Consider the following 115,343-nt stretch of genomic DNA (forward strand, 5'->3'; position numbering starts at 1 on the left):
ACATCATCGGGTTCATCGTCATCGTCCCCACAAGAGGTAAGGGCGAAGCTGAAAGCTGCAAACACCACTGCCATCAGCGAGTAAAGAAACTTTTTCATAAGTTTAGATTATTTCAATAGATAATAGATTTTGAATAACGCAAATTACAGCAAATAATCCTCCTGCGCCCAATGAAGCAAGTAAAGCCATAAAGAATGGGAAGCCAAGAATCATGAGAAAGAGGAAGCCAAGAAAGAATCCACACGCGGCTGTTATTATTGCGGTCGGAAAAACAGCAGGCTTATCCTTCTTAACATAGAAGGCATAGATGAATCCGAAAATCGGGAAGATAGCACACAACAATCCCATTATAAAAGAAAGATGGTCAGAAGTTACATTGCCATCCTCGTCTGTCACCTCAAATCCGAGTCCACCTGTTAATCTGCTATATGCAAGACTACAAGTATAATCTTGATGAGGCTCAAATGTGAAGGTGTGTTTCGCAGTACGGAAGCCACATTTTACAGTTACTTCTGTTTCTTTTGAGGGGATTGGAATATCAACGGAAAAGCCTTCTTTGAATGAGTATTTACCAACTGATTGACCATTTATGAGAAGGTCAACGGTTGTATCCATTGCCATCCATTTGCCCTCCCATTCTATATGGAGAGTGCCAAATTCGTCGGATACAGTGACGGTGATTGGCGCACCACATTGCGGACATACAGAAGCCTTATCGCTTACTTTTGCACCGCATTCGTTACATATCACTAATGCCATTATATCAATATAATGCGCTTAGTAGCTCAATGGCGCGTTTGTTTGGTTTCCGTTATAAACATAAAAGAAAGCGGAGCTACAATCTCACTTGCTCAATCGCTGTGGGCTTCGACTCCCATAATACACGGCAAGTGATAGCAACTCCACTTTGACCGTATATCATGTTATGTGATATTACAAGCCAAAGAGAGCGTACTTTCACCACCATTCCGTGTATTGTTGAAGTTGTCGAAGTTTCAGCGATTGGAACGATGCGAAAACGCTTACTTAATATGTCCGCGACTCCATTCGGAATCACGGTGCAAAGATAGCAATTTTCTGTGAAAGTACGCTCATTTAGAGCGAAGTATTTAACTGACAACCTTAAAAGTCAAGTAAATCATAGGTTTCAAGTAACTCTTTTTCCCTCAATCCAAGATAAATTTTTGTAATCGCTACGGATGAATGATTGAAAAGTTCTGATAATTTCACAAGAGCCAACTGCGCGTTTTCACCACTCTGCTCAAACACCCTGCGTCCGAAAGCCTTCCTCAACGAGTGGCAAGAGAAGTTATCAACTTTGATATGATACCTGTCTTTTATCTCTTTCAATCGAATGTTAATACGTTGAGTAGAGTACACCATTTTTTTACGCGATAGGAAACAGAGTGCATCCAAGTCCTCAACTCCAAGAGCCATCTTGCATTTTTCAATATGGGTGCGAAAATCAGCATTAACCTTAACCGTGCGAAGTTTAGTTGTTTTCTGCTCCGTGATTGTAAAACGGTCGGTATCCAAGAGCATTCGCCATGTAAGCCGTCTTAAATCTGATACTCGCAATCCGAAGAAACAGCCACAGCCAATAAACAATGACATGGTGTAATCACCATCTTTATAAAGTCTACGGATGAGGCTCAACATCGTATTCCATTCTATGTAATCTGCGGTTGTTTTAGTGCCCTTTACACTCATTTTTATCTTTTTGATGAGGTTAGTGAATATTCAAAATATCCCACAAAATTAAGTTGTTGACTTTCAACCCATATTCACTTTGTGATAGAAAGTGAATGTTCGGGGATGGTGGCAAAACCGCCCCCCCCTGTCATATCAGAAAACTTGTACAAGATTCTCCCATCTGAATGACCTCCACTCTCCGCACTCCACATCGAAATAAGCGGTTGTTTTGAAATACTCACGGCTTACACCTCGTCCGTTGGTTTTGGCGTTGGCGATATTGCGCTGTGTCGTTCCCCATGCCTCACGAAGTGAGCCGTCTTTCTTTTTGAAAACGAAATGAGCGATACCGTTTGAGAGTTTAACTTTGAGTGTGTCGATTAACATTGCCTTCATTACGCCCATCTCGGCTGAGTTAGTGCGTGTGGCGATTACAGTGGCGCGGTTAGCGGTTGAGTCGTTGATTACGATAGCGTTTACCATATCTTTGGGGTGTTAAGAGTTATTGTTTCTATTTGACGATACAAAGATATGACATATATTTAATATCTGCAACTTTGGATTGCTAAAGTATGTTAATTATATGGCATATCTTTAATAAATGCGATATTTGTGGTATCTTTGCCAATAATAAACACCCAAAACTATGGATAGAACTGTAATTCACGTTGAGCTTGATGGCAAACACCACTACTTCGGAAGTCTCGCCTCAATCTTTGACATATTTACACCTCAACAATTAGGAATAACATACGGCTCACTACGCAATTATGGATTATGTGAGGAAAAACCGTATCATAATTCGCATTGTACAATAAGAAAAGGAATCCTCATCACCAAGAGTGGAAATCGAGGTCGAAGGCCTGAAGGCGCATAGCGTTTTATCGTCTTTTACAGTCAAATATATGTCCCCAAAAACAGCATATTAAGGACTAAATGATTGTTATTCAATATTACATATTTTTAAAACCGAAGAGGAGTATTGACATAAAATCCTCTCGATTTTAAGACATAAATAACTAATATCCAAGCGATTGATAAGTAGCAAAATAAACTTGTCAATCGCTTTTTGTATCCTTTTACCGCACGCATGATTATTGCTAATCAGAAGGTTACATACGGGATTTAGAATAAACTTGGCTAAAATACATTCTATCTTCCGATGTTTATCTCGGTCACGCCTCGATGAGCTAAAGGTTGTGAGTATCTTGGATTCTGAGATGTGTAATATATCTATTCCTCGGCTATCTCGATGGCGCAACCCAATTCGCCCAGTCATGCGGAGGCGGTAGCAACGACACCTCACTATCTTGGGGACGCAATGAAGATAAAGATGACCGCCAATTTGCCTACCGCTGCATGATGCGAGCGCACAAGATGCTGAAACCATCTCAGCTAAAACGAGGGTTGGGAATAAGACTATGCAATCAACGACCTTTTACTTCACTGAGTTCGCAAATCTTCATAGGCTTTGCGGTGAGCCATCACTGTTTTCATGTTTGTCTGTGCCCATTCTGTAAGCTGCTGTATGAGCGGGAGAAGTGATTTTCCCAACGTGGTAAGACTGTATTCAACCTTAGGAGGTACAACGGCATAAACCTTCCTGTCTATAAAGCCGTCGGCCTCCAGTGTGCGCAAGGTTGATGAAAGCACTCTCGATGACACATCTGGAATCAAGCGGCTGAGTTCATTGAACCGGATAACGCCTTGTTCGCCTATGATAAGCACAGTAAGAAGCGCCCACTTGTTGCCGAAACGGGCTATGACATTTCTGACAGGGCACATCTCTATAATTGAACCTGTTTCCTCTTTCTTTCTCATATACAAGGATGTTTACTTTTATTTGCAAAGTTAGTAATTAGTTTTAATATACCTTCATAAAATCAACTGTCCCTATACATGGTCGATAAAAAGTAGTTGATTGTGAATTTTTTTCTCTCTGATAATCAGTAAAACCGATAAAAAGGTTACTATGGGCTGAAAATGTAACTTCTTGACAGATAGATGCTATAGTTGTAACTTTGCAGAAAATATGAAGATAAAGCAAAACGATATGGATAGCTTAAAACTCAATCTTGAAGTGATGGACAATTTCATCCGCTTCATAAACACCGGTGACATTGACCTCGGTCAATCGATAATATCGCCGGATGTGGTGTTTTACGCATCTACCCTGTTCTCGATGCTCATACAACTCGGTGTTATTCCTGAGCTGCAACATTGATATAAAAATCTTAACACTCAAATTAAACTCTACAATGAAACAGATTCAAACAATCGAAAAAGGCGCGAATTTCAGCGCGGCAAATTTTGGTAACCTCGCAGCCATTAAGGATTACGTTCTTGAACTCGGTCCGGAGGTCAAGATACCCGGAAAAGTGTTCGGCGGTCAGGCTGTCGGTGCAAACGGCGGAGAATTTTCATTTCAGGTATTTGCTCCCGGTCAGGAAACCGGATTCCTGCACACCCACAAGAATCATGAAGAACTATACTTTTTCATGAGAGGCAGGGGGGAGTTTCAGGTTGACGGGGAGGTCTTTCCTGTCGAGGAAGGCTCGGTGGTCCGCGTATCTCCCGATGGGCGCCGCTGTGTCCGCAATAACGGCACCGAACCTCTTGTGATGCTCTGCGTGCAGTATCGTGGCAACACGTTTACAGCCGATGATGCCGCTGACGGAAACATTCTCAATGAACCTATTGAATGGTAAGCTTACTAAAGAGGGTGTGTCTATTTTGACACACCCTCCTGGAATATCTGGTAATCTTAGTCTTCAATAATGCCTGAATAATAAATTCATAGAATTAATAGCATTCCATCGCCTTTTATGACAAAATAGATTTGTTTATTATATGCATCGATAATGCAACTGATTGATGGATAAATCCTTAAACTTAATTGAACAAAGAGGAGTATTGATATAAAATCGTTACGATTTTAAAACGTAGGAGGTAGTGTCAAAATAAACTGCCTTTATTTTTTTTGTGATTATATTGCAATAAATTCATTTGCAGGGCTTATATTTGCATATTATGATGAACGATAAATTACCTTCGATGCCTTCGGATGAAGATGTGAATTCCGATGGATATGTTTTTAAGGATGTATTTGAAGTGTTCAACTATATAAAGTCCAAGGGCTGGGACATTGGATGGTATGCGGCACCTCATTTTGAAGTAATGACATTGTATGATAACCATGTCGTGGCATCGCCCACTCCATTTTCACCGTTATATAGAGGGCAAAGCTCTTATTATGAGCGTTGTCTGCCATCGCTTTATCGCAGAAAATGGAGCGATTTGCAGAAGTTGGAACGGCTTGTACAGATAGAAGATTTCAAGACTATCCTTAATGACAATCCTGAAATAAAGGATGAGATTGAGGGCGGTTTGGCCGTCAATTATATCGGACTTGCCCAACATTACGGCATAGAAACCAATGTGATTGACATGACCAACAGTTTTGGCGTAGCTGCATTTTTTGCCACATCTGATTATGATAGCCTTACACATACCTATCGACCGGTTATGGAAATTGTGAGAAAAGGCGTGATATATTTTATGCCGACGGGTATTTTTAATTTCGGGCCAACTCTGGATAACCAGGTGTGGCCCATCGGCATGGAAGCTGATATGTCGGACTCCCGGTATGAATATGACACCATTTGATACGATGACAGATTTGCTATCTCAGGACTTTTTAAGATCCTACCGACAAAAAAGATTTTCTTTTCGCTGCAGAAATCATCGACTGCAGGGAAAGAAAATCTTTAGTAGTTGTTAAGCTCCACTCGACTGTCGGTCGATTGCGCGATTATATCTCTTTGAAATGCGAGCGGTCGAATCCGCATATCGGACATACGAAATCGTCAGGAAGATTAGTTTCCGATTCTACCTCATAGCCGCATATGTCACATTTGAATCTGCGCACATCTTTCTTGGTCACTGTAGTCGACTCCTGTTCGCTACGGTAGGTGGGGGCGTTTTTGGGCGCGCTTCCTTTTATCACTTTGTGGTAATACTCGTATGTCATGGGTGCGCCGCTTCCATCTTGCGTATCCTTCAGTTTGCTTATGACAATGACATGCGTTCCGCAGTCTATGAAATCAGTGACATCCAGAACAAGACGGCCGCAGAAGTTGCCTTTGACAGCCGGAGCACCGTCAAGGTCAACATATCCGAAGTCGGCATATTTGTCGGCATCACGCGATGACCTGAATCCGAAGGAGCTGATTATCATAGGATCAGTATCTTCTGATATGATTGATATGCAGAATTTTGGATTCTTCTTTATACAGTCAAGGGTGTAATTCTTTTTGTTTAGACAAATTGCCAGCGTAGGATTTTCACTTGTAACTTGAAAACAGGTGTTGACAATGCAACCGGCGGGCTTGTCGTCGGAATAGCATCCGACAACATATAGTCCGTAGGTTATGTTATATAGAGCATTGCTGTCCATCGCTTCCGGCATTAATAGTTTTTTGCCTCTATTTCAAAGAAGCTGCGCTTGTGATGGCATACGGGGCAGAGTTCAGGGGCTTTCTTGCCGATGTGTATGTGTCCGCAATTACGGCAAATCCATACAGTGTCGCCCTCGCGTGAAAACACGATGCCTTCTTCAATGTTCTGCAACAAACGACGGTAGCGTTCCTCGTGGTGCTTTTCTATCGCGGCGACAGCGCGGAAGCGATAAGCTATTTCCGGGAATCCTTCGGCTTCAGCCTCCTCAGCCATTTTTGAATACATCTCGGTCCATTCATAGTTTTCTCCTTGCGCTGCAGCTTGCAGATTGTCCATCGTGTCCGAGATTTCGCCTCCGTTCAGCAGTTTGAACCATAGTTTAGCATGCTCTTTTTCGTTGTTTGCAGTTTCCTCGAAGATTGCTGCAATCTGCTCGTAACCGTCCTTGCGTGCTTTTGATGCAAAATACGAATACTTGTTGCGTGCCATTGATTCACCGGCAAATGCTTCCTGAAGGTTACGCTCGGTCTTTGTTCCTTTTAAATCTTTCATTTTCTTGATTATTATTTGGTTATTAAACTGTTTATATTTGTTTTTTGCTGCATTCCGGGCATACGCCTTTAAAATATACATTTATGTTATCACACAAAAAATCGGCAGGGACTGTCAATATCGACATATCAAGTGGAATGTCAAAAATTTTTTTGCAGGTGCGACATATAAAATGTGCATGCGGCGTATTTAGTGTTGAATCGTACCTGGTGGATCCGGATGATATGTTGATATCGTTTATAAGGCCATTCTCAGCGAGCAATTTTACGCTATTGAATACCGTTGTGCGTGATAGTGTTGGATTATTCTGATGCATGAAGGAATATATTTCATCGGCAGTAGGATGACTATCGCATGAGGATATAAATTCTAAAATCTCAAGCCTCTGCATAGACGGTCTTATGCCCGCGTCAGTGAGCTTTTTGAGAAGAGTGGTTTTGTCGTCACAACTTTTCATCTGGAATCAAAACAATTCTATATATAGTACAAAGTTGCATCTAATTTAATACGGCACCAAGCTATTTAACACTTATTAATTAAAATATTATTTTAATAGGTTTTAAAACAGCAATTTTGACAAAAATCTAACACAACACTATTAACGGCCGATATTCGTTTATATAGCTGATCTTTTATGACTTTTGGGCAATTCGTTTTGCAATAAATAGTCACATAACTATCGCATATACTGCTCTCCCACGCTTGCTCATCCAATAACCTACTTATTGATTTGCCTCGTTTCATAGGATATATTCAAATGAAAAAGGGAAGCGAAAGAGTTTCAACCCTCTTTCGCTTCCTTTTTTTGTTATATAATTCACTCCATTATGACGACTATGTGATTTGTAACATGTGCTGCTAAATGGATTGTATCATGCGAGTTTTATCAGCTCGGGGATATAGCCTCTCACTTTTCGCGGATTCTCTTCCCCCGGCAGCGTCACATCGGCATCGCGGTCTGAAAATATCATTGCCACGCGATTGCCTGTTTCGTCGTCCGTTTTAATGACTACAAGAATCTCGGCATCATCTTTTCGGTATCGGTCAAATTCGTTTCGACCTCTCCACATGGCCGGATTGTCACGCCTGAATGTCATCGCGTCACACACGTAGTTAAGCAGTCGGCGTTCGCGGTCGTCATCGGCCTTAAGATGCCCCGATGTGCGTGAGGCGTTGTCCGATTGACTTCCCTCGCAGTCACGCGAAAGGTCGGCAAATTCGTCACCGTAATATAGCGTTATCGGCCCGTTGTATCCTGCAAGGATGGCAAATCGGGTCATTAGATTTATCTCATTATTGTCGTCATAGAAGCTGTCGGCCACTCTCACTCCGTCATGGTTGGTCAGAAACAGGTTGGGCAACACATCGTCGGGAGCATAACCTCGATCGGCAGGCGATGAGTACACTCTCATTATGTCGTCCCATCCGTTGTCAAGGCCGCCGTAGTCGTCACCGTTCATCGAACCGCTGATAAGCTGTTTGCCGTCGAAGTCAAATGCGCTTTTTAAGCCTCCGTCGCGGAATATTCTTGAGCTGATGCTTCCTGCATCGCTCCAGTCCTCGCCTACCATGTATCCGAGAATGCCCCATTCTTTACCTTCGTTACGGCGTTTGTCGCAAATTTCCCTCACGACTTGGGATATTTCGCACCAGTAGTTATGGCCGTTCTGGCACAGCTGATAGGCCTGGTCAAATCGCCAGCCGTCGATGTCAAACTTGTCGATCCAATAGGTGGCAACCTCCTTGAAATAATCGAGTGATTCGGGATACTTTACATTTCCCGTGCCTCCGTCTTCGCCTCTGTCGCTGAGTGAGGGCGTAGAGTCAATCTGAAAACCCGATGGCGAGGGTTCATTCACGCCTCCATGATGACCGAATACTCCGTCGAGAAACACGTATATGCCGCGTTCATGGGCTTTCTCAACAAGCTCCCTTAAGTCATCCTCGGTGCCGAAGTGCGGGTCAATCTTGAAATAATTGTTGGCAAAGTAGCCTGTGGCTTGAAGCTTTTCACCACCGTCGGCCTCCGAACTGTCGAATATCGGCGTTAACCATATAGCATTGGCGCCTATGCGCACGATATGGTCAAGTGCCTGAATTACTCCCTGCAGATTACCGTCTTTACGTTCCCCAGCCGGCCCCCAAAGGCTGTCATAGCCTTCAGCACCCCCTTCTCCATGGAGGAAAGAGCCGACCATAATCTGATAGATTGTTAGCGACCTCCAGTCGCTGCTCGGTTTGTTGTGTTTCGTTTCCATAAGAATTTGTAAGTGAAATAGGTGTGTGAAAATCATTATCAACAAATAACTTCCATCACGTTGCGATTGTTCATCGCAATACCTGATGACGCAACATATTTCAATTTTACGATTGCTTTCCCCTTTAAGCTAACAAGTTGTTAATCAACTACTATTTGCTAAAGGTTGTCATATTCAGTTATCGGCCCAGGCTCAAGCCAAATGTTGTCAATATTCTTATTCGGTCAGTCCTATTTGCGGGCGCTGCATAAATTAAGTAAGGGAATGCCGTCACGGCATCCCCTTACCTGATAATAAACCAATCATTATCACATTTCTTGCAATGGAAAAAGTAATTTTGCTATGTACTATTATAACATAGCATTAAAAATTTGGTTCAGGACAAGAATTATTTTTTACAGTGACAATCCTATTTTCAGCGGCTCGTTGCGCGTAAGCGTCACCGTAAGAGTGAAGTATTTGTCGGCTGATTCAGTTATCGTGCGAACTCGTCCGTTTTCGGTAACTGATTTTATATTTGAACTCTTGATTCCCGGCAGAACCAGCGTGATTGTCTTTTCGGCTGGCATTCCCGGATAATCGCCCGACATATCGATGTCGACGGTTATCGATGACTTCGATGCCGCCCCGCGGAATGTAATCAGGGCATACTCTCCGTTGTCAAGTGACGATGTTGACTTGCGGTCGTCCTCAAACATCACGTAGTCGCTCGTCACATTGCCTCGCGGATAGTAAAGCACTGTGTATAGCGATGCGTCGTAGTCGCCCGTGTTGTCCATCTCGTAATCGGCCTGAGGGATGAAAGCTCCTGCGCGAATGAGCATCGGCAATACGTTGAGGGGCGCGTCGTAACTTATTTTCGATGGCCCGTGATAGGTGACATCGGGGTTGTTGTAGTCGATCCATGTGCCGTCGGGCACTACGATGTCGCGCTTGCGGGCGCCTTGTTGCAGCACGGGTGCCACAAGCACCTCGGAACCCCACATGTATTCATCGGTTATCGAATCGTAGGGTGTGGCTCCGTGTGCGTCGAAGTTGAGAGGACGCACCATCGGATATCCCTGCGAAGCGTTTTCGTAGGCAAGCGTATAGTTGTAAGGCAACCAACGGTAACGAGTTTTTACCAAGTCGAGCAGCTCATCGGCATATTCGGGATAGTGGTAAGGCTCGGCAAATTCCTGGGCGTGGGTGCGGAGAATGGGGGAGAATGTTCCGAGCTGGAGCCAGCGCACATATAGTTCGGGATCAATGGGATTCTCCTTGTCGATTGCGAATCCACCCACATCATGTGACATGTATGCCAATCCGCTAAGGCCCGAATTGAGCATTATCTTTATTTGAGGCTGCAGGCCTGCCCATGAGCGTGACACATCGGTCGACCATGGGAATACGCTGTAACGCTGCAGGCCGGTAGTTCCGCCTCGCATGAGCGTCATCAGTCGGGTGTCGGGATATTCGTCCTTATATAGGTCATATATGATTGAGCTCCACACATTGCCGTAGACATTGTGGTATTGACGCGCCTTCTCTCCGTTGGCGTGTACTATGGTTTCGGGATGCACTTCGGGCTCGCCGAGGTCGCCCCACCATCCGCCTACACCTTCATCGGTGAGTGTGCGGTAACGCTCGCGCAGCCAGCGGCGTGTGTCGGGATTGGCTACATCAAACATTCCTGCTTCGCCCACCCAGGTGGTGACATCGTTTATTTTGCCTTGTGCGTCATGAGTGAGCATGCCTTTTTCGGCAAGCTGATTGTAGTTGTCAATTGCACCTATCTTGTTGATGTAGGGTTGCGATATTAGTACGGTGTTGACTCCTTGAGCCTTAAGATCGGCGAGCATCTTGCGATGATCGGGCCACTGCTCCTTGTTCCATTCGAGCCGTCCCATGTCGGTTTCCTTTCCGTACCAGTATAGGTCGAGCACCACCCCGTCAACCGAATATCCGGCATTCTTGAGCGTGTCGATCACTCCGCGGGTTTCCGATTCGTTGTGGTATCCGTATTTCGATGTTATGTATCCGAGCGACCAGAAAGGAGGCAGCTCCTGTCGGCCTGTAAGTCGGGTGTATTCACGGGTAACCGACGCAAGATTGTCGGCTCCGTATATGAAATAGTATGATATCGGGGCGTCGGATTCGGTGGTATATGTGATGGGATCGCTCATTACCAGTTCCGCTGCGGCGTAGTCGTCAAGGAGCACGCCGTAGCCTTGGTTGCTTACAAACAGCGGGATGCATATATTCATCTGGTTTATGCGTGGATCGCCCTCGCCGTAACCGTAGTTCTGACGGTTATACATCACCAGTGTGTCGCCCTCTATGTTGAAGCTGTGGCCGCGTTCTCCGGCTCCGTAGAATGAGCCGCCTTTGGCCGGCACGAGTGACATTGATTTGCGTCCGTCCGATGCTGTTGTCCTCACTCCCGAGTCATAGAGCAGTCGCTCTTTTCCTCCGGTGAACGATGTTGCGCCGCTCGCAGTGTTGAGCGACACTTCAAGACCCGAAGGTAGTGTCATCACGATTTGTGAGCCGTTTTTTACGATTTTACCGTTGAATTTTTCAGCCTTCATGGAGGCAGCCTGAGTGTGGCTTGGCTTCACGCCGCGGGGAGCATTGGTTACTCTTATGATATTGTCGCTTAAGGCACGCACTACCACGCAGTTGCCGTCGGGAGTGACTGTGGTCATGGTACCTGTAGGTGCGGCATTGAGCCATACGGCGACGGTGCCGAAAATACCCATCACCGCCGTTCTGATTAGATTCAGTCGTTTTAGCATGTTGATTGTAAACTAATTCTTAAAAATAGAGACGATGCAAATATACTGCTTTTTAACAAAAACAGCAAATCAACAACAATGGATTACAGTATATTACGATAACAGCCCCGCCCCGCTTAAAATGTGTTAACGACTTTAGAACAGGGTGAGTTGCTGGGGGTCGAGGAGGCGGAAGGTCATGCGGTGGTAGGGCGTGGGGCCGTATTCGGCTATTGCTGCGCGGTGGGCGCGGGTGGGGTAGCCCTTGTTCACATTCCATCCGTATTGCGGATATTGCTCATGCAGGTTTCTCATGTACTCGTCACGGTGTGTCTTGGCAAGAATTGACGCTGCCGCTATGTTGCCAAAGCGTCCGTCGCCCTTGACAAAAGTTTGAAAAGGGATGTCGCCATAGGCCGAAAATCGATTCCCGTCGACTATTATTGCACCGGGTTTTACGCCCAATGCGTCGATTGCGCGATGCATTGCCAGTATCGACGCCCTGAGTATGTTTATGTGGTCGATCTCTTCGGGTGTTACGATGCCCACTGCCCAGGCAACAGCCTCGGCTTCGATTATGGGGCGCAGTTTCTCGCGCCTTGCTTCGGTAAGTTGCTTTGAGTCGTTAAGCATAGGATGGCGGAAATCGTCGGGAAGTATCACAGCGGCGGCATACACCGAGCCGGCAAGGCATCCTCGTCCCGCTTCGTCGCAGCCGGCTTCGTTGCGCCCGGCTATATAGCATGTGGGAAGCATTTCACTCAACATATCCGTAACCGAATCCCGGGCGGTCGACCAGCTGTTCGGCGTAGCTGCCGAGCTTCTTGCGCAGTCGGGCTATGTTTATGTCTATAGTGCGTCGGCTCACCGGCATTTCACCCGGCCATATCGTGTCTATGATCTCGTTGTGGCTGAAAAGGCGGTTGCGGTTGTTGACAAAGAGAGTCAGCAGATAGAATTCGTTGTTGGTGAGGTCAATCAGCTTGTCGCCGATGTACACGGTCATTTCATCGATGTTGATTCTCATGTCACGGCAGGTAAGCACTTTTGCCGGCGGAGTGGGTGTGCTCATGCGGTGGCGGCGCAGCACTGCGTTTACACGGGCTATCATCTCCTTCATCGAGAAGGGTTTCAGAATATAATCGTCGGCACCCGAGTTGAGGCCGTTGATAATGTCGTTTTCGCCATCGCAGGCCGTACAGAATATCAGTGGAATCGATGTGGTGCTCTTTGTCTGCTTTAGGAGATGAGCGAAGTTCATGCCCATCATGTCGTTCATCATCACATCGATTATAAACAGATTATAGTTGGGGAGATCGGCCTGATAAGCTTCATCGACATTGCGGAACACATCAACCTCAAATCCCTCTTTCTCCAGATTGAATTGCATAAGTTCACACACCAGCGGCTCATCGTCGGCAATGAGTATGCGGCACGGTTGCTCGGATGTTGATTCTATATGCTTCATAATAGGATGCATTTTTATGAATGTTGAGTTGATTTCGCATGACTGATATGACAAAGATAACGGTAAAAGCAATGTGCTACAATGTTAGTAACCGCATTGTAGCACATTTTTAACCCTTATATCACATTACAATGGCAATTCGTAACATCAGTCACGGTATTGCCACATAGATGTAATTACTTAAGCAACATGCTTGCGAAAATGGTCGCGAATCGTATCTACTACATTTATTATATAGTCGCCCATCTTTTCGAGGTCGTTGATAATGTCCATGTAGTATATGCCCGACTGATACTCGTACACCTTGTTGTTGATGTTCTCGACATTGTTGGTGCGCAGCTGATTGCGCAGGTTGTTGATTTCACGTTCTTTGTTGTAGGAGCGTATGATGGCCACTTCCCTTGCTTTTTCTACATCGCTGAGCAGCTCTATCATGTCGGTCATAGCCTCTTTCAGGTAGCCAAACATCGTGTCGATGTTCTTGTATATCAATTCGGTGAAGTCGACACCGCTTTCCTGCTTGCGTATGAGTATCTTGGCGCATCCGAAGCAGCAGTCGGCTATGCTCTCGATTTCGCTGACGATGTTGAGCATCGCGGCGATGTGGAGTTTACCTTCATTGGAGAGTCGCCCCTCAGCGCATCGGTTGAGGTAGTTGGCGATTTCGATCTCCATGCGGTCGGAAATCTCCTCATATTTCTCAAGCCGCGAGAATAGTTGCGAGAACTCCTCGCTCTTCTCCTTGGAGTGTACGAGGTTTTCCGCCATGTCGATCATGCGTTGTACGCGTTGGGCATACACGGTCATCTCCTTCTCGGCCTGGGCTATGTTGAGTTCTGAAGCACTGAGCAAGCCGGCCGATATGAATTTGAGCTGGAACTCTTCGTCCTCCTTGTGCTTTGCGGGGATTAGCTTCTCGACAATCTTCACATACATTCCCGTGAGCCATATCATTATCGAAAGGTTGATGAGATTGAACACGGTGTGGAACATTGAGAGGCCAAATGACACGCTGAACTGCATCATGGCGATCTTGGCCAGCACTTCATGTCCTGCCGGAAGGCTGCCGGCAAAGAGTTGGTTGTATATGTCGGGCTGTGTATCTTCGAGAGTATTCACGTAGGTAAACAGAGTTTCCGGATTGCCTTGTCCGAAGGCTTCGGTTATCCACACGTTGAGGTTGACAAACGGATAGAACACACACAAAGTCCATATTATGCCGAGGGTGTTGAACAGCAGGTGTCCCATTGCCGTTCGTTTTGCCGCAACGTTTCCGCTCATTGACGCGAGCAGCGGCGTTATGGTGGTTCCTATGTTGCTGCCGAGCACTACGGCACAGGCAAGGTCAAATGATATCCATCCCTTGGTACACATTATAAGTACTATGGCGAATGTCGCCGCCGACGACTGGATGACTGCCGTGACGATTATACCCACAAGCAGGAACAGCAGCACTGAAGTGAAGCCCATCGATGCGTAACGCTCGAGGAAGGCAAACATTTCGGGATTGCTCTGAAGGTCGGGGACATAGTCGCTTATCATGTCCAGGCCCATGAACAGGAACGAGAAGCCTATCAGGAACTCGCCTATGGACTTGGTGCGGCTTTTCTTGGAGAAGAGCAACGGGACTGAACATGCTATGAGCGGGAGAATGAAGAGCGATGTGTCGACTTTGAATCCGAACAAGGCTATGATCCATGCGGTGAAGGTCGTACCCACATTTGCTCCGAAGATGACAGCCATTGATTGGGCCAGCGTCATCAAGCCTGCATTTACGAAGCTGACTACCATTACGGTGGAGGCCGACGAGCTCTGAATCAGGGCAGTGATGGCAAAACCGGTCAATGTACCTGTGAATCTGTTGCGGGTCATTGCCGAAAGGATGTTACGCAAGCGGTCGCCCGCAGCCTTCTGGAGGCCTTCGCTCATCACTTTCATTCCGTAAAGGAATAGACCGACGGAACCGAGGAGAGCTAAAAAGTCTAATAATGTATAATTCATACTTGAGGCATCGAAGTCGTTGGTGAAAGTCTTCTTTGTTTCCAACGACAAAGATATAATAAAAGTTCCTTATTACATAAATTTGTTAAATTTTTGTGATATAAAATTTTCTATATGGCTGTTGCGACACCCGAACTTAATAATTCTCTCAAGCGTTTTTAATCGTAAGTATTAAAATGTCTTGACGATGAAATTCCGATTCTTTATTTGTATTGCGGCTATGATGGCGTCGTTGACCGCATCTCGCGCCGATGCCTGTTCCCGCATCCTTTATGTAGGCGAGGATTCTCTTCGCATAGTGGGGCGTTCGCTTGATTGGAAAACTCCCATACCTACCAACCTATATGTCTATCCGCGTGGAATGGCCAAGGTTGGCAATGTCGGAGATAACGTAGTGAAATGGACTTCACGTTACGGTTCGGTATATGCTGTGGGCTACGACGGCGGAGTTACCGAAGGTATGAATGAAATGGGGCTTGTTATAAACGGCCTGTTTTGCAAGGGTACGGTTTATAACAATGATTCTACTGCCGGCAGGCCGGGAATGTCGCTTGCCGTGTTTGTGGCATGGCTTCTCGACATGAACGCAACGACACCCGAAGTGGTGAAGGTGCTGAAGGAGCACAATTTCGACATATCGGGAGCCACTTTCGACGGCGGAACGGTGTCGGCTCTGCACTGGGGTATAACCGATGCTCAGGGACAAAGTGCCATATTTGAGTTTGACCACGGAACAATTAAGGTTTATGAAGGTGAGGACATGAAGGCTATGACCAACGACCCGTCCTATCCCGAAATGCAGGCTATTAATGACTATTGGATAAAGGTTGGCGGCGAGAATATGCTCCCCGGAACCGTAAAGAGTCCCGACCGGTTTGTGCGCGGATACTTCTTTGACGGCCATGTTGAGAAAACTGCCGACTCCGACCTCGGACTCGCCATAATACGAAGCATATTGGTAAACGTTTCGGTGCCTTATACCTATCGTCTTGAAGGCGAGCCTAATGTTTCATCCACTCAGTGGCGTTCGTTTGCCAACCTCCGCGACCGACTTTACTATTTCGATATAGTGACCAACCCCGGCATATATTATATCGACTTGAAGAAGTGCGATTTGCGCCCGGGTGCTCCGGTAATGAAGCTTGACACTTCCAAGTCGAGCGTGATGATAGGCGATGTTACCGACAGCCTTAAGCCCGCCGATCCGTTTAAGCCGATGTATTGATTACCGGCCGAATGAAACCCTATTCCGCCCGGACTCGGAAAATCCGGACGGAATATTTTTATAGCTCATGTATAGCTTCGCTGTCGATTAATAGTGCTATTTTTGCATTACATTAAATGATTTAGTTGATGAAGTCACTCTTGTCCAGGCTTAGATTTGCTATTGCCGCATTGGCGTTGCTGTGCTCGGTCAGTGCCGTTGCGCATGACTACGCAATGGCCGATTCAGCTGTGGTCGACACTATTTCGGCACCTCACGCAAGGTGGTATCGCCAACTTATCGACAACGGGTTCCACATAAACGACCCCGACATCAATTACCCGCGATTCTGGCGATGGTGTGTGGATGTCTACAATTGGGGCGACCGCACCTTCAACAGCTATGACCCCGATTACGTTGTGGGTGCCGGGAAAAACTGGAAGGCGGGATTAAAGAGCTACAACTGGACCGAAAACTATACGCTGCTGTTCCCTCACAAGCTCCGGGTCAACATGGTGTCGGACATTTTCAGCGATGTCGGTGCCTATCTGTCGTTCATGGCCGTAAGCGTAGGCTACACTCTTAATGCCAACGATGTATTCGGCCATCCTGTGGCCAATCATCATAATTTCGATTTCAATTTCTGCTGCGCCCTGTTCTCGGCCAACCTGAATCTGGCTTCGACTTCCGGAGGCACTCGCATAACGCGCTTCGGCGACTACAACAAGGGCGAGCATCTTTCGCAACGGTTTGACGATGTGTCGCTGTCATCGGTGGGAGGCGACATATACTACTTCTTCAACCATTCCCGCTATTCGCAGGCGGCTGCCTACAGCTACTCCAAGTATCAGCTGCGAAGCGCTGGCTCGTGGATTGCCGGCGCGGCGGTGACCCATCAGAACATCAACATCGATTTCTCGGGACTTCCACCCGAAATGCTCGAAAAGCTCCCGGGCGACTATGAAAAGTATCGCTTTCACTACACCGACTATGGTCTTATAGGCGGTTATGCCTATAACTGGGTGCTTCATCCCAAGCGGTGGCTGATAAATGCCACAATTCTCCCGTCGATAGGTTACCGTCACTCCTACGAAGGAGCTACCGAAGGGCGCAAGGACATGTTTTCAACCAATGTGCGAGCAATGATGTCGGTTGTCTACAATCATCGAAGCCTTTACGCATCGCTTGTCGGACGATATGACGGACACATATATTATAAAAGCGCCTACACATTCGTTAACTCCAATAATTCAGTCACATTAAACATTGGCACGCGTTTTTAAGCGATTATTGCCGACCTGTCTAATTTTTAACATCTTCAACGGTGATTTTGGTGTAGTGTTATTAATAGATATTCAATATAATTTAATATCTTTGTAAATAATTATTTAAGCACCCAAGCCTGCTGAATCGTTTGCAGTTCAATAACATAGAAGTTTGTCAGCGTAGTAGCCGGTTACAATTTGTAACTTTGTGTGTTAAAATAGTTACAGTTTAATTAACAATCAAACCAAGTCATTATTATTATGAAGAGACTCCTTCTCTTGGCCAGTGCTATCTGGCTCATGTGTGCAGCGGCGATAGCCGCGCCGGATGATATCAAATGTAGTGGCGTAGTAGTCGATGAGCAGGGCGAGCCTATCATCGGTGCTACAGTGACCCTTCCGGGAACATCCACGGCCACTGCTACCGATGTCGACGGCCGTTTTACCTTGATCGTGCCTCAAGGCAAGAAACTCAATATCACTTACATCGGATACAAGCCCGTTGAGGTTGTCGCAAAACCCGACATGGGTACAATACCTATGGAGGTTGAGGCCCAGATGCTTAAGGATGTCGTGATAACTCAGTCGGCTGCCCGTACGCGACTTACTCCTGTGGCTGTGTCGACTCTCGGAGCGCAGACTATCGATGTCAAGCTCGGTAATCAGGAACTCCCCGAAGTGCTGAAGACTACACCCGGTGTGTGGACAACGCGTGACGGTGGCGGTTTCGGTGACGCTAAGACCAATATGCGTGGTTTCAAGAGCCCCAATGTCGCTGTGATGGTCAACGGTATTCCCATCAACGACATGGAGTGGGGTGGTGTTTATTGGTCCAATTGGGCCGGACTCGGTGATGTCGCTGCCAATATTCAGACTCAGCGCGGTCTTGGTGCCACTATCGTGTCGACTCCCTCGGTGGGCGGTACAATCAACATCACCACCCGCACTATCGATGTCGAGAAGGGCGGTAGCGTTTGGTACGGAATGGGTAACGACGGAATGAACAACTTCGGTGTGAAGGTGTCGACCGGTCTTATGAAGAACGGATGGGCTATAACCGTGCTTGCTTCGCGCAAGTGGGGCGACGGATACATCCAGGGTACTCCCTTCAACAGCTACAACTACTTCGTGAACGTGTCGAAGCGCATAAATGAAAACCATCAGTTGGCATTGACCGCTTTCGGTGCTCCTCAGACTCACTACAAGCGTGACTCCAACTATGGCGGTCTTACAATTGACGGCTATCAGACCTATGCAAAGCGCTATATGGGTAGCGAAAGCATGTACCGTTACAACCCCACATTCGGTTACGACAATAACGGACAGATGCGCAACTCGAGCTATAACTACTATCACAAGCCTCAGATTTCATTGAACCACATCTGGAAAATCGATGAAACTTCTTCACTCTCATCGGCTGTTTACGTTTCTCTTGCCAACGGAGGCGGTTACAGCGGTCAGGGTTCGGGCCTCGACGGATACTCCTACTCCGATTGGCGCGGTGCCCAGTACGGTGAGCTCAACATGAAGTTCCGTCGCCCCGACGGTACATTTGACTACGGTGCTATTCAGGATCTTAACGCAGCAAGTACCAACGGTTCAAAGCTTGTAATGTCGGAGTCAATCAACTCGCACAAGTGGTTTGGACTCGTATCGAGCTACAAGAAAGAGCTTGAACTCGGTCGCAACAAATTGAATTTGACCGGCGGTATCGACCTCCGTTACTATGTCGGCGATCATAAGAACAAGATTAACGACCTATATGGCGGTGAATACTTCATCGACTACAGCACACGTAAGGATGTTGACCCGCTTTTGAACTCGGCTGCCGCCAATCCCAACTGGAAATACGAGAAACTCGGCATAGGTGACATCGTTTACCGCAACTATCTCGGTTACACTGTACAGGAGGGTATCTACGGTCAGGGTGAGTACACGATCCTTGACGGTAAATTCAATTTCGTATTGTCGGGAGCTCTTAACAACACCAGCTACTGGCGTCGCGACAAGTTCTACTACGACAAGGCTAACGAAAAGTCGGAAACTGTCAACTTCATCGGTGGAACCATAAAGGGTGGTGCCAACTATAACATTGACGATTTCAACAACGTATTCTTCAATCTCGGTTACATAAGCCGTGCCCCCTTCTTCTCGGGAGGTGCATTCCTTAACTCGACCAACTCCAACGCCATCAACAAGGATGCCGTAAACGAAAAGGTAATGTCCTATGAAATCGGTTACGGTTACAACTCACGCACATTTGCTATCAGCGTAAATGCTTATTGGACCAAGTGGATGGACCGCAGCGGATTGTCGCGTCGTGGTGAGTTCTCTCGCGCCGATGGTACATTCTATATGAACATGACCGGTGTCGACGCTCGTCACATGGGTATAGAGATGAACTTCAACTGGATTCCTGTAAGATGGTTGAATGTCGAAGGTATGATTTCATGGGGTGACTGGATTTGGGACAGCAATGCCAACGGTTACTTCTACAATCAGCTTGGACAGCCTATCCAGAATCTTACCGATGGTGCTCTTGCCGACGGTATCGGTGCCGAAAACCACTTGAAGTCGACCCTCAACCAGAAGGGTGTAAAGGTGGGGGGGTCGGCTCAGACCACCGGTTCGCTTTCGTTGACTTTCCTCCCTTTCAAGGGATTCCGTATCGGCGGCGACTGGGTGATGAATGCCCGCAACTACAGCGACTTCTACATCTCGCCCTCTTCGCTCGGAACCAAGGCCATCAATGTCAACGACCTTTGGCAAATTCCCTGGGGACAGCAGCTTGACCTCAATGCAAGTTATCGTTTCAAGATTGGAAATGTAAATGCCACTCTTTATGGCAATGTTTACAACTTGTTCAACTATAACTATATTATGGATGCCCAGACTCCTACCACCTCAAACGGAACATGGCAGGAGGCCTACAGCGTATTCTATTCATTCGGCCGCACCTATACCGTTCGTATGAGAATTAATTTCTAATATATAATTGCGAAACAACAATGAAATATAACAATATATTCAAGAGCATGATTATCGGCGGAGCCGTAGTCGCACTTGCTGGTTGTTCGGAAAATTCCTGGAATGAGGATTATCTCGACGGCTTTGAAGTGCCTCCCGTAAGCTCTAACGTGGAAACTTTGGACTATACGCTCACTGCCGACGATTATAAGAATGTAGCAGCTAATCCTGCTAATGTGGCGTTGGCTAAGTCTAAGGGCTTGAGCAAGCAGCTGTCGGCAGTAGGCAGCAACGGTTACTTTACCGATGAAATCCCCGCAAAGGATTACCTTCCCGCCTACATGGATTCAATCCTATTCCCTTACTTCGCTCTTAACGACGGTTCGGCTATAAATCTCACCTACAAGCAATCTCAGGCTGTGCCCGAGCTTATCACTCAGGTCGATGCCGCCGAGATGGCTACTGTGTCCGACGACGAGTACAAGGAAGTGTGGGGAAGTACCTCTGCCTATGCCAAGGCTTTCACCCCCGAGCGTCCCGCTTCAAGCTATCTGCCTCGACTGCTGTCGCAGCGTTTCCCTGAGGCTGTTTCAGGCGACTACGTATTGATTTCCTATAATGAGGCTGAGGTTGAGCCCGACTTTGAGAACGGTGTAATCACTCCCATCAAGGATGTCAAGATAGGTGAAACCTACAATGTTCAGGGCTTTGTTACCGCTATATGTGCCCAGGGATACATATTGAGCGACGACTCCGGAAGCCTGCTCGTGTATGTTGGACGCGACTTCGTGGCCGACAATTATAAGATAGGTCAGATGATTGCATTGAACGGCACCGGCTCGAAGTACAACGGCGGCCTGCAGATGTCGATAATTAGCGAAAATGTCGTGGGTAGCGAAATCTATGGCTATCCCGCTCCCATCGAGCTTGACGGAGCTGCAATGAACACCTATCGCGATGAGTTTGTAGCTGCCAACAAGGAAGGAAAAGGAAAGATGGGCATATATGTCAAGTTCACTGCCAATGTCATTTCTACCGGCAACTACACCAACTTTGTAGTAGAAGGCGCCGAAACAAAGTGCAGCGCTTATCAGCCCACCGAAGCTACCAAGGCTCTGTTCACCAAGGGCGAGGATGCTGTGATAACCGGCTACATGATGTCGGTGAATCTCGACCGAAATACCGGCGAGCCCACCTATCTTAATTTCATCATCACTTCGGTTAACGGTACTGCTACCGCTCCCATGGCCGAGGACAACCCCTATGTTCCCGCTCCGACTCCTGTTGAGTCAGTTCCCGCCAACTCATTGTACACTTACAATGGCTCGGCTTGGAGCTTGGCTTCAAATGTAGTTACGCTCACCAACGACGACTATATTGCAATGGGCCAGAAGTATGGCAACCTCTCGGGAACACTCCCTGAAACATTGCTCCCCGTATTCCTGAAAAACAAGTTCCCCTATGCGTTGGCCGACGATGTGAAGTATGTCGCCTACAAGTACTACGGCTCCGACAAGAGCGCTACAGTGCGTTGCAAGGAGCTTACCTACAACGGCAGCGAGTGGGTGATGAACACCAATGTGGATGTTGTTACCGAGCAGTATGTAAAGACCAAGGGCTCTTGGATGTTCAATCCCAATGTCACCATATCGATTCCCAATGTCCGTCAGTCGGAACCCGGACTCACCTTCTATCAGACTACTGTAGACTGGGTTAAGGCTAACGAGGGCGAAGGCTATATCGACCGTGGCAATTCGGAATTCTTCTCGGGATGTTCGGCTTACTACTGCAATGTCAACCATGACATATCGCAGGTTGAGAAGTATGCTTCAAGCATGTGGCCCGACATGACCCAGAGCGTGGTTATTCCCAAGATGCGCGAAAACTTCCTCTATGTCACCATGCCGGCTACCTTGAAGGCTCTCTATCCCGAGGCCAACTTGATCGACGGCTACACCCAGCCTATTGTTTACGAGATTGATTACGTGACCTACTACGGTTCATCGGCTTATGATGGACAGAGCGGCAATGTCAACGACACTGTACGCTATGAGGTGACCGGAAAGGCCGACTTCAAGCTCATTTACTCTACTTGGCTCGGAGGTGAAGTGAAGGGTGAATAAAATCAGCTCTTGAAAAGGTAAAAATTGGAATTCTAATATCGGAGCGACGGCATCATCGATGTCGTCGCTCTTTTTTTGGCGACAATGGCTACTGATTTGTAATAATTTACGACATAATCGCTTTTTTGCAATTATTAAGTGTGTGGAATGGAGTTTAATAGGTAAATTTGCAAATTGTAAATCAATTTGTATTATGGACCGGGACATTCCGACAATCTATCTTATTCCCGTTACGCTTGGCGATTCGCCCGTTGACCGTGTGCTTCCCTCCTACAATCTGGAGGTGATTCACCGCGTAAGCTACTTTATTGTCGAGAATGTGCGCTCGGCGCGAAGATTCCTGAAGGCATGCGACCGTTCCATTGACATTGATTCGCTCCATTTCAGCGAGCTGAATCAGCACACGGCTCCCGAGCAGATTCCAGCTTTGCTTGGTCCTGCCGAGGAGGGGCACGACATTGGCGTGATTTCCGAAGCCGGATGTCCGGCCGTTGCCGACCCGGGTGCCGATGTGGTGGCTATTGCCCAGCGTCGAGGTTATCGTGTGGTTCCGCTTGTAGGCCCTTCAAGTATTCTGCTGTCGTTGATGGGTTCCGGTTTTAACGGTCAGAGCTTTACGTTCAACGGTTATCTGCCCATCGACCAGTCGGCGCGTACCGCCAAAATGCATGAAATGGAGCGTCGTATCATGAGGGAGAATCAGACTCAGATTTTCATCGAAACTCCCTACCGCAACAACAAGCTGATTGCCGAGCTGTCACGCACGCTGCCGCAATCGCTGTTGCTTTGTGTCGCATCCGACATCACTTGCTCCCGGCAGAGCATAATCACTCAGCCGCTGTCCAAGTGGGCCCGGGCCACATATAACTATGATAAGATTCCAACCATTTTCTTGCTCTACAAATAACTATGGCGAAACGCATCAATTTTTCATCACATGATATGCCAGGCCTTTTTGACGACTTTGAGTCGTCGATGCCGGTGCATCCCGATATAGAACGACATGCCAGGCTTGCAGGACTGACCGGTGGCCAGGCTGAAGTAAAGGTCGACGGCGACCCGCTCGGCCCGGTAGTGGTCAAGCCTGTACCCAACAAGATTGTGTTCATGTCATTCGGCAGCGGAAGCAGCGGCAACTGCGCCTACATAGGCGATGCGCGTTCTGGATTCCTGATCGATGCAGGGGTCGATTGCAAGCGCATCGAGCGCGGACTTAATGAGTATGGCCTCGACATGAACCACGTGAAGGGTATATGCATAACCCACGACCACAGCGACCACATGCGTTACGCTTACTCGATCGTGCGCAAATATCGTCACATAAGGCTCTACTGCACGCCGCGCACCCTTTCGGGCATATTGCGCCGTCACAGCGTGTCGCGACGCATAATGGACTATCAGGTCAATATCTACAAGGAGATTCCGTTTGCTGTCGATAACTTCACATTCACAGCCTTTGAAGTGATGCACGACGGCAGCGACAATGCCGGATTCTATGTCGAGCACGACAACAGGGCGTTTGCATTTGCCACCGATCTCGGATGCATATCGGAACGCGCCGACTACTATATGTGCCGGGCCGACTACCTGATGATTGAAAGCAACTACGACCTCAATATGCTTAGGTTCGGCCCCTATCCCGAGTATCTGAAGGCGCGCATAATGAACGTCAACGGACATCTTGACAACCGCATGACGGCCGAGTATCTCGCGTCGATTTATACCGATAGATTGTCCTATGTGTTCCTGTGTCACCTTAGTCACGACAACAACACTCCCGAGATTGCGCTCAACGAGTCGCGCACGGCGTTGGAGAATATCGGCCTGAAGGTGGGCGGCGGAATGGATTCGCCCGACGACATAGGCGCCGACATACAGCTCGTAGCGCTTCCGCGCTTCGATTGCTCGCGACTCTACACTCTCAGGATATAGAGTGATACGGGGCTATATGAAATAAAGGAGGCCTGCGCATCTTTTGACTTGCGCAGGCCTCCTCGTTATGAAGCATCTTATGTAATTATTTTATTTGTCGGTGGATTCGTCAACGTATTTGTTGAGTTTATGCCAGTCCTTGATGGGAGGAATAATGCCCATTTCGATTATCTCGTCACGGAGCTTGCACAAGTGCTGGTAGCTCTTTTCCATCTCATCCTGCTCTTCGCGTGTTCCTGTAATCTCCTTGCACTTGACGCCGTCCTTGCTGATGGTTGTTTCCATGGCCATCATTATATGATGATACTTGGCGTCGTTTACATAGGTTCCTGCTGGCCAGCGGAAAGGCTTTCCGCCCATCGCGGCGGCAATCATCTCTATCGACAGGTAGGCCGGGCTTTGGAACGACGACCTTCCTCTAAGATCGATGATGTTCTTTCCTCCCTGTATCACACGCACCTTCATCTCCTCCCACTCCTTTTCGGGCAGGGCTTCGGTGCCTATGATTTCAGTTAGAGGCTTGCCGTTGACGGTTGTCGTGGAGGCAAACACTGCCATCTGTTCGCCGTGACCGCCGTAGGTGCGGGCGTTTACTATGTCGTCGGCGGGAATCTTGAAGTACTTCGACAATTCACTGCGTAGTCGGGTGCTGTCGAGTGCTGCGAGAGTGGTTACTTGCGAGGGTTTGAGTCCCGAGTATAACAGAGTGATAAGTCCGGTTATGTCGGCGGGGTTGAATATGACTACGATGTGTTTTACATCGGGACAATAAGCGCGCACATCCTTTCCAAACTGTGCTGCGATTTCGGCATTGCCCTTCAGAAGGTCCTCGCGGGTCATTCCGGCTTTACGGGCGGCGCCGCCCGACGATACGATGTAGGATGCTCCGGTGAGTGCCTCTTTGATGTCTGATGTGTAGGTTATGTTCATTCCTTCAAAACCACAGTGGTAAAGCTCCTCGGCTACACCTTTAAGAGCCGGTTCAAAGGGATCGTATAGGCATATGTTGGGAGTGAGTCGCATCATTGCCGCTGTTTGTGCCATGTTGGAACCGATCATTCCGGCAGCTCCGACAATGGTCAGTTTTTCATTTGTTAAAAAGCTCATAGAACAAAATGTTTTTATGTTGATATTAATATGGTTATTGCTGATTGTTCTATATTCATAACATAGTCGTGTCGATTTTGTTTGCTTATGACTGTTATGTAATGTTGTTTTTCTGATAATTTTACTTTTGCTCTCAACTTATTCGTATCGATGGCTTCGCCCAAGATGCTCATGTTAGGCAATGCTCAAATAAATTTGGCATTGCTCTCAACTTATTCGTATCTTTGCAATTATGAAACGAGTATTGATTATTGGTGCCGGAGGTTTCATCGGCGGTTTTATTGCCGCCGAGAGCTTGAGGCGCGGTTACGAAACATGGGTGGCTGTGCGTGAATCAACTTCACGCAGGTTTCTCGACGATCCGAGGTTGCAGTTTGTTGTTCTTGACTATGACGATTCGGTTCAGATGCAACAGGCTCTCTCCGAAGCACTTCCTGCCGGTGAAAAGTGGGATTGGATTGTATATAATCTCGGAGCGACCAAGGTGACCAACTACTTCGACTTCAACCGTATCAACTATATGTATCTTAAAAGCGTGGTTGAAACTCTCAAGGCCATTGACAAGGTGCCTGAACGGTTCCTTTATATGAGCAGCCTCAGTGCTCTCGGCCCCGGTGATGAAAAGGGATATGCGCCTTATACTTCACGTGACATTCCCAATCCCAATACACGTTACGGGCTGTCGAAGGTGAAGAGTGAAACGTTCTTGGCCATGACTCCCGACTTTCCGTGGATTATATTCAGGCCCACAGGCGTTTACGGCCCTCACGAGCGCGACTATCTGATGATGATAAAGAGCATCGACCGTCATTGGGATTTCGGTGTGGGCTATCGCAAGCAGATGCTTACATTTATTTATGTAAGCGACCTGGCTGCGGCGGTGTTTGACGCGCTGCAGCGTGGCAAGACCGGGAAATCCTACCTCATAAGCGAGCCTAAAGCCTATACGCAGAGTCAGTTCCGCCGCATCGTTGCGCGTGAGCTTGACAAGAAGTGGGTGATTCCCGTGAGATTGCCGCTGTGGGCCGTCAAGATTGCCTCGATAGTCGCCGAGAAGTATGGCGTTGCCAAGATGAAGCCGTCGACGCTCAACTCCGACAAGTATAGGATTATGAAGCAGCGCAACTGGAATGTCGATGTGTCGGATGCAGTGGCCGATTTCGGTTTCAATCCGCAATTTGATCTTGAGCGGGGCATAAAGGCCACAGTTGAGGCTTACCGTAAGGAGCAGGCCGAGGAAAAGGAAGCTAATAAAAAATTGAAGAAATGAGTACCGACAATTACAATCGTCCGCCGCTGTGGTTCATAATCGTCATAATCGTGATGATGTTGCCGCTTTTTTCATGGCCGTTTGTCATGACATCGCTTGATCCGGCCGACGAGGATAGCACAAAATGGCTTATGACCGTGATATTCCCGATTTATGCGATATTGTCGGGATATTATGCCTATAAATGCTATGCTCAACGTAAGGAGCTGAGCATCATTCTTTTATGTATATTGCTGCTCTCTTATGCGGCAATAGGATTCTACTTATATTGTTAAAAATTGTGAAACATAGCGATTTTTATTCCGAAAACTATGTTTTATAACATAAAAAGCATTACCTTTGCAATGTGTTTTTCATGGTATTAGATTTAAGGTTAAGGAGATTATTTGTCGTGAGACAAATAATTTTTTTATACCCCTACCGTAACGCTCTTTTATAGGTCGGATTTTGTCTTCGTGCCACAACACAAGCCATGTCGTGAAGCTCACGCCATGTAAGCAAGGAATTGCACTTCGCGACATTATGGGGTGAAATCGGGGGTTTCGGCGCACTATATTTGCAGGAAAAAAGTAACTATGGAAAATACATCGAAAGTACATGTCCGCCGAGGCCGGGGATTAAAGTTTGATCAGGAGTGGAAGGATGCAGTCGACCGCCTTCCCAAGCATTACCGCGATGAGATATGCGCCGCAATCGAGGCCTATCAGCGCGACTTGACGGTAATTGAAGTTTCGGAGGGCGTTCCCCGCGCCATATTCATGCTCATCATGCCCACGATACGCCGCCGCTATCGTGCCCGTGAGCTTCGCCGCCTCGCCCGCGATCGCAAGGCCGCATCACAATCCCGCCGCCAAGAGGTCGAGCAAAGACCCTCGATAGTCCGCAACATTTCGGCGCAGCCCAGCCCCGCAATGCAACCTAAGCCCGCAGTGCAGTCTGACCCTGTGAAGGTGGTTAAGCAACCGGAATCGGCATCTCCTGCCCCGGCAACGGTGCCAAGCGGCCAACCGGGCAAAAGCACGCTTGAAAAACTCATCGCCCACAGGTCGCGCCGCCGCAACCGCCATAAGCACCGTCGCTAATCCAACACCCGCAAATCCCCGCGTTAGCGCAAAGCTGCAGAGCCGCTTAATAATGTTAGGCCCGCGCAAGGACGCTGTTAGGCGTCCGCAGCACGGGTATAGGGTATGGGGTATCGCGCAATAAAAAGGAGGGCTGCGTTCGCTGCCCAATAACCTCGCATTATTAGATGTAGCAGCCGATTACGGTGATGATTGTGCCGGCGATTATCATGCCGAAGCCGATTGCCCTCTTCTTCAGCCACTCAGCTTTAAGCTCCTCCTTCACCATGGGCATTCTTTCGGCTGACTTGAATGCATTGCGGTACTTCATCGACCATATCATCAGCAATATGGCTCCTATTATATCGATGGCCAGGCCGGCATATATCACAATATCCATAACAATTACGTTTTTAAATGAAAACAAGCGATTTTACAAGTTTGTTTTGAGCCTTGTAAATCGCTTGTGTATCTCGGATATTGCCGATGGATTGCTATCCTTGCATTTTGGGAAGCACACCGATGCCGGGACGGTCACGGGGTATTGTGACTTTACCGTCGACGATTTTCATTCCGTCGAAGCAGTCGTTGGTTATGAGCAGGTTGCCGTCAAGGTCGGCCCAGTCGACCATCGGTGCCAGCTGTGAGGCCGCCGATACTCCACACGAAGTTTCGGTCATGCACCCGAGCATCACCTTCATTCCCATTGCGCGAGCCAGAACGACCATTTTGTAGGCTTCGTGCATTCCCGTGCTCTTCATCAGCTTTATATTTATGCCGTCGAAGGCACCTGCCGCGCGAGCCACATCGGGTAGGCGCTGCAGAAACTCGTCGGCAATGATTGGCAGCGGGCTTCGCTCGCGCAGCCATGCGGTTTCATCGATCATCTCCTTAGGCATGGGCTGCTCTACGAAAAGACAGTTGCGCTCGGCGAGCCAGTTGCACATTTCAAGTGCCCGGTACTTGTCGTCCCACCCCTGATTTGCGTCGACGCATATCGGACGGTCGGTCTTTGAACGAATCACATCAACAAGTTCGCGGTCGTTGTCAAGTCCCATTTTTACCTTAAGCACATTGTAGGGCGAGGCTTCATCCACCTTTTGGCGTACAACCTCGGCGGTGTCGATGCCGATAGTGAATGAGGTGTCGGGAGCCTTGTCGGGGTTGAGTCCCCATATCTTATACCACGGCTGCTGCATTATTTTGCCCGTAAGGTCGTGCAGAGCTATATCGACCGAAGCCTTTGCCGCGCGATTGTCGGGAGCCACGGAGTCCATGTATTCATGTATCTCCTCGATTCGGAACGGGTCGGAAAATTGCGACAGGTCGAGCAGCCCGAGGAACTTGGTTACGCTCTCGATGCTTTCGCCGAGGTAGGGAGGCATCGACGCTTCACCGTAGCCTATAAGCCCGTCATACTCTATCTGCACCTGCACATCGGGGGTTGTGGTGCGGCTCGATTTGGCCAGATTGAAAGAGTGACGCAGCTGTAGCTCGTAAGGCTTGAATGAAAGGTTGAGCTTTCCGCTGCGCGCAGTGTGGCGTGTCGGAGAGCCAAATGCCGACAATGATATAGGGGATGAAGCGGCAACAAGTCCGAGCCCGGCCGCTTTCAGGAAATTCCGTCGATTCATAGCTGTAGGATTAGTTTGGCTCAAAGTTACGATATTTTTGCATCTTTGCTGTGATATTGAATTAAAAATCGGGAAAACAGGCTCGAAACTATTGTCGGTAACGCTTTACTGATGATGTCATAGAACGATTTAGGCGGGTTGTGTGTTACATAATCGAAAGGCTCGTAAAACAATTGTAACGAGCTGTAAAGAGGGATCGATTATGACACGTTCAGCTACAATATTAAGCAAACTGCTGTTTTTCGGTATGCCGGCAATAGCCATCATACCAAATCTTATATTGTGGTATACCGAGGGGCTTGATCTTATTCAGGGATTGGCAAGTGTGCTGTTGCCTTTCGGATTATATTGGCTCATCATGTCGTCGGCCATCCGGATCGGGCGATGTGCCGTGTGGTTTGCCATAGTGCTGCTGCTTGCCGCATTTGAGATAGTGCTTCTCTATCTTTACGGTAATTCGGTGATTTCGGTCGACATGTGGATGAATCTGTTTACGACCAACTCATCGGAGGCCGGTGAGCTGCTTAACGGGCTCTGGCCGATTATAGGCTTAATGTGTGTGTTGAGCCTGCCGTTGGTTGCTATAGGTGTCATTGCGCTTGTGAAGAAGTGGCGTGTGTCGGGAACATTTCTTTGTGTCAACCGACGCATAGGATTGATGATTGCTTCAACCGGTGCGGTTTTGTGTGGGGTGGGATATTTTGCGGGATCGCCTGTCGTACCCCACAATCAGGTGTTTCCGATCAATGCGCTTTACAATTCATGGATTGCCACGCAGCGTGCCGTGGCCACGATGAACTACGACAAGAGTTCGGGCAACTTCGAGTACAGCGCCGAAAGCTGGCACTGCGACATAGCCCCTGAGGTGTATGTGCTCGTTGTGGGGGAAACATCACGAGCCGACAACTGGCAGCTGTTCGGATATGAGCGGAAAACCACTCCGGGGATCATGGATGCCAATGGCCTTGTAGGTTTCAGAAAAGCGATGAGCGAGTCCAATGTCACGCATAAGAGCGTGCCGTTGCTCCTTTCGCCCGTATCGTCGGAGTCGTTCGGCGACTCGATCTATTTCGTAAAAAGCGTGATAACCGCATTCAAGGAAGCCGGATTTCACACCGCGTTCATATCCAATCACAGGCGCAACCACTCCTTCATCGACTTCTTTGGAAGTGAGGCCGATACCTGTATATTCGTAAAGGAAATAACAAATGACGACTCTACCCCCGACATGGAGATGCTCTCCTATGTCACCGAAGAGATGCAACGGGGCCGACGACGACTGATGATAGTGCTGCACACCTACGGCTCGCACTTCAAATACAATGAAAGGTATCCGCGTTACTATGCGCGTTTCAAGCCCGACCGCATCAAGGAGGTAGGCCCCGAAGGGCGTCAGAGGCTGTTGAACTCCTACGACAACACCATAGCCTATACGGCCGACTTGCTCACAATGCTGATGAATGAAATTGAGGGCTCGGGCTATCGCGGGGCGTTGCTCTATACGGCCGACCACGGCGAGGACCTGTTTGACGACGGCAGCAACAAATTCCTCCATGCGTCGCCGCGTCCATCCTATTATCAGCTTCACGTGCCGTTTATCGTGTGGCTGTCGAGTCGTTACATCGAAGCCTATCCCCATGTATTGGCGAGAGCTCTTGAAAACCGCGACAAAAACGTGTCGTCGAGCGCGTCGTTTTTCCACACCGCGCTTGAACTTGCCGACATACGCACTCCGTGGTTCAATCCCGCGCTGTCGGTGGTTAACACGCGCTACACTCTGCCTCAGCGGGTGTTCCTGAACGACCGCAATCATGGTGTGCTGCTGCGTGATGCGGGATTGAATACCGGCGACTACACCCGTCTTGACTCGGCCGGCATCAAATATTGACACTTTGCAGGCGCTTGTCGTTTGGCTGTTAGGCATAAAAGAATTATCTTTGCATATAGCCCGCAAGGGAGGATTATGTAAAACGATAATTGAATTATGCTTAAAAGAGTAATAGCAACAGCGGCGGTTGCAGCGGCCGCCATCGGCTCGGCACTTGCATGTACAAGTCTTATCGCCTCCAAAGGCGCGACAGCCGACAACAGTGTCATGATAACTTACGCTGCCGATTCCCACACATTATACGGTGAATTGTATTCACAGCCGGCCAAGGATCATCCCAAGGGTGCCATGCGCAAGGTCTACGAGTGGGACACCGGCCGTTATCTTGGCGAAATACCCGAGGTGGCTCACACCTATGCAACCATAGGCAACATGAACGAGCACGGCCTTGCCATAAGCGAAAGCACATGGGGCGGCCGCGAGGAGCTTGTCGACACTACCGGAATCGTCGACTACGGTTCGCTCATATACATAACGCTTCAGCGTGCCAAGACCGCACGCGAGGCCATAAAGGTGATGACCGACCTTGTGCGTGACTACGGTTACTACAGCAGCGGCGAGTCATTCTCGATAGCCGACGGCAAGGAGGCCTGGATAATGGAGATGATAGGCAAGGGCGGCAAGAGCAAAGGTGCAGTGTGGGTTGCACGCCGCATCCCCGACGGAATGATTTCGGGACACGCCAATCATGCACGCATACACACCTTCCCACTGAAGGACAAGGAAACTCTATATTCGCCCGATGTCATCGACTTTGCCCGCAGTCAGGGTTACTTCGACGGCAAGGACGAGGACTTCGACTTCTCCAAGGCCTACGCCATAACCGACTTCGGCGCATTGCGCGGATGTGACGCTCGAGTGTGGTCGTTCTTCGACAAGCACGCCAAGGGCATGGACAAGTACCTCCCCTGGATAATGAACGGCGAGGGCGAGCCGATGCCCCTGTGGGTGAAGCCCGACTCGGTGGTCGATGTGCGCAACATGCAGTGGGCTATGCGCGACCATTTTGAGGACACTCCCTTTGACATGACTAAGGATGTGGGCGCGGGTCCCTACAAGGTGCCTTACCGCTGGCGTCCGATGACATTCAAGGTCGACGATGTTGAATACACCAATGAGCGCGCTATAGCTACGCAGCAGACCGGATTCTCATTCGTGGCTCAACTGCGTGACAATGTTCCCGATGCAATGAAGGGTGTGCTGTGGTTTGGCGTGGACGATGCCAACACTTGCGTATATGTGCCCATATATTGCTGCGTCACCAAAGTGCCTTACTGCTATGCCCATGGCAACGGCGACATGCTCACCCTGTCGTGGGATGCCGCATTCTGGGTGCATAACTACGTGGCAAATCAGGCCTATAACCGTTACTCGCAGATGATACCCGACATACGCCGCGTGCAGAACGGTCTTGAGGATTCGATTGCTTCGGCTGTCAAGGTCGTTGAGGCCGAGGTGATGACATTGCCCAATGTGCGTCAGCGCGAGGAGCTGTCCAATTTTTCCGATTTTTGGGCCAATCACTCAACCAAGGAGTTCAAGAAGCTCGGCGATTATCTGCTTGTGAAATATATCGACGGAAACATCAAGCGCGAAACCGAGCCGGGTGTGTTCAAGCGCACTCCCGAGGGAATGTGTGCATCGCCTGAATATGGCGGATATTCCGAGGACTACTACCGAGCAGTGGCCAAGGATGCCGGTGAACGATTGAAAGTCATTGATATAAAGGCAGGCAAATAATATGTCACGCACTGATAATGAGATGCCGGGAGTTACACTTCTCGGCAATCAGGCTACGAAATATCCTTCGGAGTATGCTCCCGAAGTTCTTGAAACGTTCATCAACAAGCATCCCGACAATGAGTATCTTGTGACATTCACCTGCCCCGAGTTTACTTCATTGTGCCCCAAGACCGGTCAGCCCGACTTTGCGCGCATAATCATCAACTACATTCCGCGCGAAAAGATGGTCGAGAGCAAGAGCCTGAAGCTCTATCTGTTCAGTTTCCGCAACCACGGCGACTTTCATGAGGATTGCATCAATATAATAATGAAGGATCTCGTGGCGCTGATGAATCCGCGTTACCTGGAGGTGATAGGGCTCTTCACTCCCCGTGGCGGAATATCGATATATCCCTTTGCCAACTATGGCGACGAGGAGCATCAAGATATGGTGAAGGCACGTATGCTTGCATCGTTTCGTAACGATTTTTAGATTGAAACAAGTATGAAAAAAGATGCTGTAATGGTGTTGTCTGGAGGCATGGACTCGGTGACGATGCTGCATGACTATGCCGACGACATAGCTCTTGCCGTAACATTCGGTTACGGCTCCAACCACAACGCGCGCGAAGCCGAGTGTGCCCGGTTGCATTGTGAGCTGACGGGTATAGAACTGATTGAGATCGACCTCGCTTTCATGGGGCGTTACTTTGAAAGCTCGCTGTTAAGTGGAGCCGATGCCATTCCCGAAGGGCACTATACGGCCGACAACATGAAGTCGACGGTGGTGCCGTTTCGCAACGGCATAATGCTTGCCGTGGCCGCCGGACTTGCCGAGAGCCGAGGCCTGAAAGCGGTGATGATTGCCAATCACGCCGGCGACCATGCCATATATCCCGACTGCCGAGCCGGTTTTATCGACGCCATGGGCAAGGCAATTGCCGAAGGCACATTTGACCGACTTGAGCTTAGAGCTCCCTATACGTTACTCACAAAGAGCGACATTGCGCGTCGCGGTAAGGAGCTTGGCATTGACTATTCGACCACCTACTCCTGCTATAAGGGACGGGAACACCATTGCGGAAAGTGCGGCACATGCGTCGAGCGTCGTGAGGCACTTGCCGATGCCGGAATTGTCGACACCACCGTCTACGACAGCGATCTGTTATAACACTCACAAGGAATTATGCGGTTTCCCGATTGCCGACATATAATATTGCAAAATATCCGTCATGTTATGGTTGTCACGGCGGCGTTGTCGGCCGTTATCGGGACATTGTCGGCCGGAGCGACCAATATCGTCACCTACACCCTTCTTGACAGTGTGACGACAACCGCCGATGAGCTGATAATGACATTCAGGAGGATATGCAACGAGAACGACCGCACCAACATCCTGTTTGACCTAACATCGTCAAACTCCTCATTCACGATCTATAAAGTGGAGTGGACCAACGGTGGTGTTCTCAACGAGCCATTGGAACCGTTTTCGCTGATAGCTCAAGGCGATGAGATTGAGGGTAAAAGTTCACGCTGGCACATTTCGCTTGACTTTCCCTTTAGTAACGCTTTTCACGAAGAAGATGTGCTGTTGCTGACCACCGATCGCGGTGTCATATATTGTCCCACATCCAGGGCCGGTCAGTTGCAGCGAACTATAGACCTGTTGCGTTATGACTACGAGAAGGAGCTTGACAGCACAAAGCGCAGTTCACGTAACGCATGGGCAATACTCGGCATTGTCGTGTGCATGGCCGTTGTTGCAGGCGTGATTGTCGGTATAGTAGTGCGCCGACGGTTTGTCAGGAAGCGAAAGGAGATTGAGGAGCTGTCGTTGCTTGTCGTTGAGCGCTCCGACCGCAATCGCGAGCTGCAGGCAAAAATAGATGCGCTCTACGGTAGCCGCCTCGATACACTCAATATGCTTTGTAACGAATACTTTGAAAAAAACGAATCGGATAGAGTAAAACTGTCGCTTTACAATGAAGTCGAGAAACACATTCTTGCGTTACGTGACTCCAAAAGCGTGACCCAACTGGAAGATATTGTCAACACATATCTTGACGGAATAGTATTGAAGGTCAGGGAACAGATACCTTCGCTCAGTGCGGGTGACATAAAATTCCTCACCTATCTCTATGCCGGATTTTCGCCTCGTGCGGTGTGCATATTCACTGACATAAAGATAAAGAACTTTTATAACAGGCGTAGCCGGTTGAAGGAGCGTATCCTTGACTCCGGAGCACCCGACAGGTTGCTTTTCGTGTCTAAAATGTAGACCATAACCCGTTGATTTATAAAATGAGGAATCGAGCTTTTGTCCTCTTGTTGATTATCAAGTGTTTATGTCGTGAATTGAGGACAATTTCCGGTCTCCGATTATTGCTGAGAACTGTTGATGACGCTTAACTTTGTGGCATCAAATACAAAACAGTTTGCAATATGAAAAAATTAATCATGCTTTCATTGCTCGTAATGAGCACACTCGCAGCTTCGGCTGAAATTAAGTTCCAGGGTATCGACAACAATGGTGCGACAAATGTTATGCTCACCGATACCGATGCTCCCGATGACGCAAAAATAACCGATGCCGTCTTATACTGTAACGGCAAGGAGTACCGTGCCAAGAACATAAGATGCAATGTTGTGGCCGGTGTGGCGGTGTATAGGCTGCAGTTCAAGCGGCTCACGGTTTTCAGCGGTTGCAAGGTTACGGTAACCGTCAACGGCAAGAAGACGACGGTTGACATTCAGAAGCACCTTATACACTGATAGGCTGTCGGGCTGCGGACGCATAACAGTGTCCTTGCGCTTACCCGAATCGATACGCTGCTTTTGCGCTGACGCTGAGCTGTCGATGGAGGAGAGCTGATAGTATAAAGAAATGGGGCTGTGCCAAAGTTGACACAGTCCCATTCTATAAAGTGGAGGTGGGGTTCGTTTATTTCTTGAAGAGCAGGGGAGCCATTTCCTTGAGGCTGCGACGCCATGTAAGGAATTCGTGAGCTGTTCCGTCAGAAACGTAAGATACGGCGTTGAAACCGGCAGCCTTCAGATCCTCAACTGACTTCTTGACGCCTTCGGGATTCTCCTTTGAGCCGCAAGAGGTGAATATCAGTCGGGGCTTTACATCCTTGAGGTCGGAGGGTGAGTATGTGCCGCCGCTGAAAAGTCCGTAGTAGTCAAATACTTCGGGACGGGCGAGGGTGATGTTCTTGGTTTCCATACCACCCATCGAGAGGCCGGCCATAGCGCGGTTTTTCTTGTTGGGGATAGTGCGGAAGTTGCTGTCAATGTAGGGAATCAACTCGTCAACCAATACTGTTTCAAAGTCCTTGGGATTGAACGAACCGATTGTTCCGTGACGGGCTTCGTTGGTCATACCGTAGGTCATAACGATGATAAACGGCTCGCACTTGCCTTCGGCAATGAGGTTATCCATGATGAGGTTGGCGTGACCCTGGTTGGACCATGCTGTTTCGTCCTCACCCCAGCCATGCTGCAGATAGAGCACGGGATATTTCTTCTTGGTGTTCTTGTTGTATTCGGCGGGAGTGTAAACGAAAGCTCTCTTCTGCAATCCTGTGCTGGGAGAGTTGAAAAGCACCTGCTGAACGTTGCCGTGAGGTACATTCTTGGCAGCATAGAAGTCGCGGTCGTGTGCGGGAATCTCGATACCGCTCTCCCAACGGGTTGAGCCGTAGTAGTTGTTGGCACCGGGATCGTTAACTGTAGCACCGTCGATAGTGAAGTGGTAGTAGTGGAATCCTTCGTCCATGGGGCCTTCGGTAGTTCCGGTCCATACACCGTCCTTGTCCTTATGCAGAACTGTTCCACCGCGTCCACCGAGTCCGAGGCTTACGATAACCGACTTGGCATCGGGAGCGTCGATGCGGAAACGGGCATATCCTTCCGAGTTGACCATGGGATACTGCTGTCCGGGCTGATTCAATTCGCTCGGCTTGAAGTCTTCCTTGGGAACGTTGTTGTCAAGAGCAGGATTGAAGTTCTTTACTGCATAGTAAGCTTTCTTGGGCTTGAGGTTTTCATCGTAGAGAAGGGGATGATTGTTTACACCCAGCCAAGAGTCGCCGTCGCAGAGGTTCCAGAGTGTTACGTTGTCAATAACATCTTTGTGCTTGCGGAATACACGGAAAATGCGTGCATACTGATCCTCCTGAAGAGTTGAAAGGTAGGGAGCCATGGCTTTGTTTTCGCCACGAGAGAACTGAAGATTTCCGCCCATCTCCTCGTTGCAACGTACATCAAGCTCGGTGATGTGGATGTGCTTTACGAGTTCCGAATACTTGGTGAGGGCTGAGTCGATGTCCTCGGGTGTGGGACCGTAGATGTTGTAGTGGCCCTGCATGCCGATACCGGTGATGGGAACACCTGCAGCCTGCATCTTCTTTACCATGTTGTAGATGCGGTCGCGCTTTGCGGGAACGGCTGCATTGTAGTCGTTATAGAAAAGAAGGGCGTTGGGGTCGGCCTCGTGGGCAAATTCAAATGCCTTGGCAATGAACTCGTCGCCGTAGAGCTTGTAGAGCTTGCTCTCGCGGTAGGGGTTGGGTTCACGACCTCGGAATCCGCGGCCGGCATCGGACATTGCTTCGTTTACAACATCCCATGCATATACAACATCCTTATATCGGTTAACCACTGTGTGGATGTGGTCACGCAGGCGAGCGTAGAACACTTCCTTGGGCACGGGGTTGCCTTTTTCATCATTCATCATCCAGTCGCAGAACTGTGCGTGCCATACGAGGCAGTGTCCGCGCAGCTTGATTCCGTTCTTGCGGCAGAAGTCGGCAATCTTGTCGGCGCGTTCCCAGTTCCATACACCTTCTTTCGGATGCAATTCACCCGATTTCATGTCGTTCTCAGCAGTGATGCTGTTGAACTCCTTTTTGATAAGCTCCATTTGTGCGGGGTCGGATACGTTGCGCTGGTTTACAGCCACACCGATGGTGAAATAACCATCGTAAGCATCCTTGAGGCTCTTGGGGCCATTGTCCACTTGTCTGCCAAATTGAGCAAACGCTGATCCTGCCATGAATACAGCAAGCAGAACCGATAAGCATGTTCGTTTCATTGGTAAGTAGTTGTTAATGATTGATTTAAATATTAAGGGTTATTTTTAGGCATGGATAAACGGCTTTTTTAAGCCAAACATGACATTAGTTAGACCGATGCATGTTCAAAAGGTTTAACACATTTCTAAAAAAAATAAAAATAAATTTAGTAAAGTGCAAGGTGGATGGAATGTAACAGCAGGGGCTGCGGCGTAAACTGATTACGCCGCAGCCCCTATGTGTGGATTATAGCAATTGTTGCTGTTTGCAGTTCCATGATCGAGATGGCAAAACCTCCGCCCGAGGCCATCATCACGGGCAGGATGTCGCTTGATGTCACGGTGCGTGATGTTATCACGTAGGCTTCAGGGTTGGTCACGCAGTCGGCATCGGGAGCATCGGCATATATTGTTGCCTTGTACTGCTTTCCGGGAGTGAGGAAGTCGAGTTTAAGGTCGAATGTGCGCGACTGCTCGTTGGTAACGCCGCCTACAAACCAATTGCCGCTGTTCTTGTCCTTGCGTGCGGCGATTATGAATTCGCCGGGCTCGGCGTCGATGTATCGGCTTTCGCTCCAGTCGACGGGCACATCCTTTATGAATTGGAAGGCATCCATCTTCTCGGCATAGTGCTCGGGAAGGTCGGCCGCCATCTGTAGCGGAGAGTACATCGTGACATAGAGTGCGAGCTGATTGGCCACGGTGGCGCGTTTGTGCTCCTTGCTGCCGGGAACAAATGAGCCTATGTCCATGCGGAATATACCGGGAGTGAAGTCCATAGGACCGCCTTTAAGTCGTGTGAACGGCAGAATCGTCACGTGTCCCGGTGACATGTTGCGGTACTCGGTGCCCATTGCGCTTTCATTTCCGATTAGGTTGGGATAGGTGCGGGCAAGTCCGGTGGGACGCACGGCTTCGTGTGCGTTGACCATGATGTGCTTGTCGGCGGCTTTCTTCACGGCGTTGAGGTAGTGGTTGACCGACGACTGGCTGTAGTGGGTTTCACCTTTTGGAAGTATATTGCCCACATATCCGCTCTTCACCGAGTTGTAGCCATACTTGTTCATGAGGTCGTAGGCTTTGTCGAGGTGACGCTCGTAGTTGGGTATGGAGCCTGATGTTTCATGGTGCATCATCAGCTTTATGCCCTTGGAGTGGGCGTAGTCGTTAAGGGCGGCTATGTCGAAGTCGGGGTAGGGGGTCACGAAGTCAAACACGAAGTCCTTTTCCTTTCCGAGCCAGTCCTCCCAACCGATGTTCCAACCTTCGATGAGGAGCTGATCCATGCCGTTGTCGGCGGCGAAATCGATATATCGTCTTACATTCTCGTTGTTGGCACCGTGATGTCCGTTGGGATTTGCCTTTGAGTAGTCAAATGTCGCGAGATCGAAGTTTTCGGCGTTACAGTAGGCCCACGAGCTCTTGCCGGTGATCATCTCCCACCACACTCCCATGTATTTTACGGGCTTTATCCACGATGTGTCGTCGAGAGCGCAGGGCTCGTTGAGGTTGTAAATGATGTTGGAGGCGAGTATTTCGGTAGCTTTGTCCGACACCATGATTACGCGCCACGGAGTGCTGAACGGAGTGTTGATTACACCCTTGTCGCCGTTACGGTCAGGAGTAAGCCATGAAGTGAACGTGAGGGTTGCTTCGTCGAGGTTGAGGTGCATTGCGGGATAGTCGACAAGAGCTGCCTCGTGGATGTTGATGTAGGTTCCCGAGTCGCTCTTGAGCATGAGCGATGTCTGCACGCCGGTAGGAGAGAATATCGACTGCGACACGTTGCCCATGTGATTGTCCTCGGAGTGTGCGCGTATTTCGCTAAGGCGTGATTTTATATATTCGTATTCCTGAGTGTCGTAGTCACCAGGAATCCACCATGCGGTGTAGTCACCACCCATTGCCATATCGGTTTTTTCGTCCTTAATGGTGAAATGCTTCAGCGATGCCTGTTCGGGGAATACGTAACGGAATCCGATGCCGTCGTTGTAGGCACGGAACACTATGTTCATTTTGCGTGACTCGCCGTCGATGTGCTGCGTCATGTCGACGGTCATCGAGTTGTAGTTGTCGCTAATCCTGTCGTTCTCGCCCCATACGGGAGTCCAGGTTGTGTTGCTTGACGAGCGGTCGACCTTGTCGACTGTGAATCCTGTGGTCAATGGTGCGGCATCCTTAAGCTCAAATCCCATTGTCGATGGAGCCACAATCACCTCTCCTTTATAGGTCATTGAGTAGACGGGTTGCTGCGTGGCGTTAAGGTCAAATGTCACTACTGTGTTTCCATCGGGCGATGACAATACTTCCTTGGCATTGACGCACTGCATCGAAGCCAAGGCAATAAGAATCGGGTATAATCGGTTCATATCCTTGTGAATGAATAAAAATGAATTAATTATGCTATATATTGCAACTATTTAGAATAACACTTGATACAAAAATAGTAAAAAAGTTGAAAATAAAAGAGTGTTAAGCCCGTACAATGCCTTATGCGGTAATAATATATTGCAACATGAAGTTTCAATCGGAGAAATTGACCAATTATTAATGAAAATGGGCGGAATTTTGAGAAATTGATACAAACTTTTTACTGACAAATTAGGTTATATTTGCAACGGGATTTCTCCTTAAAAATGAATTTAAAATAAAAAACGAGGGTATATTTATGCGACTATCTATTTTTAGATACATTCTATGCTCCACAATCATTGCACTTCCCGCGCTATCGGCAAGTGCTCAGGAGCCGCCGTCAAGTTCATCGGTGGTGACGCTTGACTCATGTCGTGCAATGGCGGTGGCCAACAACAAGCAGATGCGCATTCAGGCCGAGCGCATCAAGGCCGCCGGGTATCAGAAGAAAGAGGCTTTTGCCGCTTATCTTCCATCGATAGACTTTGCCGGGGGATATACCTATAACCAGAAGGACATATCGATTTTTGATTCCGACCAGTTTCTCCCCGTAAAGAATTTCGACATGACCACCCAGCAGTATGAGTACAGTCTTGTGACCAATCCTGAAACGGGAATGCCCATAAAGGGCCCCGACGGACAGTATGTGCCTTCATCGGTGGCTTATCTTCCCAAGGAGGCCATGACTTACGACATACACAATGTGTTTTTCGGAGCCGTGACATTGACGCAGCCTGTGTATATGGGCGGCAAGATAGTGGCCATGAACAAGATTACGAAGTATGCCGAGGAGCTTGCCCGCTCGCTTCATGACAGCGGAGCCGAGGACATCATATATGCCGTCGACGCTGCATACTGGCAGGTGGTGTCGCTGAAGTCGAAGTATGAACTGGCCACAAGCTATGTAGCGTTGCTTGACACGCTTCACCGCAATGTCAAGGCGATGGTGGATGCCGGTGTGGCCACCAAGAGCGACTTGCTGACGGTTGATGTGAAGCTCAATGCCGCCAATGTCGATCTTGTAAAGGTGGATAACGGCCTGGTGCTGTCGCGCATGGCTCTCGCACAGTTGTGCGGACTTCCGGTGAACACCGTGATGACCCTCGAGGACGAGAACAAGGAGCGTCCCGATGTTGAGCCTATAGCCACGATGTATGACATGGGCGAGGTATATGCCCGCCGTCAGGATCTTCACGCCCTTGAACTCGGTGTTAAGATAAAGGAGCAGCAAAGCAAGGTGGCGCTGTCGTCGATGCTTCCAAATGTGGCTTTGATCGGAGCCTATTCATTCTCCAACCCCAACATGTACGACGGATTCAAGAAAAATTTCAACGGAGCATTCTCCATTGGAGCCGTAGTGACTATACCTATATGGCACTGGGGCGGGAATTACAATAAATATAAGGCGGCAAAAAGCGAGGTCAATGTGATGAAGCTTCAGCTTGAGGATGCCAAGGAGATGATAGAACTTCAGGTGAGCCAGGCCGCTTTCAAGGCCCGTGAAGCCATGAAGACCTACACAATGACGAGCTCCAATCTTGAAAAAGCCAATGAGAATCTTCGTCAGGCCGAGCTTGGCTTTAAGGAGGGAATGCTCACCGTCGACAATGTGATGGAGGCCCAGACCGCTTGGCTGAAGGCCAACTCCGAGAACGTGGACGCTGAAATAGATGTGAACCTGTGCAGAGTGTATCTGTCGAAGGTGCTCGGAACAATGGATTATCAACAATATTACGATACTGAAAAATAGCAACTCAATATGGCAAACGTAGAACAACAACCAACCACTCAATTGCAGACGAAGAAAGAGGGCGCTCTTGTGGGTACGCTTATAGTCGTTGTCGTCGCAGTTGCATTATTGGCTTTGATAGGATTCTTATTCCTGAAGCCCAAATCGGAAATAATCGAAGGTCAGGCCGAGGCTACCTCGGTGCGTATATCGGGCAAGCTCCCGGGCCGTGTCCTTGAGTTTTATGTGCAGGAGGGTCAGGATGTTAAAGCCGGTGACACGCTGGTGCACATCCACTCGTCGCTCGCCGAAGCCAAGCTCTATCAAGCCGAGGCATTGAAGGATGCCGCATCGGCCCAGAACCGCAAGATAGACGCCGGTACACGCTCGCAGATAATCCAGAGCGCCTATGACCTGTGGCAGCAGGCGATAGCCGCACGCAATATTGCGGAAAAGACCTACAATCGCATGGAATCGCTGTTTAAGCAGGATGTGGTGTCGGCTCAGAAACGCGATGAGGCCGAAGCCGCCTACAAGGCAGCCGTTGCAGGCGAAAACGCTGCCCGGAGCCAGTATCAGATGGCCAAGGAAGGCGCCCAGCGCGAGGACAAGGAGAGCGCATCGGCCATGGTCGATGTTGCCAAGGGAGGGATAATGGAGGTTGAGGCGTTGCTTCAGGACCAGTATCTGACCGCTCCCGCCAACGGACAGATAGATATAATCTATCCTCACGAAGGTGAGCTTGTGGCCCTCGGCGCTCCGGTGATGAACCTGTTGAAGTTGTCGGACAAGTGGGTTACGTTCAATGTGCGTGAGGAGATGCTCAAAAATCTTCCCATAGGCAAGGAAATCGACATCATGATACCCGCGCTCGACAATAAGAAGACAAAGGCTAAGGTTTACTACGTGCGTGACATGGGCACCTACGCCGTGTGGCGTTCGACCAAGGCTACCGGTGACTGGGACAGCCGTACATTCCAGATCAAGGCCCGTCCGGTCGAGGATATTCCCGAACTTCGTCCCGGCATGTCGATAATATATCTTCAGCCTGAGAAGTAGAAAAAGCAATATAATTGTCAACCCTTTAATAAGTAAAAGAAGATGTCAGGTTCATGGTCGATAGTGAAGAGAGCGTTAGCCGAAGGAGTGCGTCAGCTTGCGCGGAGGCCCATCTACATCATAGTAATGGTGTTGGTGCCTATAGGCATGAGCTTCTTTTTCCTTGACTTGATGAACAAAGGGTTGCCTTTGCAGTCGCCTACGGCGGTTGTGGACCTCGACAACACTCCGTTGTCGCGCCGGGTTGTGCGTAATCTCGACACTTCGGAGCTTGTCGATATCCAATACCGTCCTTCGAGCTACGGCGATGCGATGAAGCTACTGAAGGAGGGTACGGTCTACGGATTCTTCATGATTCCGCGCAATTTCCAGACCGATGCCGAGGGTGGTCGTCCGACGACCATAACCTACTACTGCAACATGGCCTATTTCATTCCGGGCACACTGTCGTTCAAGGGATTCAAGACAACGGCCGTGTCGACATCGGGAGCCATTGCCATGACCACGCTCGTGAGTGCAGGTGTCGACGGCGAGCTGGTCAACAATCTGTTGCAGCCGGTGGTGACGCAGGAACACCCCATAGGCAATCCATGGCTTAACTATTCGATATATCTGAGCAACTCATTCCTGCCGTGCCTTCTTCAGCTTATAATATTCCAGATAACGGCGTTCTCCATACTACAGGAGATCAAGCTCGGTACATCAATAAAGTGGGTGAACGATGCAGGACAATCGATTGTCATAGCTCTCTTCGGCAAGCTGATGCCGCAGTTCATCATATTCACTTCGGTGGGTCTTGCCATGCAGTCGCTCATTTATTTCTACTGGGGATTCCCGCTGAACGGGAATGTGTGGAGCATGATATGGGCCATGGTGCTGCTGGTGATTGCTTCACAGGCGTTTGCGCTGATGATAACAAGCCTGATACCCAACCTGAGGTTCGCATTGTCGATTCTGTCGCTTGTGGGCATCCTGTCGTTCTCGATAGCTGCCTTCTCATTCCCTGTCGAGAGCATGTATCCGGCGGTGGGCATATTCTCCTACATAGTTCCTATACGTTATTACTTCCTCATATATATAAATGTGGCGCTTAACGGCTATGAGGTGTACTATTGCCGATGGGACTATATCGTGCTGATACTTTTCGCGCTTGCCCCGATGGGCCTTTTGTGGAAGCTTAAGAAGAACTCGTTGAATCCCGTATATGTTCCTTAGTGTTATGAAAATGATTAGTGACATAAAATATTGGTTCAGGAGTCTGTTCAAAGTCTGGGTCAACGAGTACAAGCTTGTTGGCAAGGACTTGGGCGTGATGTTGTTTTTCTTTGCATTGCCATTGATGTATCCGATAGTTTACACACTCATTTACAATCCCGAGGTGGTTGAGAATGTGGCCATGGTGGTTGTCGACAACAGCCGCACCGCCGAGAGCCGCCAACTCGTGAGAATGATAAACGCATCGCAATACACCGAGGTGGTGGACTATGCCATCGACCTTAATGAAGCCCGGACGATGATGAAGGAGCGCAAGTGTTACGGAATACTTGTGATTCCCGAAGATTATGCTCGCCGTCTGGGTCGCAACGAGCAGGCTGTGCTGCCTATATATTGCGACATGAGCCTTATGCTGCGCTACAGGAGCATAATGTTTGCAATGACCGATATATCGCTCCAGCTTGGCAGTGACATACGCACCGAGGATATAAACGACTCGCCTGTCGCTTTCATGGCCGATGCCGTGGGGACGACTGTGGGAACCGATGCATTTTTCGAGGGCGATACATCGCAGGGCTTTGCATCGTTCATCATGCCCGGTGTCATAATACTGATTATCCAGCAGAGCCTTATACTGGGTGTGCTGATGCTTAACGGCGGTGCCAGTGAGCGTCGCAGGCGTAACGGCGGATATGACCCGCTGACAATCGAGGCTCCCACATCGGCACGCCTTATAGGCCGCGCCATTTGCCTGATGACCATCTACATTCCCATGAGCGTGTATGTGCTTCATTATATCCCGTTGATGTTTGAACTGCCTCATATAGGCAGCATGATCGACTATCTCGCGCTCATGTTGCCGATGTTGCTTGCCTCGATATTCCTGGCCGACATCATGCAGCCGCTTGTCACCGAGCGTGAAAGCTCGATGCTTGTGTGGGTGTTCACATCGGTTCTGTTCCTATTTGTTTCGGGACTTACTTGGCCGCGTTACGCAATGAACGACTTATGGCTCACGATAAGCAGCCTCGTGCCGTCGTCATGGGGAGTACAGGGATTCCTTGCCATCGATGTGAACGGCTGTAAGCTGGGCGACATACCCACGATTTACCTTATGCTGTGGGCGCTGACGGTGGCTTACTTCATAATAGCGGTAATAGTAGACCGGCGATGCCGACTGCGCGACATACGCCGGTACTCTAAGCCCCGTTATCAGGAGCGTTGAGGCTCCAATGATTGGGGGTGGGTGAAGCTGCGGTAGTGGGCGAGGGGCAGATTCAGCTTGCCCGATGCTCTCAGCAGCTTGCGCAGTGACGAGATGATTTCACGCGACTCCTGCAGGACGTTAAGGTAGACATAGGCCACCGTGAGGTTGGCGGCATCGCCTTCGCGCAGATGCAGGTAGACATCCTTGGAGCGCAGTGACAGCTCATCCTTTATCCGGTCGCAGCGGCGGCGTATGCGGTCGATTGCCTCGGGATCATCGTTGTCGATTGCCGCAATGGAGTCGTTGAACACTTCTATAATCTGCTTGCACAACGGGTTGAAACGGTCACGGAAAGAGTCGGGCAGCGGACGGAAGTTGTTGTCGACATGCTCCTTGCACACTTCAGTTATGTGAAGCAGGTTGTAGAGGATGGCCATCTCCATGTTGTTGGACAGGTGAAACCATGTACTCTTCTCGATAGCGGTGTCGGGAGCAACGTTACGCAGGCACAGCGTCATTTTGCGACGCGTCGACTTCAAGACATCCTTTTCAGTGGACAGTGACTTGGAGGTGCGTGACAGAAGCTTTGCATTGTCGTTGACAAATCCCGATGTTATGTCGCTGTAGGCTTCCGAAGCAAATTGCAGAAACGACTTCTGCTTGTCGTTGATGTAGATGCGCAGCAGTCGCCACACCTCGTTGCGGTCGGTTGTGTTCAGTATCGTCTGGAAAAGGGTGTCGTCCTTGCCCTCCTTGGCTTTGTTGCGGAATCGAATGTTGCTGCGCACGAGAAGCACGAGCGCTATGATGCCTCCGGCAATCATTACGGGTACGCCTCCGAGGTGCATGAGGCACACTACGATTCCGGCTCCGATGAATGCGACACCTGCGGTTATGAACCAACCGCCGATTACCGAGATGACACCCGTTATGCGGAACACCGCGCTCTCGCGTCCCCAGGCCTTGTCGGCGAGCGATGTGCCCATTGCCACCATGAACGTAACGAATGTGGTAGAGAGTGGAAGCTTCATCGATGTACCCCAGGCAATCAGCATTCCGGCGATCATCAGGTTTACGGCACCGCGCACGAGGTCGAATGCCGCACCCTCCTCGGGCTGGGACTTTGACGAGTCAAGACGGCGGCTCATGACGCGCTTCAGGCCTTGAGGCAGGCGGTCGTCAATCCATGAGAATGTGTTTATGGCACCGCGCACAAGCGAGCGTCCGAGGCGTGACGAGCCAAACATCTCGTCGCCTTGGCTTTGTGAGCTTAATCCGACGGTTGTCTGCGTCACCTGACGGGCCTTCTTGGAGGTGGTAAGCGATACTACCATTATCATTCCTGCACCCACGAGGAAGTAGAGCGGTGTATTGGCCGAGCTGTTGAGGCTGTCCATCATGAATCCGTGGAGATTGCCGCCTCCCGAGCTCATGTAGTCATTGTAGGAGTCGAGCGAGGTGAGCGGTATGCCTATGAAGTTGACAAGGTCGTTGCCGGCAAATGCCATTGCAAGAGAGAATGTTCCCAGCAACACCACCACTTTAAGCACGTTGACATGACACCAGTGCAGAATCTGCATTATAACGGTGAAGGCCGCGAATGAAATCAGAAGAATCAATGCGGTGTTGGAGTCGATCCATGTCTTAAGCTCAGGAGTCATGAACGATAGATCCTTGATGCCCTTCAGGAGCATGAAGTAGACGATGGCAGTGCAGGCGAGGGCGCCAAACAGGGCGATTTTCCATTTAAGACGACTCTTATACTCAAACGTGAATACCAATCGAGTCAAGAACTGGACTATCGTGCCGAAAATGAAGGCTATGGCAACCGACAGGAATATACCGATGATTACCGACAGAGCTTTCTCGGTGTTGAGCAGGTCGCCCATAGCGAGAGTACTTTCGGGAGCCATGATTTTAAACAGTGCGACGACAAATGTAGCTCCAAGCAGCTCAAACACCATCGATACGGTGGTCGATGTGGGCATCCCGAGGGAGTTGAATATGTCGAGCAATATTATGTCGGTTACCATCACGGCCATGAATATGGTTATGACATCGTAGAATGAGAGATTCTCAGGCCGGAATATGCCGTGACGGGCTACATCCATCATGCCGTTGCTCATGGCGGCTCCGATGAACACACCCGATGCGGCGACGATCATTACTGTCTTGAAGCTTGCGGCTTTTGAGCCGATTGATGAGGTGAGGAAATTGACAGCATCGTTGCTTACACCTACCGAAAGGTCAAATACGGCAAGTAAGAACAGGAAGATTACGACACCTAAAAATAGCAGATCCATAATTTCTTGAATTTATAATGTGCATTTTGTGATTGACACACAAAATTCAAGAAATCATGTTGCATAAATATGTCCGAATTGTTGAGTTTTTGTTAACCGAATGCTAATGTAAGCGAAAACGGAACTGCAATCCGCCGTTATTGGTGACGCTTATGTCGGAGCCGTGGATTCCTACTGCGTTACGCACGATCGACAGTCCTAGTCCGGTGCCTCCGGCTCCGCGTGACCTGCCCTTGTCGATGCGGTAGAATCGCTCGAAGATGTGGGGCAGATGCTCGTCGGGCACTCCGCATCCGTTGTCGCTGACGGTAAAATTGCCTTCGGAGTCGGCCTTGATGACGATTTCACTGCCGCCGCTGTAGGAGATTGCGTTGTCGATGAGGTTGCGGAATATCGATTCAAGCAGTTGACGGTTGCCGCTGATTTTCAGCTGAGGCATGTCGACGGTTATGTTCATCGATGTGCGCAGTCGCTCCTCGGTCACTACATCGTTGACAAGTTCGGCGAGGTCGACGGGTGCTTTCTCAATCATCTCCTCGCCCTCGTCCATGCGCGTTATGGCGGCGACATCCTTCAGCAGTGAGTTGAGCCGCTGTGCGTTGGCGAAGATGCGGTCGTTCAGTTCGCGCTTTTTCTCCTCCGGCAACATTTCGGGATGGTCGCGCAGCAGTTCAAGGCACACGAGAATCGAGGCTACAGGGGTCTTCAGTTCATGGTTGATGTTGTTGGTAAGCTGCTTCTTAAGGCGTATCTTGTCCTTTTCCTGCCGCAATGCTTCGCGATGCTGCTCGTCACGCTGGATATATAGTCGCACGATGTGACTTGCAATGCTGCCAAGCTCGTCGTGAGGAAATGCTTCGTCATTGTATATGCGCTCACCTTTTTCAGCTTTCTCGGCAAACAGGTTGAGGCGGCGTATGCTCAGCGATATCTTGTGTGACGCTACATAGCTTGCGAGGCTTAGCACTATTGCAAAGGCAATCATTATCCACAGGATGGAGCTGTCGGCTTTAAGCACTTCCTGAAGAGAATGGGTGTAGGGAGCGGCCGAGCGTATGACGATGCCGTCGTCGCCCCGCATCGCCGAGTAGAAGTAACTGCAGTTGTCGCTGACCGAATAGCGTGACACCGAATGTCCGATTCCCGACTTGCGGGCCTCGATAACTTCAGGACGGCTGTTGTGATCGCCCGACGGGAAGGGAGTGCTGTCGTTGTTGTCAAAGATGACATTTCCGTCGTTGTCGATTAATGATATGCGCAGATTGTCGAGCGGCGACCCGATGTGATCGATTATACTGTCGACAGGCACTCCGCGGGCTATGTCGTCGAGAATGCGGCGATTGTGCATCTGCAACTCGCAGTCGAGCAGTTGCTCCTTGAAGGCTTTTTCACGGCGGTACTGAAATACCATGAACGTGCCCACAAGCAGCCAGCTCATGGTGAGTACAAGCAACAGCACGCGTGAATGGAACGAGAATCTAATCCTGTTTCCAGCCATATCCGTAGCCTGAGCGTGTGATTATGTTGCCTCCGTAGGGGGCTATCTTGCCGCGAATGCGCGTGACATGGACATCGATTGAGCGGTCGACGACAATGACCTGCTCGGGCCACACTTTCTTCAGGATCTCTTCGCGCGAGAATATGCGGCCGGGATTTTCTAAAAACAGGGCGAGAATCTCAAACTCCTTGCGCGGCAGCTTCACCGGCACGCCGTCGACGGTGCAGACCAAAGAGGCTCTGTCGCACACCACTCCGTGACCTGACTTGGGCATGGTGCGGCGGAGCACGGCCTGAATGCGGGCTATCACGTTGCGTATGGAGTAGGGCTTGGCGATGTAGTCGTCGCCTATGCTCAGGCCGTCGACCATGTCGTCAACGGAGTCGCGGGCGGTTAGGAATATTATCGGAATATCGGTTGTCGAAGGGTTGCGTTTAAGCAAATCGGCCAACTCAAGACCGCTCATGCCGTCCATCATGATGTCGAGCAGCAGCAGATTGAATGATGACAGGTCGAGCCGCAACGCCTCCTCAGCACTTGATGCGGTGGTGACATCGTAACCCTCAAACTCAAGATAGGTGCGCAGACACTCGCAAAGAGTTTCTTCATCGTCAACTATCAGTATTCTTGCTCGTTTAGCGTTCATACGACAAATATACATCAAATTGCGGGATAAATTTCGATAACGCACAAACTTAATGAAAACTTAATAAAAGCGGAGGCCCCCGGTGAGGGAGCCTCCGTTATTTAGAGCGTGACGCACGGAGCGTCGATGCGATTCAATTCAATCAATCGAGTGCTACGTTGCCTTTAACCGGGGTGATGGTGTAGGTGAACTTGTAGTCACCGTAGGGCAGCATGTACTCGGCACGGGGGAGAGCACCCCAGCTGTTGACGCAACCAAGACCCATCTGCTTGAGGTCAATGCAGAGGTTGGTGAGGTCGGCTACGGGAACCTGAGGCATGTGACCCTGCATCTTGTTCTCGCCTTCATCGAGCGACTCGATGGTGTAGTGGAGAGCCGATGCCGAGAAGGGCTCGGCCGCCGTCACCTCGATGCCGTTGCCTGCGGGATTGAGCACGCGCCACCAACGGAGGTCGGTGCGTGTTCCTGTTTCCTGCGGACGGATATAATTGTAGGGCTGCTCGGTAACGGTCTGGCGGTATATGCCGAGGTTGGTGCAGTTATTGCGGTCGATGTAGTTCTCGCCGGGGCCGCGTCCGTAGTATTCAACGGTTTCAAATGAAGCAGGCATAGGCATCTGCATACCGAAGCGGAAGAGGTTGGCAACCTTGGCATCCTTCGTGGCCGTCATGTCCTCGTTGACTGTTACGACACCGTTTCCGTCGACTGTGTAGACGAGCTTCAGCGTTGCTTTAACCGAAGGCATGTCGTAGTCGGCTGTAATCACGGCGCAACCGTCTTTGATTTCAGAGTTGAGAGCGGTGAGCTTGATTTCGGGGTTGAGCCATGCGCGGTATCTGCGCTGAAGGCCTGCACCGTAGTCGTTGTCGGTGGGTGCGCGCCAGAAGTTGGGAGTGATTGAGGCACCGTCCTTCAACATCGATGTTCCGCCCACTTCATAACGGTTGATGTAACCGGTGGCTTTGTCTACGACCAGCGAGAAGTCGAGTCCGTTAACGACGAGGCTCTTGGCGTTGTCGTCGATTTTGGTGACGGCGGGAGCCGATGCCCTTACTATTGAAGATGCGTAGGGGCGAAGAACAATCTGCTCCTGTGCCACAACAAATCCGGCGGGGAGAAGTCCCTCGCGTTCCTTGGTCGAGTAGTCGATATTGAGCAGCCACTCGCCGGTAGAGCCGATGGGGCCGTAGTTGATGGCGTATTCGCGTGACTTCTGGGGAGCTACATCGAGATTCTCGATAACGCCTGTCTTAACGGGCACGCCGTTGTGGAGGAGTGTCCAGTTGAGGGTAACGTAGCTGAGGTCGCGGAAGAAGTTTTCGTTGAATATGCTTACCTTGCCCTCGCCTGCAGCTGAGGTGAGGATGTTCTGCTGGATGCGTGCCACTTCGTAGGCGTGAGGATTGGGAATGCGGTCGGGGCTTATAAGACCGTTGTCGCAGAAATTCTGGTCGCTGGCATCGTAGTCGTTGAAGTCGCCTCCATAGGCCCAGATGGTAGTTCCGTTCTTGTCCTTCCAACGGATTGACTGGTCAACGAAGTCCCAGATGTAACCGCCCTGATATTTGGGATATTTGCGGATGAGATCCCAATATTCCTTGAATCCGCCCTGCGAGTTACCCATTGCGTGAGCATATTCGCACTGGATGAGCGGCTTATTGTAGTTGTCGTTCTGGGAGTATCTCTCGGAGTGCTCGTAGGGGTAGTACATGGGGCAGAAGATGTCGGTCTTGCCGTCGATGCGGGCCTGCTCATACTGAACGGGGCGGCTGTTGTCCATGGCTTTAACCATGTCGTAGGCGGCTTCAAAGTTGGGGCCGTAACCTGCCTCGTTGCCAAGCGACCACACGATGATGCTCGGGTGGTTGAAGTTGCGCTGTACGTGACGCTGGTTGCGCTCAAGGTGAGCCTTTGCGTAGGCGGGGTTCTTGGCGAGCGTTTCTTTATCGTAGCCCATTCCGTGGGACTCGATATTGGCCTCGGCTACTACGTATATACCGTACTTGTCGCAGAGGTCATACCACAATGCGTCGTCGGGGTAGTGACATGTGCGCACAGCGTTGATGTTGAGCTCCTTCATGAGCTGGATGTCCTGAAGCATGCGGTCGAGCGACACAACATAACCTCCGTCGGGGTCGAGTTCGTGACGGTCGGCACCCTTGAAGAGAACGGGCTGTCCGTTGACAAGGAGCTGTGAGTTCTTGATTTCAATCTTGCGGAAACCTACATTTACGGGAATGACCTCAAGGGTCTTGCCGTTTTTGGAGAATGTGGCGCGCAAAGTATAGAGGTTGGGAATTTCGGCACTCCACTTCAGCGGATTGGGGATGTCGAGAGTGCGCTTAACATTTCCCTTGGCGTTGTTGATTGTTTCGGCCTTGATAACCTTGTTGTCGGCATTGAGGAGCTCGAGGGTTATGTTGCCGCTGCCCTTCACATCGATGTCGACACCGAGTTTACCGTCGCGATAGTCATCGGTGAGGTCGGCATTCACGCGGATGTCCTGAATGCGGTTCTTGGAACGTGCATAGAGATAGCTGTCGCGGGCGAGTCCGCTGAAACGGAAGAAGTCCTGGTCCTCAAGGTAGGTTCCGTCGCACCAACGGAAAATCTGGAATGTGATGAGGTTCTTCTGTCCGGGACGGATATAGGGTGTTATGTCAAATTCATTTTCAAGCTTGCTGTCCTCGCCATAGCCTACATACTTTCCGTTTACCCAAAGCGAGATGTTGGAAGTTGCCGAGCCGAAGTGGGCGATTACATCCTTGCCTTTCCAGTCGGCGGGGATTTCGATCTCCTTACGGTAGGTTCCCACATGGTTGTCCTTTTCAGGTACCTGAGGGGGATTGTTCTTGAAATGATTGCGCCAGGCATATCCGGTGTTCACATAGATGGGATCGCCGTATCCGTTAAGCTCCCACATTCCGGGTACATTGATTTGTCCCCATGATGAATCGTCGTAGTTGACTTTCCAGAAATCGGTAGGGCGCTTGTCGGCATCGGCTACCCAGTTGAATTTCCATTTGCCGTTGAGCGACACGTAGTTGTCGCTTGATGCTTTGTCACCGTTGGAATCCTCGACCGATTCAAACGCAAAGTAGGATGAATGCATCGGAGCACGATTCACGGCATTGACTTCAGGGTCGAGCCATTCAGGCGTTTTTGCTCCCGCCGCGAGAGCAACCGCAGCGAGAAGGCACGTAGCTGTGATTTTTTTCATTGGTGGAATAATCTGTTAATAATAATTGGATATATTTTCACAAATATAGTCAAAAAAAGTGACATAAACGGTTGTGATGCGGTATATTGTTAAATAACCTGCCACAAAACATAAAAACAGGGCCGCCGAATCGTAATGATTCATCGGCGGCCCGAAAAAGTTGGGAATAATTTATCAGATTATCCGATTATTCAGTGTAGAACTTGAGGGTGTTGTTCTCGACGGGGTTGTTGTTCATCAAGATGCCGATTACGTTGCCGAGCACGGCCTGTGCGCCGAGCTGCTGGCTGTAGCGGGCTGCATTCTCCTCGTAGTTGTAGGGGCGTGATTCGTTGTCAACACCGTAAACCTGGTAAACGTACACACCGTTGGTGCCCTTTACGGGACCTACGACAGCACCTTCCTTGCTGACGGGAACCTGACCGAGAAGCTCCGACTCGGTAACACCGATGCCGGGGATGAACATCTGACCGAATGTGACATCGGTAGAATCAACCGATGAGTTCATGAGTGCTGCGTAGCCGGCAACATCGTTGGCCTTGCCTGCATACTCGGCAATGAGTCCGGCAGCCTTCTTGTTGTTGCGTGCGCGCTCGGCAAGAGCGAGGCGGATGTCCTCGTCGTCGGCAGGCAGATAACCGGGCTTGATGATGTCGTTAAGTGCGACAACGATGAGCTTGTCGTTCTGTCCGTCCTCGAGGATGGGAGAAATCTGTCCTTCCTTTGCATCCATAACCCACTTCACAGCGTTGCGGGTGTAGGGCACGTTGCCGAGCATTGAGCTGTTGGCGGTGACCATTGCGGGCTGGAGGGTATAGCCTGCCGAGAGAGCTCTTGTTACGGTGAGTGAATCGGCGCTGGTTACACCGGCCATGAAGTTTTCAAGATCGGAGTTGAGCTTTGCGATTGTTTCGTCGGAGGGATATACCTTATAGGTTACTGTTGCGAAGTCGTAGATGTTGACGGGAGCGCGCTTGGTGTTAACGCGGATGATGCGAGCGTCGGTTCCCATCGAGTCGGCGATGAAGTAGTTGCTTCCTGCATTGAGGAGGCGATCCTTGACTTCATTGTCGGGGGCTGAAGCGAGGGTTTGCCAGATATCGGCCTGTCCGCCTGCCACGCCGGGACGCTTGAGGGCTTCTTCGAAAGCGAGGCCCGAGTTGAGGGCTGTGAGCAGAGAGTCGCGTGATGCGGCATCGCCCTGGAATGCTATTACATCGACGTTGATCGAGTCAATGGCGTTCTTTGAACCGATGAGCTTCACGATAGTGAATTCGTCGTTGATGAACGAGAGCATCTTTACATCGCCGGGAGCTGCAGTGGTGACGAACTCACGGAGCTGCGGGTTGGTGATTGACGATGCGGCAGCCGAGTTGCGGTCAACGCCGAAGTTGGAGTCACCGTTAATTGCGTCAACGGCGGGAGTTGCGCTGAGGCGTGAGATTGTGGTGTCGACGAGCACTCGTCCCTGATTGATGTCGGCCTGTGAAGGAGCGATGTTTACGGCGATGAAGTGAGCGCGACGGGTTTCGTCGTTCACCTTGAAGCTGTTTTTCTCCTTGTTGTACTCGTCACGGATGTCGGCGCTTGTCACCTCATACTGGTCGTTGGGGACATCGGCGTAGTTCTTGTGAGCGTAGATTATGTGGCTTGTCGAAGCGTTGCTGTCGTAGAATGCCTTTGCGTCGAGGTCGTTGGCAACGATTGACGAAGCAAGGAGATACTGCAGCTTCTGCTGCTTGAGCATTTCGGCCATCTGATGTTCCTGATTGAGCCAAAGAGCCTGAATCTGCTGAGCCTGATCGGCGGGAACATTGTATTTTGTGGGGTTGAACGCTACATCGTAAAGCTGGTCGGGCGACTGGAATCCCATCTGCTGTGCAAACTGAATCATTGCATAGTGGGCGTTGGGACCGAGCATAGCCTTTGACAGCTCGTTGTCGGTAACCTCGATGCCGAGATCTTCGATTTCCTTGTTGATCAGTCGCTCCTGAATCATCTGGTTGAGGACATATTGCTGCAGTGCGGCAGGGTCCATCTTAGTGTTCTGCTGCTGGTACTGCTGGTTTACTTCCTCGTAGCGGCGCTGAAATTCCTGAATGTCGATTTTTTCATTACCTACCTTTGCGATAGTGGTGCCGGTGCCGAAGAGTGTGCGTCCCGAAGTGAAGAAGTCACCGATGATGAACGCGAGCAAAGCGGCTCCGACGACGATGAGTAGCAGTGTTGATTTACTGCGGATTTTTTCAAGTGTTGCCATTTATTGTTTTACGTTATTTTAATTTTTCAATGATAATGACTGAGCGATTTTACGCCCCGGCTCTCGCCGAATAGGGTAAAATCGCACAAAGATACTAAAATAATTCAATAGCATCGTCACTAAGTCAACATTTTATGCAATGTCGAGGATGATTATAGGCCAAATTCGTTGCGTATTGCGTCAACAGCATCGAGTTTTTCCCATGTGAAGAGCTCCACCTCTATGGTTTTGGTGGGTTCATACTTTGAAATGAACGTTTTGGTCACGGTGCGGGGTTCGCGTCCCATGTGGCCGAACGAGGCGGTTTCCTGATAGATGGGGTTGCGCAGTTTCAGGCGCTTTTCGATGGCGTGGGGACGCATGTCAAACAGCTTGGACACGTGCTGCGATATTTCGGCGTCGGTCATGTCGACATTGGCGGTTCCGCGGGTGTTGACATAGAGGCTTACGGGCTGTGCCACACCGATGGCGTAGGCAACCTGGACGAGGGCTTCGCGAGCCACGCCGGCGGCAACGAGATTCTTGGCGATGTGACGGGCCGCATAGGCTGCCGAACGGTCGACCTTGGAGGGGTCCTTGCCCGAGAAGGCACCGCCTCCGTGGGCTCCGCGTCCGCCGTAGGTGTCGACGATTATCTTGCGTCCGGTGAGTCCGGTGTCGCCGTGGGGGCCTCCGATTACGAATTTGCCGGTGGGGTTGACATGGAGTATCAGCTTGTCGTCGAAAAGAGCCTTGACGCTGTCGGGGAGCTTGGCTTTCACGCGGGGGAGAAGTATGTCGCGGACATCGGTGCGTATCTTCTCGAGCATCATTTCATCGGCTTTTTCCTGCGACTCGGCATCTTCGGCCGGGATGAACTCGTCGTGCTGAGTGGAGATGACGATAGTGTGGATGCGCACCGGAGTGCCGTCGGGCGAGTATTCGATTGTCACCTGGCTCTTTGAGTCGGGACGGAGGTAGGGCATCAGCTCGCCTTCGCGGCGTATTGCCGAGAGCTCGCGCAGCAGTGTGTGGCTGAGGTCGAGCGACAAGGGCATATAGTTGGGGGTTTCGTTGCAGGCGTAGCCGAACATCATGCCTTGGTCGCCGGCTCCCTGCTCCTGCTCGTCGGCGCGTTCCACACCTCGGTTGATGTCGGCGCTCTGCTCGTGGAGGGCCGAGAATACTCCGCAAGCGTTGCCGTCAAACTTCAGCTCGCTGCGGTCGTAGCCTATTTCGTTAATCACGCGTCGAGTCACATCCATCAGATCGATGTAGGCTTTGCTCTTGACTTCGCCGGCAACGACTACCTGTCCGGTGGTTACAAGAGTTTCGCAGGCCACCTTTGAGTCGGGGTCATGAGCGAGAAATTCGTCGAGTATTGCGTCGGAGATTTGGTCGGCGACTTTGTCGGGGTGTCCTTCCGACACCGATTCCGAAGTGAAAAGATAATTGGTCATAGCTTAGTATTGCAGTTTAATTTGGTCAAAAAATAAAAATCCCCGTATCGACCTTGGTCGGGACGGAGTAAAAAACACTAAGCCGTTTTTATGATTTTAGAGCATTTTGCGGTTTTAGCATTTTTTACGGTGGTTGCAAGCAGCCAAATTTTTCCACCCGAATAAGGTTGTCACTAAAGGACGGTGCAAAGATAATACATTTTATTGATATAACTGCAATGTATTGCATCAATTAACAATTGATGTGTTACGATAACGGGGATAACGGGGCATAAGCCGTGGCGGTAATCAAGCTTATGCCCCGCGAGTTTATGTGTTGTTATTTTGTCGACTTGTTTGCGCCAAAGTAGCTGTAGTGGTTGTTGTCGGGATTTACAACGATTTGCTGCAGCACGATTTCGGGGTCGACCATTATTACGCGCAGCTTGTGTCGGCCCGGGGTTGTGTCAAACTTTGCTTTGAGCCAGCGCATGTTGTCAAACACTTCATCCCGGCGAATAAGCCGTCTTCCGTTCATCCATCCGCTGAGCAGCAGTCCCGAAGGCTCGGGGAGAGCCTTTAATGATTTGCTCATGGCAAGATTCCCGGGCGTGTACTCTCCAAACTCATCATGCAGTCCCTGACGGGCGTCGATGACTTTGATATCGGCATCGTCGAGCTGCAGGGCTATGCGCAATCCTCTTGCGGGATTTACATCCTGAGTGGGCAGGATGCCGAGAGCTATCTCGCCATTTTCCGACAGGTCGACATCATATTCAAGAGCGGCGTTCTTGGCCGGGTTGTCGGCTGAGGCAAACAGCACATTGTCGCTTCCCATGCATCCTTCCACTCTTCCAAGGTCGGGAAGGAATATCCATTTAGCGTGTTCACCCGATATGTTTTTTGAATAACGGTGAGCAGGAATGGAGTACTCATCGGTGTCGTTTTGAGGATTTATGTCGTTTTCGACTTTGAAGCCCAGGGCTAATGGATTGGTGTTCTTATCGGGGATTGACCATTTTGTGTAGCCGATGTGGTTGTCCTGCATCATTCCGTTCCATTTGCCATTGGACATCACTGTGTTGTAGTAATCGGACAGTTCCGCGTCCTTTTCCATCAGTGAATCGATTGCCAATGAGTCGCCCATAGTTGCATAATTGTATATTTTGGCTACTGTAGCACTTGCTACGGCGGGATAGTAGACAAGTTGGTAATAAGCATCTCTTGCTTCGGGGCTTATCTGGCTCTTTATGCGCTCGGTTTTTTTCAACCAAATCGGTCCAAAGGGAGTCCATGTGGAGCATCTCGTCATGGTTGAATATGCCGGGAACTTGTATTTCGGGTTTGCGTATGAGGTTGTATTTGCTGTATTTTGCAATTATGTCGGCAATGTCGGCGGCATTTGCTTCGCCGAATATGCTTCGGGCAAAATTTTCGAGATAAGTCTTTTCGTCACCCGGCTTTACGGCATCGGGGTTCCATGCATAGTTCATTATGAAATCGATAGGGACTTCTTTAGGTTTCAAATCGCCTACATTTATAATCCAGATGCGGTCGATGCCGGTACGGTAGGCAAGGTTGAGCTGCTCCCTGAGTTTTGGAATTGTGGTGGTATTTACCCATCGGTCATTCCACGGGCCTCCGTTCATGTCGATGTGGTAGTACATTCCCAAGCCGCCTTTGCGTTTGCGCTCATTGTCGGTTCCGATTCTTCGGATGTATCCCCAGTTATTGTCGCAAAAGAGTAGGGTGACATCGTCGGGGACAGTGAATCCGGCATCGTAATAACGCTGTACCTCGGTGAATATGGCCCACAGCTGAGGTACGGCATCCTCGGTGCCGTATATGTCCTTTATGATGCGGCGCTGACCGTCAATTACGCGTGAAAGGGTCTTCATGTTTTCGGCGTCGTCGCCTTTTCCCATGGCGACATCGCCATCGCCGCGCATTCCTATTGTAACTATGTTGTCGTAATCCTTGTTGCGTTTCATTCCGTCATAGAAGAATCGGTCAAGGTTTTTGTTGTTGGTGGTGTAGTCCCATGCGCCGATGTCGTTTTTGCGGTTCAGGTATTCCCTGTGGGAGCGCATCATAGGTTCATGATGTACTGTTCCCATTTCCCTTTCAGCCGGTTGGCGATGTCGGTGTACTTGTCGACGGCCTTGCTTTTGCCGGCCGTGCCGACGACAATCGATGCCTTGTCGCTTCCTGTTACGGCCTTCAGGTCGTTTCGCAGGTTGTTTACCGCAATTATGACTCCTTCTCAGTCGGAGGGATCGTACTTTACCGTGTCATTGCTGTTGGTAAGCTCTATGTCATGTTGATTGGCGCGTGAAAAGTGGATGAACTTTTTCAGCTGCGGTCGCCGATAGCCCTATCGTCAGTGCGATGACAAGTGACGATAACGCTTTTAAGTGTGTGATGTTTTTAGGTGTCATAATTAAATATAGGTGATAAGATTGATTTTGATTATGCGGGTGAGGGGGTCAGGCTTCGGTGTCAGGGATTGCGAATATTTCGTGGAGCCGGTCGAATCGCGACAGGGAGTCGCTTCCGTGACGCGCGATGGAGTTGCGCACACGCGACAGCGGCTTCTTGGCCATGTCGCCGCTTTTGGAGTAGAACTTGTCGGCGTAGCAAATCAGTTTTTCGAGCATCGACTCGGGGCAGTAGTCGCCGAGGGGCAGGTCGAGTTGTTGCTGCAGGATGTCCTCCATCGGGATGCCTGTTCCGGTGTGTCGCTCGGCGACAAGCGCCCATGACTCGGGAGCGCCTTCATTGCGAAGTAGCCGGGCGCCGATCACGCCGTGCCGCATATAGTGGGCGTCGCCATGGCAGTGTATGCCGGGAGCGTTGGTGGCGAAGATGCCTATGTCGTGCAACATTGCCGCGCTCTCCACCTCCACGGGGTCGAGGTTGAGGCTGCGCTCGCGGTTTATGGCGAGTGCGAGGTCGGCCACCTGTCGTGCGTGCTTCATATATATATGTCGCAGTTCGTTGTCGTCGGGGTAGTATTTGTCGATAATTTCCTGGTAGGTCATTGCTGTGATTAAAAAGCCGAAAGGCGCTTACCCGTGATCGGGAAGCGCCTTTCGGGTATGATGTTTCGGTTGTGGGTCGTCGGGATTAGTCGATGACGGTGTTCCATCCGTGTATGTCCTCTTCCTCGCCGAGTTGTATTGCGCGCAGCTTGTTGTAGAGGGCTGTCACTACGGGGCCGGGCTGGCCGTCCTTGCTGACTACATATTTCACGCCGGTGTCGAGGTCGTCGATTTCGGCGACGGGTGAAGCCACGGCTGCTGTTCCGCAGGCTGCCGCCTCCTGGATTTCGGCAAGCTCCTCAAGTGGGATGTGGCGTCGTTCAACGGTAATGCCCATGTCCTCGGCAAGCTGCATGAGGCTCTTGTTGGTTATCGAGGGCAGAATCGATTCCGATGCGGGAGTTATATATTTGCCGTCCTTTATCGCGAAGAAGTTGGCGGGGCCGCATTCGTCGAGATATTTCTTCTCCTTGGGGTCGAGATAGAGTACGGCCGAGTAGCCGAGAGAGTGGGCGCGTTCGCCGGCTTCGAGGCTTGCGGCATAGTTTCCTCCGACTTTCCAGCGTCCTGTGCCTTTGGGGGCTACGCGGTCAAACTCGCGCATGATACATATATTGGTCGGCTTGAACCCTTCCTTGAAATACGGGCCTACAGGTGTTACGAGAATCAGGAAAAGGTATTCGGTAGCGGGTTTTACGCCTACTTGTGCCGAAATGCCTATCTCAAGCGGACGGATGTAGAGCGATGCTCCGCTTCCGTAGGGTGGCACGAAGCGCTCGTTGAGCTTCACTACTTTCTTTACCATTTCGGTGAAGAGCTCTACGGGGACGGGAGCCATCATGATTCCTTTGGCCGACTCGATTATGCGCTTGGCGTTCTCCTCAAGACGGAATATGCGCACTTTGCCGTCCTTACCACGGAAGGCCTTCAGACCTTCAAATATCTCTTGTCCATAATGCAATGCGGTGGCGGCAATGTGGAGATTGATTGTTTCGGATTGTGAAACTTCGATATCGCCCCATTTGCCGTCGCGATAGTAGCAACGTACGTTGTAATCGGTGGGGATGTAGCCGAAAGAGAGCTTTCCCCAATCTAATTCCTCGGTCATAGTTGAATTTATTTTGTCAATGCGCGAAATTAGTTATAATTATTTAATTCCGCATCCCAAAACCGATAAAATTTTAATCGGAGTGGGTTTAATCGGGCTTGTATTGCGTGAGCGGTCTATCGCGACGCTGTGATGTGGGTCACCGATTCGGGCAATTTCCGCTTGGGAATATTGTAGGTGGGCTTGAGGTAGAGCTTCAGGTCGATGAAGTCGATGAGCACATCCTGAGTGAAGAGGTTGAAGGGGTTCATTGCAAAGTCTTCCTCGTCGTTGTCGTAGTAGTAGGCTGTGTATGAGCCGCCTCGATCGCCGCACGACAATATGGCCGAATGGTCGACTATAGCGGGGAATTGTCCGCGTGCCGAAACCACAGTGTCGGCGTATAGCGGCCTCAATGTGCGCCTTGCTTCGCGATAGGGGAGCTTTATGCCCACTCGCTGCAGGCCGGTGTCGATGAAGTATTCGTCCTCGTCCGATTCAATTGATATGGGTATGTAGTATCTTTTGCCGAGCCAAATGCTTGTCCTCAATGCTTTTGAATAGCTTAAATCGACGCATTGGACATAGCCCGCAGGTAGTTTTACATATAGGTTGAGGGCTTTATTGTGATATTGATACTCAATCTTGAACTTCTGCAGGAAGTCTATACCGAGAACCGATAATCCGTTCTTTGAAGGTGCGAAATCCACGTTGTGTATTACGTTTATTATCTCATTATAGATCGTGGAGTCGTTTTCGTAGACCTTGTGGTGGAATGGTAGATCGATTTTATAGCGTGTTGCCGACAGCTGGATGTCGCCCATGCCGTCACGGCCCAATACGGGGTATATCTCTTTGCGCGGATGGTAGCCCATCTTTTCCAGGGTGGCGAGGGCCTCGGCGGTTATTGTGCTGAGGTCGCTTCCGGTGTCGATTTTGAACATCAGTCCCGGGGCTATCTCGGCCACGAATGGCGAGCCGCTAAGCGACATGGTGCCAACGATTCCGTCGGGGTTGTCGGAGCTGATGTCATTTTGTGATGTACGCGACAAGACAAATCCGTAGGAAATGACGGCACAAAGCAATATTGCGATTAGTGTTATTGTAATTTTTGATTTCATTGTATCTGTAAGTTCCCGATTGTGTCGGGGTGATGCTTTCGGTGTGCAAATATAGGTTGAATCGGTTCAAAGGGGATGAATGCAGTGTGGTAATTTAACTTTATTGTGACATTTATCTCAAATGTGTTATATAAGTGTCGCAAACCTATGACAAAAAAGAAAGTCCCCGGCAATTTTGCCGAGGACTTGTGGAGTGGGCGCTGAGGGATTCGAACCCCCGACCCTCTGCTTGTAAGGCAGATGCTCTGAACCAGCTGAGCTAAGCGCCCTTTCTTCGTTAAAGCGATGCAAAGTTACAACGATTTTCTGAATTGACAAATAAAAACGGCATAAAATTCTCGTAAAAAATCAAATTTATTGCGTAACTTTGTGCCTATCAATCATTATACATATATTATTTTGATATGCAACTGACTCAACTTACAGCTATTTCGCCCATTGACGGCCGTTATCGCGGCAAATGCGAGCGTCTTGACGAGTATTTTTCGGAGTTTGCGCTCATTCGTTATCGAGTGCGTGTGGAAATCGAGTATTTCATCGCCCTTTGCGAAATCCCCTTGCCTCAGCTCGCGGCTGTCAATCCCGACATATTCCCCGAGCTGCGCAGCATATATAAAAACTTCACCTTGGCCGATGCCGAGCGCATCAAGTCGATAGAATCGGTGACTAACCACGATGTCAAGGCTGTAGAATACTTCCTTAAGGAGCGTTGGGACGCTCTTGGACTGGAGAGCTTCAAGGAGTTCATCCATTTCGGCCTCACCTCGCAGGACATCAACAACACTTCGGTGCCCCTGTCGATCAAGGAGGCTCTTGAACATGTGTATCGTCCGCTTCTTATGGAGCTTGTGGAGCACCTTGAGGCGCGTGCCGAGGAGTGGAAGGATCTGCCCATGCTCGCCAAGACTCACGGCCAGCCGGCTTCGCCCACTCGTCTTGGTAAGGAGATAAAGGTGTTCAGCTACCGTCTGCGCCGTCAGATAGCGCTGCTCGACGCTGTTCCCGTGAGCGGAAAGTTTGGCGGTGCCACCGGAAATTTCAACGCGCACCTCACCGCCTATCCTTCGATTGACTGGCGTGACTTTGCGGCACGTTTCCTCAACGACCGCCTCGGCATAGAGCGTGAGGAGTACACTACCCAGATTTCCAACTATGACAACATGGCTGCCATTTTCGACGCCCTGCGCCGCATCAACACTATCATCCTCGACCTTGACAAGGACATGTGGCAGTACATATCAATGGAATATTTCAAGCAGAAGATAAAGGCAGGCGAGGTCGGTTCGTCGGCAATGCCCCATAAGGTCAATCCCATCGACTTTGAAAACTCCGAGGGAAATCTCGGCATAGCCAATGCGGTGCTTGACCACCTGGCAATGAAGCTGCCTGTATCGCGTCTGCAGCGTGACCTTACCGACTCAACCGTACTGCGCAACATAGGTGTTCCTCTGGGTCACATGATGATTGCTCTGAGCTCTACTCTCAAGGGCCTAAACAAGCTGCTTCTTAATGAAGCCGCTATATCACGCGACCTCGACAACATGTGGAACGTGGTAGCCGAGGGAATCCAGACGATACTTCGTCGCGAAGGCTATCCGAAGCCCTACGAAACCTTGAAGGAGCTTACCCGCGTCAACACCACGGTTACCGCCGAGAGCATCGCATCGTTCATCGACACTCTTAATGTGAGCGACGCGGTCAAGGAGGAGCTTAAGCGCCTTTCGCCCCACTCCTATACAGGATATTAATAATAATGTAGCAACCCCTCGGCCCGTTCGCAATCGCCCCGCCGACAGGTTATAGATACTACTGATTTACGCCGCCCCGTCAGGTAAACTCCTAACGGGGCGGTCGTATTGTTTATTTTATGAGGGATAAATATTGGGGTGTGGGAAGGATTAAAAAAGGTTAAAAATGCTTGGGCGTTGTGATTTTGTCGTGCTTTTTGATTCAATTAACGTTATGTAAATGTTGGCGCAGTCAAATAAAAAAATTAATTTTGCACAACTTAATGCACTATGACACGCAGTTGCGGGTCCTATTGCACGAGAAAAGTGTGAGGGCGTAATAATAGTAGTGACTGATTTACGATTCCAAAATGCTTATAATGAATGAGTCAACAGTTTTATTAACATTTTATCAATAACAATTATCCGGTTTGTCCGGTGAAGTAAACAAAACAACTAAAAACGACGCCGCGAGGCAGACAACAAGCATTACTCAACCAATTTAAAAGTGACTTAATTATGGACAACGAAGAAAAGAAACCCAAACGACCGAGAATCGGCGAAAATCGCATCGCAGCATCATCGGACGGAGATGCACAACATTACGGTAAAGTAAACTATGACCAATCGAGCGACTATCAGTCATCGGGCGAGCATACTCAGGGAGATTACCAGCGAGAACGCAATTATCAACCTCGTCCCTACAACAATCGTCAGCAGGGTGGTTACGGCAACAATCGTTACAACCAGGGTGGATATCGTCAGGGCAACAACTACAATAACCGATACAATCAGGGAGGCTATCAGCCTCGTCAACAATATCAATCGCCTGCGGCTTCGGAGGGCGCCGAAAGCACTACACCCGCCGAAGGCTCTTCGATGAGCGAAGGCTACACTCCTTCGACTCAGCAGGAGGGCGGTTACAACAACTATCGTCAGCAGGGCGGTTACAACAACCGTCAGGGCGGCTATAACAACAATCGCCAGAGTGGCTACAACAACCGTCAGGGCGGCTATAACAACAACCGTCAGGGTGGTTACAACAATAACCGTCAGGGTGGCTATAACAACAACCGTCAGGGCGGCTACAACAACAACCGTCAGGGTGGCTACAACAACCGCCAGCAGGGAGGTTACAACAACAACCGTCAGCAGGGCGGCTATAACAACCGTCAGCAGGGCGGTTACAACAACAATCGCCAGCAGGGTCCCAACCGTCAGGGCGGCTATAACAACAACCGTCGTCAACAGGGCCCCAACCGTCAGGGATTCAACGCTCCCCGTCAAGGCAAGAGCTTCACTCCGCGTCCAAAGCGCATAGAGTATGAAATGCCGATACCCGATCCCAATGAACAGATTCGTCTTAACAAGTTCATGGCAAACGCCGGAATATGCTCGCGTCGCGAGGCTGACGAATTCATCCAGCAGGGTCTTGTAAAGGTGAACGGAGAGGTGGTAACCGAACTCGGAACCAAGATTTCGCACAGCGATGTCGTTGAATATGATGAAAAGGTGGTGACTCTGGAGAGCAAGTGCTACATCCTGCTCAACAAGCCCAAGGATTGCGTGACCACAAGCGACGACCCCAACGGCCGCACAACAGTGATGGACCTCGTAAAGGGTGCATGCAACGAGCGCATCTATCCCGTAGGTCGTCTTGACCGCAACACAACCGGTGTGCTTCTTCTCACCAACGACGGCGACCTTGCCTCGAAGCTCACACATCCTAAATATGTGAAGAAGAAAATCTATCACGTGTGGACCGACAAGGACATCTCGGAAGATGACATGCAGGCAATCGCCGACGGAATCGAGCTTGAGGACGGCCCCATCCATGCCGACGCAATAAGCTACGCCACCGAGAACGACCGCAATCAGGCCGGTATCGAGATTCACTCGGGACGCAACCGCATCGTGCGCCGCATCTTCGAGAGCCTCGGCTATCACGTGACCAAGCTCGACCGCGTTTACTTTGCCGGACTCACCAAGAAGAATCTTCCCCGCGGTCGCTGGCGTTACCTCACCCAGGAGGAGGTCAACTTCCTCAAGATGGGATCATTTGAATAATCTACATTATTATATATAATATAGCTTGCAATGAAACGTACAAAGATAATTGACCTGTTTCGACCCGAACTGATAGGTCAGGAAGTGTGTGTCATGGGTTGGGTGCGCACCCGCCGAGGCAACAAGCATGTTCAGTTTGTGGCGTTGAACGACGGTTCGACAGTCAAGAACGTGCAGATAGTCTTCGACATGTCGCAGTTTACCGATGAGCAGCTCAAGCCCATCACCACAGGATCGTCGATTAAGGTCGACGGTGTGCTGGTCGAGTCGATGGGCAAGGGACAGTCGGTCGAGATTCAGGCTCGTGAGCTTGAAGTGTTCGGTACCGCCGACCCCGAGGCTTACCCGCTGCAGAAGAAGGGCCACACATTGGAGTTCCTGCGTGAAAAGGCGCATCTGCGTCCGCGCACCAACACCTTCGGAGCCATCCTGCGAGTGCGCAGCGCATTGGCCTTTGCCATTCACAAGTTCTTCCAGGAAAAGGGATTCTTCTATCTCAACACTCCGCTCATCACGGCGAGCGACTGCGAGGGTGCCGGCGCTATGTTCCAGGTGACCACGCTCAATCTCAACAACCTCCCCAAGACCGAGGAGGGACAGGTTGACTACTCGCTCGACTTCTTCGGAAAGCCCACCGCGCTTACCGTTTCGGGACAGCTTGAGGGTGAGCTTGGAGCTACCGCACTTGGTGCCATATACACTTTCGGTCCCACATTCCGTGCCGAAAACTCCAACACTCCGCGTCACCTGTCGGAATTCTGGATGATTGAGCCTGAAATGGCGTTCTACGACATCACCGACAACATGGACCTTGCCGAGGAGTTTATAAAATACTGTATCAACTATGCTCTCGAACACTCGCTCGACGACATCCAGTTCCTGGCCGAGCACTACGACCCCGAGCTTGTAGAGCGTCTGCGCTTCGTGCTCGACAACGAGTTTGTGCGCCTCTCCTATTCCGAGGGCGTGAAGATTCTTGAAGAGTCGGGTCACAAGTTTGAGTTCCCCGTATATTGGGGCGCCGACCTCCAGAGCGAGCATGAGCGTTATCTCGTCGAGGAGCATTTCAAGCGTCCGGTGATACTTACCGACTATCCCAAGGAGATAAAGGCCTTCTACATGAAGCTCAACGACGACGGAAAGACCGTAAGGGCCATGGATGTCCTCTTCCCGAAGATCGGAGAGATTATCGGCGGCTCGGAGCGCGAGGAGAACTACGACAAGCTTCTGGGACGCATCGAGGAGCTCGACATACCCATGAAGGACATGTGGTGGTATCTTGACACCCGTCGTTTCGGCACCGTTCCTCATGCAGGATTCGGACTCGGATTTGAGCGTCTTGTGCTCTTCGTGACCGGTATGACCAACATTCGCGACGTCATTCCTTTCCCGCGTACACCCAACAACGCCGAGTTCTAAAACAAGGCTTTGTTTTGACATGATATCGCCGGTGCGGATTCAATTTCGCACCGGCTTTTTTTGCGGCATTCGCAATGCTTTGTCCGAAGCGTCGGGCTAAGACAAAAAACGGCGTTAAATGTTGTGTTAAATGAGTTAAATTACGTTAATTTTATGCTTATTTTATATGCTTTTACATTACATATTACTTATTCTGCGTATTTTTGCAGCGATTCTTATAGCAATAATTGTTCAAATTGAAGCACGACTTCAATAGGTAATACTAAAGATAGAAAATCAGCTATTTTATGTATTGATTTTAATAGCGGCTTGCCGATGCTACCTTGTTTTTTGTGCATTGGTGTGTGGGACGCCTGTCTACTCTATGTGTATTTGCCGGTTGATTGTGTTCAATTAGCGATTTAAAGAAATTGAGATAAATAAATTTAATTAATGTAAAACTAAACAAACTCTTGCATGAAGAACATTTGTTTTCAAATGACTCGGAAGGCCTGGATTGTCGCCGTGATGGTCCTGTGTTTCTCCTTCCCGGCTCTGGCACAGACGATTACAGTGACGGGTACTGTGACCGACGCTACCGGAGAACCTCTTATCGGAGCCAGTGTGATAGCTAAAGGCACCTCAGTGGGCGCTGCTACCGACTTCGACGGTAACTATTCCCTTTCGGTCGACCCTAAAGCCACGTTGATTGTGTCGTATGTCGGCTATGATACACAAGAAATACCTGTTGACGGCCGCACCAACATCAATGTTGTCCTCAAGGAGAACTCGGTAATGCTTAACGAAGTTGTGGCCATCGGTTACGGTAGCGTTAAGAAGAGCGATGCCACAGGTGCGGTTTCGGCCATCAAGCCCAGTGAGGTTCAGGCCGGTCTTGCAACATCGGCTCAGGACCTTCTCGTAGGCCGCAGCCCCGGTGTTGTCGTTACCACCAACGGCGGTCAGCCTGAAGGCGGTGCAAGCATCCAGATTCGTGGTGGTGCATCACTCAGCGCAAGCAACGAGCCGTTGATCGTTATCGACGGCGTGCCCATGGACACCAAGGGCACATTGGGTTCTTCTAACCCAATGTCACTCGTAAACCCCGAGAACATCGAGTCGATGACAATCCTTAAGGATGCCTCGGCAACTGCCATCTTCGGTAGCCGTGCATCCAACGGTGTGATCATCATCACCACCAAGAAGGGCTCGTCGGGCGCTCCCGTAGTTAACTTTGCCGCAAATATGTACATCAACACCCCGCGCAACTATGTCGACATGATGAACGCGTCGGAGTTCAGCTCATTCATCCTCAACCGTTACGGTGAAGGCTCAAGCCAGGCCAATGCGCTCGGCAATGCAAGCACCGACTGGCAGAAGGAAGTGCTCCGCACCACAGTGTCAAGCGACTACAACCTGAGCGTAGGCGGTACTTATAAGGTGCTCCCTTATCGTGTGTCGGTAAGCTACACCAACAACAACGGTATCGTGAATACCACCAAGATGGACCGTGCAACAGTGGGTATCAATCTTTCGCCCAAGTTCTTCGACGGCCTCCTTTCAGTTAACGCCAACGTGCGCGGCGCTTACATCAACAACCGTTTCTTCGACGGTAGTGCCCTTGGCGCGTCGGTAAGCTTCAACCCCACGCTGCCCGTTTATGCTCCCGAAGGCAATGTGTTCAACAATTACACCACCTATGTGGGAACACGTGTAGCCCGTCCCACCGATGCAGGTTCAAGCATCAACACCATCCAGACACTCAACCCCGTGTCATTGATTAACGAATACAACTCTTCATCAAAGGTATATCAGAGCATAGGTAACCTTCAGCTCGACCTGGCAATGCCGTTCCTCCGCGAACTCCACGCCAACCTCAACCTCGGTTACGACTTGAGCCGCTCCAATGTCAACAACATCTGGGCAGCCAACTCTCCTATGTCGTGGAAAAACGGTAGCGACCTGCTCCTCCCCGATCCCGACAATCCTGCGGTTATGAAGATTCAGAATGTAAAGGACGGTGAAGGCCGTTACTTCCACGAACACCAGGTGAAGGCCAACCTCCTTCTCGACTTCTACCTCAACTACAAGAAGGATTTCGACGCAATCTCATCCAACCTTGACGCTACTGCAGGTTACTCTTGGCAGTCATTCCGTTGGCAGGGCAACAGCTTCACTCAGGTAAACACCGGTGAGCACAAGGGCTTCCAGGCTTATCCCACCAACTACTACCGCAACGACCTTAAGCTCGTTTCGTTCTTCGGTCGTATCAACTACACATTCATGGACCGCTATCTCGCCACCGTGACATTGCGTCAGGACGGTACTTCACGTTTCTCCAAGAATCATCGCTGGGGTACATTCCCGTCGGTTTCTCTTGCATGGCGTATAATCGACGAAGCCTTCATGGAACCCACACGCAGCGTGCTCAGCGACCTTAAGATTCGTGCCAGCTGGGGTATCACCGGTCAGCAGGATATAGGCGACGACTTCTTCCCCTACATGCCTATCTATACAATAGGTAACAACGGTAATTCGGCTCCCAACACCACTGCCTATCCCAACATCATCCCCGACGGAAAGGGCGGATTCATCAATGTTATCAAGCCTAACGGTTACAACTCCGACATCAAGTGGGAGGAAACAACCACATGGAACTTCGGTATCGACTTCGGATTCCTCAACAACCGCATCGCAGGTAACCTTGAGGTCTACAAGCGCAAGACCAAGGACCTGTTGACCTGGGCCACCGTTCCCGCAGGATCTAACCTGACCAATGCAATGAACACCAACATCGGTGACCTTGAGAACACCGGTATCGAGTTCAACATCAACACTCGTCCTGTCGTGACACGTGACTTCACATGGACATCCGACTTCAACATCTCCTGGAACAAGAACAAGATCACCAAGCTTACCGACGGTGACGATCCCGGTTACTTCATTGCTACCGGTGGCATCTCGGCCGGTACAGGTACCAACATCCAGGCCCACATGGTGGGACACCCCGCTTACAGCTTCTACGTTTACCAGCAGGTTTACGATGTTAACGGCGACCCCATCGAAGGTCAGTTTGTCGACCGTAACGGTGACGGCCAGATAACCGAAGCCGACAAGTACATCTATCACAGCCGCGACCCGAAGGTGGTGTTCACCTGGAACAACACGTTCAACTATAAGAACTGGGACTTCGGTATGGTACTTCGTGCCAATATCGGCAACTGGGTGTACAACGACTTTGAAGCAGCCAACACCTCTATCTCATCGACCTCATCGGCACCGTTGAGCAACCTCATGAGCAATCGCTTCCTCTTCAACGACCTTGGAGTGCGCGGCGTGCAGAGCGACTACTTCGTGCGCAATGCAAGCTTCCTCCGTTGCGACAACATCACTATTGGTTACACTTGGCCCAACCTGCTCAACGACGCACTTCGTCTGCGCCTCTACGGAGCGGTTCAGAATCCCTTCGTGATCACCAAGTACAACGGCCTTGATCCCGAGGTATTCGGCGGTATCGACAATGCCGTATATCCTCGTCCTGTCACCGTATCATTCGGTATAGTAGCTCAATTCTAATCCATTAAAACGATTATTAAAAATGATTATCAACAAACTTAAATATACAGCTATCGCTTGTGTGGCTTTAGGCATGGGACTTTCTTCGTGTGTCGACGACCTCAACGTCGACCCCAAGAACCCGAGTCAGCTCACTACACTTACCAGCGGTGAACAATACTATCAGGTACTGGCCCAGGTTTATGGCGGCCTTGTGCTTTCAGGCGTTAACGGAGGCTCCGACATCAATGTCGACGACGGCGGTGCCGGTGTCTACACCCGTCAGTTGTGGAATCTTCAGGAACTTTGCACCGATGAGGCTTTCGTAGGAAAGAACTGGAACGATGCGGGTCTTGACGAGCTCGACTACGCCACTTGGTCGCCCGACAACCACTGGCTCTATGAGGCAATGTCACGTTTCACATTCCAGATCAACCTTTGCAACGAGTTCCTCCGCATCATCGATGAGGCCGCTGTTGTAGCCAACCCCATTTCAGCCGACGAAATCGCCCTCATGAAGTGTGAGGCCCGCACTCTCCGCGCTCTCTCTTACTATCACATGATGGACCTCTTCGGAAAAGGACCTTGGGTTACCGAGGAGCATTCGATAGGTACCACTCCCGAAACCATGACTCGTGCCGAGATGTTCCCTCTCGTAGTTGCCGATCTTGAGGATGACATCAAGGGTCTTAAGCCCGCGTCGCAGACCATCTACGGTCGTGTGTCACGCGAAGGAGCCCTGATGCTTCTCGCCAAGCTCTACCTCAATGCCGAGGTCTACACCGGAACTGCAATGTGGCAGCAGTGTGCCACTGCCTGTCAGGAAATCGTAAAGACCATTCCCGACCTTGCTCCCACCTACCGTTACCTCTTCTGCGGTAGCAACGACAAGTATGTAGCTTCACAGTCGGCCGGCGGCCCGATGGAAATTCTTTGGGGTATTCCTCAGGACAACTCCAACACACAGACCTACGGTGGTACTACCTACCTCGGACTCGGTGCCTATAACGCAAACATCGACAAGAACCTCCAGCAGCGTCTTGGCATAGAAGGTACAGGATGGGGTGGCCCGCGTGTTCGCCCCGAAGTGCCCAATGTCATCAGCGCACGTGACGAGGAGCGTTACCTGTTCTGGACCGAGGGCCTTTCCAACGACCTCTCCAATATCGGTGACTGGGAAATGCCCGGTGGCAGCGGCTACATGAGCATGAAGTTCACCTATACCAACGAGAACGACTACTACAACACTTCGGGTGCTATAAAGATGAATACGTTCAATAACGCCGACTTCCCCTTGTTCCGTCTTGCCGATACATTCCTGATGCTCGCCGAGTGCCAGCTTCACGGTGTGTCATGCGACGGTCAGGCCTACTTCGACAAGGTGCGTGACCGTGCCGGAATGGAGTCACTGCCGCTCAACGAGCAGAATCTTCTCGACGAGCGTATGCGTGAGCTTTACTGGGAAGGACATCGCCGCAGCGACCTTATTCGCTTCGGAAAGTTCACCGGCGGTTCCTACCTTTGGAGCTGGAAGGGCGGTATAGAATCGGGACAGTCGATTGCCGCTACCCGCAACCTCTATGCAATTCCTACGCAGTATGTAAATACTCTTGGACAGAATGAAGGATATTGATTTAGTTAACCTTTAACAGAATAGCTTACAGTTATGAAAAAAATATTTTTGCTTTGCGCTGTATTATTGGCTGCAGTATCCTTCGTGAGCTGTGAGGATAATACCGACCCGAAGGCGAAACAACCCGTCAACAAGGACTTCCTCAATACTCCTCCGTTGGCCAATCAGACTTATGTTCTTGAAACAGCAGGTAGCGTTCAGTTTACCTGCTCTCAGCCCGACTACGATGTCGCAACTCCTCCCACCTATGCTGTTCAGGTGTCGCTCGACCCCGAGTTCAGCAAGGTGATCAGCGACTCCAAGTATCTCTACAGCGCCGAAGACGCTCTCCCTTATTCGGAAGTGGCTTACACCACCACTCACACCACTCTTGATGTTCCCGCACGTGACATAGCCGACGGTATCAGCGCATGTCTCGGTTACACCGACATCAGCCAGTATGCCGGACGCGAAGCCTATTCAGGTCCCGTGTATGTGCGTGTACGTTCGTTCTTCCCCTCGTTGACCGGCGATTTGGCCAACCTCTACTCAATCGAGTCCAACGTAGTGACTCTTCCCAATGTGATAAGCTATCCTTCGGTTCGTCAGCCGGGATGGATCTATCTCGTAGGTGCGCCCAACGGTTGGAACGAGCCGAGCGAATCCAATGCTGCAATTTACGAAGACTGGATGCTCTATGAGCCCGACAACGGTATCGGTACTCAGATTTATGTCGGAACATTCTTTATCCCCGACGGACAGTTTACGATGCGATTCTACAAGGAGTTGACCGGATGGGATGCCGATTCCTACGGTTCACAGAAGGATGACAATGCTGTAGACATCGAGTTTGACGGCGGCAAGTACTCAGGCAAGATTGGCGGCCCCGGTTACAAGGGTTCTTATAACGTTCCCGGATGGACTGCCAACTGGGTTAAGTTTACCGTTAACCTCAAGGCCGGTAGCGTTGACTTTGAAATTGTCGACCCCGTTGAGTGATGACAAATAAGGTATGAACAAATAAATCTGACGATACAATGAAATTAAAACTTAATATTGCGCTTTTTGCGGCTTTCGCCCTCGGCCTTGCCGCTTGTAGCGACGATGTATATCGCGGTATTCCGCAGGTGACTCCGCAGGAACCGGTAATGCCGGCCGACGGAATCGAGGCTACCGATGTGTTGCCCGATGGAGGAGCCATCGACCTTTCGAGTGCCGAAACATTCTCGATGGTCAACATTACAAAGCTCGAGGACTTCCCCGCAACCGACGACCTCAGCGTGGTTATGCGCGTGTCGGAATCGGCCGACATGAGCAACCCCGAGGCTATGGTGCTCAATGTTGCTGACGACAATAAGACTGCTTCGGTAGCTTCAGTGAAGCTCAACGAAGTATTCCGCAAGATGTTTGGCAAGTCGCCCAAGGCTCGCACAATCTATGTCGACTATACGGCTTATGCTGTTAACGGCACCTCTTCGGTGCTGCTCGGTGCCATCGGTGCCAAGCAGTCGCTCGTGGTGACTCCGCTTCCCGCCGACTTCGTAATCGAGGATAATTACTATCTCGTAGGTACTGCATGTGACTGGAAGATACCTCAGGCTATCGCATTCACTCACTCCGACAAGAGCCCCTACGACGATCCCGTGTTCAAGCTTATAAACATTGAGGTTACCGCCGAGCAGGCTGCTGCAGGCTGGTGGTGGAAGATAATTCCGGCATCGACATTCGAGGCAGGCGACTGGGTTCCCGGTGACAACACTCAATATGGCCCCGCCACCAACGGTGATGAGGCTATGGAAGGCAAGCTTGTGGGCGTTGACGCTCAGGCAGGTGTAATCAAGGTGGCAGGTCACTACGACATTACAATCAACATGGAGGACCTCACCTACACAATCTCCAAGACTCCGGCTGTGATGTATGTGCCCAACCAGTTTGGATGGAACGAGCACGGTATTCTCTACTCAACCGACTATGAGAACTTCCAGGGTCTTGCCGGTATCGACCCCATCTACGGATTCAAGTTCATGACCGGCGACGGTCAGTGGATAGGAGCCGGCAAAACCGAAGGCACTCTGTCAACTTCGGGCGGCAACATCCTTGAGGGCGTGCTCACAAAGGTTGGTCTGTACTATCTCACCGTTAATATGCCCGACATGACATTCACTCAGGAGTATATCAGCAGTCTTGCCCTTATCGGCAGCGCTACTCCCAACGGATGGTCGGAAGCCGATGCAGTAGAGATGACGCCTAACGAAGACTATGAGATATGGACACTTGATGTTCATTTGGTGCCCGGCAGCTTCAAGTTCATGACCGACCATTCATGGGCGAAGCCTAATCTCGGAGGCGATGTAAACAATCTTACATTCGGAGGCGGTGACCTCAACTTCGAGGGCGAGGAAGGTGACTACACTGTAACCCTTGACCTCAGCAAGTATCCTTACTCTTGCACAGTGGTAAAGAAATAGTCTTATTGACTTTACTATATGATTTACGGGGCATGTCATGCGACATGCCCCGTACTTTTTATCCGTTAGCTGACAAATTGTTAAATAATATCATTATGAGATAAAAACGCTGTCATCATTATGATTTGTGAGGTCAAATGCCTATCTTTACAAATGACGGCAATGATTGAGCCGCCTGAATCAAAATTCAAGAATATATAACGATTAAGATTATGAAAACATCCTATCTTTTTCTTGCCGAAGGCTTTGAGGAAGTCGAGGCAATGACTCCGGTCGATGTTATGCGCCGTGCCGGTATGGAGGTATATACAGTATCGATAACAAAGAATCGTGAGGTCAAGGGCGCCCACGGAGTGACGGTGTTGGCCGACAAGACGATTGATGAAATAGATGCCGACGATGCCGAGTGGCTGATAACACCGGGCGGAATGCCGGGAGCCACAAATCTTGCCGCATCGGGCAAGCTCAGCGACATGTTGACCAACCAGTATCGTAAGGACGGACGCATCGCATCTATATGCGCGTCACCTGCCGTGGTGCTCGCTCCGCTTGGAATTGTACGCGGACAGAACGCCACCTGCTATCCCTCGTTCAAGGATGATCTAATAAAGGGCGGGGCCAACTATATCGACGACCGTGTAGTCATAAGCGGTAATCTCATTACCTCCAACGGTCCGTCGTCGGCTCTCTTCTTTGCTCTCGCCATCGTGTCGGAAACACTCGGCGAGGATGTGTCGGCTTCGGTAGGTGCCGGCATGCTTCTTGGCTGATCGGGCTATTTGCGATCAAGAGTTACGAAGCGGTAATTGACTCCCGAGCGGGGATCGGTTGCCGCTTCGCTTTGTTGTGTGACATCCCATCGGGTTGCGTCGATTTCGGGGAAGCGCGTGTCGGCGTCGGGAGAATCGGCATCGATTTGCGTCAGGTAGATGCGTGACGCATGTGGCATGGCCTGACGGTAGATTTCACCGCCGCCTATTATCATTGCCTCGTCGCTTGCCGCCGTCATGTTGATAGCCTCGTCGAGCGACGTGGCTATTTCGATTCCGGGAGCGTTATATGACGCATTGCGTGTCACCACTATGTTGCGTCGGCCGGGTAACGCTCCTTTGGGAAATGACTCGAATGTCTTGCGTCCCATGATGATGGGCTTGCCCATCGTGACGGCTTTGAAATGCTTCATGTCGTCGCTTATGCGGTAGAGCAGGTTGCCTTTGTGGCCGAGGCCGCCGTCGCGTGTCACGGCGGCTATTATTGAAATGCGTGTCGTCATACCGATACTTTTGCCTTTATGTGGGGATGCGGGTCATAGTCTTCGAGCTTGAAGTCATCGTAGGTGAAGTCAAATATGCTCTTCACATCGGGATTTATGACCATGCGCGGCAATTTTCGCGGTTCGCGCGTCAGCTGCAGGTCGACCTGCTCGAGGTGGTCGTTGTAGATGTGTGCGTCACCAAGAGTGTGCACGAAGTCGCCTGCCTTGAGCCCCGTCACCTGCGCCATCATCATTAGCAGCAGCGCGTAGGAGGCGATGTTGAACGGCACGCCGAGGAAAATGTCGGCCGAACGCTGGTAGAGCTGCAGGCTCAGTCGTCCGTCGGCCACATAGAACTGGAAAAATGCGTGACATGGCGGCAGGTTCATGTTTTCAAGGTCGGCAACATTCCATGCGCTCACTATTATGCGTCGGGAGTCGGGATTGTTCTTGATTGTTTCCACCGCTTCGGTTATCTGGTCGATCGATCCGCCCTTGTAGTCGGGCCATGAGCGCCACTGGAAGCCGTATATGTGTCCGAGCGATCCGTCAGGGTCGGCCCATTCGTTCCATATTCTCACTCCGTTGTCCTGCAGGTACTTTACGTTAGTATCGCCTTTCAGAAACCACAACAGCTCGTATATTATGGATTTCAGGTGAAGTTTCTTGGTTGTAAGTAAGGGGAATCCCTCTTCGAGGTTGAAGCGCATCTGATAGCCAAACACACTGCGTGTGCCTGTTCCGGTGCGGTCGCTTTTTGATACTCCGTTCTCCTTCACGTGACGGAGCAGGTCGAGATATTGTTTCATCGGTCGGTTGGTTGGTCGGTTGTATTAGTTGTATTATCGGTTGAGCATTCGGCCATCGGTGCCGCCTGTCCCTGTGCCGCTGGCGGTGCGGCTTTGGCATCGGTGCGTTGCAGCATCGGTATTGAAAGCTGCTTGCGCGTCGGGCGGTAGAATATGGCGTTGTCACGGCATGCCGTGAGGCAGTTGAAGCAGTTTACGCATCTCGAGCCGTCGACTGTGTGGTCGTCCATGTTTATACATGACGCCTTGCACGCGTGTTCGCATCGACGGCAGTTGGTACACAGGTCGGTGTCGATGTCGATGTGCCACAGCGACTGCTTGCTTATCAGTCCGAGCGTTGTACCCACGGGGCAGATGGTGTTGCAGAATGTGCGTCCGTAGAACCATGCGGGAATCGTGATGGCCGTTATCGACACTATCGACAATATAACGCCGAAAGCCGATGCGGTGAACACGTGGACATAGGTTACATCCCACAGTCCGGTGGCGGTGCCAGCCTTGGCGAGCAGGTTGTTGATGCATCCCCACACCGGCTTCAGCAGGTCGACCACGCTGCGGGTGTATATGCTGTAGGGGTCGACTACGGTGGGGAGCAGCGTCAGTCCGCCTATGAGGCAGGCTATGACTATGGCGAGGCTTGTGTAGCGCAGCGTGGTGAGCGGCGGGGAGTAGTGGTAGTCGCGTCGCGACCCCTGCCGGCTGCTTCGTCCTACTCTTGCAACAATGTCCTGCAAGGTGCCGAGCGGACATATCGATGAGCAGTATATGCGTCCGAACAGCGATGTGAACAGCCACCAGAATACGAGAATGCCGAATGAGAATCCTATCGACACAGGGATTATCTGTATCCGTTCGATCCATCCTAATGCGTTGAGAAGCAGTGCGCTGTACTCAACCCACAGCAGCGTTACCATCGCCATGATGATAACCGACACTACAACGCGGCATATTTTCAGAGTTCTGTTCTTCATCTGTGAGTCGCACTGGGCTGTGACAAAATTACAAAAATCCCATAATTAAACACCGCTTTTATCCTAAAATGTGTTTTTATTGTCCATAAATGATTTTGTAACAAGGGTGTTTGTCGGCGTTGTGAAGAAAATCATTAACTTTGTACTATGAAAGAGTTTTTTGCTATTATAAGGCGCTTCGTACCTCCCTATAAGAAATACCTTGCGCTCAACATACTGTTCAATATACTCACGGCTTTCCTGACGCTGTTCTCGTTTGCCATAGTCATTCCTATCCTTGAGATGCTCTTCGGCATCAATGAGGGACACTATGAGTACATGCCTTTCAACGATTTCGAGCACATCAACGATATCCTGATCAATAACTTCTACTACTATGTGCAGGTGATGATTGCGCGTTGGGGACAGTCGGTGGCTCTTGCCGGACTTGCCGCAATTCTTGTGGTGATGACCGCCCTGAAGACGGGTACGGCCTATCTCAGCTCCTACTTCATCGTGCCGTTGCGCTCGGGAATCGTGCGTGACATACGCAACTACATGTACGACAAGATTGTGAGGCTCCCAATGTCGTTCTTCACCGACTCCCGCAAGGGCGATGTGATGGCGCGAATGACAGGCGATGTCGCCGAGATCGAGAACTCCGTGATGGCGTCGCTCGACATGATGTTCAAGAACCCCGTGATGATCATTGTGTGTCTTGTCATGATGGTGGCCATATCGTGGCAGCTGACCATATTTGTGCTCATCCTGCTTCCTATCGCCGGATTGGTCATGGGTCGAGTGGGCAAGAGGCTGAAGCGACAGTCGTTTGAGGGACAGACCCAGTGGGGCGTGCTCATGTCCAATATCGAGGAAACTCTCGGCGGCCTGCGCATAATCAAGGCATTTAACGCCGAAGAGAAGGTGCAGTCGCGCTTCCATCGTGAAAATCAGGTGTTTTACCGCATCAGCAACCGCATCGCGCGCCGTCAGTCGCTCGCACATCCCATGAGCGAGTTCCTCGGTACGCTCACGATTGCCATCGTCCTGTGGTTTGGCGGCACGTTGATTCTCAGCGGCAACGCGTCAATCACCGCCCCCAAGTTTATCTACTACATGATAATATTCTACAGCATCATAAATCCCGCCAAGGACCTGTCGAAGGCCGCTTACTCGATTCAGAAGGGTCTTGCCTCGATGGAGCGTGTCGACCGCATTCTCGATGCGCGCAATCCCATCCAGGATCCAGAGAAGCCCAAGGAGCTTGTCGACTTCAAGGGGTCTATCGACTATGAGGGCGTTACGTTCAGCTACGGTACCAACCCCGTCATAAAGGATGTGACGCTGCATGTTCCGGCCGGTGCGACGGTGGCTCTTGTTGGGCAGAGCGGTTCGGGCAAATCCACCTTGGCCGACCTGCTGCCGCGTTTCTATGATGTGGATTCGGGCAGCGTCAAGGTCGACGGCATCGACATTCGCGACCTGCGTGTACACGACTTACGCGGATTGATGGGCAATGTCAATCAGGAGGCCATCCTGTTTAATGACACCTTCTACAACAACATCACCTTCGGTGTGAAGGATGTGACACCCGAGCAGGTTATTGAAGCGGCCAAGATTGCCAATGCGCATGAATTCATCATGGAGTCGGAAAACGGTTACGACACCAACATCGGCGACCGAGGATGCCGCCTTTCGGGAGGCCAGCGTCAGCGTGTGTCAATCGCCAGGGCCATTCTCAAGAATCCGCCCATACTCATTCTCGACGAGGCCACCTCGGCACTCGACAGCGAGAGCGAAAAACTTGTGCAGGAGGCTCTTGACCGACTGATGCGCGACCGCACGACCGTGGTGATAGCTCACAGGCTGTCGACCATAAAGAACGCCGACATAATATGCGTCATGCATGAAGGCAGCATTGTTGAGGCCGGCTCCCACGACGAGCTTATCGAAAAGAACGGCTTCTACAAGCGTCTTGTCGACATACAGAAATTCTGATTCTCACCGAAGGCGTTGTGACGCAATTTTTTTGCAATGTGACGATAGGAATTTCACGGTAATTATGTATCTTTGAATTCGTCTTAGATAAAAACCTAAATTTATAGAAACTATGTCAATACTTGAACCTGGCAAGAAAATTGCCATTTGCAGCGATCACGCCGGATATGAACTTAAAAGCATTGTTGAGGGATACCTGATGTCGCAGGGCATCGAGTATGAGGATTTTGGAACCGACAGCGATGCAAGCTGCGACTATGCCGACTATGCTCATCCTTGTGCCGAGGCTGTTGAAAGCGGACGCGATTACCCCGGAATCGGTATATGCGGAAGCGGCAATGGCATCAACATGACGCTCAACAAGCATCAGGGAATACGCTCGGCTCTCTGCTGGAATGTGGAGCTTGCCAAGCTTGCACGCGCCCACAATAACGCCAACGTGCTTGTGCTTCCCGCACGTTTCATCGAGCCCGCTCTCGCACTCGCAATTGTTGACGCATTCCTTGCAACACCCTTCGACGGTGGTCGTCACGAGCGTCGCATCGCCAAGATTCCCGTAAAGAAATAGTGTCGGACATCATCGTTATTGCCGATGCAACAACCTGCTTGACAGCCCTTGTCCGATTACAAGTCGGTACGGGGCTGTTAATTTTAGGTGCGTGACGATAAAAATCGCTATTCACTTGTTATTGTTATTAAATGTTTTTGCGCAATGAAAAAGAAACTGGTTATATCGACAGGTGCAGGCATGAGCGCCGAGAGTGGAATTGCTACTTTTCGCGACAGTGGCGGACTTTGGGACAAGTATCCCGTAATGGAGGTGGCGAGTGCCGACGGCTTTGCCCGCAACCCCAAGCTTGTGCATGAATTCTACAATCAGCGTCGCCGTGAACTTGTAAATGCCAAGCCTAATGCCGGACATCTCGGTCTGGTCGACCTTGAGCAGTGGTATGACACCTACATAATCACCCAGAATGTCGACAACCTGCATGAGCGTGCCGGAAGCAAAAACGTGCTGCATCTGCATGGCGAATTGATGAAAGTGCGTGCCATCGACGATGAAACAAAGGTGTATGAGCTTAAGCCTGACGCACTTGCAACGACTCCCGACACCGTTATCGACGGACACCGTGTGCGCCCCCACATTGTATTCTTTCAGGAGGCCGTGCCCAATATCGAGCCGGCCATCGAGCTTGCACAGGAGGCCGATGTATTTGTGGTGATCGGTACCTCGCTTAACGTTTATCCGGCAGCAAGTCTGCTCCATTTTGTAAGGAAAGGCATGCCTGTTTACTACATCGACCCCAATCCGGCCGCTGTGCCGCAGGGTGTTACGGTGCTTAAAATGAAGGCGAGCGAGGGCGTGGCCAAGCTTGCCGAACTGTTAAAACCTAAAAGTTAATTTACAATTGTAAATTCTGCGTTTTGCCGCTATGTATTGCCGGAATAGGCTGTAATGCTGACGGTTAGGCCAATGTTGATAACTTTGCTAAAAATTGCTTGAAAAAAGTTTAAATTTGTGGATGTAAATTTTGGATAAAATCGCTAACTTTACAACCTAATTGGCGCGCACTATGGAACAGGAAGTTTACCACATACCGGCATTGCTTGATGAAACACTGCAAGGGCTTGATATTAAGCCCGATGGCATCTATGTGGATGTCACATTCGGTGGTGGCGGACATTCTCGTGCGATAATTCAGCGACTTAACGGGGATGGTCGCCTTTATGGATTTGATCAGGACGCCGATGCTATGAACAACGCAATCGACGACAGTCGATTTACATTTGTATACAGCAACTTCCGTTTTTTGCGTAATTTCCTCCGCTATTACGGTGTCGAGAGTGTCGACGGTATTCTTGGCGACCTCGGTGTGTCGTTTCATCATTTCGATGACCCCGAGCGTGGCTTTTCATTCCGTTGGGACGGCCCGCTCGACATGCGCATGAACCGTAACGCCACCCGCACAGCCGCCTGGTACGTAGCCAATTATACCGAACAGGAGCTTGCCGATGCCTTTTATCTCTATGGCGAGCTGAAGACGGCACGCCGCATTGCCGCTGCAATAGTCAAGGCGCGTCAGGAGTCGCCCATAACCACTGTGGAGCAGCTCCTTGCCGTAGTGAAGCCGTTCATAAATCCGCGCAAGGAGAAGAAGGAGCTGGCTCAAGTGTTTCAGGCTCTGCGCATAGTCGTCAACGGCGAAATCGAGGCGTTGAGCGACTTCCTGCAGCAGGCCCTCACGATGCTCAAGCCCGGCGGACGACTTATCGTCATCACCTATCACTCGCTTGAGGACCGACTTGTAAAGAACTTCATGCGCACCGGCAATCTTAACGGAGAGTCGGCCCAGGACTTTTTCGGCCGCAACCTGTCGCCGTTCAAGCTCCTGACATCGAAACCCATTGTGCCCTCGGAGGCCGAGGTCGAGCGGAATCCGCGAGCGCGAAGCGCCAAGCTGAGAGTGGCCGAGAAACTTCCGGCCGACGATTAGCCGGCATGAGATATCAATTCACGTTATGCGTCAAATCAAAAAATAAATCATAATCATCACACATGGCACAGGCCGCAGGCAAAAGCAAGAAAATAAAAGACGACAATCTGTTGGTGAAGCTCATCAACGGACGGTTGCTTTCCAGTGACTTTTTCGCTCGTCACTGGAAGTCGGTTTTGTTGGCCATTCTGATGGTGCTTATATACATCACCAACCGCTATCAGTGCCTGACCCGAATGGAGGAGATACGTCGGCTCGAGCAGGAACTTGAAGTGGTGGAAACCGAGCGCATCCGCGTCCGAAGCACTTACATGAGCCGTATACGCGAGTCGTCGATGCAGGAGATGGTCGACACAATGCACCTCAACTTGCGCATTCAGGATAAGCCCCCCTACAAATTAAGCAAACATTAACCTCTCGTCCTTGAAATGAAAAAAGAGAATCGTTCACATATACTGCTGCGTTACGCTCTGGTGATAGGCTGCATCCTTGTCTTCGCCTCGTTTATCGTCTATAAGGCATTTGACACTACCGTCATATCGGCCTCGCGATGGAACGAGAAGGCGATGAAGGAGCTGTCGCGCGTCGACACGATACGCCCCGAACGCGGCAACATCCTTGCCAGCAACGGCTCGATACTTGCCACCAACCTATGCTACTACAATGTGCGCATCGACTTCCGCAGCGAGCGTTTTATGGAAGGCCGTTACCTTCTTGCCGTTGACAGCCTTGCCGACAGCCTCGCGCTGCACTTCCCCATACGCGACAGGGCAGGGTGGAAGAAGCGTCTTCTCTCGCCCCTCGACAAGCCGCGTGACAAGCGTCCGCGAGCCTTCAAGATTCTCGGCAACATATCCTATGCCGATTATCAGCTGCTGCGCACATTCCCATTCTTCAACATCCGCAACTCCAACAAGACCGGCCTGACCAAGGAGAAGGTGATGCGTCGTGTCAACCCTTACGGAGCTATGGCTCGCCGTAGTGTGGGCGGTGTGGGCATCGACTCGATAACCGGCGAAACCCATGGAATATCGGGACTCGAACGCGCCCTTGACTCCCTGCTTTACGGAAAGCCCGGCCTCGCCAAGAAGGTGCCGCTTACCAAGGACATCGTCAACTGGACCGATGTAGAGCCGGTTCCCGGCTACAACATAAAGACCACCATCGACATTAACATGCAGGACATCGTGGAGAACGAGCTTAACAACGTGCTCACCACCTGCAATGCCGACTGGGGCGTGGCCGTGCTTATGGAGGTGAGCACCGGCAACATCAAGGCCATCTCCAATCTTGAGAAGAGCCCGTCGTCCGATGAATACATCGAGGGCATGAACCGTGCCGTGCTCGGTTATGAGCCGGGTTCGGTGGTGAAGACCCTATCGATGATGATAGCCGTCGAGGACGGAATCGTTAAGGATGTCGATGAGGTGATAACCACCGGTCACGGATTTGCCTACGCCGGAGGCCGTCCCATTACCGACTCTCACGGCGTGGCGTCGATGCCCGTGCGCGAGGTAATCGAGCGCTCTTCCAACATCGGCATGGCTAAAATCATCACGTCACGCTACGGCGACAATCCCGGCGCATTCTATACCCGACTTAAGAAGCTCGGATTCCTCGACCCCATGAATACCGGAATCGCCGGTGAACGCCCTCCGCGCATCGACAGCGTTGCCAGCAATCGTGGCGGACGAATAGCCTTGTCACGCATGTGCTACGGTTACTCTACCGAAATACCGCCACTCTACACGCTCTCCATATATAACGCCATAGCCAACGACGGCAAGTATGTGCGTCCGCGCCTTGTTGAGCGACTGCTTGGCGAAGGCATCGACTCGGTGCTGCCTGTAAGCTATGTGCGTGACACAATGGCCTGCAGTCCGCGCACTGCCGAGATTATGCGCATGATGCTCACCAACGTGGTGTGGGGCGACCACGGCACCGGAAAGCTGTTGCGCAACGACAAGGTGCGCATTGCCGGAAAGACCGGTACATGCTACATCATCGAGAACGGAGCCTACAACACCGGCAAGAAGCGTCTTGCATTCTGCGGCTTCTTCCCGGCCGAAAAACCTCTATACTCATGCATCGTGCTCACATGCTATCCCAAGCAGAACATGTTTGGAGCGGCAAGTACGAGCGGCACGGTGTTGAAGAACATCGCGCTCAAGATGTTTTCGCGCGGAATGTTGAACAACAGTTCCGATTACCGCGAAGGCGAGCACGCTCCCACCAAGCCCACTTTCTTTGCATCGGGCGGTCAGCGCCGCATAAAGAATGTGCGCGACAATCTCGGCATGGGAAGCGTGAAATACTTCGAGCCGGGCAACCATAAGTCGGGCGTGCCGAGCGTACTCGGTTACAATCTTCGCGATGCCATCAATGTGCTTGAGAGCGCAGGGCTGGAAGTCGACTTCAACGGCACAGGCTATGTCGTGGCACAATCGCTCTCCCCGGGCAGCACGTTACGCCCCGGCTCACGTGTAAGGCTCACATTAAATCAATAATCCAACGAAACCTAATTAAACCGCATAGGCAATATGAAATCCCTCTCACAACTCCTTTCACCATTGATGGTTGAAGAAATAATCGGCAGCGATGACAAAATCATCACCGATGTAGTAAGTGACTCACGCAAAGTTACCACAGGCTCGCTGTTTGTGGCTGTGCGCGGTACTACCGTCGACGGACACTCGTTCATTCCTTTGCTTCAGTACAGCGGTGTAGCCGCCATCGTGTGTGAGGAGTTTCCCGAGTTCATCGAGTCGTCGATTACCTATATCAAGGTGAGCGACAGCGCCGTGGCTCTCGGATATCTTGCCTCGGAATGGTGGGACAACCCTTCGCGCAAATTGAATCTCGTAGGCGTGACGGGTACAAACGGAAAGACCACCACCGCCACTCTTATCTATGAGATGGCACGACTCATGGGATATAAGGCCGGACTGCTCTCGACGGTGTGCAACTATGTCGAGGACGAGGTCATACCTACCAATCAGACAACTCCCGACCCGCTTACGATAAACGCGCTGCTGCACCGCATGGTGGAGGCCGGATGCGATTACGCTTCGATGGAGGTGAGCTCGCATGCCGCTCATCAGCATCGCATCGCCGGACTGCACTTCGCCGGCGGCGTGTTCTCCAACCTCACCCGTGATCACCTTGACTATCACAAGACCGTCGAGGCCTATCTTGCAGCCAAGAAGTCGTTCTTTGACGGACTGCCGTCGACGGCTTTCGCCCTCACCAACATCGACGATAAGGTGGGCGAAGTAATGGTGCAGAACACTAAGGCCCGTAAGTACACCTACTCGTTGCGCTCGCGCGCCGATTTCACCGGACGCATAATCGAGAGCCGACTCGACGGAACCACTATGTCGTTCAACGGCCGTGATGTGGAGGTGCTGTTTACCGGCAAGTTCAACGCCTACAACCTTACGGCAGTCTACGGCGTGTCGATTCTTCTCGGATGGCCGCTTGAGGAGGTGCTCGTGGGCATGAGCCGCCTTGTGCCCGTGGCGGGACGCTTCCAGGCTTTCCACTCGCCCAAGGGTTATACAGCGATTGTCGACTATGCCCACACTCCCGATGCCGTTGTCAACGTGCTTCAGGCTATACGCGAGGTGATAGGCAACCGAGGCTCCATCATCACCGTGGTTGGTGCCGGCGGTAACCGTGACAAGGGCAAGCGACCCATAATGGCGCGTGAGGCCGCATTGCGCAGCGACCGGCTCATCCTCACTTCCGACAATCCCCGTTTTGAGGAGCCTGGCGACATACTCCGTGACATGGAGGAGGGACTCGACATCGAGGGTCGCAAGAAGTCGCTCAGCATCGTCGACCGTCGCGAGGCCATACGCGCTGCAGCCGCTTTCGCTCAGCCGGGCGATGTGATACTTATTGCCGGAAAGGGCCATGAGGACTATCAGGAAATAAAAGGGGTGAAGCATCACTTTGACGACCGTGAAGTTGTCAAGGAGGTGTTTGCCTGCGAATCATAACCTCACTTAATTTAATGAGATGCTCTACTATCTGTTTGACTATCTTGAAAAGTTTGACATTCCCGGTGCAAGGTTGATGGACTACATCACCTTCCGCTCCGGCGCCGCTCTTGTATTGTCGTTGTTTATTGCCATCGTTTTCGGCCGTCGCATAATCGACCGTCTGCAGCTGATGCAGGTGGGTGAGATAATACGTGACCTCGGTCTTGAAGGGCAGATGAAGAAGACGGGAACCCCCACTATGGGAGGTGTCATCATAATAATGTCGATTCTGATTCCCTGCCTGCTCATCGGCAATCTCTCCAATGTCTACATGATATTGATGATTGTCGCTACCCTTTGGCTCGGAACCCTTGGATTCCTTGACGACTATATCAAGGTGGCGCGTCGCGACAAGGACGGCCTTAAGGGCAAATTCAAGATAGTGGGGCAGGTGGGCCTCGGCCTTATCGTGGGCCTTACGATGGTGTTCAGCCCCGAAGTGGTAATGCGCGAAAACATTGAAGTGGAGAATGTGGAAAATCACGAAGTGGTGATAACCTACGAGCCTGAAAATGTGAAGTCGGCGCAGACGACCATCCCCTTTGTTAAGAACAACAACTTCGATTATGCCTATCTCACGCAGTGGATGGGCAAGTATGCCGTTACGGGCGGTTGGATTCTCTTTGTGCTCGTGACGATATTCGTTGTCACTGCGACATCCAACGGTGCCAACCTCACCGACGGCCTTGACGGCCTTGCCACAGGCACATCGGCGATTATCGGTGTGGCCCTTGCCATTATGGCCTATCTCGGCGGTAACATCATCTACTCCTCCTACCTTAATATAATGTATATTCCGGGGTCGGAGGAACTTGTGGTCTACATGGCCGCATTCATCGGAGCCTTGATAGGCTTCCTATGGTATAACGCCTATCCCGCCCAGGTATTCATGGGCGATACGGGCAGCCTCACTTTGGGAGGTATAATAGCGGTCTTTGCAATCCTCATTCGCAAGGAGCTGCTGTTGCCCATCCTTTGCGCTATATTCTTCATCGAGGATCTCTCGGTGATAATTCAGGTGGCTTACTTCAAGCTGACCAAGCGCAAATACGGTGAAGGTCGCAGGGTGTTCAAGATGACGCCTCTGCATCATCACTATCAGAAGGCCGGCAATACGGTTCCGGCGCTGATTCAGCGGCCTTTCATCCCCATTCCCGAGTCCAAGATTGTAACCCGATTCTGGATTGTGGGCATAATGCTTGCCGTTATAACTTTTGTGACATTGAAAATACGATAGAAGAACTTTAATACAAGACTATGAATAAGAAGATTGTAGTTCTCGGTGGTGGTGAAAGCGGTGTCGGAGCCGCAATTCTTGCCAAGGATAAAGGAATGGATGTGTTTTTGTCGGACTACGGCAAAATCGCGCCTCACTATAAGCAACAGCTGATCGACGAGGGAATCGCCTGGGAAGAGGGCGGTCATGATGAGTCGCGCATACTTGCGGCCGATGAGGTGATCAAGAGCCCCGGAATCGCTCCCACTGCTCCCATAATGGTGAAGATTGCCGAGCGCGGCATACCGGTAATTTCGGAAATCGAGTTTGCCGGACGATACACCGATGCCAAGATGGTGTGCATAACGGGAAGTAACGGTAAGACTACCACAACGCTTCTCACCTACCACATTCTCAAGAACGCCGGTATCAATGTCGGCCTTGCCGGAAATGTGGGTCGCAGCCTCGCTCTTCAGGTGGCCCGCGAGCATCATGATGTCTACGTGATTGAGCTGAGCAGCTTCCAGCTTGAGAATATGTATGAGTTCAAGGCCAATATCGCCGTGATGCTTAACATAACGCCCGACCATCTCGACCGCTACGACTATAAGATGCAGAACTATGTCAACGCCAAGTTCCGTATAATCCGCAACCTCACTCCCGAGGATGCCTTCATCTTCTGGCAGGACGATCCCGTGATTCAGGCTCAGTTGCGTCAGGTGACTACCGAGGCCAGGATGTATCCCTTTAGCGAACATCTCGAAAAGGATGTCGACGCATATATCGATGCCGACGACGAACTGGTGCTCAACACCTCGCACACTTCGTTGAAAATGCCTCGCAATCATCTTGCCTTGCACGGACTGCACAATCTCTACAACTCCATGGCGGCAGGTCTGTCGGCCTGTCTGCTCGATATACGCAAAGAGGACATACGCCGCGCCCTTGAGGACTTTGAGGGCGTTGAGCATCGTCTTGAATATGTGACAACCGTCAACGGTGTGCGTTACATCAACGATTCCAAGGCTACCAATGTCAACTCCTGCTGGTATGCGCTTGAAAGCATGCCCAAGGGCGTAGTGCTCATCCTTGGAGGCAAGGACAAGGGCAACGACTATACCGAGATAGAGCCTCTCGTAAAGGAGAAGGTGAAGGCCATCGTGTGCATGGGCAAGGACAATGCCAAGCTGCTCGATTTCTTCACGGGCAAGGTCGATGCCATATACGACACCCACTCACTGCAGGATGCCGTCGACACATGTGCCGCCATAGCCGCATCGGGCGACACGGTGCTGCTGTCGCCATGCTGTGCAAGCTTCGACCTGTTCAGCAGCTACGAGGACCGCGGCCGTCAGTTCAAGGATGCCGTAAAACGCCTCAAATAAACTATAAAACCGACTCTCTCACGCTTAACACCTTAAAAATGGAAGCCACTGAATCAGCCCCCGCAGCAGGTGCTCATGTAGCCGAGGCAAAGCCTGCGATAACCTATAAACGACACGGCGACAAGTCGATATGGGGTATATTCATAACATTGTGTATCATCTCGGTAATCGAGCTCTACAGCGCATCGAGCCGTGAGGTTGCCGCAGCCGGAGTCTACGGCCCCATAATGCGTCACTGTTTCCTGTTGGGAATGGGTGTGTGCATCGTGCTGCTGCTTGAGAGGCTGCATTACAAGGCATTTTTTGCCTGCGCATGGGTCATCGCGTTCTTGAGTATGGGCATGATGCTCTATGTCACTCTTTTCGGAGAGATTGTCAACGGTGCGCGGCGCAGTTTCAGTCTTATGGGTATAACGATTCAGCCGTCGGAGTTCATCAAGTTGTCGGCCGTGCTTGTTATCGCCCAGATAATGTCGAAGTCGCAGCGACCCAAAGCCATCGGCGTGCGCACACAGGGCGTTGTACTGTCGGCCATCATGGTGCTGCTGTTCGGCGGATTGCTGTTCAAGCAGGGATTGACCAATACTATCCTGCTCATGTCAATCAGTATGGCCATGATTGCCATCGGAGGTACCGAGCTTAAGAAGATGCTGTGTGTCGGCCTCGTATATGCCGTTATAGGCGGCGGCGTAGTGTTCGCCAAGTTCATGTCGGAGGGCGACAGCAAGGCAAAGGGCGATGAAATAGCCACTACCGAGCAGGCGCTTACCACCGATAAGCGACACGGCACATGGCAGGCGCGTCTTGACCGATTCTTCTCGGATGTGCCTAAGTATGAGGAGGAGATTACGGCAAAGAACCGTCAGGAGATGTACTCCTACATGGCTCAGGCCAACGGCGGCGTATTCGGCGTATTCCCCGGTAATTCGCGTGAAACGGCCCGCTTGCCGCTTGCTTTCTCCGATTATATATTCTCGATTATAATCGAGGACCTCGGATTTGTGGGCGGGGTGGGATTGCTCATTCTCTATCTGTGGCTGTTGGCGCGTGCCGGAATCATAGCCAAGAAGTGTCACCGCGCCTTCCCCGTGCTGCTTGTCATGGGAATGGCTGTGATGATCGTGCTCCAGGCACTGTTTCACATGGCCATCACTACAGGCACATTCCCGGTTTCGGGGCAGCCGTTGCCGCTTATATCCAAGGGCGGTACATCGATTATCGTGACATCGATAGCCATAGGCGCGATGTTGAGCGTGAGCCGCACCGCCGTGCAGAACGGTAACCGTCAGGAGGTAAAGGAGGAGCTGAACGCGCTTCCCGAGGAGCTGCGTGCCGAGAATCCGGTTCAGTTGTAAAAAACAAGATATTTTATCCGTTATGGAACAAAAACATTATAACGTGCTTATAAGCGGAGGGGGCACCGGAGGACACATCTTCCCGGCTCTCTCCATTGCCAACGCCTTGAAGCGCAGGGATAAGCTCACCAATATACTTTTCGTAGGAGCCGAAGGCCGCATGGAGATGGAGAGGGTGCCGGCTGCCGGATATGAGATTGTGGGACTCCCCGTCAGCGGATTCAACCGCAAGAACATGTTGAGCAATGTAAAGGTGCTCTTCAAGCTCATGAAGAGCATGATGAAGGCCAAGCGCGTGCTCAAGGATTTCGAGCCCGACATTGCTGTGGGGGTAGGCGGATATGCCAGCGGTCCCATGCTGAAGGAGGCTCAGAAGTGCGGCGTGCCCACGCTGTTGCAGGAGCAGAACTCCTATGCGGGCGTTACCAACAAGCTTCTTGCCAAGAAGGCCGATGCAATATGCGTGGCCTATTCGGGTATGGAGCGTTTCTTTCCAGCCGACAAGATAATCCTAACCGGAAATCCCGTGCGAGCCGATCTGCTTAATGTCACGGCGACAAAGGAGGAGGCGAGAAAGAGCCTTGGCGTGCCTGTCGACCGCAAGCTTGTGCTTGTGGTGGGTGGAAGCCTCGGCGCACGCACCATCAATGAAAGCATTGCCGCCGCGCTCGATAAGATTGAGAATGAAGGTGCATTTGTGCTGTGGCAGACTGGAAAACTCTACGATGAGGAGTGTCAGGCTATCGCAAAGCGTCACCCCGGAGTGGTGAAAGCTGTGCCGTTCATCTCCGACATGGCGCTCGCCTACCGTGCCGCCGACATTGTGGTGTCGCGTGCCGGAGCGGGTACCATCTCCGAGCTGCAGCTTATCGGACTTCCCGTTGTGCTCATCCCGTCGCCCAATGTGGCCGAGGACCATCAGCGCAAGAATGCCGAGGCTCTCGTGCAATGCGATGCCGCAGTGATGATTCTCGATGCCGATGCCCGTGAGAAACTCGGCGACGAGGTGGTGGCACTGCTTGGCGACGAGAAGCGTTGCAACCTCCTTGCCGAAAACGTGCGCCGCATGGCGTTACGTGACTCCGACGAGGTAATTGTCGATACTATCTACAAGATATTGAATAATCCGAAATAACGATGTCACATAAAAAGATATACTTTGCAGGTGCCGGAGGTATAGGCATGGCCGCCCTTGAGCGTTACTTCCTTGCCAAGGGGTGCCGGGTTGCGGGTTATGACCGCACTCCCACCGACCTTACACGCGCACTGCAGGACGAAGGGGTTGAAATAACGTTTGACGAGTCGGTCGAGGCTATTCCCGCCGACTTTAAAGGTTGCCCCGAGGAGGTGCTTGTCGTCTACACTCCCGCGTTGCCCGACATGCACCCGGGATTGAGCTACTTCCGTGAAAACGGTTACGAGGTTGTGAAACGCGCCGCGGTGCTCGGCAACATAACGCGTGACACTAAGGGACTATGTTTCGCGGGTACTCACGGCAAGACCACCACATCGTCAATGGCCGCACACATCCTCAACACCTGCAAGGTGGGATGTAACGCATTTCTCGGCGGCATCTTGCGCAACTACAACAGCAATCTGCTGCTCAGCGCCACTTCGCCCTATTCGGTGATAGAGGCCGATGAATACGACCGCTCGTTCCACCATCTGCGCCCCTACATCGCCGTCATCACCGCCACCGATCCCGACCATCTCGACATATACGGCACCGAGGAGGCCTATCTGGAGAGCTTCGCCCACTTCACCGAGCTGATAAAGCCGGGCGGCATGCTTGTGGTTCACGAGGACCTGAAGCTGAAGCCGAGAGTGCCCGAAGGAGTGAAGATCTATACCTATTCGCGTGACAAGGGCGATTTTCATGCCGAGAACGTGCGCCGTGGCAACGGTGAGATAACGTTTGACATCGTGACGCCTTCGGAAACCGTGCGTGACATAACGCTCGGCGTTCCTGTCGAAATCAACATCGAGAATGCCATCGCCGCATTTGCCGCCTGTTACCTTACCGGCGACATCGAGATCGACGCCGCACGCGATGCCATCGCCTCCTTCATGGGTCCCAAGCGCCGCTTCGAGTTCTGGCTTAAGGAGCCGGGGGCCGAGGGTCGCGCCATAATCGACGACTACGCCCATCATCCCGATGAGTTGAAGGCATCGATAAAGTCGGTGAAGGCGCTCTATCCGGGCCGCAGGCTCACGGTGGCGTTCCAGCCCCATCTATATTCGCGCACACGTGACTTCGCTCCTGAATTTGCCGCGTCATTGTCGCTTGCCGACGAGGTTATACTGCTTGACATATATCCCGCCCGCGAGGAACCGATTCCCGGAGTTACTTCTGAAATCATATTCAATGACATAAAATGCAAGGATAAAGTCATGATTGATAAGCAACATTTGACAGAAACAATAAAAAATCGTAACTTTGAAATCCTGCTGACTGTTGGTGCAGGGGACATTTGCAACTATTTACCCGAAATTGTTAAAAACGTTAATCTCCGTTGATGAAGAAGTTTCTTAAGTGCTTGATTTCGATATTGCTGTTATGCTATCTCGTCGGTGCCGTCGCTTGGTCGCGATTACAGGCACGCGATGCGATGTGCAGCGGTGTCGCTATTGTAGTGCTTGACTCTTTGAATTCCAACTTCGTCACCGCCCATGAGATAGCGCGCGAACTCGGCGATTTCAGCAACGATGCTCCATCGATGAAGCTCATCGATATCGACACCGACAGCATTGAGCGACGCCTCGGCCTCATCGACAAGATCGAGAGCGTCCAGTGTCGCATATACACCGACAACACCGTGCGCATCGACATCGATCCGCTTCATCCGGTGCTGCGAGTGTTTGACCGCAATAAATCCTACTACATCAACAAGGATGGAAAGCGCATCTCGGCCACGGCGCGTTACCACACCGACCTGCCTGTCGTTTCGGGACATTTCGACTCGACATTCCGGGCCGTGTCGCTGCTGCCGCTTGTGCGTTACATAAACTCCGATTCGACATGGAATGCGCTCGTGACGCAAATTAAAGTCGACGGCCCCAACAATATAATACTTGTTCCCGTAATTCACGGCCATGTCATAAATATAGGCGACATGGAACACCTTGACAGCAAGTTTGATCGTATACGGATGGCCTATACCGACATTCTTCCGGTGAAAGGCTGGAACTATTACGACACTATTTCTGTTAAATGGGGAGGACAGATTGTTGCCACGCGACGCGCCAAGGCTCTTCATCACACCGTGAGCGCGGTCGATCTTGAAGCCGAGCACGAGGAGCCCGATTTGGGCACGATGCTTGCCGGCGATACGGCAGGAGTGGTGTCATCCAATGCGAAAAGGAGTAATTAATTGAAAAGATCATAATAAATACCTCGTTCAAAACAATATGGAACAAAAATACATAGTTGCCTTGGAAATCGGCAGTTCCCACATCAGGGCTGCTGTCGGCGTAGTCGATGAGTCGGGAGTGCTGACCATACTCGCCGTAGAGGATGAAAACGCAATAAATGTAGTGCGTTACGGCTGGATACAGAATGTCGAGGAGGTGAGCAACCGCATAAACAAGCTCATCAAGAAGCTCGAAAACTATCAGAGCATCTCTCCCCGTAAAATCAAGTCGGTGTATGTTTCTATAGGCGGACGCTCGACTATGGCCACTTCGCGCCAGATTGTGCGTCACTTTGACGACGGGGTTGACATAACCGATAAAATCATTCAGCAGATAAAGGACGAAGCCCGTCAGATGGTGGTTTCCGACCGCAAGGTTATCGAGGTGCTTCCGCGTGAATTTGCCGTCGACAATCTCGACTGTCCCAATCCCGTGGGAACCGTGGGCCGAAACATAAAGGCCGAGATAAACCTCGTGACATGCAAGCCTGTCATCGGCTACAGCAACATTCAGCGTGCCGTGACCGAGCGTCAGCAGCTCAATATAAAGGGTGAGATTGTGCGTCAGTCGGCCATCGCCGACCTCGTGTTAACTTCCGATGAGAAGAAGCTCGGCTGCATGCTTGTCGATTTCGGTGCCGAAACCACAACCGTGTCGATGTACAAGAACGGAACGTTGCGTTATTTTGAAACCCTTCCGCTCGGCTCGCGCAACATAACGCGTGACATCATGTCGCTCAATCACACCGAGGAGAATGCCGAACAGCTCAAGAAGGTGCTCGGTGATGTGGTAAATGTAGAGCCCAACTACCGCAAGCACGACTTCGACGGCGATGCGACCGAGGTCAACAACTACGTGCGCGCACGTGCCGGTGAGATAATCGTCAACATAATCGAGCAGCCCAAATATGCAGGCTACAAGATTTCGAGCGACTTGCCCGGCGGAATAATCATCGTCGGAGCCGGTGCCAAGCTGAAGGGATTTACCGACCAGCTTGCATCGCAGAGTGGATTGAACGTGCGTCTTGGAAACATCCCCGGAACTATACGCATCTCCGATCCCAAGCTGCAGTCGCTTGATTTTATCGATGTCATAGCACTGTTGAACGCTGCAGCCCGCCGCAATCCTCAGGAGTGTACCGAAGTGCCCGTTCAGGTTAATGTAGTCTATGACGACGATGACAGCTATGACGAGGACGATGATGACGAACCCGGCCCCCGTCCCATAAAAGGCAAGGAAAAGAAGGAGAAGAAAGAGAAGAAACCCAAGGTGGAGGAGAAGCGCGAGCCAAAGGGCCCGAGCAAGCTCTCACAGTGGAAGGACCGACTCGCGACGATGCTTTTCAATGAGGCCGACGAAAATGATGAGTAACTTAAATTGAAAACTTAATAACGATAACAAGATATATGGCACCCGAAGATATACCCGCACCCAACGAGATAGGATTTACCGATAGAGAACCTACCGATGACATCATTAAAGTAATCGGCGTAGGCGGCGGCGGAAACAATGCCGTGTCCCACATGTATGAGCAAGGCATCAAGAATGTGTCGTTCGTTATATGCAACACCGACCGACAGGCGTTGAAAAATTCGCCTGTGCCCACCCGTGTGGAGATAGGAAACGGCCTTGGTGCCGGAAACAAGCCCGAAATCGCCCGCGAGGCTGCCGAAGCGGCTGTCGACAAGATAAATCAGCTCTTTGACGACCACACCAAGATGGTGTTCATCACAGCCGGAATGGGTGGCGGCACAGGCACCGGAGCCGCTCCTGTAGTGGCTCGTCTGGCCAAGGAGCACGGATTGCTTACCATAGGCATTGTCACTATACCGTTCCTCTTTGAGGGCGAGCGCAAGATTCTCAAGGCTCTGAACGGAGCCGACGAGATGAGCAAGTATGTCGATGCGTTGCTCGTAATCAACAACCAGCGACTGACCGACATATACCCCGACCTCAACTTCGTTAACGCATTCGGTAAGGCCGACGACACTCTCACCACCGCGGCCCGCTCGATATCGGAGCTTATAACCTGCGACGGAAAAATCAACCTCGACTTCAACGATGTCGACACTACCTTGCGCGACGGTGGAGCCGCAATAATCTCTACCGGATACGGCGAGGGCGAGCAGCGCGTCACCAAGGCAATCGACGATGCCCTTAACTCGCCTCTGTTGAAGAACCGCGACATCCTGACCTCCAAGAAGCTGCTCTTCAACATCTACTTCTCGCCCGAGGCCGAGCAGGAGTTCAAGATGGAGGAAACCGAGGAGCTCACATCGTTCATCAGCAGCATCGACTCGGATGTCGATGTTATATGGGGTGCATCCTACGACCGCACTCTCGGCGACAAGGTGAAAATCACCATTCTTGCTGCCGGATTTGATGTCACGATTGACGAGAGCAAGAGCCGCGGCACCCGCAGCCGTGTGGTCAACTTCAACCGCAACAAGAAGGAAGAGGAGCATGACGCAACACAGCGTCTTGGCGACGAGTATGGCAAAGAGGCTGTTCTGCGCATGCAGGGCGACAAGGCAAAGGCGCGTTATATCGTGCTTACGCCCTCGCAGATGGATGACGAGCGTTCAATCGAGGCGATAGAGAAGAGCCCCACCTACAACCGCGACAAGAAGACCTCCGACGAGATAAAGGAGATGGGTAAGAGTTCATCGGCCAATGCCGACGAACCCCGCCCCAACAATGCCTCATCCAACAACTCGGGATTCAGCATTCAGTTCTAAGTCAAAGCATTATAACTTATAAATGGAGGGCGTGACAATGGTGTCATGCCCTCACAATTGATACCCCTCAAAACGTGGCCGCAAAAATAGTAGAAACTCCGCTGATGAAGCAGTACATCGAGATGAAGCAGAAGCATCCCGATGCCATATTGCTGTTTCGTGTCGGTGACTTTTATGAAACATTTTCCGATGATGCCATAGTGGCTTCCGAGATACTCGGCATAACGCTGACGCGTCGTGCCAACGGTGTGTCGCAGTATGTCGAGCTTGCCGGATTCCCTCACCATGCCCTTGATTCCTATCTTCCCAAGCTCGTAAGGGCCGGAAAGCGTGTGGCGATATGCGAGCAGCTTGAGGATCCCAAGCTCACCAAGAAACTTGTGAAGCGAGGCATAACGGAGCTTGTCACACCCGGAGTTTCGGTAAATGACGCGGTACTGAATCATCGTGAAAACAACTTTGTGTCGGCTCTGCACTTCACCCGCAGCGGACTCATAGGCGTGGCTTTCCTTGACATATCGACCGGTGAGTTCCTCACCGCCGAGGGAAATGCCGACTATGTCGACAAGCTGCTTAACAACTTCGCTCCCAAGGAGGTGCTTGTCGAGAGGGGCAATCGCAAGCGTGTCGACGAAACCTTTTCATCGCGTTATCTTGTCTTCGAGCTCGACGACTGGATATTTACCGACGAGGCCGCCAACGACAAGCTGTTGAAACAGTTTGAAACACGCAACCTCAAGGGCTTTGGAATACACTCCCTCCATGCCGCCATCATTGCCTCGGGTGCCGTGCTGCACTATCTCGACATAACCAAGCACACGATGACGAGCCACATAACGCGCCTGTCGCGCATCGAGGAGGAGAGTTATGTGCGTCTTGACAAGTTTACCGTGCGCAATCTCGAGCTGGTCGAGGGAATGGGCGACGAAGGCAAGAGCCTGCTCGATGTCATAGACCGCACTATAAGCCCGATGGGCGCACGACTGCTGCGTCGCTGGCTGTTGTTTCCGTTGAAGGATGTGAAGGCGATAAACGCCAGGCTCGATGTCGTGGAGTATTTCTTCCGTCATCCCGAGCAGCACGATGAGGTGAAATCGCTTCTTGAGCATGTGGGCGACATGGAGCGCATAATCTCCAAGGTGGCCGTGGGGCGCATATCGCCGCGTGAGGTGGTGCAGCTGCGCAATGCGCTAAATGTCATGGAGCCGCTCAAAAAGCTGTGTTGCGATGCCGACCTTGAAGCGTTACGTTCAATAGGCGAGCAGCTCAATCCATGTTCATTGATTCGCGACCGCATCGCCCGCGAGATTGTCGATGACGCTCCTATTGCTCTCAACAGGGGAGCCGTCATAAAGGACGGTGTCGATGCCGAGCTCGACGAACTGCGTGAAATAGCGTTCAAGGGCAAGGACTACCTGCTGAAAATACAGGCGCGTGAGATTGAAGCCACCGGAATTTCAAGCCTTAAGATAGGATATAACAACGTGTTCGGTTACTATATCGAAGTGACCAATACGCATAAGTCGAAAGTGCCCGCCGACTGGATACGCAAGCAGACCCTCGTAAACGCCGAGCGTTATATAACGCAGGAGTTGAAGGACTATGAGGAGAAGATACTCGGAGCGCAGGAGAAGATTGCGATAATCGAAACGCGGCTCTACAACGACCTCGTGGCGCGTCTTGCCGAATACATTCCGGCCATACAGCTTGACTCGGCGCTCGTGGCGCGTCTTGATGTGCTGGCCGCATTTACGCGTGTGGCAAAGGAGAATCACTACAATCGTCCGGTGGTCGACGACTCGCTGTGCATCGACATTGTGGAGGGGCGTCACCCTGTCATCGAGCGTCAGTTGCCTCCCGGCGAGCCATATATCACCAACAGCGTGCATCTCGACAACGCGTCGACCCAGGTGATGATGATAACGGGTCCCAACATGTCGGGTAAGTCGGCGCTGCTGCGTCAAACCGCCCTCAATGTCATCATGGCGCAGATAGGCTGTTTCGTTGCCGCCGACAGCGCTCGTGTGGGCATCGTCGACAAGGTGTTTACGCGTGTAGGCGCAAGCGACAACATTTCGCTCGGCGAGTCAACCTTCATGGTCGAGATGAACGAGGCGGCTTCGATTCTCAACAACATGAGCGAGCGCAGCCTCATCCTGTTTGACGAGTTGGGCCGAGGCACATCGACCTACGACGGCATCTCAATAGCATGGGCCATCGTGGAGCATATACATGAGTATGGCAACATGCACCCCAAGACTCTCTTTGCCACCCATTACCATGAATTGAATGAGATGGAGGCGAGCTTCAAGCGTGTGGCCAATTACAATGTGTCGGTGAAGGAGATCAACGGCAAGGTGGTGTTTCTGCGCAAGCTTGCACGCGGAGGCAGCGAACACAGTTTCGGTATCCATGTGGCCAAGCTGGCCGGTATGCCGCAGTCGATAGTGAAGCGTGCCGATGAGGTGCTGCATCATCTTGAAACCAATAACCGCCAGGAGGCCATAGGCAAGGACTTGAGCAGCGTCGCCGATAATCGAAGCGGCGTGCAGCTGTCGTTTTTCCAGCTCGATGATCCAGTGCTGACTCAGATAAGGGACGAGATACTCAACATCGACATAAACAATCTCACGCCTATGGCGGCGTTGAACAAGCTGGATGACATACGCTCGATAATCACCGGCAAGGCATGATGCCGGCGACGAGATATCACGTACTGAAATTTCTATTGATAATTAATTGAGCGACGATTCATCGATTACGCGGCGTGCACCTATGTAACGGCGCGAGTAGTAGGGCTCCGATGAGTCGCTTATCGTTATGCCCGAACTGATGGCCGAATGGATGAACTTGAATGTTCCGGCCTCGGCGTCGACATCGACCACCATTCCCACATGGCCTACTCTTGAAGTGCCTGCACGGCGTCCGTTGAAAAACACCAGGTCGCCGGGACGCAGGTCGTCGGTCACTACGGGGGTTCCCTGGGTGTACTGTGAGCTTGACGATGCCTTCAGCGATATTCCGAATTGCTTGAAGATGTAGCCGGTGAATCCCGAGCAGTCAAATCCTTTGGGTGTCTTGCCGCCCCGGCGGTAGCGCAGACCCATGAACTCCTTGGCGTGGCTTATCATGTCGAGCACCATCTGGGGTGTCTTGTACTCCTCGATGGCTTCAACGGGAGTAAGCACGGGCAACTCGGGCTTCCATGAGTTTATGTAAGCCAGATATTTTGGAGTTTCGGGAGCGGTCATCAGCTTTAGAGGCTCGGCTGCCGACATAGGCACGGCCATTGCCGTAAGCATGAAAATCCCAAGCAGGAAACGCATTATATAGGTCATCGCGTGATGTGAAACAGTAATTGAATGAAGGTTAAGAAAAAAATCGTCATTACAAATTTATTAAAAAATCGCTAATCACCACAAGTCCTGCCCGGAATTTAGAGTTTATTAGGATTGCGGGCCTGTTGACGACCGTGTTTTTGGTTAAATTCACATTTTGCGCGCCTTGAGGTCGGCGGTCTTTTCCCATTTGAACATCTTGTCGCTCGGGCGTATCTTCGTGTCGGTCTTTATTGAGAATCGGTCGCCTTTCACAGCTTTATCAACCGGCTTCAGGTCGACACGTATTTCATCGACCGTCATTATCACGGCTCCCGTTGTGGGGCCGGTTATCACGACTTCGTCGCCGGTGTGCAGCTCTCCGTTTTCCATCAGGAACTCGGCCACGCCTATGTTGGAGAAGTAACGCACACCCTTGGCCGCATACACTTTGGTGCGTGTGGCCGATGAGCCGTACTTCGATGTCCACTCTCCGAGCCGTTGTCCCAGGTAATATCCGTTCCAGAATCCGCGGTTGAATATGCGGTTGAGGCTGTCGTTCCACCGGACAATGCGCTCTTCGGTGAATGTGCCGTCGCACACCGCCTTTATCGCCTCGTCGTAGCACTGCACGGCTATCTTCACATATTCGGCACCGCGTGCGCGGCCCTCGATTTTGAACACTCTCACTCCCGCATCGATCATCTTGTTGAGGAAGTGGATTGTCTTGAGGTCTTTGGGCGACATGATGTACTGGTTTTCGATGTCGAGCGAGTCGCCTGTTTCGCGGTCGGTTACGGTGTAGCCTCGGCGGCATATCTGGGTGCAGGCGCCACGGTTGGCGCTTGAGTTCATCTCGTGCAGGCTCAGATAGCATTTGCCCGAAACGGCCATGCACAACGCTCCGTGGCAGAACATCTCTATTCTCACCGGTTTCCCGTGGGGGCTGCAGATGTTTTCGGCGATAATCGCCTGATGTATTGCACTCACTTGGTCGAGATTGAGCTCGCGGGCGAGTACCACGACATCGGCCCACTGCGAGTAGAATCGCACCGCCTCGATGTTGGTTATGTTGACCTGTGTCGAAATGTGCACCTCGACCCCTATCGAGCGTGCATAGAGTATAGCGGCTATGTCGCTTGCTATTATGGCGGTGATCGATGCCTCCTTTGCCGCATCGATTATGGCATGACACTTCTCGATGTCGGTGTCAAATATTATGGTGTTGACAGTGAGATATGTCTTTACCTCATGTGACGCACAGGTGTGCGCTATGTTGTGGAGGTCGTCGATGGTGAAGTTGTTGGATGAACGGGCGCGCATGTTGAGCCCCTCGATGCCGAAGTACACGGCGTCGGCTCCTGCGTCAATGGCCGCATATAGCGACTCATAGCTCCCTACGGGAGCCATTATCTCGAAATCGTTGCGTTTCATAATTCTGCAAAGTTACTAATTATTTTCCTTTTATGTCGGCGTATTAGAGCAGGTTCGACAATAAATATTAACGGCAGGGTCGCTCCGCAATATGCGAGGCGATGGTAATTTCGGTTCAACCAAAAGGGAAAAAGGTTTGATTTGTGTTATATCTCAGTAACATAAATCATTGACTCCATGAAAATAAAGTTTAGGCATTGCCGGCGGAAGCGCATCCGTAGGTTTTTGTCAGGCTTCCATGGAAAGGAACGGACAGACCTCTATAAGATATTCACAGCTATTGCATATCTGGTTTACACCGGATGTCAGTGGAAGATACTGCCCCGATATTATCCGCCGCCCGGGACGGTATATTACCATTTCCGCAAGTGGAGCGAATCGTTCCTCCGCGTCGCTGGTCAAGGCTGATAAAGTATACCTTCGCCTCGGCCACTCGTTGGCGCTTTTCTTAATCTCTTTCGGTCACGATGGAGCCCCATCGCTCCCTTAAGAGCTAAAGAAAATCACTCAACAATTGACCGCCCTGCCGTTAACTTTTATTGTCGAACCGGCTCTAAATTGGCCTGCGGGATATGAAATAGTGAAAAAAGGGTGAATTTTCTATAAATATATGCTTTGAAACGGCTATGAGCCACACTAAGAAATGAATTAGTTTTGTTAATATTATAAATTAATATAACTTTGTAGAACTAAAATTGACCCTAAAGCGGAAAAATGAGAGTAAAAATACATCGTGAAGGCCTGAATATATTGGTCGTATTGCTGTTCATCCTGCTGGTGATAAATATCCCGGCATGGCTGTTCATGCGGCCTGTGGCTATTCCCGTTACATTTACCGTTATTTCGGCTGTCGTTTATCTGCTTGTACTGAACTTCTTCCGTTCGCCCCGCCGCTCGTTCAAGGGCAACCGCGACAATGTGGTGGTTGCTTCGGCCGATGGCAAGGTTGTGGCGCTCGAGGAAACCTACGAGGATGAGTTCCTGCACTGCAGGTGCATCCAGCTGTCGGTGTTCATGAGCGTTCTCAACGTTCACGCCAACTGGTTTCCGGTCGATGGCAAGGTGCTCTACGTGAAGCACCATTCCGGACGATTCATGTCGGCCTATCTGCCCAAGTCGAGCACCGAGAATGAGCGTTCGACCGTAGCGATTGAGGCACGTAACGGACAGACGATAGTTATGCGTCAGGTGGCCGGTGCTCTTGCACGCCGCATTGTCACTTATGCCGCTCCTGGCGAGCCGGCATCGATTGAGGATCACATGGGTTTCATAAAGTTTGGCTCGCGAGTCGACCTTTATCTCCCTCTCGGCACTGAAATCTATGTAAAGCTCGGCGACAAGACAATAGGCGGAGTGACCACGGTGGGACGCCTTGCCGATAATCCGCAGTCTGAGTCAATGAAAAAATCCTGAATTGAAAAATGCTTAAGATAATAAAGTCCAACATCCCCAACACAATTACGTGCATGAGTCTTGTGTGCGGTTGTGTGGCATGTATCATGTCGTTCAACTACAACGTGATGTCGGGAGGTCTTTACGGTTACCAATGGGCGTTCATATTCATCGGTATCGCCGCTCTGTTTGATTTTTGTGACGGAGCCGCCGCGCGATTGCTCCATGCCTACTCCAATCTCGGAAAGGAGCTTGACTCGCTGAGCGATCTCGTGAGCTTCGGTGTGGCACCTGGTATGCTGATCTACAACACAATCTCGGCCTTTTCCGACTGTCACTGGGTAGCATATATTGCAATACTTATTCCGGTGATGGGCGAACTGAGGCTCGCACGATTCAATATCGACGACCGTCAGACCACCTCTTTTCTCGGAATGCCTATTCCGGCCAATGCCATTTTCTGGATAGGATTTACAGCGTGGATTCATCGTTACGGTTATCCCGGCGACATTGTTATGGCTGTTCTGATAGTGGTAATGTCGCTTCTGATGGTGATGACACGCATGAAGATGTTCTCATTGAAATTCAAGAATTTCGATATCCGTGAGAATCTGCGCAGGTATATAATAATCATTGCGGCGATATTCTTTGTTGTTATGTACGGAATCGCCGGACTTGCCTACGCGATACTTTTCTATGTGGTTTTGTCGTTTGTAAGAACCAAGTACAGCGCATAACCGGCACCGTCGGCAAAGCCCAACAAATATCCTTATTATTTCGTTAATATATAGTTATGTCAATATTTGGATTCATAATATTTTTACTGTTCATCTTTATTATATGGCCCATAGTGCGTGTAGCCGGAGCCATATCAAAGGCGCGCCGTCAGTTCTACGACAGGCAGGAGGCTTTTCGACAGGCTTATGGCGCTAACAATCAGAACAATAATTCCCGACAGAATCAGCCCCACAAAGGCAAGCGCAAGATATTCAGCCGCAATGACGGTGAGTATGTTGAGTTTGAGGAGGTCACCACAGCTTCATCCTATACCGAAACCAAGAAAAACGGCTATGGGGAGGAGCGATATACCGTAGAGCAACAGGTGACCGATGCCGAGTGGGAGGATATAAAATAGTGACGCTATGAGTTATTACATTTCCCGACTGTATGATTTTCTGAGGGAGCTGCAGGCCAACAACAATAGAGAGTGGTTTGCGGCCCACAAGGAGGAGTATGACAGTTTGCGGAGCCTGTGGCTTGACGATGTTGACCGCCTCATTGGTCTGATGAGCCAATGGGAGCCGCAGCTCAGGGCGCTGAAAGCCAAGGATTGCGTGTATCGCATATATCGCGACACGCGCTTTTCGACTGACAAGACACCTTATAAGATATATTTCTCGGCCGCGTTCAGCCCCTGGGGAAGGAAGACTCACCGTGCGGCATATTATATGCAGATGGATGTGCGTGACGCCGAGAGCGGATTGTATGGAGGCGTGTGGTGCCCCGATGCCCCCCTTCTGCGCAAGTTGCGTAACGCCATCGTTGACAATATCGAAGAATTCAGAGAGATAATCGATGCTCCCGACATGAAGCGTTACTATCCGGGATGGATAAGCGAGTCGCTTAAAAGCGCTCCCAAGGGGTGGCCTAAGGATCATCCCGACATAGATTTGCTCAGGCTGAAGGATTACGGGAAGTTCTGCCGTTGCGACGAGAAGTTCTTCGATACTCCCGATTGGCCTGCGAAAGTTGCCGAGAGGTTCAGGATTCTCAAGCCGATGGTCGATTTCCTGAACTACTCAATCGATGAAGAGATTTAGATGAGAATACATCAATATTTCCTATTTATTTAACTAAAACAACATTTAACATGAAGAAGTATTTAGCAGAGGGTATCGGAACAATGTTTCTCGTTCTTCTCGCCTGTGGTAGCGCAGTTCTTGCCGGTCCGTCGATAGGCGGTTACGGTGTAGGCGTATGTTTTGGACTCGTCCTCATTTGTCTTTGCTATTGCATAGGCAACATTTCGGGATGTCATGTCAATCCCGCAGTGTCGTTTGCTATGTGGATCAGCGGAAAGCTTAACAGCAAGGATTTCGCAGGCTATGTAGTGTCGCAGCTTATCGGTGCCGTGATTGGTGCAGGTTTCCTCTATTGGTTTGTCGACATGTCGCCCGAGTTTAACTTCGGAGGCGTGACAGGTGCCAATAATCTTGCCACCAATGTGCTTCAGCCCGGTGCTACTTCCGGTATGGCTCTTCTTACCGAGATTTTGCTGACATTCTTTTTTGTATTCATCATTCTCGGTGCTACTGATGAGAACCACGGATTCGGTAAGTTTGCAGGTCTTGCAATCGGTATCGCTCTCGGACTCGTAAATATCGTGGGTATTCCTGTCGACAACTGCTCGGTTAATCCCGCCCGCAGCTTCGGTCCCGCAGTATTCTCGCCCGATGCATTCGGCGACTTCTGGATTATGGTCGTAGGTCCCCTTGTAGGTGCCGCTATCGCCGTTGTAGCATGGCGTGCCGTTGTTCCTTACCTGACAAAGAAGGCATAATACGCATTTAAACGAAAAAAGCAGGGTGTACCGAAATCGATCGGCACGCCCTGTAATTTTTAGGATAGATATTGATTTTTGTGAGAACGAGAATCAATAAGTGATTGTGGGAGGCAGGGTAGCGGCCTCTTCAATCATTTTCTGAAGTTCGGTAACGCTGGGCACGCGACGAGTCAGGTGCTTTTCGTTGTTGACCTCTTCCATCTTTGCTGCGAGGTTCTCGGCATTGCGATGGCGGAGTTCCTTTACGGTGTCGACACCGGCTGCCTCAAGAAGTTCGGCAAATTGCGGACCGATGCCGTTGGTGCGGAACAGGTCGGCGTGGTTGGCCCATTTCAGGATAAGTTTGGGAGAGATGCCTGTGGTTTCGGCAAGTTCCTTGCGGCCTTTGGGTGTAACGCAACGTTCGAGAAGTTGGTCGACGGTGTTAACGCCGGCTTCGGTAAGCTTCTGTGCGTAGGATTCACCAACACCTTCGATGTCAATAACTTTGTAGGTCATAATGGTAAATTTAAGTTAAGTTGTAAAGTAATAACGTTTAAACGCTACCAGATATAGAATTTTTTGTTAATAAAAAATGTTAAATAGGATTTATTTTGCGTATTGCCCTGATTATCTCACGTTTTCCTCCCGGTGGGCCTGGGAGTCGCTCTACTGAAAAGCCGATGGCTGAGAGAATTCGCCGTATGCTGCCCTTTGCGCAGTAGGTGGTTAGTACTCCGCCGGGATTCATGGCATGGAAAATGCGCCTGAACAGCTCGGGCGACCACATTTCGGGTTGCTTTTCGGGTGCGAATGCGTCGAAGTAGACAACATCGATTCCCGAGGGAAGGTCACACTGCGTGAAGTCGCAACGGCGTTTTTCGAGTGTGAAAGCGGGCGTCAGCTGCCGGGGTTCGTCCCATGGACATTGATGTAGGTCACGCAGCAGTCGGGGGTCGACGAATCGGTCGAGTTGCATGCTGTCGACCTCTTCAAGCGACAGTGGATAGAGCTCCAGGGCTATGTAACGCACCGGCGACGGGTCGTTTGCGGCCATTGCGGTGACGGCGGCGTTCATTCCGGTACCGAGTCCGATTTCGAGGATGGTGACAGGGCCCGGCGATTGTGACGCACGGAACAGGTAGCCGCAGTCGCGGTAGATGTGACGGCTTTCGGTAATCGCCCCCTTGACCGAGTGGTAGTGTTCGTCGAGTTGCGGCAGATAGAGTGTCGCGCTGCCGTCGTCGGTTATCTGTATCTCACGCTGCGGAGCGGGCTTATCAGTGCACATTGAACGATAGATTAACCTTGTCGGGCGTTATGTCGAGCATAACGGGTGCGCTCTCTATCACGGGGAGATTGTGGTCGATGTGTCCTATGGGGAAGTTGTAGGCCACGGGGATGTTCAGGTCGGCGGTCATGTCACGCACCATGTCGAGCATGTCGGAATAGTTGCGGTCGGGGCGGTATTCGGTAAATTGTCCCACGATTAATCCTTTTATGCGGTCGAGCACTCCCGAGAGCCGGAGTTGGTAGAGCTGTCGCTCCACCTTGTAGATGGGTTCGGCTATATCTTCGAGAAAGAGTATCGCGTCATCGTGAGCGAACATGTCGTAGGGAGTTCCTATGAGTGCGCCTAAAACGGCGAGGTTGCCGCCGAATAGCTGCCCGGTGGCAGTGCCGGGTTTGTTGCCGTCATGTCGCGCCTCTATTGAGTAGGTGGGGAGTGAGCCGCGCAGGATGTTGAAGAGCGTTATGTTGTCAGGGTCGTCAGCTCCGAACTCGGCCAGATGCTTGCACATCGAGGCGTGCAGGCTTGCGATGCCGAGCGATGACATGAATGAGTGCAGAGCGGAGATGTCGCTGAAGCCTATGAGCCATTTGGGATCGGCCTTTACGGCATCGGCAGGGAGGCTGTCGATCAGGTGCACCGCGCCGTAACCTCCGCGGCTGCACATGACGGCGCGTATCGTGGGGTCGCACAACGCTTCGGTCAGGTCGTTGAGTCGCTCCCGGCGTGTGGCGCTGTAGCTGCCGTGACTTCCGAGAGCCGATGGCATCACTACGGGAGTCCATCCTTGCGACATGATTACGGGTATTGCTTCATCGACGAGGCGGTTGTCGATGCTGCTTGCCGGCGACACGATTGCTATGCGGTCGCCTTCGCGCAGGGGTGCGGGAAATGTGACTCTCTTCATGTCAGCTGACCTGTACTTTTATTCCTTCGCCGCGCATGCGGTCGGCAATTTTTTCAAGTTCGTCCTTCTCCACCTTTTGCAGGTCGCTTTCGGGTGTTGCGCGGTCGATGGAGTAGAGCATCACCTCGGCGGGGCGTATTGTCTTGTAGGCCTCGATAAGCGCGTCGATCTCTTCGGGAGTAGTGTTGTCGATGTGCTTTCCGTTGTGGTTGCCGCGCAGCATCATGGTCTGTATTATGCATTGGTCGCCGAATTGGGCAAGCTGGGGTATGAGGCGTTCGCAGGTGAACTGCGGCGAGCCGGGCTGGTCGATGAGCCTCATTGTGGGAGTAAGCGCCGAGTCGAGCTTGAGGATGCAGTTGTCGACACGCCTCAGGGCGCGGTTTACATCGGGACGGTCGAGGCGCGTTGAGTTGCACAGCACACTCACCTTGGCCGATGGGTAGTAACGGTCGCGCACCTCGATGGTGTCGTTTATTATATCCTCGAAGCAGGGGTGCAGGGTGGGTTCGCCGTTTCCCGAGAATGTTATCACATCAAGTCGGTCGCCGGCCTGTGACATGGATTTCAGCTTCTCTTCAAGCTGCTTCTTTACATCGTCACGTGCCGGGAATCCCGTTGTGCCGGGGCCTTGTGAGTTATAGCCGGCTTCGCAGTAAACGCAGTCAAATGAACATATCTTGCCGTCGTTGGGCGACAGGTTCACTCCAAGCGAAGAGCCGAGGCGACGACTGTGTATGGGGCCGAATATGGTTGAGTGAAAAAGTATGGTTACCATGATGTATTGAATATCTTATTGTTGTATAACAATCGGGGAGCCTATTAGTGCTGAAGTATTCGGTTAAAAAGAGCGATGTAGCGTCGGGCGACAGCCTCGGCCGAGAAGCGCGTCACCACCTCGTCATGTAGACGGTTGCGCGTTATGTCGTGCTTCAATGCCCACAGGATGCCCTCGGCCACGCTTTGCGGCGACTTGTACTGCGCCATGTAGCCGGTGTCGAGGTGGGTGAATATGTCGGCTTGTCCTCCTTGCGCGAATGACACGGGAATGCATCCTCCGGCCATGCCCTCGATGAGGGTTCCGGGCAATGTTTCGTAGAGCGATGTCGACAGGATGATGCGTGACGCTGCATAGAGGTCGCTGACAAGCCGGCTGTCGGTTATCATGCCAAGGTGGCGATAGGGGAATTCCAGGCGTTCGAGCAGTTGCGGGTTGCGTATCGCCCCGAAGAACACGGCTTCGCACTCGGCTGCAACCTCGGGATGGGCGCGGGCTATGATGTTGAGCGCGTCGATAGCGTAGTCAAGCCCCTTTATGGGATCGTCGAGGCGTGCGGCACCCATCAGTATGATATTCCGGCCGGGAGTGACGGGCAGCTTGTCGCCCGGGCGTGACGGCGTGACATTGAAGTCGGCTGTGGGGAAAGCGTTGGGAATTACCGTCACATCGGCCGATTGCAGCAGTGAGCTTTCGCGGCACTTTCCCGCGAGCCAGTTGCTCACCGGCACAAAGTGAATGGGGACCGACGCATAGAGGCGTGACTTGCGCTTCCACACCGTGCGCGACAGGTCGCGGTCGCGGCGTCCGTCATGCAGGTAGGGGCAATGTCCGCAGCGATCGGTGTAGCGGGTGCACCGGTGGGCGTGATGACACACTCCGGTGAGGCACCACATGTCGTGCATGGTCCACACAATCTTTTTTCCGGCGCGGTGCAGCCGCTTGATGTCGGCGAGCGAGAGCATGCCCTGGTTTATCCAGTTGAGTGCGACGATGTCGGCTTCGCGTATCCAGGGATGTCGGGAGATGTCACATCCCGTGTCGGCCAGCGACACATTGAAAAGGTCACGGCGATTGAAACCGTTACCTGCCATTATGCGCAGTCGCTCAAGGGCGAAGTCGATAAATCGTCGAGTCTTTCCGCAGCATTGTGCCACGGCGGGGTCGTCGGTGCTCTTGTTCAACACGAGCATGCGAGTGTCGACTCCTGCGTCACGCAGGGCATGCATGAGCCGTCGCGACACTATCGCGGCACCTCCGAGCGAGTCGCTGTTGTTGACGATTACGACCTTCATTGCGCGTTATCTTTTCTTCGACGGGAGCGAGGTGTTCAACACGATGTTGATGTCCTTTATCTGCAGTCGGGCTTCGAGATACTCCTTGAATTTCTTGGCCTGAGCCGACGACATTGCGGCGTTGTACTGGACGAGGGCGAGGTTTACGGTGTCGAGTTTTCCGTCGTAAACGTTGCTGACGATGCCTCGCGTCACGGCAATGTCACGCACTTGCGGGAATAGCACTTTCAGTTCGGGCGCTATTACGGCACCCATGGAGTCGTTACGTGCTATTTGCGCGTTGATGTTACGCAGAGAGTCGATTGTCGTCTGCTGTCGTGTTATGGTGGCCTGCGTCACCTGATACATGTCACGCAGCATTGTTGATGTGGCCTGGGCGGCGTCAAATTCAGTGTTGCTGTTGTAGCCCTGGCTTATTTTTAGCTTTGTCCCGGCAAGATGATACTGAGGCAGCTTGTCGGTCATGGCGAGCATGAGCGAGTCGTGGGGAATGGTGCGTCCGATGAGGTTGACGGTGAGCGTGCCGTTGCCGTTGTGGTAGGATGGCTTGAAGCTGAGCACCTGAGTGTCGGGGAAGGTGAACTCGTTGTCGACAAACTTATTGCAGTTGGACATGAAGTTGTTCTCCTTAAACATGTTGTAGGTTAGGTAGGCGGCCGGAATTATCGTCAGGAACGCTATTGTGTAGATTGTAGTGCGCACTTTGCGGGCGCGCTCGGAATTGGCGAAGTCCTTTACCTTGTATTTCATGAGCCTTACGCCGAGTGTCGTAGCACAGGCGATGAACACCGAGTTGATGAAGAAGAGGTAGAATGCTCCGATGAAGTAGGTCCACTGCATTGTGGCGAGTCCGTAGCCCACGGTACACAACGGCGGCATAAGAGCGGTGGCTATGGCTACACCGGGAATCACATTGCCCTTGACGCGGCTGCCTATGGCGAGGATGCCAGCCGTTCCGCCGAAGAAGCCTATGAATACATCGTAGATTGTCGGGGATGTGCGCGCAAGCAGCTCGCTGTGACCTTCGTTTACCGGCGAAATGAGGAAATAGATGCATGATGCGGCGATACTGAACATCGTAGCCATGAACAGGTTGCGGAACGAACGCTTCATAAGCTCGAAATCCTGAATGCCGACGGCAAGTCCCATGCCGATTATAGGGCCCATGAGCGGCGAGATGAGCATCGCACCTATTATGACAGCGGTAGAGTTGACATTCAATCCAAGTGACGCTATGAATATGGCCACAATCAGGATTATGATGTTGATGCCGCGAAATGACACGCCTTCGCGTATTTCGGTTTCAGCCTCCTCCTGCGGAATGAGGAATCCCGTCAGGTCGAAGTAGCCGAAAAGGCTTGTCTTGAGTTTTTGGAGATTGAAGTTTGTCATATTACATCATTTATTTGTCGGTGTTTTTACAGGCCGGTTGCGGCGCAGGATTGCAAGCGGATTGATGGACTCGCGTCGGCACACGATGTAGACATAGCCGACGAGCAGCACAGTGCGGAACAACAGCCGGGCCCATTCGGGTTCTATCTTAACAAGCGAGGCCGTGACATAGAGCACGATTGCTATGACGAAGTAGCTGAAGATGCCTTTTATGTCGTAGCCTATGGGATATTTCGACCGTCCGATGAAGTAGCTTGTGAGCATCATTGTACCGTAGCTTGCAAATGCGGCCCAGGCGCAAGCCATATAACCGAACCTCGGCACAAACAGCACGTTGAGTACTACCGTCACAAGCAATCCGAGCAGCGAGAACCACATGCCCCAAACGGTCTTGTCGGTGAGCTTGTACCACAGCGAGAGGTTGAAGAATATGCCGAAGAAGAGCTCGGCCATCATGAGCACCGGCACAACTTTAAGTCCCGAGAAGTAGTTCTTGTCGATGAAGTACTTTATTATGTCGAGATAGAACATGACGCCAAGGAAGATGAAGAGCGCGAATATGATGAAATACTTCATGGCATCGCGGTAGGCCTGCAGCTTGCTGTCGCCGCTCTCGCGGTTCTGTGCGAATATGAAGGGCTCGTAGGCGAAGCGGAAAGCCTGGATGAACATCACCATCACTATCGCTATCTTGTAGTTGGCGCTGTAGATGCCGACCTGCCTCATAGCCTCGGCCTTGTCGTCAAACAGATCGGGGAACAGAAGCGTGGAGATGGTCTGATTCATTATTCCGGCCACACCCAGCACGAGCAGCGGCCACGAGTAGCGGAGCATCTCACGCAGCAGGCGGCCATTGAAGAGCAGCGGCACATTTACCGTGTCGGGCAGCAGGAGCAGTAGTGTCGCAATCGATGCGATGAGGTTGGCGGTGAAGATGTAGCCTATGCCGTAGTCGGGCGCATAGAACCAGTCGATGAGCCACGGCGCAACGTTCATGATCTTGGGGCACAGGAGCAGGAAGAATAGGTTAAGCCCTATGTTAAGCCCTATGTTGATGAGCTTTATAGTGGCGAAGCGGAGGGGGCGTTTCTTGTAACGCAAGTAGGCGAAGGGGAGCGATGTGTAGGCATCGATGGCCACCGCGAGGGCAAGCGTCCACACGTAGGACTTGTGGCCGGCACACATCAGCAGTTCGGAGATGGGCGAGAGGAAAATCATTACGGCGGCGAAGAACATCGTCGAGGTGAATCCGAGCGACACAAGCGATGTGGAGTAGACCTCGTCGGGATTGGAGTAACGCTCGTGATTGGCAAACCGGAAGAATCCCGTTTCCATGCCGTAGGTGATTATTATCAGCACCACCGCCACAGCGTTGTAGAGGTAGCTGACTATTCCATATTCGGCCGGTACAAACATGTAGGTGTACAGCGGCACAAGGCACCAGTTGAGAAAGCGTCCGATTATGCTGCTCAATCCATAGATTGCCGTATCCTTTACCAAACTTTTAATTCCTGCCATTGCTTACTATATACGTTGGTGAATCGTGTAGGGGAGAGAGGGTTTCAGGGCCTTGCCCGGGTGACGCGGATCAGAAGAGCGAACCCATGCCCCGTCCCTCGGGCGAGTGTCCGAGATGTATCCATGCAAGTTCGGTTACCTCGCGTCCGCGCGGAGTGCGCTTGATGAATCCCTCCTTGATAAGGAACGGCTCATAGACCTCCTCGATGGTTCCGGGATCCTCGCCCAGTGCGGTGGCTATTGTGGTGAGTCCCACGGGGCCGCCTTTGAACTTGGTTATTATAGTTGTGAGAATCTTGTTGTCGATTTCATCGAGGCCATAGCGGTCGATGTTCAGCGCCTCAAGCGCGTAACGTGCTATATCGGGTTCCACCACTCCGCTGCCCTTGACCTGCGCGAAGTCACGCACACGGCGCAGCAGCGCGTTGGCAATACGAGGTGTGCCGCGGCTGCGTAACGCAATCTCGTGGGCCGCCTCGGCCGTACACTTCACCCCGAGCAGACGCGCCGAACGCAACACGATGCGCTCGAGCACTTCGTGGTCGTAGTACTCAAGGTGACAGTTTATGCCGAATCGGGCACGCAGGGGCGATGTGAGCAGTCCGCTTCGCGTGGTGGCTCCGATGAGCGTGAAGGGCGACAGGCTCAGCTGCACCGAGCGCGCACCCGGCCCCTTGTCGATCATGATGTCGATGCGGAAATCCTCCATGGCCGAGTAGAGATACTCCTCGACTATGGGGCTGAGGCGGTGAATCTCGTCGATGAAGAGCACATCGTTCTCTTCGAGCGAGGTGAGTATGCCGGCAAGGTCGCCGGGCTTGTCGAGCACGGGGCCCGACGTGATTTTTATGCCCACGCCGAGCTCGTTGGCCACAATCTGCGACAAGGTAGTCTTGCCGAGGCCGGGAGGGCCGTGCAGCAGCACGTGGTCGAGCGACTCGCCTCGCATGCGGGCGGCCGCCACAAACACCCTCAGGTTCTCGATTATCTTGTCCTGACCGCTGAACGAGTCAAACTCCGACGGACGCAACGCCTTTTCAAAGTCGGAGTCGCGGTCCTTGCCGCTCTGCGAGGCGCGTATGTCAAAGTCTTCACTCATTTGGGGTCGACGGGGGAATTATTGATTTTACTTTGTTTACTATCATTTGCGGGGGTATGCCGGCAAGGCAGTGGTAGTCGCCGCGTGAGCATGGCTTGTTGCCAAACACCGAGCAGGGGCGGCAGGTCATGGGCAGTTGCACGATGTCGGCCTCTTTCTGCCTGAAGCCCTTGAATCCGCAGTAGGGGTGGGTTGCGCCCCACACGCTCACCACTCTCACCCCGACGAGCGAGGCGAGGTGCATGTTGGCCGAGTCCATCGACACCATCGTGTCGAGATGGCTCAGCAGGGCGAGCTCGACGGCAAATCCGTGACGGGACTCGGCGAGCGATGTCACTCCGTTGTAGCGCGACGCCCATTCGCCGAGAATCTTGCGCTCATAGTCGCCTCCGCCGAAGAGGAATATCTTGGTCGAAGGCATGGCAGCCAGTTCGGCCACCACTTTCTCCATAAGTTCGGGAGGATATATCTTGCCCTTGTGCTTGGCAAACGGGGCGATGCCTATCCAGCGTTCACCCTCGGCCTTAGGCGGCGTTATGTCGGCAAACATTGCGGGGTCGCCCTTGCCCGAGCCGTAGAGGCTGGTGAATTTATCCTCAAGGGCAAATCCGAACCGATAGAATACTTCGCGGTAGCGTGCGCGTGACGAGATGAGCGGCAGCATCACCTTGTTGCGCGAGCGGGTGAGTGCGCGCTTGTGCATGCGTCCCTTGTGTATCGAGTGGCACTTCATGCCGTGCAGCGTACACACTGCGCGCAGGAAAAATGAGCGCAGTACGCCGTGAAGGTCGGCAAAGGCGTCGATCGAGTATTGTGCGCGAAGCTCCTTGAAGAGTCGCCACAGGTCACGCGGGGTCTTGTACTCGTTTTTCACATCGACCCCTATCACCACGAGGTTTTCGGGGGGATTGATGAAGAGCGACTCCTGTACCGGCTTGGTTATGAAGATGAAGCGCGTGTCGGGGTTGCAGCGACATGCCGAGTAGACCACCGGAATGGTCATGGCCACATCGCCGAGCGCCGAGAAACGCGCCACGAGCAGATTCCTGGGCAGCCCGTTACTTGCTGGCATAGAGTACCGGGTTGGTGTCGGGGTCGTTGTACATCTTCATCTGTCGGTAGACCTTCATGTACTTGCGTCCGGCGGCAATGTCGTCGAGGAGCTGATTGATGGCCGTGATGAGGTCGCTGCGCTGTTCAAGCAGCACATTGAGCTTGGCTTGGCACTTGGCTATGTGCTCGGGCGAT

The 115,343-nt window shown here is 51.2% G+C and carries 96 protein-coding genes and 1 tRNA gene (2 of these 97 only partly in view); 52 read left to right on the forward strand and 45 right to left on the reverse strand.

Features of this window, described 5'->3' with window-relative positions:
- From E5354_RS07715 to E5354_RS07740, 5 genes are all read right to left on the reverse strand, one after another.
- Positions 1-98, reverse strand: the beginning of a protein-coding gene (locus tag E5354_RS07715) for a hypothetical protein (protein WP_135947062.1). It extends 415 nt beyond the left edge of the window; the window shows 98 of its 513 coding nt (coding positions 1-98); its start codon is at positions 96-98; its stop codon lies off the left edge, out of view.
- Positions 99-102: 4 nt separating this feature from the next.
- Entirely contained in the window at positions 103-759 is a 657-nt protein-coding gene (locus E5354_RS07720; protein ID WP_135947064.1) for a zinc-ribbon domain-containing protein, read from the reverse strand.
- A 363-nt stretch (positions 760-1,122) separates the two neighbouring features.
- Positions 1,123-1,710: a tyrosine-type recombinase/integrase gene (locus E5354_RS07725; protein WP_135947066.1), complete on the reverse strand. Its 588-nt coding sequence runs from the start codon at positions 1,708-1,710 to the stop codon at positions 1,123-1,125.
- A gap of 135 nt (positions 1,711-1,845) precedes the next feature.
- A complete protein-coding gene (locus E5354_RS07730; protein WP_135947067.1) occupies positions 1,846-2,175 on the reverse strand; it encodes an SH3 beta-barrel fold-containing protein in 330 nt (109 codons plus the stop codon).
- Between the two features lie 960 nt (positions 2,176-3,135).
- Positions 3,136-3,513 carry a winged helix-turn-helix transcriptional regulator gene (locus E5354_RS07740; RefSeq protein ID WP_135947070.1) on the reverse strand — a complete coding sequence of 126 codons (378 nt, stop codon included), beginning with the start codon at positions 3,511-3,513 and terminating at the stop codon, positions 3,136-3,138.
- Between the two features lie 232 nt (positions 3,514-3,745).
- On the opposite strand from E5354_RS07740, the gene E5354_RS14185 reads away from it, so the two are divergent.
- The 3 genes from E5354_RS14185 (at position 3,746) to E5354_RS07750 (ending at position 5,358) form a co-directional block, all read left to right on the forward strand.
- Complete coding sequence (locus E5354_RS14185; RefSeq protein ID WP_168353850.1) at positions 3,746-3,916, forward strand: hypothetical protein; 171 nt, start codon at positions 3,746-3,748, stop codon at positions 3,914-3,916.
- Between the two features lie 34 nt (positions 3,917-3,950).
- The gene (locus tag E5354_RS07745; protein ID WP_135947072.1) at positions 3,951-4,400 is read left to right on the forward strand and encodes a cupin domain-containing protein; all 450 of its coding nucleotides are present in this window, start codon (positions 3,951-3,953) and stop codon (positions 4,398-4,400) included.
- 322 nt (positions 4,401-4,722) lie between these two features.
- Complete coding sequence (locus E5354_RS07750; RefSeq protein ID WP_135947073.1) at positions 4,723-5,358, forward strand: FRG domain-containing protein; 636 nt, start codon at positions 4,723-4,725, stop codon at positions 5,356-5,358.
- 145 nt (positions 5,359-5,503) lie between these two features.
- Here E5354_RS07750 and E5354_RS07755 read toward each other — a convergent pair whose 3' ends face one another.
- The 8 genes from E5354_RS07755 to E5354_RS07790 form a co-directional block, all read right to left on the reverse strand.
- A complete protein-coding gene (locus E5354_RS07755) occupies positions 5,504-6,160 on the reverse strand; it encodes a flavin reductase (RefSeq protein ID WP_135947075.1) in 657 nt (218 codons plus the stop codon).
- Positions 6,160-6,702 carry a rubrerythrin gene (gene rbr, locus E5354_RS07760; protein ID WP_123394897.1) on the reverse strand — a complete coding sequence of 181 codons (543 nt, stop codon included), beginning with the start codon at positions 6,700-6,702 and terminating at the stop codon, positions 6,160-6,162. Before rbr ends, E5354_RS07755 begins: the two co-directional genes overlap by 1 nt.
- Positions 6,703-6,733: 31 nt before the next feature.
- Positions 6,734-7,159: a Fur family transcriptional regulator gene (locus tag E5354_RS14460; RefSeq protein WP_123394898.1), complete on the reverse strand. Its 426-nt coding sequence runs from the start codon at positions 7,157-7,159 to the stop codon at positions 6,734-6,736.
- A 415-nt stretch (positions 7,160-7,574) separates the two neighbouring features.
- Positions 7,575-8,960 (reverse strand): alpha-amylase family glycosyl hydrolase, encoded by a 1,386-nt coding sequence (locus tag E5354_RS07770; RefSeq protein WP_168353851.1) that lies wholly within the window; start codon positions 8,958-8,960, stop codon positions 7,575-7,577.
- Between the two features lie 395 nt (positions 8,961-9,355).
- Positions 9,356-11,737, reverse strand: coding sequence for a TIM-barrel domain-containing protein (locus E5354_RS07775; RefSeq protein WP_135947079.1), 2,382 nt, complete (start codon positions 11,735-11,737; stop codon positions 9,356-9,358).
- A 135-nt stretch (positions 11,738-11,872) separates the two neighbouring features.
- On the reverse strand, positions 11,873-12,484 hold the full coding sequence (locus E5354_RS07780) for a ribonuclease HII (protein WP_246863768.1): 612 nt from the start codon (positions 12,482-12,484) through the stop codon (positions 11,873-11,875).
- Positions 12,474-13,184 (reverse strand): response regulator transcription factor, encoded by a 711-nt coding sequence (locus E5354_RS07785; RefSeq protein ID WP_168353852.1) that lies wholly within the window; start codon positions 13,182-13,184, stop codon positions 12,474-12,476. The genes E5354_RS07780 and E5354_RS07785 overlap by 11 nt, the downstream gene beginning before the upstream one ends.
- 180 nt (positions 13,185-13,364) lie before the next feature.
- Positions 13,365-15,185, reverse strand: a complete 1,821-nt coding sequence (locus E5354_RS07790) for a Na/Pi cotransporter family protein (protein ID WP_123395401.1) — start codon at positions 15,183-15,185, stop codon at positions 13,365-13,367.
- Between the two features lie 187 nt (positions 15,186-15,372).
- Between E5354_RS07790 and E5354_RS07795 the strand changes: the two genes are divergently transcribed.
- From E5354_RS07795 to E5354_RS07820, 6 genes are all read left to right on the forward strand, one after another.
- On the forward strand, positions 15,373-16,410 hold the full coding sequence (locus tag E5354_RS07795; protein ID WP_135947082.1) for a linear amide C-N hydrolase: 1,038 nt from the start codon (positions 15,373-15,375) through the stop codon (positions 16,408-16,410).
- A 128-nt stretch (positions 16,411-16,538) separates the two neighbouring features.
- Positions 16,539-17,672: a DUF4421 domain-containing protein gene (locus E5354_RS07800; RefSeq protein ID WP_135947084.1), complete on the forward strand. Its 1,134-nt coding sequence runs from the start codon at positions 16,539-16,541 to the stop codon at positions 17,670-17,672.
- Between the two features lie 243 nt (positions 17,673-17,915).
- On the forward strand, positions 17,916-20,642 hold the full coding sequence (locus tag E5354_RS07805; RefSeq protein WP_135947086.1) for a TonB-dependent receptor: 2,727 nt from the start codon (positions 17,916-17,918) through the stop codon (positions 20,640-20,642).
- A gap of 20 nt (positions 20,643-20,662) precedes the next feature.
- Positions 20,663-22,744, forward strand: a complete 2,082-nt coding sequence (locus tag E5354_RS07810) for a hypothetical protein (RefSeq protein ID WP_135947088.1) — start codon at positions 20,663-20,665, stop codon at positions 22,742-22,744.
- 193 nt (positions 22,745-22,937) lie between these two features.
- Positions 22,938-23,651 (forward strand): SAM-dependent methyltransferase, encoded by a 714-nt coding sequence (locus E5354_RS07815; protein WP_123394910.1) that lies wholly within the window; start codon positions 22,938-22,940, stop codon positions 23,649-23,651.
- A 2-nt stretch (positions 23,652-23,653) separates the two neighbouring features.
- On the forward strand, positions 23,654-24,676 hold the full coding sequence (locus tag E5354_RS07820) for an MBL fold metallo-hydrolase (RefSeq protein WP_135947090.1): 1,023 nt from the start codon (positions 23,654-23,656) through the stop codon (positions 24,674-24,676).
- A gap of 90 nt (positions 24,677-24,766) precedes the next feature.
- Here E5354_RS07820 and E5354_RS07825 read toward each other — a convergent pair whose 3' ends face one another.
- On the reverse strand, positions 24,767-25,783 hold the full coding sequence (locus E5354_RS07825) for a malate dehydrogenase (protein ID WP_123394912.1): 1,017 nt from the start codon (positions 25,781-25,783) through the stop codon (positions 24,767-24,769).
- Between the two features lie 232 nt (positions 25,784-26,015).
- On the opposite strand from E5354_RS07825, the gene E5354_RS07830 reads away from it, so the two are divergent.
- From E5354_RS07830 to E5354_RS07840, 3 genes are all read left to right on the forward strand, one after another.
- Positions 26,016-27,053 carry an NAD-dependent epimerase/dehydratase family protein gene (locus E5354_RS07830; RefSeq protein ID WP_246863769.1) on the forward strand — a complete coding sequence of 346 codons (1,038 nt, stop codon included), beginning with the start codon at positions 26,016-26,018 and terminating at the stop codon, positions 27,051-27,053.
- Complete coding sequence (locus E5354_RS07835; RefSeq protein ID WP_123394914.1) at positions 27,050-27,328, forward strand: hypothetical protein; 279 nt, start codon at positions 27,050-27,052, stop codon at positions 27,326-27,328. The genes E5354_RS07830 and E5354_RS07835 overlap by 4 nt, the downstream gene beginning before the upstream one ends.
- 300 nt (positions 27,329-27,628) lie before the next feature.
- Positions 27,629-28,135 (forward strand): DUF6291 domain-containing protein, encoded by a 507-nt coding sequence (locus E5354_RS07840; RefSeq protein ID WP_135947092.1) that lies wholly within the window; start codon positions 27,629-27,631, stop codon positions 28,133-28,135.
- A 163-nt stretch (positions 28,136-28,298) separates the two neighbouring features.
- Here E5354_RS07840 and E5354_RS07845 read toward each other — a convergent pair whose 3' ends face one another.
- Both E5354_RS07845 and E5354_RS07850 read right to left on the reverse strand, forming a co-directional pair.
- A complete protein-coding gene (locus E5354_RS07845) occupies positions 28,299-28,514 on the reverse strand; it encodes a hypothetical protein (RefSeq protein ID WP_123394916.1) in 216 nt (71 codons plus the stop codon).
- A 94-nt stretch (positions 28,515-28,608) separates the two neighbouring features.
- Complete coding sequence (locus E5354_RS07850) at positions 28,609-29,748, reverse strand: dipeptide epimerase (protein ID WP_123394917.1); 1,140 nt, start codon at positions 29,746-29,748, stop codon at positions 28,609-28,611.
- 202 nt (positions 29,749-29,950) lie between these two features.
- On the opposite strand from E5354_RS07850, the gene E5354_RS07855 reads away from it, so the two are divergent.
- The 6 genes from E5354_RS07855 (at position 29,951) to E5354_RS07880 (ending at position 36,130) form a co-directional block, all read left to right on the forward strand.
- Positions 29,951-31,636 (forward strand): phosphoethanolamine transferase, encoded by a 1,686-nt coding sequence (locus E5354_RS07855; RefSeq protein ID WP_123394918.1) that lies wholly within the window; start codon positions 29,951-29,953, stop codon positions 31,634-31,636.
- 96 nt (positions 31,637-31,732) lie between these two features.
- Positions 31,733-33,376 carry a dipeptidase gene (locus E5354_RS07860; RefSeq protein ID WP_123394919.1) on the forward strand — a complete coding sequence of 548 codons (1,644 nt, stop codon included), beginning with the start codon at positions 31,733-31,735 and terminating at the stop codon, positions 33,374-33,376.
- A 1-nt stretch (position 33,377) separates the two neighbouring features.
- Positions 33,378-33,851 (forward strand): preQ(1) synthase, encoded by a 474-nt coding sequence (gene queF, locus E5354_RS07865; protein WP_123394920.1) that lies wholly within the window; start codon positions 33,378-33,380, stop codon positions 33,849-33,851.
- A gap of 12 nt (positions 33,852-33,863) precedes the next feature.
- The gene (gene queC / locus E5354_RS07870) at positions 33,864-34,529 is read left to right on the forward strand and encodes a 7-cyano-7-deazaguanine synthase QueC (protein ID WP_135947094.1); all 666 of its coding nucleotides are present in this window, start codon (positions 33,864-33,866) and stop codon (positions 34,527-34,529) included.
- A gap of 15 nt (positions 34,530-34,544) precedes the next feature.
- The gene (locus E5354_RS07875; protein ID WP_135947096.1) at positions 34,545-35,636 is read left to right on the forward strand and encodes a hypothetical protein; all 1,092 of its coding nucleotides are present in this window, start codon (positions 34,545-34,547) and stop codon (positions 35,634-35,636) included.
- 164 nt (positions 35,637-35,800) lie between these two features.
- Positions 35,801-36,130: a hypothetical protein gene (locus E5354_RS07880; RefSeq protein WP_135947098.1), complete on the forward strand. Its 330-nt coding sequence runs from the start codon at positions 35,801-35,803 to the stop codon at positions 36,128-36,130.
- Between the two features lie 169 nt (positions 36,131-36,299).
- Here the strand turns inward: E5354_RS07880 and xyn10D/fae1 are convergent, their stop codons facing one another.
- Entirely contained in the window at positions 36,300-38,453 is a 2,154-nt protein-coding gene (gene xyn10D/fae1, locus E5354_RS07885) for a bifunctional endo-1,4-beta-xylanase/feruloyl esterase (protein WP_135947100.1), read from the reverse strand.
- Between the two features lie 215 nt (positions 38,454-38,668).
- Entirely contained in the window at positions 38,669-40,801 is a 2,133-nt protein-coding gene (locus tag E5354_RS07890; protein WP_135947102.1) for a glycoside hydrolase family 97 protein, read from the reverse strand.
- A 299-nt stretch (positions 40,802-41,100) separates the two neighbouring features.
- Between E5354_RS07890 and E5354_RS07895 the strand changes: the two genes are divergently transcribed.
- Genes E5354_RS07895 through E5354_RS07910 form a run of 4 tightly spaced genes read left to right on the forward strand, consistent with a single transcriptional unit; the run spans position 41,101 to position 46,072 of the window.
- Positions 41,101-42,594: a TolC family protein gene (locus tag E5354_RS07895; protein ID WP_135947103.1), complete on the forward strand. Its 1,494-nt coding sequence runs from the start codon at positions 41,101-41,103 to the stop codon at positions 42,592-42,594.
- A 9-nt stretch (positions 42,595-42,603) separates the two neighbouring features.
- Entirely contained in the window at positions 42,604-43,632 is a 1,029-nt protein-coding gene (locus E5354_RS07900) for an HlyD family secretion protein (protein WP_135947105.1), read from the forward strand.
- 42 nt (positions 43,633-43,674) lie between these two features.
- Positions 43,675-44,847 carry an ABC transporter permease gene (locus E5354_RS07905; RefSeq protein WP_135947107.1) on the forward strand — a complete coding sequence of 391 codons (1,173 nt, stop codon included), beginning with the start codon at positions 43,675-43,677 and terminating at the stop codon, positions 44,845-44,847.
- Between the two features lie 4 nt (positions 44,848-44,851).
- A complete protein-coding gene (locus E5354_RS07910) occupies positions 44,852-46,072 on the forward strand; it encodes an ABC transporter permease (RefSeq protein WP_168353853.1) in 1,221 nt (406 codons plus the stop codon).
- On the opposite strand, the gene E5354_RS07915 is transcribed toward E5354_RS07910, so the two are convergent.
- The 12 genes from E5354_RS07915 to E5354_RS07965 form a co-directional block, all read right to left on the reverse strand.
- Positions 46,060-48,357 (reverse strand): inorganic phosphate transporter, encoded by a 2,298-nt coding sequence (locus tag E5354_RS07915; RefSeq protein WP_135947111.1) that lies wholly within the window; start codon positions 48,355-48,357, stop codon positions 46,060-46,062. The two genes, E5354_RS07910 and E5354_RS07915, sit on opposite strands and share 13 nt — an antisense overlap.
- A 103-nt stretch (positions 48,358-48,460) precedes the next feature.
- Positions 48,461-49,855, reverse strand: a complete 1,395-nt coding sequence (locus tag E5354_RS07920; RefSeq protein WP_135947113.1) for a sensor histidine kinase — start codon at positions 49,853-49,855, stop codon at positions 48,461-48,463.
- Positions 49,836-50,501, reverse strand: coding sequence for a response regulator transcription factor (locus tag E5354_RS07925; protein WP_135947115.1), 666 nt, complete (start codon positions 50,499-50,501; stop codon positions 49,836-49,838). The genes E5354_RS07920 and E5354_RS07925 overlap by 20 nt, the downstream gene beginning before the upstream one ends.
- Positions 50,502-50,643: 142 nt before the next feature.
- Positions 50,644-53,721, reverse strand: coding sequence for a glycoside hydrolase family 2 TIM barrel-domain containing protein (locus E5354_RS07930; protein ID WP_135947117.1), 3,078 nt, complete (start codon positions 53,719-53,721; stop codon positions 50,644-50,646).
- Positions 53,722-53,908: 187 nt separating this feature from the next.
- Positions 53,909-55,981 (reverse strand): SurA N-terminal domain-containing protein, encoded by a 2,073-nt coding sequence (locus tag E5354_RS07935; protein WP_135947119.1) that lies wholly within the window; start codon positions 55,979-55,981, stop codon positions 53,909-53,911.
- A gap of 152 nt (positions 55,982-56,133) precedes the next feature.
- On the reverse strand, positions 56,134-57,420 hold the full coding sequence (gene metK, locus E5354_RS07940; RefSeq protein ID WP_135947120.1) for a methionine adenosyltransferase: 1,287 nt from the start codon (positions 57,418-57,420) through the stop codon (positions 56,134-56,136).
- Between the two features lie 319 nt (positions 57,421-57,739).
- On the reverse strand, positions 57,740-58,450 hold the full coding sequence (locus E5354_RS14340) for a hypothetical protein (RefSeq protein WP_246863770.1): 711 nt from the start codon (positions 58,448-58,450) through the stop codon (positions 57,740-57,742).
- Positions 58,401-59,516 (reverse strand): glycosyl hydrolase 115 family protein, encoded by a 1,116-nt coding sequence (locus tag E5354_RS14345; RefSeq protein WP_246863771.1) that lies wholly within the window; start codon positions 59,514-59,516, stop codon positions 58,401-58,403. Before E5354_RS14345 ends, E5354_RS14340 begins: the two co-directional genes overlap by 50 nt.
- Before the next feature lie 369 nt (positions 59,517-59,885).
- A complete protein-coding gene (locus E5354_RS07950; RefSeq protein WP_135947121.1) occupies positions 59,886-60,440 on the reverse strand; it encodes an HDIG domain-containing metalloprotein in 555 nt (184 codons plus the stop codon).
- 85 nt (positions 60,441-60,525) lie between these two features.
- Positions 60,526-61,548 carry a branched-chain amino acid aminotransferase gene (locus tag E5354_RS07955; protein ID WP_123394937.1) on the reverse strand — a complete coding sequence of 341 codons (1,023 nt, stop codon included), beginning with the start codon at positions 61,546-61,548 and terminating at the stop codon, positions 60,526-60,528.
- A gap of 116 nt (positions 61,549-61,664) precedes the next feature.
- Positions 61,665-62,648: a hypothetical protein gene (locus E5354_RS07960; RefSeq protein ID WP_135947122.1), complete on the reverse strand. Its 984-nt coding sequence runs from the start codon at positions 62,646-62,648 to the stop codon at positions 61,665-61,667.
- Between the two features lie 194 nt (positions 62,649-62,842).
- Positions 62,843-62,917 (reverse strand) — tRNA-Val (locus E5354_RS07965).
- A gap of 135 nt (positions 62,918-63,052) precedes the next feature.
- Here E5354_RS07965 and purB point away from each other — a divergent pair.
- From purB to E5354_RS08005, 8 genes are all read left to right on the forward strand, one after another.
- Complete coding sequence (gene purB / locus E5354_RS07970; protein ID WP_135947124.1) at positions 63,053-64,396, forward strand: adenylosuccinate lyase; 1,344 nt, start codon at positions 63,053-63,055, stop codon at positions 64,394-64,396.
- Positions 64,397-64,894: 498 nt separating this feature from the next.
- Entirely contained in the window at positions 64,895-66,442 is a 1,548-nt protein-coding gene (locus E5354_RS07975; RefSeq protein WP_210433137.1) for a pseudouridine synthase, read from the forward strand.
- A 30-nt stretch (positions 66,443-66,472) separates the two neighbouring features.
- Positions 66,473-67,861 carry an asparagine--tRNA ligase gene (asnS, locus tag E5354_RS07980; protein WP_123394941.1) on the forward strand — a complete coding sequence of 463 codons (1,389 nt, stop codon included), beginning with the start codon at positions 66,473-66,475 and terminating at the stop codon, positions 67,859-67,861.
- A 477-nt stretch (positions 67,862-68,338) separates the two neighbouring features.
- Entirely contained in the window at positions 68,339-71,416 is a 3,078-nt protein-coding gene (locus E5354_RS07985; protein ID WP_123394942.1) for a SusC/RagA family TonB-linked outer membrane protein, read from the forward strand.
- A 22-nt stretch (positions 71,417-71,438) separates the two neighbouring features.
- Complete coding sequence (locus E5354_RS07990; protein ID WP_135947126.1) at positions 71,439-73,028, forward strand: RagB/SusD family nutrient uptake outer membrane protein; 1,590 nt, start codon at positions 71,439-71,441, stop codon at positions 73,026-73,028.
- Between the two features lie 33 nt (positions 73,029-73,061).
- Entirely contained in the window at positions 73,062-74,006 is a 945-nt protein-coding gene (locus tag E5354_RS07995) for a SusE domain-containing protein (protein WP_123394944.1), read from the forward strand.
- Positions 74,007-74,044: 38 nt separating this feature from the next.
- The gene (locus E5354_RS08000; RefSeq protein WP_135947128.1) at positions 74,045-75,475 is read left to right on the forward strand and encodes a DUF5115 domain-containing protein; all 1,431 of its coding nucleotides are present in this window, start codon (positions 74,045-74,047) and stop codon (positions 75,473-75,475) included.
- Between the two features lie 212 nt (positions 75,476-75,687).
- Positions 75,688-76,245: a DJ-1 family glyoxalase III gene (locus E5354_RS08005; RefSeq protein ID WP_123394946.1), complete on the forward strand. Its 558-nt coding sequence runs from the start codon at positions 75,688-75,690 to the stop codon at positions 76,243-76,245.
- Positions 76,246-76,250: 5 nt separating this feature from the next.
- Here the strand turns inward: E5354_RS08005 and E5354_RS08010 are convergent, their stop codons facing one another.
- The 3 genes from E5354_RS08010 to E5354_RS08020 are packed head-to-tail and all read right to left on the reverse strand — an operon-like array spanning position 76,251 to position 78,510.
- On the reverse strand, positions 76,251-76,748 hold the full coding sequence (locus tag E5354_RS08010) for a dihydrofolate reductase (protein WP_135947129.1): 498 nt from the start codon (positions 76,746-76,748) through the stop codon (positions 76,251-76,253).
- Positions 76,745-77,539, reverse strand: a complete 795-nt coding sequence (locus tag E5354_RS08015) for a thymidylate synthase (protein WP_123394948.1) — start codon at positions 77,537-77,539, stop codon at positions 76,745-76,747. The genes E5354_RS08010 and E5354_RS08015 overlap by 4 nt, the downstream gene beginning before the upstream one ends.
- On the reverse strand, positions 77,536-78,510 hold the full coding sequence (locus tag E5354_RS08020) for a 4Fe-4S binding protein (protein ID WP_135947131.1): 975 nt from the start codon (positions 78,508-78,510) through the stop codon (positions 77,536-77,538). The genes E5354_RS08015 and E5354_RS08020 overlap by 4 nt, the downstream gene beginning before the upstream one ends.
- Before the next feature lie 147 nt (positions 78,511-78,657).
- On the opposite strand from E5354_RS08020, the gene E5354_RS08025 reads away from it, so the two are divergent.
- The 16 genes from E5354_RS08025 to mutS all read left to right on the forward strand — a co-directional run bounded on the left by E5354_RS08025 (position 78,658) and on the right by mutS (position 99,823).
- Entirely contained in the window at positions 78,658-80,487 is a 1,830-nt protein-coding gene (locus tag E5354_RS08025; protein ID WP_135947133.1) for an ABC transporter ATP-binding protein, read from the forward strand.
- Between the two features lie 112 nt (positions 80,488-80,599).
- The gene (gene rpiB / locus E5354_RS08030) at positions 80,600-81,055 is read left to right on the forward strand and encodes a ribose 5-phosphate isomerase B (protein ID WP_123394951.1); all 456 of its coding nucleotides are present in this window, start codon (positions 80,600-80,602) and stop codon (positions 81,053-81,055) included.
- A gap of 144 nt (positions 81,056-81,199) precedes the next feature.
- A complete protein-coding gene (locus E5354_RS08035; protein WP_135947135.1) occupies positions 81,200-81,889 on the forward strand; it encodes an SIR2 family NAD-dependent protein deacylase in 690 nt (229 codons plus the stop codon).
- A gap of 172 nt (positions 81,890-82,061) precedes the next feature.
- Positions 82,062-82,982 carry a 16S rRNA (cytosine(1402)-N(4))-methyltransferase RsmH gene (rsmH, locus tag E5354_RS08040; RefSeq protein WP_135947136.1) on the forward strand — a complete coding sequence of 307 codons (921 nt, stop codon included), beginning with the start codon at positions 82,062-82,064 and terminating at the stop codon, positions 82,980-82,982.
- A 62-nt stretch (positions 82,983-83,044) separates the two neighbouring features.
- Complete coding sequence (locus E5354_RS08045) at positions 83,045-83,395, forward strand: FtsL-like putative cell division protein (protein WP_123394954.1); 351 nt, start codon at positions 83,045-83,047, stop codon at positions 83,393-83,395.
- A 15-nt stretch (positions 83,396-83,410) separates the two neighbouring features.
- Complete coding sequence (locus tag E5354_RS08050) at positions 83,411-85,489, forward strand: penicillin-binding protein (RefSeq protein ID WP_135947138.1); 2,079 nt, start codon at positions 83,411-83,413, stop codon at positions 85,487-85,489.
- Positions 85,490-85,522: 33 nt separating this feature from the next.
- Positions 85,523-86,983, forward strand: coding sequence for a UDP-N-acetylmuramoyl-L-alanyl-D-glutamate--2,6-diaminopimelate ligase (locus E5354_RS08055; protein ID WP_135947140.1), 1,461 nt, complete (start codon positions 85,523-85,525; stop codon positions 86,981-86,983).
- 19 nt (positions 86,984-87,002) lie between these two features.
- On the forward strand, positions 87,003-88,262 hold the full coding sequence (gene mraY / locus E5354_RS08060) for a phospho-N-acetylmuramoyl-pentapeptide-transferase (RefSeq protein ID WP_135947142.1): 1,260 nt from the start codon (positions 87,003-87,005) through the stop codon (positions 88,260-88,262).
- Positions 88,263-88,282: 20 nt separating this feature from the next.
- A complete protein-coding gene (gene murD / locus E5354_RS08065) occupies positions 88,283-89,626 on the forward strand; it encodes a UDP-N-acetylmuramoyl-L-alanine--D-glutamate ligase (protein WP_135947143.1) in 1,344 nt (447 codons plus the stop codon).
- Positions 89,627-89,664: 38 nt separating this feature from the next.
- Complete coding sequence (locus E5354_RS08070) at positions 89,665-90,981, forward strand: FtsW/RodA/SpoVE family cell cycle protein (RefSeq protein ID WP_168353854.1); 1,317 nt, start codon at positions 89,665-89,667, stop codon at positions 90,979-90,981.
- A gap of 22 nt (positions 90,982-91,003) precedes the next feature.
- Positions 91,004-92,116: an undecaprenyldiphospho-muramoylpentapeptide beta-N-acetylglucosaminyltransferase gene (gene murG / locus E5354_RS08075; RefSeq protein WP_135947146.1), complete on the forward strand. Its 1,113-nt coding sequence runs from the start codon at positions 91,004-91,006 to the stop codon at positions 92,114-92,116.
- 2 nt (positions 92,117-92,118) lie between these two features.
- Entirely contained in the window at positions 92,119-93,498 is a 1,380-nt protein-coding gene (gene murC / locus E5354_RS08080) for a UDP-N-acetylmuramate--L-alanine ligase (protein WP_135947147.1), read from the forward strand.
- Positions 93,498-94,352, forward strand: coding sequence for a cell division protein FtsQ/DivIB (locus tag E5354_RS08085; RefSeq protein ID WP_135947148.1), 855 nt, complete (start codon positions 93,498-93,500; stop codon positions 94,350-94,352). The genes murC and E5354_RS08085 overlap by 1 nt, the downstream gene beginning before the upstream one ends.
- Positions 94,353-94,389: 37 nt before the next feature.
- The gene (gene ftsA / locus E5354_RS08090; RefSeq protein WP_123394963.1) at positions 94,390-95,763 is read left to right on the forward strand and encodes a cell division protein FtsA; all 1,374 of its coding nucleotides are present in this window, start codon (positions 94,390-94,392) and stop codon (positions 95,761-95,763) included.
- A 35-nt stretch (positions 95,764-95,798) separates the two neighbouring features.
- Positions 95,799-97,130, forward strand: coding sequence for a cell division protein FtsZ (gene ftsZ, locus E5354_RS08095; protein WP_135947149.1), 1,332 nt, complete (start codon positions 95,799-95,801; stop codon positions 97,128-97,130).
- 74 nt (positions 97,131-97,204) lie between these two features.
- The gene (gene mutS / locus E5354_RS08100) at positions 97,205-99,823 is read left to right on the forward strand and encodes a DNA mismatch repair protein MutS (RefSeq protein ID WP_210433138.1); all 2,619 of its coding nucleotides are present in this window, start codon (positions 97,205-97,207) and stop codon (positions 99,821-99,823) included.
- Between the two features lie 42 nt (positions 99,824-99,865).
- Here the strand turns inward: mutS and E5354_RS08105 are convergent, their stop codons facing one another.
- Together E5354_RS08105 and E5354_RS08110 are read right to left on the reverse strand one after the other, a co-directional pair.
- Complete coding sequence (locus E5354_RS08105) at positions 99,866-100,468, reverse strand: C40 family peptidase (RefSeq protein ID WP_135947150.1); 603 nt, start codon at positions 100,466-100,468, stop codon at positions 99,866-99,868.
- A gap of 150 nt (positions 100,469-100,618) precedes the next feature.
- Complete coding sequence (locus E5354_RS08110; RefSeq protein ID WP_135947151.1) at positions 100,619-101,881, reverse strand: peptidase U32 family protein; 1,263 nt, start codon at positions 101,879-101,881, stop codon at positions 100,619-100,621.
- 177 nt (positions 101,882-102,058) lie between these two features.
- Between E5354_RS08110 and E5354_RS14465 the strand changes: the two genes are divergently transcribed.
- The 6 genes from E5354_RS14465 to E5354_RS08140 all read left to right on the forward strand — a co-directional run bounded on the left by E5354_RS14465 (position 102,059) and on the right by E5354_RS08140 (position 105,833).
- Positions 102,059-102,289 carry a transposase gene (locus E5354_RS14465; protein ID WP_135947152.1) on the forward strand — a complete coding sequence of 77 codons (231 nt, stop codon included), beginning with the start codon at positions 102,059-102,061 and terminating at the stop codon, positions 102,287-102,289.
- A gap of 306 nt (positions 102,290-102,595) precedes the next feature.
- Positions 102,596-103,294: a phosphatidylserine decarboxylase family protein gene (locus E5354_RS08120; protein ID WP_135947153.1), complete on the forward strand. Its 699-nt coding sequence runs from the start codon at positions 102,596-102,598 to the stop codon at positions 103,292-103,294.
- A gap of 8 nt (positions 103,295-103,302) precedes the next feature.
- A complete protein-coding gene (pssA, locus tag E5354_RS08125; RefSeq protein WP_135947154.1) occupies positions 103,303-104,010 on the forward strand; it encodes a CDP-diacylglycerol--serine O-phosphatidyltransferase in 708 nt (235 codons plus the stop codon).
- Positions 104,011-104,066: 56 nt separating this feature from the next.
- The gene (locus E5354_RS08130; RefSeq protein ID WP_135947155.1) at positions 104,067-104,408 is read left to right on the forward strand and encodes a DUF4834 family protein; all 342 of its coding nucleotides are present in this window, start codon (positions 104,067-104,069) and stop codon (positions 104,406-104,408) included.
- Between the two features lie 7 nt (positions 104,409-104,415).
- Entirely contained in the window at positions 104,416-105,093 is a 678-nt protein-coding gene (locus tag E5354_RS08135; RefSeq protein WP_135947156.1) for a DUF2461 domain-containing protein, read from the forward strand.
- A 50-nt stretch (positions 105,094-105,143) separates the two neighbouring features.
- Complete coding sequence (locus E5354_RS08140; protein ID WP_123394971.1) at positions 105,144-105,833, forward strand: MIP/aquaporin family protein; 690 nt, start codon at positions 105,144-105,146, stop codon at positions 105,831-105,833.
- 93 nt (positions 105,834-105,926) lie between these two features.
- On the opposite strand, the gene E5354_RS08145 is transcribed toward E5354_RS08140, so the two are convergent.
- From E5354_RS08145 to E5354_RS08190, 10 genes are all read right to left on the reverse strand, one after another.
- A complete protein-coding gene (locus E5354_RS08145) occupies positions 105,927-106,334 on the reverse strand; it encodes a DUF4332 domain-containing protein (protein ID WP_135947157.1) in 408 nt (135 codons plus the stop codon).
- Positions 106,335-106,413: 79 nt separating this feature from the next.
- Complete coding sequence (gene mnmD / locus E5354_RS08150) at positions 106,414-107,106, reverse strand: tRNA (5-methylaminomethyl-2-thiouridine)(34)-methyltransferase MnmD (protein WP_135947158.1); 693 nt, start codon at positions 107,104-107,106, stop codon at positions 106,414-106,416.
- Positions 107,096-108,013, reverse strand: coding sequence for an LD-carboxypeptidase (locus E5354_RS08155; protein WP_135947159.1), 918 nt, complete (start codon positions 108,011-108,013; stop codon positions 107,096-107,098). Before E5354_RS08155 ends, mnmD begins: the two co-directional genes overlap by 11 nt.
- 1 nt (position 108,014) lies before the next feature.
- Positions 108,015-108,791: a radical SAM protein gene (locus E5354_RS08160; RefSeq protein ID WP_123394975.1), complete on the reverse strand. Its 777-nt coding sequence runs from the start codon at positions 108,789-108,791 to the stop codon at positions 108,015-108,017.
- A gap of 44 nt (positions 108,792-108,835) precedes the next feature.
- Entirely contained in the window at positions 108,836-110,086 is a 1,251-nt protein-coding gene (locus E5354_RS08165) for a glycosyltransferase (protein WP_123394976.1), read from the reverse strand.
- A gap of 6 nt (positions 110,087-110,092) precedes the next feature.
- Positions 110,093-111,478: a DUF389 domain-containing protein gene (locus E5354_RS08170; protein ID WP_123394977.1), complete on the reverse strand. Its 1,386-nt coding sequence runs from the start codon at positions 111,476-111,478 to the stop codon at positions 110,093-110,095.
- Between the two features lie 6 nt (positions 111,479-111,484).
- Positions 111,485-112,996: a lipopolysaccharide biosynthesis protein gene (locus tag E5354_RS08175; protein WP_135947160.1), complete on the reverse strand. Its 1,512-nt coding sequence runs from the start codon at positions 112,994-112,996 to the stop codon at positions 111,485-111,487.
- A gap of 70 nt (positions 112,997-113,066) precedes the next feature.
- Positions 113,067-114,095 carry a Holliday junction branch migration DNA helicase RuvB gene (gene ruvB / locus E5354_RS08180; protein WP_135947161.1) on the reverse strand — a complete coding sequence of 343 codons (1,029 nt, stop codon included), beginning with the start codon at positions 114,093-114,095 and terminating at the stop codon, positions 113,067-113,069.
- On the reverse strand, positions 114,088-115,167 hold the full coding sequence (locus E5354_RS08185) for a glycosyltransferase family 9 protein (protein WP_168353855.1): 1,080 nt from the start codon (positions 115,165-115,167) through the stop codon (positions 114,088-114,090). The genes ruvB and E5354_RS08185 overlap by 8 nt, the downstream gene beginning before the upstream one ends.
- A protein-coding gene (locus tag E5354_RS08190; RefSeq protein WP_135947162.1) for a DUF4254 domain-containing protein crosses the window boundary here: on the reverse strand, positions 115,154-115,343 show its end. Its footprint extends 416 nt past the window's final position; 190 of the gene's 606 nt are visible here — the last part of the coding sequence; the start codon falls outside the window, past its right edge; the stop codon is at positions 115,154-115,156. Before E5354_RS08190 ends, E5354_RS08185 begins: the two co-directional genes overlap by 14 nt.

The organism is Muribaculum sp. NM65_B17, assembly GCF_004793735.1.
GTDB classification, from domain to species: domain Bacteria; phylum Bacteroidota; class Bacteroidia; order Bacteroidales; family Muribaculaceae; genus Muribaculum; species Muribaculum gordoncarteri.

What these genes read in the sequence shown, in the direction of transcription:
- E5354_RS07720 (WP_135947064.1), bottom strand. Translation starts at nt 759, where the DNA reads ATGGCATTAGTGATATGTAACGAATGCGGTGCAAAAGTAAGCGATAAG.
- E5354_RS07725 (WP_135947066.1), bottom strand. Translation starts at nt 1,710, where the DNA reads ATGAGTGTAAAGGGCACTAAAACAACCGCAGATTACATAGAATGGAAT.
- E5354_RS07730 (WP_135947067.1), bottom strand. Translation starts at nt 2,175, where the DNA reads ATGGTAAACGCTATCGTAATCAACGACTCAACCGCTAACCGCGCCACT.
- E5354_RS07740 (WP_135947070.1), bottom strand. Translation starts at nt 3,513, where the DNA reads ATGAGAAAGAAAGAGGAAACAGGTTCAATTATAGAGATGTGCCCTGTC.
- E5354_RS14185 (WP_168353850.1), top strand. Translation starts at nt 3,746, where the DNA reads ATGGATAGCTTAAAACTCAATCTTGAAGTGATGGACAATTTCATCCGC.
- E5354_RS07745 (WP_135947072.1), top strand. Translation starts at nt 3,951, where the DNA reads ATGAAACAGATTCAAACAATCGAAAAAGGCGCGAATTTCAGCGCGGCA.
- E5354_RS07750 (WP_135947073.1), top strand. Translation starts at nt 4,723, where the DNA reads ATGATGAACGATAAATTACCTTCGATGCCTTCGGATGAAGATGTGAAT.
- E5354_RS07755 (WP_135947075.1), bottom strand. Translation starts at nt 6,160, where the DNA reads ATGCCGGAAGCGATGGACAGCAATGCTCTATATAACATAACCTACGGA.
- rbr (WP_123394897.1), bottom strand. Translation starts at nt 6,702, where the DNA reads ATGAAAGATTTAAAAGGAACAAAGACCGAGCGTAACCTTCAGGAAGCA.
- E5354_RS14460 (WP_123394898.1), bottom strand. Translation starts at nt 7,159, where the DNA reads ATGAAAAGTTGTGACGACAAAACCACTCTTCTCAAAAAGCTCACTGAC.
- E5354_RS07770 (WP_168353851.1), bottom strand. Translation starts at nt 8,960, where the DNA reads ATGGAAACGAAACACAACAAACCGAGCAGCGACTGGAGGTCGCTAACA.
- E5354_RS07775 (WP_135947079.1), bottom strand. Translation starts at nt 11,737, where the DNA reads ATGCTAAAACGACTGAATCTAATCAGAACGGCGGTGATGGGTATTTTC.
- E5354_RS07780 (WP_246863768.1), bottom strand. Translation starts at nt 12,484, where the DNA reads ATGTTGAGTGAAATGCTTCCCACATGCTATATAGCCGGGCGCAACGAA.
- E5354_RS07785 (WP_168353852.1), bottom strand. Translation starts at nt 13,184, where the DNA reads ATGAAGCATATAGAATCAACATCCGAGCAACCGTGCCGCATACTCATT.
- E5354_RS07790 (WP_123395401.1), bottom strand. Translation starts at nt 15,185, where the DNA reads ATGAATTATACATTATTAGACTTTTTAGCTCTCCTCGGTTCCGTCGGT.
- E5354_RS07795 (WP_135947082.1), top strand. Translation starts at nt 15,373, where the DNA reads ATGAAATTCCGATTCTTTATTTGTATTGCGGCTATGATGGCGTCGTTG.
- E5354_RS07800 (WP_135947084.1), top strand. Translation starts at nt 16,539, where the DNA reads ATGAAGTCACTCTTGTCCAGGCTTAGATTTGCTATTGCCGCATTGGCG.
- E5354_RS07805 (WP_135947086.1), top strand. Translation starts at nt 17,916, where the DNA reads ATGAAGAGACTCCTTCTCTTGGCCAGTGCTATCTGGCTCATGTGTGCA.
- E5354_RS07810 (WP_135947088.1), top strand. Translation starts at nt 20,663, where the DNA reads ATGAAATATAACAATATATTCAAGAGCATGATTATCGGCGGAGCCGTA.
- E5354_RS07815 (WP_123394910.1), top strand. Translation starts at nt 22,938, where the DNA reads ATGGACCGGGACATTCCGACAATCTATCTTATTCCCGTTACGCTTGGC.
- E5354_RS07820 (WP_135947090.1), top strand. Translation starts at nt 23,654, where the DNA reads ATGGCGAAACGCATCAATTTTTCATCACATGATATGCCAGGCCTTTTT.
- E5354_RS07825 (WP_123394912.1), bottom strand. Translation starts at nt 25,783, where the DNA reads ATGAGCTTTTTAACAAATGAAAAACTGACCATTGTCGGAGCTGCCGGA.
- E5354_RS07830 (WP_246863769.1), top strand. Translation starts at nt 26,016, where the DNA reads ATGAAACGAGTATTGATTATTGGTGCCGGAGGTTTCATCGGCGGTTTT.
- E5354_RS07835 (WP_123394914.1), top strand. Translation starts at nt 27,050, where the DNA reads ATGAGTACCGACAATTACAATCGTCCGCCGCTGTGGTTCATAATCGTC.
- E5354_RS07840 (WP_135947092.1), top strand. Translation starts at nt 27,629, where the DNA reads ATGGAAAATACATCGAAAGTACATGTCCGCCGAGGCCGGGGATTAAAG.
- E5354_RS07845 (WP_123394916.1), bottom strand. Translation starts at nt 28,514, where the DNA reads ATGGATATTGTGATATATGCCGGCCTGGCCATCGATATAATAGGAGCC.
- E5354_RS07850 (WP_123394917.1), bottom strand. Translation starts at nt 29,748, where the DNA reads ATGAATCGACGGAATTTCCTGAAAGCGGCCGGGCTCGGACTTGTTGCC.
- E5354_RS07855 (WP_123394918.1), top strand. Translation starts at nt 29,951, where the DNA reads ATGACACGTTCAGCTACAATATTAAGCAAACTGCTGTTTTTCGGTATG.
- E5354_RS07860 (WP_123394919.1), top strand. Translation starts at nt 31,733, where the DNA reads ATGCTTAAAAGAGTAATAGCAACAGCGGCGGTTGCAGCGGCCGCCATC.
- queF (WP_123394920.1), top strand. Translation starts at nt 33,378, where the DNA reads ATGTCACGCACTGATAATGAGATGCCGGGAGTTACACTTCTCGGCAAT.
- queC (WP_135947094.1), top strand. Translation starts at nt 33,864, where the DNA reads ATGAAAAAAGATGCTGTAATGGTGTTGTCTGGAGGCATGGACTCGGTG.
- E5354_RS07875 (WP_135947096.1), top strand. Translation starts at nt 34,545, where the DNA reads ATGCGGTTTCCCGATTGCCGACATATAATATTGCAAAATATCCGTCAT.
- E5354_RS07880 (WP_135947098.1), top strand. Translation starts at nt 35,801, where the DNA reads ATGAAAAAATTAATCATGCTTTCATTGCTCGTAATGAGCACACTCGCA.
- xyn10D/fae1 (WP_135947100.1), bottom strand. Translation starts at nt 38,453, where the DNA reads ATGAAACGAACATGCTTATCGGTTCTGCTTGCTGTATTCATGGCAGGA.
- E5354_RS07890 (WP_135947102.1), bottom strand. Translation starts at nt 40,801, where the DNA reads ATGAACCGATTATACCCGATTCTTATTGCCTTGGCTTCGATGCAGTGC.
- E5354_RS07895 (WP_135947103.1), top strand. Translation starts at nt 41,101, where the DNA reads ATGCGACTATCTATTTTTAGATACATTCTATGCTCCACAATCATTGCA.
- E5354_RS07900 (WP_135947105.1), top strand. Translation starts at nt 42,604, where the DNA reads ATGGCAAACGTAGAACAACAACCAACCACTCAATTGCAGACGAAGAAA.
- E5354_RS07905 (WP_135947107.1), top strand. Translation starts at nt 43,675, where the DNA reads ATGTCAGGTTCATGGTCGATAGTGAAGAGAGCGTTAGCCGAAGGAGTG.
- E5354_RS07910 (WP_168353853.1), top strand. Translation starts at nt 44,852, where the DNA reads ATGAAAATGATTAGTGACATAAAATATTGGTTCAGGAGTCTGTTCAAA.
- E5354_RS07915 (WP_135947111.1), bottom strand. Translation starts at nt 48,357, where the DNA reads ATGGATCTGCTATTTTTAGGTGTCGTAATCTTCCTGTTCTTACTTGCC.
- E5354_RS07920 (WP_135947113.1), bottom strand. Translation starts at nt 49,855, where the DNA reads ATGGCTGGAAACAGGATTAGATTCTCGTTCCATTCACGCGTGCTGTTG.
- E5354_RS07925 (WP_135947115.1), bottom strand. Translation starts at nt 50,501, where the DNA reads ATGAACGCTAAACGAGCAAGAATACTGATAGTTGACGATGAAGAAACT.
- E5354_RS07930 (WP_135947117.1), bottom strand. Translation starts at nt 53,721, where the DNA reads ATGAAAAAAATCACAGCTACGTGCCTTCTCGCTGCGGTTGCTCTCGCG.
- E5354_RS07935 (WP_135947119.1), bottom strand. Translation starts at nt 55,981, where the DNA reads ATGGCAACACTTGAAAAAATCCGCAGTAAATCAACACTGCTACTCATC.
- metK (WP_135947120.1), bottom strand. Translation starts at nt 57,420, where the DNA reads ATGACCAATTATCTTTTCACTTCGGAATCGGTGTCGGAAGGACACCCC.
- E5354_RS14340 (WP_246863770.1), bottom strand. Translation starts at nt 58,450, where the DNA reads ATGATGCAGGACAACCACATCGGCTACACAAAATGGTCAATCCCCGAT.
- E5354_RS14345 (WP_246863771.1), bottom strand. Translation starts at nt 59,516, where the DNA reads ATGGGAACAGTACATCATGAACCTATGATGCGCTCCCACAGGGAATAC.
- E5354_RS07950 (WP_135947121.1), bottom strand. Translation starts at nt 60,440, where the DNA reads ATGACCTACCAGGAAATTATCGACAAATACTACCCCGACGACAACGAA.
- E5354_RS07955 (WP_123394937.1), bottom strand. Translation starts at nt 61,548, where the DNA reads ATGACCGAGGAATTAGATTGGGGAAAGCTCTCTTTCGGCTACATCCCC.
- E5354_RS07960 (WP_135947122.1), bottom strand. Translation starts at nt 62,648, where the DNA reads ATGAAATCAAAAATTACAATAACACTAATCGCAATATTGCTTTGTGCC.
- purB (WP_135947124.1), top strand. Translation starts at nt 63,053, where the DNA reads ATGCAACTGACTCAACTTACAGCTATTTCGCCCATTGACGGCCGTTAT.
- E5354_RS07975 (WP_210433137.1), top strand. Translation starts at nt 64,895, where the DNA reads ATGGACAACGAAGAAAAGAAACCCAAACGACCGAGAATCGGCGAAAAT.
- asnS (WP_123394941.1), top strand. Translation starts at nt 66,473, where the DNA reads ATGAAACGTACAAAGATAATTGACCTGTTTCGACCCGAACTGATAGGT.
- E5354_RS07985 (WP_123394942.1), top strand. Translation starts at nt 68,339, where the DNA reads ATGACTCGGAAGGCCTGGATTGTCGCCGTGATGGTCCTGTGTTTCTCC.
- E5354_RS07990 (WP_135947126.1), top strand. Translation starts at nt 71,439, where the DNA reads ATGATTATCAACAAACTTAAATATACAGCTATCGCTTGTGTGGCTTTA.
- E5354_RS07995 (WP_123394944.1), top strand. Translation starts at nt 73,062, where the DNA reads ATGAAAAAAATATTTTTGCTTTGCGCTGTATTATTGGCTGCAGTATCC.
- E5354_RS08000 (WP_135947128.1), top strand. Translation starts at nt 74,045, where the DNA reads ATGAAATTAAAACTTAATATTGCGCTTTTTGCGGCTTTCGCCCTCGGC.
- E5354_RS08005 (WP_123394946.1), top strand. Translation starts at nt 75,688, where the DNA reads ATGAAAACATCCTATCTTTTTCTTGCCGAAGGCTTTGAGGAAGTCGAG.
- E5354_RS08010 (WP_135947129.1), bottom strand. Translation starts at nt 76,748, where the DNA reads ATGACGACACGCATTTCAATAATAGCCGCCGTGACACGCGACGGCGGC.
- E5354_RS08015 (WP_123394948.1), bottom strand. Translation starts at nt 77,539, where the DNA reads ATGAAACAATATCTCGACCTGCTCCGTCACGTGAAGGAGAACGGAGTA.
- E5354_RS08020 (WP_135947131.1), bottom strand. Translation starts at nt 78,510, where the DNA reads ATGAAGAACAGAACTCTGAAAATATGCCGCGTTGTAGTGTCGGTTATC.
- E5354_RS08025 (WP_135947133.1), top strand. Translation starts at nt 78,658, where the DNA reads ATGAAAGAGTTTTTTGCTATTATAAGGCGCTTCGTACCTCCCTATAAG.
- rpiB (WP_123394951.1), top strand. Translation starts at nt 80,600, where the DNA reads ATGTCAATACTTGAACCTGGCAAGAAAATTGCCATTTGCAGCGATCAC.
- E5354_RS08035 (WP_135947135.1), top strand. Translation starts at nt 81,200, where the DNA reads ATGAAAAAGAAACTGGTTATATCGACAGGTGCAGGCATGAGCGCCGAG.
- rsmH (WP_135947136.1), top strand. Translation starts at nt 82,062, where the DNA reads ATGGAACAGGAAGTTTACCACATACCGGCATTGCTTGATGAAACACTG.
- E5354_RS08045 (WP_123394954.1), top strand. Translation starts at nt 83,045, where the DNA reads ATGGCACAGGCCGCAGGCAAAAGCAAGAAAATAAAAGACGACAATCTG.
- E5354_RS08050 (WP_135947138.1), top strand. Translation starts at nt 83,411, where the DNA reads ATGAAAAAAGAGAATCGTTCACATATACTGCTGCGTTACGCTCTGGTG.
- E5354_RS08055 (WP_135947140.1), top strand. Translation starts at nt 85,523, where the DNA reads ATGAAATCCCTCTCACAACTCCTTTCACCATTGATGGTTGAAGAAATA.
- mraY (WP_135947142.1), top strand. Translation starts at nt 87,003, where the DNA reads ATGCTCTACTATCTGTTTGACTATCTTGAAAAGTTTGACATTCCCGGT.
- murD (WP_135947143.1), top strand. Translation starts at nt 88,283, where the DNA reads ATGAATAAGAAGATTGTAGTTCTCGGTGGTGGTGAAAGCGGTGTCGGA.
- E5354_RS08070 (WP_168353854.1), top strand. Translation starts at nt 89,665, where the DNA reads ATGGAAGCCACTGAATCAGCCCCCGCAGCAGGTGCTCATGTAGCCGAG.
- murG (WP_135947146.1), top strand. Translation starts at nt 91,004, where the DNA reads ATGGAACAAAAACATTATAACGTGCTTATAAGCGGAGGGGGCACCGGA.
- murC (WP_135947147.1), top strand. Translation starts at nt 92,119, where the DNA reads ATGTCACATAAAAAGATATACTTTGCAGGTGCCGGAGGTATAGGCATG.
- E5354_RS08085 (WP_135947148.1), top strand. Translation starts at nt 93,498, where the DNA reads ATGAAGAAGTTTCTTAAGTGCTTGATTTCGATATTGCTGTTATGCTAT.
- ftsA (WP_123394963.1), top strand. Translation starts at nt 94,390, where the DNA reads ATGGAACAAAAATACATAGTTGCCTTGGAAATCGGCAGTTCCCACATC.
- ftsZ (WP_135947149.1), top strand. Translation starts at nt 95,799, where the DNA reads ATGGCACCCGAAGATATACCCGCACCCAACGAGATAGGATTTACCGAT.
- E5354_RS08105 (WP_135947150.1), bottom strand. Translation starts at nt 100,468, where the DNA reads ATGACCTATATAATGCGTTTCCTGCTTGGGATTTTCATGCTTACGGCA.
- E5354_RS08110 (WP_135947151.1), bottom strand. Translation starts at nt 101,881, where the DNA reads ATGAAACGCAACGATTTCGAGATAATGGCTCCCGTAGGGAGCTATGAG.
- E5354_RS14465 (WP_135947152.1), top strand. Translation starts at nt 102,059, where the DNA reads ATGAAAATAAAGTTTAGGCATTGCCGGCGGAAGCGCATCCGTAGGTTT.
- E5354_RS08120 (WP_135947153.1), top strand. Translation starts at nt 102,596, where the DNA reads ATGAGAGTAAAAATACATCGTGAAGGCCTGAATATATTGGTCGTATTG.
- pssA (WP_135947154.1), top strand. Translation starts at nt 103,303, where the DNA reads ATGCTTAAGATAATAAAGTCCAACATCCCCAACACAATTACGTGCATG.
- E5354_RS08130 (WP_135947155.1), top strand. Translation starts at nt 104,067, where the DNA reads ATGTCAATATTTGGATTCATAATATTTTTACTGTTCATCTTTATTATA.
- E5354_RS08135 (WP_135947156.1), top strand. Translation starts at nt 104,416, where the DNA reads ATGAGTTATTACATTTCCCGACTGTATGATTTTCTGAGGGAGCTGCAG.
- E5354_RS08140 (WP_123394971.1), top strand. Translation starts at nt 105,144, where the DNA reads ATGAAGAAGTATTTAGCAGAGGGTATCGGAACAATGTTTCTCGTTCTT.
- E5354_RS08145 (WP_135947157.1), bottom strand. Translation starts at nt 106,334, where the DNA reads ATGACCTACAAAGTTATTGACATCGAAGGTGTTGGTGAATCCTACGCA.
- mnmD (WP_135947158.1), bottom strand. Translation starts at nt 107,106, where the DNA reads ATGTGCACTGATAAGCCCGCTCCGCAGCGTGAGATACAGATAACCGAC.
- E5354_RS08155 (WP_135947159.1), bottom strand. Translation starts at nt 108,013, where the DNA reads ATGAAGAGAGTCACATTTCCCGCACCCCTGCGCGAAGGCGACCGCATA.
- E5354_RS08160 (WP_123394975.1), bottom strand. Translation starts at nt 108,791, where the DNA reads ATGGTAACCATACTTTTTCACTCAACCATATTCGGCCCCATACACAGT.
- E5354_RS08165 (WP_123394976.1), bottom strand. Translation starts at nt 110,086, where the DNA reads ATGAAGGTCGTAATCGTCAACAACAGCGACTCGCTCGGAGGTGCCGCG.
- E5354_RS08170 (WP_123394977.1), bottom strand. Translation starts at nt 111,478, where the DNA reads ATGACAAACTTCAATCTCCAAAAACTCAAGACAAGCCTTTTCGGCTAC.
- E5354_RS08175 (WP_135947160.1), bottom strand. Translation starts at nt 112,996, where the DNA reads ATGGCAGGAATTAAAAGTTTGGTAAAGGATACGGCAATCTATGGATTG.
- ruvB (WP_135947161.1), bottom strand. Translation starts at nt 114,095, where the DNA reads ATGAGTGAAGACTTTGACATACGCGCCTCGCAGAGCGGCAAGGACCGC.
- E5354_RS08185 (WP_168353855.1), bottom strand. Translation starts at nt 115,167, where the DNA reads ATGCCAGCAAGTAACGGGCTGCCCAGGAATCTGCTCGTGGCGCGTTTC.